Source organism: Sphingomonas sp. BK580, assembly GCF_014194975.1.
Lineage (GTDB): Bacteria > Pseudomonadota > Alphaproteobacteria > Sphingomonadales > Sphingomonadaceae > Sphingomonas.
This window is the reverse complement of the sequence record NZ_JACIAY010000002.1, coordinates 279,949-392,064: the sequence shown is the minus strand read 5'-3', so window position 1 is coordinate 392,064 and position 112,116 is coordinate 279,949. Positions and strand designations below refer to the sequence as shown.

Genomic DNA, 112,116 nt, shown 5'->3' with positions numbered 1-112,116 from the left:
GCGGCGCCGCACCAGCCGCCGGTAGCGCGGGTCCTCCGCCAGCCGCTCGAGCGCGGCCTCGCCCTGCTTCATCCTCGCCTCTCCCCTTCGCCAGCGGATCATAGAGGCTCGCGACGGTTTGGCGAGCGGTGATCGCGTGTCGCCGTGTCCGGCGGGACCGCCCCGCGTCGACGGACGTTGGGGCGTCATTACCCGGTCGTCACGGAGCCGTCGCATGCCCTTCCCTGCCCCCTATGTCGCTGATCCCGCACGCTATGATGGCCGCATGCCGTACCGCCGCGTCGGCCGCAGCGGGCTGCGCCTGCCCGCGATCAGCCTCGGCCTGTGGCAGAATTTCGGCGGGAGCGACGTGTTCGAGACCGGCCGCGCGATCCTGCGCCGCGCCTTCGACCGCGGCGTCACCCACTTCGACCTCGCCAACAATTATGGCCCGCCCTACGGCTCGGCCGAGGAGGCGTTCGGGCGCGTGCTCGCGACCGACTTCGCGGCACATCGCGACGAGCTCATCGTCTCGACCAAGGCGGGCTGGGACATGTGGCCCGGGCCGTACGGCGACGTGGGCTCGTCGCGGAAATATCTCATCGCCAGCTGCGACCAGAGCCTGCGCCGCATGGGGCTCGACTATGTCGATATCTTCTACTCCCACCGGGTGGACCCGAACACGCCGCTGGAGGAGACGATGGGGGCGCTGGTGCAGCTGCACCGTCAGGGCAAGGCGCTGTACGTCGGGATCTCCTCCTATGAGCCCGGCCTGACCGCGCGCGCCGCGGCGATCCTGGCCGACGAGAAGGTGCCGCTGTTCATCCACCAGCCGAGCTACTCGATCCTCAACCGCTGGATCGAGCGCGGGCTGCTCGATACGCTGGAGTCGCTCGGCACCGGCTGCATCGCCTTCTCGCCGCTGGCGCAGGGCATGCTGACCGACAAGTATCTCGACGGCGTGCCCGAGGGCGCGCGCGCCGCGCGCGGCGGCTCGCTCGGCCATTCGCTGCTGAGCGAGCAGAACCTCGCCGCGATCCGCGACCTGAACGCGATCGCCGCGGCGCGCGGGCAGACGCTGGCGCAGATGGCGATCGCCTGGGTGCTGCGCGACCCGCGCGTCAGCTCGGCGCTGATCGGCGCGCGCACGGTCGAGCAGCTCGACGACTCGCTCGACGCGGTGAAGCGGCTCGACTTTGCCGCGGACGAGCTGGCGCGGATCGACTCGCTCGCGCGCGACGGCGGCATCAACCTGTGGGCGGAATCGTCCGACATCGTCGAGCTCCCCGCGGCGCAGGGCGTGCCCGCCTGAGCGTAGCGACTCGTGAAGGCACGCGCGGCGGCGCTTGAACGCTCGCGCGGCGACACGACATCGCCGCCCGCTCATCCGAGAAGCGAAGCATGAAGGACCCGACATGAAGGCCATGACGATCGGCGCCCCGCCTACCCTCGACACCCTCGGCTTCACCGAGCGCGCCGACCCGGGCGCGCCCGGCCGCGGCGAGATCCGCGTGGCGTTGCACGGCAGCTCGCTCAACTACCACGACCTCGGCGTGGTCTGCGGGCGCATGCCGGCGGGCGACCGCGTGATCGCGCTGGCCGACGGCGGGGGCACGGTCGAGGCGATCGGCGAGGGCGTCACCGAGTTCCAGGTCGGCGACGCGGTCGTCTCCTGCTTCTTCCCCGACTGGCAGGACGGCGAGCCGACGGTCGGCGACTTCCGCCGCACGCCCGGCGACGGCATCGACGGCCACGCCACCGCGGCCGTCGTCCGCCCCGCCACCGCCTTCACGCGCGCGCCCAGGGGCTATGACGCGGTCGAGGCGGCGGCGATCACCACCGCGGGGCTCACCGCCTGGCGCGCGCTGGTCGGCGACGGCGCGCTCAAGGCGGGCGACACGGTGCTGTTGCTCGGCACCGGCGGCGTCGCGATCTGGGGGCTGCAGATCGCCAAGGCGATGGGCGCGACCGCGATCGTCACCTCCTCCGCGGGCGAGAAGCTGGAGCGCGCGCGCGACCTCGGCGCCGACCATGTCGTCAACTATCGCGAGGTCCAGGACTGGGGCCGCGCGGTGCGTGACTGGAGCGGCGGCGGGGTCGATCACGTGCTCGAGCTCGGCGGTGCCGGCACGCTGACCCAGTCGATCGAGGCGGTGCGGGTCGGCGGTCAGATCGCGCTCATCGGCACCGTCGCCGGGGTGACTGGCGACGTGCCGACCGCGGCGCTGATGGGCAAGCAGGCGCGGTTGCAGGGGCTGATCGTCGGCTCGCGCCGCCAACAGCAGGCGTTCGTGCGCGCGATCGAGGCGACCGGCATCCGTCCGGTGATCGACCGTCGCTTCCCGCTCGAGCGGCTGCCCGACGCCTTCCGCTTCCAGCAGTCGGCCGGCCATTTCGGCAAGATCGGCGTCGAGTGGTGATCGTGCACCACTTGAAAGGCGAGCGAAAACAACCATCTCCGCGTCATCGTCAACAACGGGAAGGAGGTGATCGAATGTCTCATTGTCACAAGCCGGTATCGGCACAGGGCGCAGGCATGATCGCTTCTGCGGGGCACGCCGCCGCCTGACACACTGCCGGCCCCGGCCGACAATGGAGAGGCCGTCCCGCGAGGGGCGGCCTCTCGCTTATGCGAGCGCCCGATGGACGACCTCTTCGACCTGCCGCTGCTCACCGGCCTGTGCAGCGTCGCCGACTTCGTCGAGGCCGACGAGGAGCGCGGCCTGATTGAGCGGATCGACTCGCTCGCGCTCGCGCCCTTCCGCTTCCAGGGCTGGCTCGGCAAGCGGCTGACGCACAGCTTCGGCATCCACTATGATTTCGACCGCGCCGCGCTGGCGCGCACCGACCCGCCGCCGCCGTGGCTCGCGACGGTGCGCGACCGCGCCGAGACGGCACTCGGGCTCGCGGCGGGCACGCTCGAGCAGGCGCTGCTGATCCGCTACGATCCCGGCGCGGGGATCGGCTGGCATCGCGACCGGCCGCACTTCGACCACGTCGTCGGCGTCTCGCTCGGCGCGCCCGCGGCGATGCGATTCCGTCGCCGCAGGGGCGAGCGGTTCGAGCGCCGCACCGCACCGCTGCCGCCGCGCGGGCTCTACCATCTCAATGGCGAGGCGCGCTACGACTGGGAGCACAGCATCGCCGCGATGGCGGCGACGCGCTGGTCGATCACGCTGCGCAGCCTGTCGGAGCGCGGGCGCGCCGCCGTGGGCGACTGAGCCGCATATCGAGCGGGCTCAGGGCCGCGCGAAGGTGCGCGCCAGGCCGTGGTACAGCTTCTCGCGACACACCAGGCTGCTCGCCCCGTCCGCGAGGAAGGCGGCGGCGAACATCGGCAGCATCAGCCCGCGGCTCGCGGTCGTCTCGGAGAGGATGATCACCGCGGTCAGCGGCGCGCGCACCACGCCGGCGAAATAGCCGACCATGCCGAGGATCACGATCGCCGAGGCGGGCGTGTCCGGGAACAGCGGGCGCAGCAGGTTGCCCAGCCCGGCGCCCACCGCGAGCGACGGCGCGAAGATGCCGCCGGGCAGCCCGGCCACCGCGGTCGCCAGCGTGGCCAGGAACTTGGCCGGGCCGAACCACAGAGGTGCGTCGACGCCGACGATCATCGCGCGCGCCGCCTGATAGCCGGTGCCCCAGGTCAGCCCGGTCGTCACGCCCAGCCCACCGACCACCACGCCGCAGAGCGCCGCGAAGGCGACCGGGCGCTGCTTCGACCAGGCGGTCAGCCGGCCGCGACCCGTGGCGAGCGCCAGCATCAGCCGCGCGAACAGCCCCCCGCTCAGCCCACCCGCGATCCCGGCGACCGGCACCGCGAGCAGCGCCGGGCCGAGCGCCAGATGCGCGCCGATCACGCCGAAATAGACGTAATCGCCCTGCACCGACTGGGCGACCATGCCCGCGATGACGATCGCCGCGATCACCAGCAGCGTCACCCGCTGCTCATAGGCGGAGGCGAGCTCCTCGATCGCGAACAGCAGCCCGGCGAGCGGCGTGTTGAACGCCGCCGCCACGCCCGCCGCGCCGCCCGCGATCAGCACCGCGCCGCGCAGCGGCACGCGGAGCAGCCGGTGGCTCAGCCCCATCACCGCCGCGGCGATCTGCACGGTCGGCCCCTCGCGCCCGGTCGAGGCGCCGCCGAGCAGCGCGGCGAGCGTCAGCAGCGTCTTGCCCGCCACGGTGCGGATCGACACCAGCGAGCCGGTGGCGCGCTCCGGATCCTGCTGCGCCACGATCACCTGCGGGATCCCCGACCCGCGCGCGAGCGGCACCCAGCGCCGGGTCACCCATACCAGGGCGGCGAAGAGCAGCGGCGTGGTGAGCAGCGGCGCGTAGCGGTAGCGCCGCGCATAGTCCGCGAAAAGTTCGCCCGTGGCGTCGGCGGCGAGCGCGAACAAGGTGGCGGCGACTCCGATCGCGACCGCGCCGGTGAGGATCGCCAGCCGCGTGCGGAATCGCACCGAGCGTGGCCCCTGCGCACGGAGCAGCGCGCGGTAACGGCGGGCGGTCCACCGGCGCTGGCCGGCGGCGGAGGAGCGCGGTTCGGTCACGCCCCGCTCCTAATACGCCGCGCCGAAAAGGCCAGCGCCGGCCGCGACGCGCGCGTTACGGCCTGTTAAGCCTAGTGCGCGATAAGCGGATCATCGTGCGAGGCAGGTGGACGTGACGTGGAGCAACTGAGCGCAGGCGGCGACGACGTGTGGCTGGAGGCGGCGTCGTGGAGCGACAACCGCCGCGAGCTGCGCCTGCCGACCGCGCTCGAGGGCAGCCTGCGCCTTTTCCTGGGCGAGAGCGAGCCGGTCCAGGTGGTCGACGTCTCCAATCGTGGCTGCCGGCTGCGCGGTGTCGCGCTCAAGGCGGCGCAACGCGTGTGGCTGCGCATCGGCGGGCTCGAGACCCTGGTCGGCACGGTGGCGTGGTGCGACGACGGCGAGGCGGGCATCCGCTTCGAGCAGCGCCTGCCGCACGCGGTGATCGCGCTGCTGTCGGGCGACACGCCGCGCGACGACGGCTTCGAGGACATCTGAGATGAGCGCGCCGCTCGGCAGCGACTCGGTCGGGCGCGAGCATCAGCCGCGCGCCGAGCGCCATCGCGTGATGCTGGGGGCGCTGATCGAGCGCTTCGGTCAGGGCGGCGCGACTCGCCATCGCGTCCGCGACCTCTCGACCACGGGCGTGCGGGTCGATCAGGCGGAGCGGCTGCAGCGCGGCGCGACCGTGCTGGTGACGGTGGGGTCGCTCGCCGCGGTGGGCGCGACGGTGGTCTGGGTCGAGCAGGGCGCCGCCGGGCTCCGCTTCGCCCAGCCGATCAATCCCGACGACGCGCGCGCCAAGACCTTCGTCGCCCGGCCGAGCGCGCCGACCCGCCCGCGCGAGGAACCGCTCGGCAACGCCGGCTGGCTCGGCCATATCCGCGGCGCCTACGACCGCTGAGGCACGGGCAATCGGTGAAGGGGCGCTCCCGCGGACGCAGGAGCTCAGTCTCGTACCATCATGAGGTCGCGGACCACGGCCCGGCTGGGCAGCAGCGCGACTCAGCTGATCGTCGTCACGGCCGGCGGCGGCAGGACCAGACCAACGCGGCCAGGCTGCCGATCACCGCGGCCATCGCGGTGATCAGCGGAGCGTCGAGCAGGATCATCGGGCATCTCCTTCCACGCGCTCAGCCATAGCGCGGGCCGGCGATGTAGGACAGAACATATTGAGAACATTACGCTTGCGCTAGGGTGAGCGGCGCGATCGCGTTGGTCTCGCGCCGGCGTTCCGGCGGACGGCCCGCGGCTCGAACGCCGCACTCCCGGTCACCCCGGACCCGTTCCGTGATCGACCGGCGCGAGCGCGCGGCCCAGCGTCGCTCTCGCGGAGATCTGAGGACGGACGCAGCGCATCGTCGTCGCGAGAGACGACCCGGGCGACGCGTCATCGACGGCTCGACGCGATCCATGGCGCCGCGCAGGACGCCGACGTTGCTCTCGCAGAAGAAGGGAGTCCGGCCGCGACCGCTACGGCCGAGGGCCGCGACGCATGTCGCCGGGGGAGCCGACACCCTCTCGCTGGGCGAGGCGGCTCGCGCCTGGTGCGACGCTATGCTCCCTCGGTGCGCTCCTCGGCCATGCGATGCTGTCCGCGCGCGCGCGCGGCGCTGCGGATGAGATGCTCACTCATCTGCATCGCGACCTCGGCGCTGACCTCGAACGAGCGGCCGCAGCTCGACTCGATGACCACCACGCCGTCGCGCGCGGCGACCAGCGGCACGCTGGTGCAGACTCTGGCGCTCACCCTCACTCTCCGGTTCGTCGCGGCGCGCGGCGCCGCCCGCAGCGCACCCGCGTGCGCCATCGAAGTGTCACAAACCGGCCGGGCGTCGCACCGTTCCACGACGCGTCGCGCGCCCGTCACTGGTCGTCGCTGCCGCCCTGCACGATGAAGTCGGTGAAATAGGCGGCGTCGACGTGACCGACGTAGCCGTCGGCGGCGAGCTGGCGGTTGACCGCGCCCGTGATCGTGCCGAGCAGCTGCTGCTTGCCCGCGTCCGTCATATCGGCCGCCTCGCTGGCGTCGCCGAAGGCGAGGATCATCGCCGAGCGCAGCGCCGGATCGTCGCGCCGCAGCGCGTCGAGCACCTTCGGGTCGCGCGTGCTCACCGACACGCCCGCCTGCAGCACCGCGTCGGTGTCCTTGACGTTGACCGTCAGCGGCGGGTCGAAGGCGTAGAACTGCACCGGCAGGACCGCCGGGGCGATTGTCGCCGAGTCCGCGCGCACGTCCGACTCGACGGCGGCGGCGACGCCGTCGCGCGACAGCACCACGCCGCCGGCCGCGCCCAGCCCGATTACCAGCACCGCCGCCACCGGCACCAGCGCCAGCCTGATCCCTCGCTTCATCCCGCGTCCACCCGCTGCCTCGGCGCGCATCGTAGCGCGAGGTGATTACCGTCGCGCTAAGCGACGCCCGCGCCTGCAACCGCGGGGCGGGCCGACTCGTTACGCGTGCGATGAGGCTCAAGGTCGCCAGCTACAACATCCGCAAGGCGATCGGCACCGACCGGCGCCGCAACCCCGAGCGGATCCTCCAGGTCCTGCGCGAGATCGACGCCGACGTGGTGGCGCTGCAGGAGGCCGACCGCCGCTTCGGCCAGCGCGCCGCGGTGCTCACCCCGCACCTGCTCGAGGAGCACAGCGACTGGCGCTCGGTCGGGCTCGGCATGCGCGCGACCAGCATGGGCTGGCACGGCAACGCGCTGCTGGTGCGCAAGACGGCGACGATCCTCGACTGCCAGCAGCTCCACCTGCCCGCGCTCGAGCCGCGCGGCGCGGTCAGCGTCGATGTCGCGGTCGGGGGCGAGGCGGTGCGCGTGATCGGCATGCACCTCGATCTCTCGGGCCTGTGGCGGCGGCGGCAGGCGGCGGCGATCCTCCAGCACGCGGCGCACCGTGCCCCTGGTCCGGCGACGGTGATGATGGGCGATCTCAACGAGTGGAGCCGCGCCTCGGGCTGCCTCAGCGACTTCGCGCGCGACTTCCACTTCGCCGAGACCGGGCCGAGCTTCCACGCCCGCCGCCCGATCGCGCGGCTCGACCGAATCATGGTGTCGCGTGCCCTGCGCGTGACCGCCTGCGGCGTCCACCAGTCGCCCGCGGCGCGGGTCGCCTCGGACCACCTGCCGATCTGGGCCGAGATCGTCGCCGCATGAGCCAGGCCGCGGTGCGCGAGAAGGAGCTGCGGCTCGCGCTCGTCTGCTACGGCGGGATCAGCCTGGCGGTCTACATGCACGGCATCGTCAAGGAGGTGTGGCATCTCGCCCGCGCCAGCCGGGCCGCGCGCGACGACGCGCCCTGCGACGGTGCCAGCGCGCGCGTCTATCGCGCTTTGCTCGACGAGATCGAGGAGAGCGCGGGCTGGCGCGTGCGCGTGCTGCCCGACATCGTCGCGGGCGCGAGCGCGGGCGGGATCAACGGCGTGTTCCTGGCGCAGGCGATCGCGAGCGGCCAGTCGCTCGACCCGCTCACCGACCTGTGGCTCGACGGCGCCGACGTCGAGCGGCTGATCGACGCCGACGCCGCGCCCGCCTCGCGCTTCTCCAAGGTCTGGGCACTGCCGCTCGCCTGGATGGCGGCGGGGCGCAGCGCCGACCAGCTCGAGACGCTCGACGAGGCGACCCGCGACGAGGTGCGCGCCAAGCTCTCGCATTTCGTGCGCTCGCGCTGGTTCGAGCCGCCCTTCTCGGGCGAGGGCTTCACCGCGATGCTGCTCGACGCGTTCGAGGCGATGGCGGCGGCGCCGCGCGGGCCGCGGCTGCTGCCGCCGGGCCAGCCGCTCGACCTGTTCGTCACCGTCACCGACTTCGGCGGCCACCCAGAGCGGCTCCAGCTCCACTCGCCGCCTGAGGTGATGGAGACCGAGCACCGGCTGGTGCTGCCGTTCAGCGACCACGGCGTCGCGCTCGACACGCTCGCCGCCGTCCCCGAGCTCGCCTTCGCCGCGCGCGCCACCTCGAGCTTCCCCGGCGCCTTCCCGCCTTTCACGGTGGCCGAGCTGGACCGCGTGCTGCGCGCGCGGCGGCGGCGCTGGCCGGGGCGACGCGATTTCCTCGAGCGCGTGCTGCCGCGCCACGCCGCCGCGCGCGCCGCCGAGCGCGCGGTGCTGATCGACGGCTCGGTGCTCGCCAACGCCCCGTTCCGCCCCGCGATCGACGCGCTGCGCGAGCGCCCGGCGAGGCGCGAGATCGACCGCCGCTTCGTCTACGTCGACCCCTCGCCCGGCCACAAGCTGACGCTCGGCGCGGGGAGCGCCGGGCCGCCCGGCTTCTTCCAGACGATCCTCGGCGCGATCAGCGAGCTGCCGCGCCAGCAGCCGATCCGCGACAATCTCGAGGCGCTGGCCGAGCGCTCGCGCCGGATCGAGCGGATGCGCGCGATCACCGAGGCGATCCGGCCGCAAGTTGACGCCGCGATCGAGGGCTTGTTCGGGCGCACCTTCTTCCTCGACCGCCCCACCCCGGCGCGGCTGGTGGCATGGCGCCGCCGCGCGCAGGAGGCCGCGGCCGAGCGCGCCGGCTTCAGCTATGTCGGCTACGGCCAGCTCAAGGCGGCGGGGGTGGTCGAGTTCGTCGCCGCCTTGCTCCACGCCGTCGGCGGCGCGCCCGGCGCGCAGCGGTGGAGCCGCACGCGCCAGCGGCTCGACGCCGCGCTCGCCGCGCGCGGGCTCGGCGCCGACGCGGTCTATGCCGGCGGCGCCAGCGAGGCGATGGTCGCCTTCCTGCGCACCTTCGACCTCAACTTCCGCGTGCGCCGGCTGCGGCTGCTCGCGCGGCGTCTGGGCGAGTTGGAGCATGAGGCGAGCGCCGCGGCGCTTCAGCCGCTGCGCGACGCGATCTACGACTCGCTCACCGACTATCTCGCCGCCAAGCGCACCGACACGCACGCGGCACTGCGGCGCGAGGTGCGCGCGCTGCGCGACGACGCCGCGCCGCTGCTCGACGCCTTCGGCGCCTCGCTCGACCTCACCGCGCGCGACGCCGCCACCGACGCGCGCATGGCCGCGGCGCTGGCCGCGGTGCCGCGCGAGGTGCGGCGGCCGATGCTGCTCAACTATCTCGGCTTCCCCTTCGTCGACGTGGCGACGCTGCCGCTGCTCCAGGGCGAGGGGCTCGACGAGTTCGATCCGATCAAGGTCGACCGCGTCTCGCCCGACGACGCCCGCTCGATCCGCTCCGGTGGCGCGGCGGCGACGCTGAAAGGCATCCAGTTCAACAGCTTCGGCGCCTTCTTCAGCCGTGCCTATCGCGAGAACGACTATCTCTGGGGGCGACTGCACGGCGCCGAGCGGATGATCGACATCACCGTCTCCACGCTGCCCCCGGCGACGCGGCTGCGCCTGGGGCGTGTCGCCGCGATCAAGCGCGCCGCCTTCCGCGCCATCCTCGACGAGGAGGAGGCGCGACTGACGCACGCGCCCGGGCTGGTGGCGGCGCTGCGGCGCGAGCTGGGGTGACGGGCGGGGACGCGGCGACGTGCCCTCCCTGCCCCGGATGGTTGCTCGCGCTGTCGTCCTCACCGCTCTCTCTCGTCATCCCCGCGACGGCGGAGATCCAGACGCGCAGAGGTGGCGGCAAGAAGGGAGGCGTCAGCGTGTACAGATCCCCGCCCGGCCGGGGGTGACGAAGGGGAGCCGGGAACGACGAACGTTCGAGGAAGCGCTTCACCGAAGCGTCGATGCCGTTGTGAGGGTACTCACACCGTCCCCTCCCCGTTCCGGGCCGCGCTCGTCCCATTCCGTGCCGCCGCGGCGCGCCACCGCGCACTGGTAAATTCGGGACGCGCCGCCTAGCGTGCCGCGATGCAGTTCCTGAAGCTCCTGTTCTGGTGCCTGATGGCGTTCCTCGCCGCGGTGTTCACCTTCGGCAACTGGACCAACGTCTCGATCCAGCTGTTCGGCGGCCTCGTGGCGGAGGTGAACCTGCCGCTGCTGCTGCTCACCACCTTCCTGCTCGGCTTCGTGCCGACGCTCGTCTACCAGCACTGGCTGCGCTTCCGCCTGCGCCAGCGGCTCACCGCCGCGGAGCGGTCGCTCGAGACCGAGCGAGCGCTCGCCGCCGCGCGCGCGGGTGAGCCGGCCGCGCCGGGCACCGCGGTCCCGGTCACGCCGCCGCCCCCCGCCGCGATCCCCACCGCCGTGCCGCCGGGAGTCGCGTGATGAGCAGCCGCGTCTATGTCGCGCTCGACACGCCCGATCTCGCCCGCGCGCAGGCGCTCGCCGGCAAGGTCCGCCACCATGTCGGCGGGATCAAGCTCGGGCTCGAGTTCTTCTGCGCCAACGGCCCCGCCGGGGTGCGCGCGCTCGAGGAGGTCGGCCTTCCCGTCTTCCTCGACCTCAAGCTCCACGACATCCCCAACACCGTCGCCAAGGCGGTGCAGTCGCTCGCGCCGCTCGCGCCCGCGGTGCTGACCGTCCACGCCGCCGGCGGCCGCGCGATGCTGGAGGACGCCAAGGCGGCGGCGCACCCCGACACCAAGGTGGTCGCGGTGACGATGCTGACCAGCCTGGACGAGCGCGACCTCGCCGACACCGGCGTGGCGGGCAGCGCGCACGACCACGTGCTGCGGCTCGCCGAGCTGGCGCGCGCCGCCGGACTCGACGGGATCGTCTGCTCGGGCGCCGAGGTGCGCGCGGCCAGGGCGGCGTGGTGGGACGGCTTCTTCGTGGTGCCCGGCGTACGCCCCGCGGACGGCGCGGCCGGCGACCAGAAGCGGGTCGTGACGCCGCGCCGGGCCGCCGACGACGGCGCCTCGATCCTGGTGATCGGCCGCCCGATCACCCAGGCCGAGGACCCCGACGCCGCCGCGCGCGCGATCGCCGCGACGCTGTAGGACTGCGACCGCGGCGCCACGACCCGCCGCTGCCTTGGCGCGAGACCTGCCCTCGCCCACGCCTGCCGTCGTCCCGGGCTTGGTCCGGGACCCACCGTGCCGCACCTCCTGCAGGCGTAACGCTCGCGGAAGAGCCGATCCCGGAGCAAGTCCGGGATGACGGTTGAGGACGTTGGGGACGACGGATGCGGACGTCCGGGACGACCCCGGAGGCGGGCGCCGCCGCCACGCGAAGCTCGCCGGCGGTGACCCGGCCGTCTTGTTGCCCGCCACCACGTGGCAATCCCGTCCGGCCGGCCCTATGTCGCCGCCTCCATCGCTCGAGTCCTTCATGCCCATCACCGCCAAGATCTGCGGCCTCTCCGCGCCCGACACGCTCGACGCCGCGCTCGCCGGCGGCGCGAGCCATGTCGGATTCGTCTTCTTCCCGCCCTCGCCGCGCCACCTCGCCTTCGACCAGGCCGCCGCGCTCGCGGCGCGGACCGGCGACCGCGCGCGGCGCGTCGGCGTCTTCGTCGATCCGGCGGAGTCGCTCGTGGCGGAGGCGGTCGCCGCGGCGCGGCTGGACGCGATCCAGCTCCACAAGGTGACGCCCGCGCGCGCCGCCGCGCTGCGCCGGACCGCGGCCGTGGAGACCTGGGTGGCGCTCGCGGTGAAGACCGCCGCCGACCTCGCCGGAGCCCCCGCCTACGCCGGCGCCGCCGACCGGCTGCTCTACGACGCCAAGACCCCCGACGACGCCGCCCTGCCCGGCGGCATGGGCGTGCGTTTCGATTGGCGGCTGCTCGACGGCGCGCGCCACCCGCTCCCCTGGGCGCTGTCGGGCGGGCTCGATGCGGGCAACGTCGCCGCGGCGGCGGCGCGCACCGGCGCTCGGCTGGTCGACGTCTCCTCCGGCGTGGAGCGCGCCCCCGGCGCCAAGGACGTGGACAAGATCACCGCCTTCCTGCAACGGGTCGCCCAGCTATGACCGACACGCTCTCCCCCGCTCTCGATCCCGCGGCGCGCGCCAACAGCCTGCGCCAGCAGCCCGACACGCGCGGCCATTTCGGCGATTACGGCGGCCGCTACGTCGCCGAAACGCTGATGCCGCTGATCCTCGAGCTCGACCGCGCCTACCGCTCGGCGCGGCAGGACCCGGCGTTCAAGGCGCAGTTCGACGACCTGCTCGAACATTATGTCGGCCGGCCCTCGCCGCTCTATTATGCCGAGCGGCTGACTGAGACGCTGCGCCAGAGCGCCGATCACGGCATGGGCGCGCAGGTGTGGTTCAAGCGCGACGAGCTCAACCACACCGGCGCGCACAAGATCAACAACTGCATCGGCCAGATCCTGCTCGCGATCCGCATGGGCAAGACGCGGATCATCGCCGAGACCGGCGCGGGCCAGCACGGCGTCGCCACCGCCACGGTGTGCGCGCGCTTCGGCCTGCCCTGCGTGATCTACATGGGCGCCAAGGACGTCGAGCGGCAGCAGCCCAACGTGTTCCGCATGAAGCTGCTCGGCGCCGAGGTGCGCGCGGTGGAGAGCGGCGCGCGCACGCTCAAGGACGCGATGAACGAGGCGCTGCGCGACTGGGTCGCCAACGTCCACGACACCTTCTACATCATCGGCACCGCCGCCGGCCCGCACCCCTACCCCGAGCTGGTGCGCGACTTCCAGAGCGTGATCGGGCGCGAGGCGCGCGCGCAATTGCTCGACCGCACCGGTCGCCTGCCCGACCTGCTGGTCGCCGCGATCGGCGGCGGGTCGAACGCGATCGGCCTGTTCCACCCCTTCCTCGACGATGACGTCGCGATGCTCGGCGTCGAGGCCGCGGGCGAGGGGCTGGAGGCGAAGCATGCCGCCAGCCTCGCGGGCGGCTTCCCCGGCGTGCTCCACGGCAACAAGACCTATCTGCTCCAGGACGAGGACGGGCAGATCGCCGAGGCGCACTCGATCTCGGCCGGGCTCGACTATCCCGGCATCGGCCCCGAGCACGCCTGGCTCAAGGACATCGGCCGGGTCGAGTATACCGCGGTGACCGACCAGGAGGCGCTCGACGCGTTCCAGCTGCTGTGCCGCACCGAGGGCATCATCCCCGCGCTCGAGCCGTCGCACGCGATCGCCGCGGTGGCGCAGCGCGCCAAGCAGATGCCGGCCGACCGCATCATCCTCGCCAACCTGTGCGGGCGCGGCGACAAGGACATCTTCACCGTCGCCGCGGCGCTGGGAGTGAGCATGTGACGCGGCTGTCCGACGCCTTCGCCAAGGGCCGGGCCGCGCTCGTGTGCTTCGTCACCGCGGGCGACCCCGACGCGGCCGCGACGCCGGCGATCCTCGACGCTTTGGTCGCTGGCGGCGCCGACGTGATCGAGCTCGGCATGCCCTTCACCGACCCGATGGCGGACGGCCCCGCGATCCAGGCGGCCAACATCCGCTCGCTCGCCGCGGGTACGCGCACCGCCGACATCCTGCGGATCGCGACCGATTTCCGCGCGCGCCACCCGCAGGTGCCCCTGGTGCTGATGGGCTATGCCAACCCGATGCTGCGGCGCGGCCCCGAGTGGTTCGCCGCCGCGGCGCGCGACGTGGGCGTGGACGGCGTGATCTGCGTCGACGTCCCCGCCGAAGAGGACGAGGCGCTCGGCCCGGCGCTGCGCGACGCCGGCGTGGCGATGATCCGGCTCGCCACGCCGACCACCGTCGGAGAGCGCATCGGCGAGGTGCTCGCGGGCGCGGACGGCTTCCTCTACTACGTCTCGGTCGCGGGCATCACCGGCAAGCAGCAGGCGGTGCAGGCGTCGATCGAGGAGGCGGTGGCGCGGCTCAAGGCGGCGACCGCCCTGCCCGTCGCGGTCGGCTTCGGCGTGCGCACCCCCGAGCAGGCGGGCGCGATCGCGCGCGTCGCCGACGGCGTGGTGGTCGGCTCGGCGATCGTCGAGCTGGTCGCGCAGCACGGCGCGGCCGCGGCGGCGCCTGTCACCGCCTATGTCCAATCGCTCGCGGCGGCCGTGGCGGCCACCGCGGAGGCAAGAGAGATGACCGCATGAGCTGGCTCAGCAACGTCCGCAACGCGATCGGCGGCTTCGTGCCCGGCGCCAAGACCCAGGCGGCCGACACGCTCTGGCACAAGTGCAAGGGCTGCGGCACGATGGTGTTCAACAAGGAGCTGGAGGAGAACCAGTTCGTCTGCCCGAACTGCGACCACCACGAGCGCATCGGGCCGAGAGAGCGCTTCGCCTACCTGCTCGACGACGGCAGCGCCGAGGTGCTGGCGCCGCCGCGCGCCGCCGAGGACCCGCTCAAGTTCCGCGACTCGAAGCGCTACGCCGACCGGCTCAAGGCGGCGCGCGCGAGCACCGGCGAGCAGGACGCCTTCGTCAACGCGCGCGGCACGATCCACGGCCAGCGCGTCGTGATCGGGGTGCAGGACTTCGCCTTCATGGGCGGCTCGATGGGCCAGGCGGTCGGCGAGGCGTTCGTCCAGGGCGTCGAGGCCGCGATCAAGGACCGCGCGCCCTTCATCGTCTTCACCGCCAGCGGCGGCGCGCGCATGCAGGAGGGTATCCTCAGCCTGATGCAGATGCCGCGCAGCACGGTGGCGATCCAGCTGCTCCACGACGCCGGCCTGCCCTATATCGTCGTGCTGACCGATCCGACCTCGGGCGGCGTGATGGCGGCCTATGCGATGCTGGGCGACGTGCAGATCGCCGAGCCCAAGGCGACGCTCGCCTTCACCGGCCGCCGCGTGATCGAGAACACGATCCGCGAGAAGCTGCCCGAGGACTTCCAGACCAGCGAATATTATCTGGAGCACGGGCTGATCGACATGGTGGTCCACCGCCGCGAGCTGCGCGACCGGCTCGCCACCGTGATCGGCTACCTCTGCGGCGAGCGCCGCGCCGCCTGAGGCGACGCGTCCCCGCCCGATGGCCGACCACGCCGTCTCCGCCGACCCGCGCGTCCAGGCGCAGCTCGACCGGCTGTGGGCGCTCTCGCCCGGCGCCGACATGCTCGGGCTGGAGCGGATCACGCGACTGCTCGAACGACTGGGCGACCCGCAGCGCGGCCTGCCGCCGGTGTTCCACGTCGCCGGCACCAACGGCAAGGGGTCGACCTGCGCGTATCTGCGCGCCGCGCTGGAGGCGGCGGGGCACCGCGTCCACGCCTACACCAGCCCGCACCTCGTCCGCTTCAACGAGCGCATCCGCCTCGCCGGCCGGCTGATCGCGGACGAGGCGCTCGCCGCGCTGCTGGCGGAGGTGCTCGACGTCGCGGGCGACCTGCGCGCGAGCTTCTTCGAGGTGACCACCGCCGCCGCCTTCCTCGCCTTCGCGCGCACGCCCGCGGACGCCTGCGTGATCGAGGTCGGCCTGGGAGGCCGGCTCGACGCCACCAACGTGCTCGCCGCGCCGCTCGTCTGCGGGATCGCCGCGCTGGGGATCGACCACCAGGCCTTCCTCGGCGACACGCTCGCGCAGATCGCGGCGGAGAAAGCCGGGATCGCCAAGCCGGGCGCGCCGCTGGTGACGATGCGCTACCCGCCGGAGGCGGCCGAGCCCGTGGCGCGCGCCGCCGCGGCGGCGGGGGCGCCACTGCTGGCAGAGGGCGAGGCGTGGCAGCATCGCGTGACCGCGACCGGCGTCGCGCTCAGCGACCGCCGCGGCACCGTCACCCTCCCCCTGCCGTCGCTGCCCGGCGCGCACCAGGCGCACAATCTCGCGCTCGCCGCGACGATGCTGCGCGCGCAGGACCGGCTCGCGCTCGACGAGGCCGCGCTGGCCGCGGCGGCACGCCAGGCGCGCTGGCCCGCGCGGCTGCAGCGCCTCGCCACCGGGCCGCTCACCGCGCCGCTCGGCGCGACCCCGGTGTGGCTCGACGGCGGCCACAATGAGTCGGCCGGCCGCGCGCTCGGTGCCGCGATCGACCGGGTCGCCGGCGCGGGCGCGGCGCGCTCGCTCGCGCTGGTGATCGGCATGCTGGCCAACAAGGACCCGCGCGGCCTGCTCGCGCCGATCGCGCACCGCGTCGGGCTGCTCGTCGCCCTGCCTGTGCCCGGCCACGCGCACCATGATCCGGCCGATCTCGCCGCCCTCGCGCGCGAGCTGGGTGTGCCCGCCACCGCGACCGCGAGCTCGCTCGGCGCGGCGATCGCCGAGGTGACGCAGTTCGAACCCGGCGCGCTGCTCGTGCTCGGCTCCCTCTATCTCGCCGGCGAGGTGTTGACGGCGAACGACGAGCTGCCCGACTAACCACCAAGTTTGCGATTGACTATCAATAGCGCGTGAACGACCCTGCGGGCCGAACGAGGAGTCGCCCGTATGTCCGAGCTGTCCGCCGCCGCTACCCTCCAGGCCCTGCCCTATGCTCTGCCCGAGTGCGGCAACGCCCGCGTCGTCCTGTTCGCGATGCGGCGGATGGGCGCGCACGGGCTCGCCGATGCGCGCGCGGCGCACGTGCTGTTCACCGCGTTCGGCGAGGCGTTCCGCCGCCCGCTCACGCTGATCCGCGCGCTGATGGCGGACATGGCGGCCAACGCCGCCGCGCCGATCGCGATCGCGCCGTGCTGCTGCGCCCGCATGACACCGTCGGAGCAGGTGCTGCTGTCGATCCTGGCGCGCGTCGAGACGCGGGTGGAGAGCGCGCGGCTGCTGCTGCAGGACCTGCTCGGCCAGCGCCACGTCGACGGCGTGCTCGCCAGCGCCGCCGCGGTCGCCGCCGCCTTCGCCGACGAGGGACGGCCGGTGTCGCTGTGAGGGTGAGAGCAGACGGCCGCAGCAAGCGGACCTCCGTGACTCTCCGCTACTCCCCCACCCTCTCACCGTCATCCCCGCGGAGGCGGGGATCCAGAAACGCTGACGCTAGCGATTGAGCCACGACGGCAGCGGCTCTGCATTCCTGCCTGCGCAGGGATGACGTACCAGAGAGGAAAGCAGCGCGCCCCCTACGCCATCCGCCCGTCGCGCGCGTCGCCGGGCCCCTCGGTGCCGGCGCTGCCGACCGAGCGATCGATCAGCCCCGAGCGCCCCATCCAGAAGAACAGCAGCACCCCCGGCAGCGCGGCCGCGACCGTCAGCCAGTAGAAACCGACGTAGCCCAATCGCTCCACCAGCGCGCCCGCGGTGGTGCCGGTGACGATCCGCCCGACGATGCTCGAGGCGGCCGAGATCAGCGCATATTGCGCCGCGGTGAAGCGCAGGTCGCACAGCGCCGAGAAATAGGCCACCACGGTGACCCCGCCGATCCCCGACGCGACGTTCTCGAACAAGATCGCGCCCGCGAGCCCCAGGTTGCTGTGCCCCGCCGCGGCGAGCAGCGCGAAGCTGACGTTGGACACCGCCATCAGCACGAGGCTGAGCAGCACCGAGCGCTTCATGCCGAGCCGCGCATAGAGCCAGCCGCCGATGAAGATGCCGACGAGAAAGGCCCAGAAGCCGACGCCGACGTCGTACAAGGCGATCTCGTCGTTGCTGAAGCCGAGCGAGTCGAGCATCAGGCGCAGCACCAGCGAGCCCAGCGTGTCGCCGATCTTGTGGATCAGGATGAACAGCAGGATCACGGCCGCACCCGGCCGCTGGAAGAATTCGGTGAACGGCTGCCACGTCGCCGCGAGCGCCTCGCCGATGCCGCGGCGACGCACGGGATCGCGGTGGCGGCGCGGCTCACCCACCACCAGCGCGGCGAGCATGGCGGGCAGCGCCAGTGTCGCGCAGGCGCAATAGGCCGCGGTCCAGCCGTAGCGCGCGGCGATGACAAGCGCGAGCGAGGCCGCGCCGGCCGAGCCGATGCGCCAGCCATATTGGCTCATCCCCGAGCCGACGCCGAGCTGGCGCGGCTCGAGGATCTCGATGCGATAGGCGTCGATGACGATGTCGTAGGTCGCCCCCGCGACGCCGACGAGCACCGCGGCGACCGCGGTCGCGGCGATGCTCGCCCGCGGGTCGGCGAAGGCGAGATGCACCACCGCGGCGATCACCAGCGTGCCCGCGAACAGCAGCCACGACACGCGCTGGCCCAGCCGCCCGATCACCGGCAGCCGCACGCCGTCGACCACCCAGGCCCAGAGGAACTTGAGGTTGTAGGCGAGGAAGGCGAGGCTGAACGCGGTGACGGTCTTCTTGTCGATCCCGTCCTGCGCCAGCCGCGTCGTCAGCGTCGCGGCGATCATGGCGTAGGGGAAGCCCGAGGAGACGCCGAGCGCGAAGGCGGCGAGCGGCCCCCGCTCGACATAGGGCCTGATCCCGTCCCGCCAGGTCGTGCCGTCCGCGCGCGTCGCCATCAACTCGATCCGCTCCGTCCTCTGCCCCGCCGCGGCGCGCGCCGGACAGCGAGCGCTAGACGATCCCCGCCGCGAGCGGAAGGCGCGGGACGCGCGGGCTTGCGGCAGGGCGGTGCGGGCGGTGGATGGAGCGGCGCTTGTCGTGAGAACGCGGCGGCGCTCACGCGACGTCGCGACGGCCTGACCGAGAGCGTCCCGCGGAGGCGCGGAGATGGGGGCGTCGCCGCGCGGCGGCGATGACCCACGAGCGTCGTCCTGACGCGCGAGCCGCGCGAGAGGCGCGCCCTCTCCGCGCCACCGCGTTACCGCGCTCCCGCGTGAACAGTCCTTCTTCGCCGTGTCCTCGCGTGGGCCGATCTTCCGCCGCAAGCGTCGTCCCACGCCGAATAGCCGCGCGACGACCTCGGATCGGCCGCGCTGTCCTACACCCTCGCCGTCATGGCAAAGGGAACGCATGCCGATCCACGCCACTGATCATGCGGCCGCGACCGCCCGGCGCATCCCCGATCACTCGGAGGCGACTCAACGTTCGCCCCCGACGATCGCCGTGCCTCGGCTCCCCCGCCGAGCCGATACCTCGAGCGAACATCGCCGTCCTCAAGGGCTTACGATGACAGTCTCGAGCAGATCCTACGATCATCGCCTATGCTGAGTCCGGCGCGCGATCCGCGCCAGCGACTCAACATTCGCAACATTCGCGCGCGCTCAGGCGGTCGCGGCACCGCCGGTATGGAACAGCTGGAAGCCCCCGGGCAGCCGCCGCGGCGGCTTGCCGGCGACGCTCTGCTCGATCGCGATGATCGCGGCGAGCAGGTCCCGCTGCGCGTAGGGCTTGGCGAGGAAACCGCTCGCCAAGGTGGCGGCCTCCGCGGGACAGTCGCCGGTGACGAACAGTACCGCGACGCCCTGCGCCCGCGCGACCCGCGCCACCTCGACGCCGCTACCGTCGGCGAGCGTGACGTCGACCAGCACGAGGTCGACCGGGGTCTCGGCGGCGAGCACCGCCAGCGCGTCGGCGACTCGATCGACCGTGGCGACGATGCTGTAGCCCTGGTCGGTGAGCAGGTGTTCGGCGTCGAACGCCACCAGCGGCTCGTCCTCGACCAGGAGCAGCCGCTCGAGCATTCGCTGTTTACGTCCGAAGACCATGTGCCCTCACCGTCGTTACGCGGGCACAACGCGCGGGCGGGCGCGCGGGTGCAAATAAATGCCGCTAAGTGCGCGACGATCGGCTAAGCGGCCGCGATGGTCGATCCCCATCCCGAAGGGCGCGCGGAGCGACGCGCCGAGCATCGTATCGCCAAGCTGCTCGCGCGCGCCGGTGTCGCCTCGCGGCGCGAGATCGAGCGGATGATCGCCGAGGGGCGCGTGGCGCGCGACGGCGTCGTGCTCGACACGCCCGCGACGCTGCTCGCCTCGCTCGACGGCGTCACCGTCGACGGCCAGCCGGTCGCGGCGCCCGCGCCGGCGCGGCTGTTCCTGTTCCACAAGCCCGCCGGCGTGCTCACCACCGAGCGCGACTTCAGCGAGCGGCCGACGATCTACGACCGGCTGCCCGAGGACCTGCCGCGCGTGGTGCCGGTGGGACGGCTCGACCTCAACACCGAGGGGCTGCTGCTGCTCACCACCGACGGCGAGTTCAAGCGCGAGCTCGAGCTGCCCGCCACCGGGGTCGAGCGCAGCTATCGCGCGCGCGCCTACGGCGCGGTGACGCAGGAGCAGCTCGAGGAGCTGATCCACGGCGTCGAGGTCGAGGGCGTGCGCTACGGCGCGATCGACGCCAATCTCGAGCGCCGCACCGGCGCCAACGTCTGGATCGAGATGACGCTGCGCGAGGGCAAGAACCGCGAGGTCCGGCGCGTGCTCGAACATCTCGGGCTGCGCGTGGGGCGTCTGATCCGCACGCGCTACGGCCCGTTCGTGCTCGGTGACCTGCCGGTGGGCGGCGTCGGCGAGGTGCGCGCCGCCGACCTCGCCGGCTTCCGCCAGACGCTGCGCTCACCCGCGGCGACGCGGCTGCCGGTCGAGCCGGTGACGGTGCGCGACCAGCGCGCCGCGCGCGGAGCGGGGACGCGGCCGGGGGGCGACGGACCGCGACGTGCGCGGGTGGCGCGATCGATCGGAGGAGCGAGCGAGCGTTCCGCCGCTGCCAGGCCGGCGCGACCTTCCCCCGATGCGGCCGAGCGCGCGGATGCCGCCCGCGGCGCACGGCCGGCAACGCCTGGCGTGGCCGGCGCGGCACGGCAGCCCGCGGCGCCGCACCAGCGCGCGCGGGTGCGCGACGACGGCGCCGCGGCCGAGCGCCCGGCCCGTACTGCCAGCGACCGGCGCGCGCGCCGTACGACGTCGCACGCCGGCGCGCCGGCCGAACGGCCGACCCGCTCCGTCGAGGATCAGCGGACCCGCCGCGCCCCATCGCGCGCCGGCGCACCGGTCGAGCGACCGAACCGCACCGGCGACGACGCGCCGACTCGCCGCGCCCCTCCGCGCGCCGACGACAATCAACGCGCCCGCCGTGCGCCACCGCGCGCCGGTGCGTCGTCCCCGCGCGCGCCCGCCGACGGCGACGCCCCGGCGCCGACGCGCCCCGAGCGGCCCAAGCGCCAGCCGGGCTGGGCCAAGCCCAAGCCGCGCTCGGGTCCGCCGCGCAAGGGGCGGCGATGAGGATCGTCGCCGGCAGCTGGCGCGGCCGCGCGCTCGTCGCCCCCGCGGGCGAGACGACGCGCCCCACCGCCGACCGCACGCGCGAGGCGCTGTTCTCGATGCTGCTCAGCCGCGTCGGCAGCTTCGAGGGGCTGGCGGTGGCGGATCTCTTCGCCGGCTCGGGCGCGCTCGGGCTGGAGGCGCTGTCGCGCGGCGCGCGCTCCTGCCTGTTCGTCGAGCAGGACAAGGCCGCGCTCGACTCGCTGCGCGCCAACGTCGCGAAGCTGGGCGCGACCGGCGCGGACGTGCGCGCGGGCTCGGTGCTCGCGCTCGGCCCCGCGACCGCGCCGCTCGACCTCGTCCTGATGGACCCGCCCTATGGCACCGGCGCGGGCGCAGTGGCGGCGGACAAGCTCGCGCGGCTCGGCTGGATCGGCCCCGCCACCTGGGTCACGGTCGAGACCGCGCGCGGCGAGGCGGTGACGGCCACGGGGTTCGAGACGGTGGTGGAGCGAGTCTACGGCCGCGCCCAGGTCACGCTGCTGCGGCTCGCCTGAACGCGCGTCACGGCCCCTCGACCGGCACGGCGTCGACGTGGCGCGCCGGGCGCATGACCAGCAGCGCGACGAGGCTGAGCAGCGACATGGCGGCGAGATAGACGCCGACCGGGACGAGCCCGCCGCGCTGCGCCAGCGTCTGCGCCGCGATCGGGGTGAGCCCGCCGCCGATGATGCCCGCCATGTTGAAGGCGAGGCTCACCCCTGTGTAGCGCACCCGCGCGGGGAACAGCCCCGGCAGCCAGGCGCCGAGCGGACCATAGACGAAGCCCATGACGAAGAGCGCGAACGCCAGCGTCGCGAAGACCGCGAGCGGCGCGCCCGAGCCGAGCCCCGGGACCAAAACGAAACCGGCGACCACCGCGCCGACGCAGCCCCAGCGCAGCACGTGCGCGGGCGAGCGCCGGTCGCTCCACTCGCCCGACAGCGCGATGCCGAGCGCCATGAACAGGATCGCGCCGAGCTGGAGCGCGAGGAACAGCTGCCGGTCGAAGCCGCGCGTCACCGCATAGCCGAGCGCGAAGGCGGTCGCGACGTAGTATACCGCGAAACACGCCACCGCCCCCAGCGTCCCGCCCAGCGCGGCGCGCCAATGGTGGCGCAGCAGCTCGCCGATCGGCACCGCGGGCGGCGGGCCTTCCTCGATCATCGCCGCGAAGGCGGGGGTCTCCGCGATCGTCAGCCGCACCCACAGCCCCAGCGCGATCAGCACCGAGGAGAGCAGGAACGGCAGCCGCCAGCCCCAGGCCATGAAGGAATCGCGGTCCATGGTCGCGCCGAGCAGCAGGAACAGCCCGTTGGCGGCGATGAAGCCGACCGGCGCGCCGAGCTGCGGTACCATGCCGTAGCGGCCGCGACGGTGCGGCGGCGCGTTCTCCACCGCGAGCAGCGCCGCCCCGCCCCACTCGCCGCCCAGCCCGAAGCCCTGCCCGAAGCGCAGCAGGCACAGCAGCAAGGGCGCGACATAGCCCGCCCGGGCGAAGGTCGGCAGGAAGGCGATCGCCATGGTCGAGCCGCCCATCAGCAGCAGGCTCGCGATCAGCGTCGACTTGCGCCCGACGCGGTCGCCGAAATGACCGAAGGCCCAGGCGCCGATCGGCCGCGCGAAGAAGGCAACGGCCAGGCTGCCATAGGCGGCGAGCAGCTCGACCGCGGGGTCGCCGGTCGGGAAGAACAACGGGCCGAAGACGAGCGAGGCCGCGGTGGCGTAGATGTAGAAGTCGTAGAACTCGATCGACGTCCCGACCAGGCTGGCGAGCAGGATGCGACGATGCGAGGCGCCGGGGCGCGGGGCGATCGGGAGCGGGGGCGCTGACATGGCGGCGGTCATCGAGCGGGGGTCGGGCCCGGGTCAACGGGAAAAGTTTGCCGCACGGTCACGAAAGGCTCTGCGACCGACACACAGCAGCAACGTTGCGCGGCTATGACGAGGATGACGGCGCCGCTCCCCCTGTGTGGCGCCGTGGTGGTCGGACACTCCCCCTCGTCCGATCCTTCCCTGGACTACGGGGCGGCTCGTGAGGGCCGCCCCGGCTTTTCCGACAGCGCCGCACGACGGCACAATGCGTCGTCGGCGCTTAGCTCACGACAGCCCGGCGGTCCGCACCAGGGCACGCAGCAGCCAGTAGAGCGCGCCCGACAGCGCCATCGCGACCGGCAGAGTCAGCAGCCAGGCCGCGGCGAGCTGCAGCAGCGTGCGGCGCTGCAGCCCCTGCCCGCTCGCCACCGAGGCACCCGCTACGCCGGAGGACAGGATATGCGTGGTCGACACCGGCAGCCCGAACCGGTCCGCCGCCAGGATCGTACCCGCCGCGACCAGCTCGGCCGAGGCGCCCATGCCGTAGGTCATGTGCTGCTTGCCGATCTTCTCGCCGACGGTGACGACGATCCGCTTCCAGCCGATCATCGTGCCGAGCCCGAGCGCCAGCGCCACTGCCACCTTGACCCACAAGGGGATGAAGCGCGTGCCCCGCTCGAGCCGCTCCTGATAGTCGGCGAGCGCGTCCTTCTCCGGCTCGCCCAGCCGCGATCGCTTGTCGGCGACGATCATCCGCGTCGCGTCGAGCACCAGGTACATGTCGTTGCGCACGTTGGGCGCGGCCTGCGCCGGGACGTTGCTGAGCGCGCCATAGCCCGCGACGCGCTGTGCGAGGTCGCGCGACACCGCCACCACCGCGCCATAGGCCTGGGGCGACACCGCGCGGCGCTGCTCCAGCGCGTCCTTGAGCAGCGGGCGCGCGCGCTCGAGCCGCACCGCGGCGGCGCCGTGGCGGGTCAGCGTCGCGGTGGCACCCGCGGCGCTGCTGAGGAAGGCGGGCGTCTCGCTCGCGGGAAGAGTGCGGTTGAGCGCGTAGGCGGTCGGCGCACAGCCGATCAGGATGAGCATGATCAGCCCCATGCCCTTCTGCCCGTCGTTCGAGCCGTGGCTGAACGACACCGCGGTGCAGGTGAACACGAGCAGCGCGCGGATCCCCAGCGGCGGCGGCGCGTCGCCCTCGGGCGCCTGCATCAGCTCGGGCGAGCGCGCGACGCGACGCAGCACCAGCAGCAGCAGCGCCGCCGCAGTGAAGCCGATCAACGGCGCCATCCACAGCCCCGTCAGCACCTTGGTCGCCTGGCTCCAGTCGACGCCCGCGGTGCCGCCGGCGCCCGAGGTGAGCAACTGGTTGGCGAGTCCGACGCCGAGCACCGAGCCGATCAGGGTGTGGCTCGAGCTGTTGGGCAGGCCGACGTACCAGGTCGCCAGGTTCCAGATCACCGCGGCGAGGAGCAGCGCGAAGATCATCGCGAAGCCCGCGCCCGAGCCGACGTTGAGGATCAGGTCGACCGGCAGCAGCGTGATGATCGAATAGGCCACCGCGCCCGAGGACAGCAGCACGCCGAGGAAGTTGAAGAAGCCCGACCACATCACCGCGACGTTGGCCGGCAGCGAGTTGGTGTAGATCACCGTGGCGACCGCGTTGGCGGTGTCATGGAAGCCGTTGACGAACTCGAACCCCAGGGCGATCAGCAGCGCCAGGCCGAGGAACAGGAAAACGCCGACGGCGAGCTGCTCCCCGACCTGCTGCGTGTCGATGACGATGCTAACCCCGGCGTAGACCAGCCCCGCCACAGCGAGCAGCAGGAACAGCAGGCGCGCGCCGGGATGAACCGGCGCATCGAAACGTCGCCCCGCAGCGGGCGACGGCGGCGACTCGCTGGCCGCGAGGACGGTGGTTGCCATGGTGGCTCCGCCTTCCGCCCCGAACGTGACACTTTAATGACGATTAATGTCCCATGATGGGCCAGGAACGACGCCGCACGGTCGTGGCGATGTGCCGGCGGCGTGCCGCGCGAGTCCCCGCGACCGGAGGCGCGCGGCACGCCGTCCCGCCTCGAACCGGTCGCCGGCCCGGCTCAGTCCACGCCCGGATAGCCCGCGAAGGCGGGCAGGTCCGTCATCCCGGCGGTCCACGGGAGCCGCTCCTTGACCATGATCTGCGCACCGGGTGGGAACGCGGCCGGGTCGTCCAGCGTCCCCGACTGAACGTCGACCAGCCCTGGCAGCGCGCTCGCGTTGCGATAGAACAGGCCGGTACCGCAGCGCCCGCAGAACTGGCGCTCGCCGTGCTCGGACGAACGATACGTCACCGGCTCGCCCGTCGCGCTAAGATGATCCTCCCGGAAGGCGATCCAGCCGACCACCGGCGCGCCCGACCAGGCACGGCAGTCGGTGCAGTGGCACAGCGCGTGGTGCTCGGGCGCGCCCTCCGCCTCGTAGCGGATCGCGCCGCAGTGACAGCTCCCCGCGATTGTCGCCTGCTCCGCCATCCCACTCTCCCTCGACTCGGCCGATGTTGCCATGACGTTCTCACGACATCCGGCATCTGACAAGCCGCGCGCTTGCTCCGCGGCGCGTCGTTCCCTACCTGTTCGGGGGTGACCGAGACAGCCAACGCCCTCCAGGACCCGCCTTATCTCGCCGGGCTCAACCCGCCCCAGCGCGACGCGGTGCTCACCACCGACGGGCCGGTGCTCGTCCTCGCCGGCGCCGGCACAGGGAAGACCGCGGCGCTCACCGCCCGGCTCGCCCATCTGCTGTGGACGCGAAAGGCTTACCCGTCCGAGATCCTCAGCGTCACTTTCACCAACAAGGCCGCGCGCGAGATGCGCGAGCGCGTCGGTCGGCTCGTCGGTGACGCGGTGGAGGGCATGCCATGGCTCGGCACCTTTCACGCGATCGGCGCCAAGATGCTGCGTCGCCACGCCGAGCTGGTCGGGCTGCAGAGCAATTTCACGATCCTCGACACCGACGATCAGCTGCGCCTGCTCAAGCAACTGATCGTCGCGGCCGACCTCGACGAGAAGCGCTTTCCCGCGCGCAGCCTCGCCGGGCTGATCGACGAGTGGAAGAATAAGGGTCTCACCCCGTCCGAGATCGACGCGGGCGAGAGCGAGCGCTACGGCAACGGCCGCGGCGGCGAGCTCTACCAGCAGTACCAGGACCGGCTGCGCGCGGTGAACGCGTGCGACTTCGGCGACCTGCTGCTCCACGTGCTGACGATCCTGAAGCGCGAGCGCTCGGTGCTGGAGCAGTACCAGCAGCGCTTCCGCTACATCATGGTGGACGAGTATCAGGACACCAACTCGGTCCAGTATCTCTGGCTGCGGCTGCTCGCGCAGGAGCGCCGCAACATCTGCTGCGTCGGCGACGACGACCAGTCGATCTACTCCTGGCGCGGCGCGCAGGTGGAGAACATCCTCAAGTTCGAGAAGGACTTTCCCGGCGCCAAGGTGATCCGGCTGGAGCAGAACTACCGCTCCACCCCGCATATCCTCGCCGCCGCCTCGGGCGTGATCGCCAACAACGGCGGGCGGCTCGGCAAGGAGCTGTGGACCGAGCTCGACGCGGGCGAGAAGGTGCGCGTGCTCGGCGTGTGGGACGGGCCCGAGGAGGCGCGTCGCGTCGGCGAGGAGATCGAGGCGGCGCAGCGCGACGGCACCAGCCTCGACCATGTCGCGATCCTGGTGCGCGCGCAGCACCAGACGCGCGAGTTCGAGGACCGCTTCATCGCGATCGGCCTGCCCTATCGCATCGTCGGCGGCTTCCGCTTCTACGAGCGCGCCGAGATCCGCGACGCGCTCGCCTATCTGCGCACCGTCCACCAGCCCGCCGACGACCTCGCCTTCGAGCGGATCGTCAACACGCCCAAGCGCGGCCTCGGCGACAAGGCGATCGCCAAGCTCCACCAGCTCGCGCGCGCGGAGCGGCTGCCGCTGTCGATCGCGGCGGCGCGCATCCTCGACAGCGACGAGCTCACCCCGCAGGCGCGCAAGGCGCTCGGCCGCTTCGTCGGCGACCTCGCGCGCTGGCGCGACATGGCCAACGACCTGCCCCATGCCGAGCTGGCGCGACAGATCCTCGACGAGAGCGGCTATACCGCGATGTGGCAGGCGGAGAAGTCGGCCGAGGCGGCGGGGCGGCTCGAGAACCTCACCGAGCTGGTGCGCGCGATGGAGGAATACGAGACGCTCGGCGCCTTCCTCGAGCATGTCAGCCTCGTCATGGACAATGAGGCGACGCGCGAGGACCCCAAGGTGACGATCATGACGATCCACGCCGCCAAGGGGCTGGAGTTCGACACCGTCTTCCTCGCCGGCTGGGAGGAAGGGCTGTTCCCGTCGCAGCGCGCGCTCGACGAGGGCGGCACGCGCAGCCTCGAGGAGGAGCGCCGCCTCGCCTATGTCGCGATCACGCGCGCGCGCCGCCGCGCCACCATCCTCCACGCCGCCAACCGCCGCATCTACGGCCAGTGGACCAGCTCGCTGCCGTCGCGCTTCGTGGGCGAGCTGCCCGACGCGCATGTCGAGAGCGAGACGAGCATGTCGGGGGGCGAGAGCCTGTGGCGCGCAAACTGGAGCGAGCACGCCGACCCCTTCGCCGACGCCGCGCGCGGCACCGGGCGCGGTCCGGGCTGGCAGCGCGCGGCGGGGACGCTCGGCGCACAGGGCGGGAGCAAGCCCGGCGGCGAGTGGACCAGCCGCACCTTCTCGCGCGAGCCGGTCCGCGTGGTGGAGAGCCGCGCCTCGGCGGTGAGCATCGGCAACAAGGGGCGCGGCGATCTGGCGGTGGGACAGCGCGTGTTCCATCAGAAGTTCGGCTATGGCGCGATCGCCGAGATCGAGGGCAACAAGCTAGAGATCGACTTCGAACAGGCCGGGCGCAAGCGCGTGATGGACAGTTTCGTCAGCGCCAGCTGAGACTTTCCCGCCGCGCCGGGGTTGTCCGCGGCGGAGGTGCGCCATGTCCGAGACCGCCGAGAAGACCGACCCCGCCCTTTGGGAGAAGGTGAAGGACGAGATCACCGCCGGTGCGAAGGGCGGCCGGAAGGGCCAATGGTCCGCGCGCAAGGCGCAGATGGCGGTCGCCGAGTATAAGAAGCGCGGCGGCGGCTATAAGGGCGGCAAGGACGAGGACAACTCGCTCCACCAGTGGAGCGAGGAGGAATGGGGCACCAGATCGGGCGCCAAGAGCGGGGAAAGCGGCGAGCGCTATCTGCCCAAGAAGGCGCGCGAGGCGCTGTCGGACGAGGAGTATGCGCGCACCAGTGCGAAGAAGCGGGCCGACACGAAGAAGGGCCGGCAATTCTCCGCACAGCCCGACGACGTCGCGGAGAAGACGCGGCGCTACCGCGATCATCGCTCCAAGGCCGAGCTCTACGCCGAGGCGCGGAAGCGCGACATTCCCGGTCGCTCGAGGATGAGCAAGGACGCGTTGGCGCAGGCGCTCGCGGGATAGTTCGCCGACCTCGTCGCGTCGCCTCTGAGCTACGTGCCCCGGCGCGGGCCGAAGCGCTGTTGGGCGACGCCGCGTGAGAGCCATCACCGCCTTACCACCCAGGCTCCGGCCTGCGCCCGAGCACCTCGGGAAGCCGCCTCTATCTGCGCAGTTCCACCGCGCCGCTCCCCCACAAGGCCCACCACACGATCGCCGGCTGGAGCAGCAGCCGCGGCGCATGGTACCAGATCGGCAGGCCGGTGCCGCTGCCGAGATCGTGCAGGGCGTGATAGATGTTCGCCGGCCAGACGCCCAGCGCGTAGGCGGCGAGCCCCCAACCCGCGACGCGGCGGGTCGCGCGCGGCAGCAGCATCGCCGCGCCAGCGAGCTCGATCACGCCGGTCACCGCCACGACGGCGACCGGCATGGGAAGCGCGGGCGGCACGATCGCCGCCATCGCGTCGGTGAAGACGAAATGCGCGATCCCACCCAGCGCATAGAACAGCGCGAGCGCCCACCGGCCACAGCGCCGCGCGACACTCTCGCGCTGGCGCTTGAAGCCGTAGGAAGCGTAGCGATCGACCGGCAAGCCGGTCAGACCTCCACGGCCAGCAACGTCACGCCCTCGTACTTGCCATCGCCGGGCACGAACAGCTCGCTGGGCTTGAAACGCCGCGGCGTGATCCGCAGCCCATTGAGGCCTGACAGCTTGAACGCGCCGATCTTGGGCTCCTTCGGCGGCTGGCCGTCGCGTTCGAGCGTCAGCGCGTCGAGATAGATCTCGCCGTGCTTCGTATAGAGGATGTGCGGCGCCAGCGTGACCTCGCCGCGATTGTAGGTCGCCGCGATCGCCTGCTGCTTGACGATCGCCTCGAAGACGATCGGGACGGTGTCGGGAACGGCGCTTGGCTTGTTCATCGTCTGAGCATTCATCACGCTGCCCCTAGCCGATCGCGCTGCGTCGCAGCAAGAACCTCACGCGACCGGCTACGTTCCCATCATAGCACGAGAAACCCCTCAGCGCGGCATCAGCTTCTGTGCGAAATAGGTCATCTGCAGTGCCTGCAGCCGCGCGCCCTGCTCGATGTCCGCATCACCCGAATGCCCGCCGGCCGTGTCCTCGTAGAAGAGATAGGGCAGCCCATATTCCTTCAGCCGCGCGGCGAACTTGCGCGCGTGCTGCGGGCCGACCCGGTCGTCCTTGGTGGTCGTCCAGATGTACGGCTCGGGGTAGCGCACGCCCTTGCGGATGTTCTGGTACGGCGAGATCGTGGCGAGGAAGGCGCGCTCGTCGGGCACGCTGACCGAGCCATATTCGTCGACCCAGGAGGCGCCCGCCGCGATCTGCTCGTACCGCAGCATGTCGAGCAGCGGCACCTGGATCGTGACCGCCTGCCACAGTTCGGGATGCTGGTTGAACTCGACCCCCATCAGCAGCCCGCCGTTCGAGCCACCGTAGATGCCGAGCTTCGACGGGCTGGTCAGCCGCCGCGCGATCAGATCCTGTGCCACCGCGGCGAAGTCGTCGTAGATCACCTGGCGCTTCGTCTTGCGCCCGGCGTCGTGCCACGCGGGACCGAACTCGCCCCCGCCGCGGATGTTGGCGAGCACATAGGCGCCCCCGCGCTCGAGCCACAGCTTGCCGACCGTGGCGACATAGCTCGGCAGCATCGGCACTTCGAAGCCGCCGTACGCTGTCATGATCGTCGGCGTGGTGCCGTCACGCCGCGCGTCGCGGCGGTGGACGACGAAATAGGGCACCTTGGTGCCGTCGCTCGACGTCGCCTCGTACTGATCGGCGACCAGCCCCGCGGCATCGAACTTGGCGGGCAACGCCTTGATCGGCTGCGGCGCGGCGGCGTTCGCGACGTCGAAGCGCGCCAGCGTGGTCGGAGTCAGGAAGCCGGTGGTGGAGAGATAGGCAAGGTCGTTGCGGTCCGACGTGCCCGCGATGCCGAAGCTGGCATTGTCGGGCAGCGCGACGGGGCGCGACGTCCAGCCTTCTCCCTGCGGCGTGTAGACCGCGACTCGGCCACGGACGTTGTCGGTATATTGCAGCAGCAGATGGTGGCGGGTGGTGTCGAGGCCGGTGACTGCCTGGCGTGCGCTCGGCGCGAACACCACGGTCGGCGTCGTGCGCCCTGCCACGAGGTCGCTCAGCGCGACCGCGCCGACCCCGCCGGCGGGTACCCTGCCCCATGGCTCGCTCGTCTCGAAGACCACGCGGCCGTCGATCATCCCCGCCGGCGACGTTCGTTGCGGCAGGTCGAGCGGACGGATCCCCTGCGGGGTCCACAATGCCTTGTCGCCGCCGAAGAAGGTGCGGCGGCGCTCGATGAACACCGCGCGATGGCCTGCGCCGTCGGTGATCGTGCTGGCATAGGTGCCGAGCTGGTCGCCGGCGTCGCCGCGGAACACCTCCAGCGCCTGATCGAGCGGCTGCCCGCGCCGGAGCAGCTTGACGACGAACGGGTAGCTCGACGCGGTCATCGTCCCCGCGCCCCAGTCACGGCTGACCATCAGCGTGTCCTGATCGATCCAGGTCGCACCCTGCTTGGAGGTCGGCAGCACGAAGCCGTCCGCGACGAAGCGGCCTGCGGCGAGGTCGAACTCGCGGTAGGTCACCGCGTCCTCACCGCCCTCGGAGAGAGCGACGAGGCAGCGCGTCTCCTCGGGTTGCAGGCAGGTAAGCCCCTTGTAGACCCACTTGCGCGACTCGGCGCGACTCAGTGCGTCGAGGTCGAGCAACGTCTGCCAGCGCGGCTCCGGCCGGGCATAGTCCTCGACACCGGTCCAGCGCAGGATGCCCTGCGGATGGTCGGCATCGCGCCAGAAATTGACGATCCGTCCCATCAACTGCCCGGGCATCGGGATACGGTCCTTGGCGGCGGCGATCGCCAGCGCCTCGGAGCGGAAGCCCTCGTAGCGCGGGTCGCTCTCCAGTCGCGGCAGCGTGCGCTTGTTCTCCGCCTCGACCCAGGCGAGCGCCTTGGCACCGTCCTTGTCCTCGAGCCAGATATAGGGGTCGTCGCTCATCGCCCTGCTCTGCGCGAGCGTCGGCGCGCCCGCAAGCGCCGCGGCCAATGCCACCCCCATGCCGAACCGGCTCACTCGCGTCATCCTCGTCTCCTCTCACCGCCTTGTGCGGCCGGCCGCGACGCGGAACAAGCCGTGCGCTGACGAGTCACGCCTGCGACGATGCCCTTCGCTGACCCGATCCGCCGCATCCCCGCGCGCGCCACCACCTCCGCCGCGCTCGCCGACGGCCTCCCCACACCGCGCCGCTACGCGGCGGTGGCGGCGCTGTGCTTCGGCACCGCGCTGGTGATCATCGACGGCGGCGTCGCCAATGTCGCGCTGCCCACGATCGCACGCGACCTCGGCGTCGGCTCGTCGGCCGTCGTGGCGATCGTCACCGTCTATCAGCTGATGCTGGTCATGCTGCTGCTGCCCTTCGCCGGACTGGGCGAGCGGATCGGGCTGAAGCGCCTGTACCAGCTCGGTCAGCTCATCTTCACCATCGCGACATTGCTCTGCTTCTTCGCCAAGAGCCTGCCCTTCCTGCTGGTCGTGCGCGCGGCACAGGCGGTCGGTGCGGCGGGCGCACTGGCGGTCGCCTCGGCGCTGATCCGCCAGACCTATCCGAGCGCACAGCTGGGGCGTGGCCTCGGTATCAACTCGGTGGTCGTGTCGAGCTCGGCGGCGGCGGCGCCGACCATCGGCGGACTGGTGCTCGCGGTGGCGCCCTGGCCCTGGGTGTTCGCCAGCGCCATCCCCTTCGCGCTCGCCTCGCTGCTGCTCGGCCGCGCCCTGCCCGACGCGCCGCCGCGCGACCGCCACTTCGACGGCTATGGCGCGGTGATGTGCGCGGCGATGTTCGGCCTCGTGATCGGCGGCGCGGAGAGCGCGGTGCACGGCGACAGCCCGGTCGTTTCCGCCGCGATCGTGCTGCTCGGCGTCGCGGTCGGCGCGATCTATGTGCGGCGCGAGCGGGTGACCGCCAACCCGATCCTGCCGGTCGACCTGCTCGCACGGCCGGTGATCGCGCTGTCGACGATCGGCGGCTTCACCGCCTTCGTCGCCTCGATGACGCTGCTGCTGTCGACGCCGTTTCGGCTGACGCATGAGTACGGCTTCACCGCGGCAGAGGTCGGCGCCGCGATCGCGCCGTGGCCGCTGACCAACATGATCGTCGCGCCGTTGACCGGCTGGCTCTCGGACCGGGTACCCGCGGGCCTGCTCGGCGGCATCGGCATGTCGGTCTCGATCGTCGCGCTCGTGCTGATCGCGCTGATGCCGGCCGACCCGAGCTATTTCGACGTCGCGTGGCGGATGGCGCTGTGCGGCTCGGGGTTCGGCACCTTCCTGCCGCCCAACGCACGGCTGATCATCGGCTCCGCCCCGCGCGAGCGCGCCGCCGCGGCGGGCGGGCTGGTCAGCACGGTGCGGCTGGTCGGACAAACGACCGGGGCCACGCTGGTGTCGGCGCTGCTGGCGGCGGGCGTCGGCGCCGGCGCGGCGCCGCCGCTGGTCTCGGCCGGGCTGGCGCTGGTGGCGGGGCTGTGCAGCCTCGCGCGGCTGCGCCCATCGGTGCGCGACGCGCGCGGCGGCGAGGCGGAGGCGGCGCAACCGGCCACGGTGCGGTGAGCGGCGTCACAGGCGGCAGCGCCCGCGGCACTCGGCTCCCGCGTGCGCGGGAGCACCGCGCCGCCCGAGTAGCGTGATCGAGCTTAGCCTCGCAGCCCGATCCAGGCGAGCCACAGCCACCCAGCGATCAGCAGCGTGCCGCCGATGGGGGTCACCGCGCCGAGCCAGCGCGGCAGGCCGAGCGCCATCAGGTACAAGGTTCCCGCGAACAGGGCGCCGCCCGCGAGGAACAGCCACGCCGGCCCCCGCGCCTCGAGCCGCAGCGCCATCAACGCCGCGACCGCGTGGACGAGCTGATAGTGACTTCCCGTCTTGAGCCACTCCACCGCCGCGCCGCTCGCGCCATGCGCCCCGAAGGCGCCGGCGCCGACCGCCACTGCGCCCGACAGCGCCGCTACCACCATCAACCAGTTCACTCGCGCCGCCCCCCGCCCCATGGCGCCTGCTCGGCGACGAGCGCGCGCGCGGCGCGGAGGTCGCCCGCCTCGATCTGGATGCGCAGGCGCTCACGGTCGCGCGCGCGGTACATCTGCTCGGCGCGGTCGATCTCGGCGGGCGAAACGCCCAGCCCCTCCATCGCCAGCCGCGCCATGCGGATCGCCGACTCGAGCACCTCGCGCACCACCGCGCGCGCCGGCCCCGGCTTGAGCCGCACCAGCGCGCGGCGGTCGAACGCGCGAACGTAGATCGCGGCGCGCGGGAAGGCCTCGTGCACCGCCTCGAGCTGGCCGAGGTCGAGCTGGTCGCCGTCCATGCAGAACATGATCAGCTCCGCCTCCGCCGCGCCCGCCTGGCGCAAGAGGTCGAGCCGCGTGCCGTCGCCGTAATAGACCTTGGAGCCGAACTCCTCGGCGATGTCGATCATCTCGATGTCGGTGTCGATCAGCGTGACGGGGATGTCCTGCATCATCAGCATCTGCCCGACCGTCTGGCCGAACCGGCCGTAGCCGACGATGATCGCGTTGGCCCCGTCGGCCTTAGGCCCGTCGCGGGCCCCGTCGGCGACGATCGGCTCCTCGCGGAAGCGGCGCGTGAACATCATCAGGAAGGGGGTCGTCGCCATCGACAGCGTGATGATCGCGCCGAACAGGCTCGCCGCCTGGGGTGCGATCAGATAGGCGTTCTGCGCCTGGGCGAGCAGCACGAAGCCGAACTCGCCGCCCTGGCTCAGCAGCAGCCCGAGTGCCACCGCCTGCCGCCACTTCATGCGGAAGGCGAGCCCCAGCAGCGTGATGATCCCCGCCTTGGTCACGATCAGCGCCGCCGCCATCGCCACCACGAAGAAGGGCCGCTCGGCGATCGCGTGCAGGTCGAGCATCATGCCGACCGCGAGGAAGAACAGGCCGAGCAGGATCGAGCGGAACGGCTCGACGTCGGTCTCCAGCTCGTGGCGGTAAGGGCTGTCGGCCAGCATCACGCCCGCCACGAACGCGCCGAGGGCGGTGGACAGGCCGAGCCACTCCATCAGCGCGGCCGCGGCGATCACGGTGAACAAAGCGGCGAAGACGAACATCTCGCGCTCGCCGAGATTGCCAATGCCGCGGAACAAGGGACGGAGCACGAAGCGCCCGACCGCGACCAGTCCCGCGATCGCCAGCACGGTATAGACCACCAGCAGCCAGCCCGGCGGCCCCGCCGCCGCCGCGGGGTTGCGGCTCATCGCGGCGATGATCGTGATCATCGGGATGATCGACAGGTCCTGGAACAACAGGATCGAGAAGGCGCGCTCGCCGAACGGCGTGCGTAGCCGCCCCGAGGACTGCAGCATCGGCAGCACCTGCGCGGTCGAGGACAGTGCCAGCGGCATGCCGACCGCGAGCGCGGCCGCCAGGGAGAATTTCGCCGCGAGCGCGAGGATCGCGGCGATCGCCACTCCGCAGCCGACGACCTGGATCGCGCCTAGTCCGAGAATATCCTCCTTGAGCCGCCACAGCCGCGTCGGGCTCAGCTCCAGCCCGACGATGAAGAGCAGCAACGTGATGCCGAGCTCGGCGAAGCCCAGCTTGGTCTCGGCGTCGCCGACCAGCCCGAGCAGCTGCGGCCCGACCAGCGCGCCCGCGACGAGAAAGCCCAGGGTCGCGCCCAGTCCGAGTCGACGGAACAGGAGGACGAAGACCAGCCCCGCGCCGAGCAGGATGGTACCGTCGCGGACCAGCGAGCCGTCGGTGGCGTGTTCCATCAGGCGCTGACCGCGTTCGCGGCGCGCGCCTGCTCGGCGGCGTCCGCTGCCGCTTCGAACGCGAGCCGGATCGAGGGATGCCGCGCGGTCAGCTTGAGCCCCGGCGTGAAGACCGCGATCCCGGGCCAGTCGGGCACGTCGCCGGCCCCGGCGAGCCAGGCGGTGAGCGCGTCGCGCGCCGTCGCCAACTCCTCGGGCGTTCGTCCGATCGCGTGCCGCGCGAGCAGCGTCGACGACGCCTGACCGAGCAGGCAGGCACGCACCTGCGTGCCGAGGGCCGCCACGCGTCCGTCCCCGTCGAGCCCGACGTCGACGGTCACGCGGCTGCCGCAGATCGGCGACCGCTTCTCCGCCGAGCCGGCCGCGCCCTCGAGCCGGTCCGGATACGGGTTGCCGATCGCCAGCGCGCTGATCTCGGGGGTGTACAGGTCCAGGCTCATGACGTCGTCTTGGCTCCATCGGGGCGCGGCGGCAACCGCGGCCCGAACACGGGTTCGCCCGCGCGCCGACGCGCGACGAAGTCGGCGATCGAGCCGCTGGTCGCGGTGAGCAGCGGGTAGGTCCGCGCCCGCGTCAGCCACGCCGGCCGGTGCGACGGCCCGCCGCCGGTCACGTCGAGCACGAGGATGAGCAGAAGATAGGCGAGGCTCGCCAGGATCAACCCCTTGAGCGCGCCGAAGCCGAAGCCTAGCGCGCGGTCGATCGGGCCGAGCACCGAGGTGCGGGTGCGCCGCGCCACCGCGTTGACCACGATCTTGCTGAGGAAGTAGGTGCCCGCGGTGAGGATCACGAAGGCCAGCACCGCGGCGCCCGAGGCGCTACCCACGGTGGCGACGAGCGCGTGCGCGAGCGGGAGGTGGAAGATCTTGAGCGCGAACACCATCGCTACCCAGGCGAACAGGGCCAGCACCTCGCCGACGAACCCGCGCCGCACACCGCCGAGCGCGGTCAGCGCGACCGCGGCGAACACGGCGATGTCGAGCCCCTGCCAATTCATGTCCGCCTCCATATGGCGTGGCAGCGGCGCCGGCTAGCGCGAGTTGTGGTGAGAGCGCGCGCTGGAGCTGCCGCAGCTGCCCGAGATGGTGAGTTCACCCGGCCCAGACGGTCGCGCCGATCCTACTCGCAAGCGGCACAGCTATCGCGCGTCGCTCGCCGGCGGAGCCGGATCCTCCGCACGCCGCCGTGTCGCGCTCCACCCCGGATCGAGGCGGCCGCGCCGCCGCCGGCGTCGCTCCTGCTCCAGGATGGCACCCGCCTCGCGCCCGAGACGGCGCGACGGGTCGTGACGCCGCGCGATCGGCTGGCCGGATGCGACAGCCCTGCGCGACGGGGCGCATCTGCGGTCCGGGACGCTGCCGCCCTACCCTCTCCCGAGCAAGTGATCGACGAACTGCCCCAATGTCCGGAAGCTCGAGCGTCGCATCACCTCGCGCTCCGCGCCCGCGGCGCTGTCGGGCAGCAGCGCGCGCTCGAAGCCGAGCTTGGCCGCTTCCTTGAGCCGCAGTGGCGCGTGCGCGACCGGGCGCAGCTCGCCCGATAGCGCGATCTCGCCGAACGCCACCGCGTCGGCGGGCACCGGCCGCTCGCTCAATGCCGAGACCAGCGCCGCCGCGACCGCGAGATCCGCCGCCGGATCCTGCACGCGATAGCCGCCCGCGACGTTGAGATAGACCTCGCAGGTCGAGAAGCTGAGCCCGCAGCGCGCCTCGAGCACCGCCAGGATCATCGCCAGCCGTCCCGAGTCCCAGCCGACCACCGCGCGCCGCGGCGTCGCGCCGCTGGCGAGCCGCACCACCAGCGCCTGGATCTCGACCAGCACCGGCCGCGTGCCCTCCAGCGCCGGGAAGACGGTGGCACCGGTCACGCCCTCGTCGCGCTGCGTGAGGAACAACGCGGACGGGTTCGACACCTCCGCCAGCCCGTCGCCCGCCATCGCGAAGACGCCGATCTCGTCGGTGCCGCCGAAGCGGTTCTTGAGGCTCCGCAGGATACGGTACTGGTGACTTCGCTCACCCTCGAAGCTCAGCACCGTGTCGACCATATGTTCGAGCACGCGCGGGCCGGCGATGGTACCGTCCTTGGTGACATGCCCGACCAGCACCACCGCGGTGCCGCGCTCCTTGGCGAAGCGGATCAGCTCCTGCGCGCTGGCGCGGACCTGGCTGACCGTGCCGGGGGCGCCCTCGATCAGGTCGGAGTGCATCGTCTGTATCGAGTCGATCACCAGCAGCGTGGGCGGGCGATCCTGCGACAGCGTCGTGAGGATGTCCCGCGTCGAGGTGGCAGCGGCGAGCTTCACCGGCGCGTCGCCCAACCCGAGCCGACGCGCGCGCAGCCGCACCTGATCGGCGGCCTCCTCGCCCGAGACATAGGCGACCTCATGGCCGCCTCGCGCCAACGCCGCCGCGGCCTGAAGCAGCAGCGTCGACTTGCCGATGCCCGGGTCGCCGCCGATCAGCGTCGCCGAGCCCGCCACCAGCCCGCCGCCCAGCGCGCGGTCGAGCTCGGCGATGCCGAATGGCGTCCGCGGCGGCAGCGCTACCTCGGCGTCGAGCCCGATCAGCGCGATCGTGCGCCCCCCGCCCTGCAGGTTGTGCTTGGCCTGGAACGGCGTGGCCGCCAGGGGCGCCTCCTCCACCAACGTGTTCCACTCCGAGCAGTCGGCGCACTGCCCCTGCCAGCGGTGAGTCACCGAACCGCACGACTGGCAGACGTATCGCTTGTGAATTTTCGCCATGACCTCTCGTAGCGCATGAAGAACAGGAAGGGAACGACTGTTCGATGAACGTGCGGTTCACCTCAGGTGCAGGGCGAGTCGGCTATCACCGGGAACCCTCGTTGTGACGCGATCGTTTCAACGCCGATACTTTCTCGTAAACGACCACAGGAGTTTCTCGTGAAGCACTTCGCCGTTTTCGCTCTCGCTTCTGCCGCCACCCTTCCCGGGACCGCGTTGGCACAAGCGGCGGCGCCGGCCCAGGCGCCTGCCACGGGTGCGGCCACGGTCGCCACCGGCGCGACGGTCTATGACACCTCGGGAGGTGTCGTCGGTACCGTCGAGAGCACCGATGGCACCAACGCCGTGGTCAACACCGGCACGGTCAAGGCAGCGATCCCGTTGACCTCGCTCGGCCAGGGCGCGCAGGGCCCGGTGCTGGCGATGACCAAGGCGCAGCTCGAGGCCGCCGCCGGGCAGCAGCAGGCGCAGGCCACCGCCGATTTCAAGTCGAAGCTGGTCCCGGGCGCCACGGTCTATGGCACCGGCGGCACGCAGCTCGGCACGATCAAGTCGGTCGACGCCAGCGGCGTGACGCTGACCACCGCCGACGGGCCCGTCGTGCTGCCGACCAGCGGCTTCGGTCCCGGCCCGCAGGGTATCGTGCTCGGCATGACCGCGGCGCAGCTCAAGGCTGCGATGACCGCGGCAGGCGGCGGCAGCGCGGGCGCGTCGGCATCGACCGGGTCGTCGACCACCGCGGGTGACATGGCCGCCGGCACCACCGCCGCGACCGGCACCGAGAGCGCGTCGACGCCGGGCACCAACGCGGAGGCCTCGACCGCCGCGCCGGGCGCGACGACGACGACGACGAAGGCCAAGCGCAAGCCGCGCTGATCCAGGCCTCGGCTGAGACAGGAGCGCCGCCCGCGTCGACGGACTCGGGCGGCGCTTCGCGTTGAGCCGGTCGGTGCGAACCCGACGGCCGTTCCCCGGCACAGGCCGCGGCCAGTTTGGATGGTCGTTGTCGCCGGATCGCCGCCGCTGCCCACCTGGGCCCCGGCCTGCGCCGGGGCACTAGGATGAGGGTCTCACGCGCAAGCTTGGGAATCGGAGCAGCAGAGCTTGCCCGGCGACGCGGATGGGCGCAGCGTCGCACCGACTCCTCGGGCATGAAGAGGAAGATGTGCCGCGTAGGCGCCTGATCCGGGCCGCCGCGCCCGCACACGAACCGCCGTGGCACCCTCGCGACGGCGCGCGAGCCCCAACTCCCTCACACCGCCGCGACGGCCCTCGGCGCCGCGTCGCGCACGCCCTGGTCGACGTGCTCGGCGAATTGCGCGAAATTGTCGTTGAACAGGTCAACCAGCCGTGCGGCGGCGGCGTCATAGGCTGCCTTGTCCGCCCAGGTCGCGCGCGGGTCGAGGATCGCGCTCTCTACCCCCGGTACCGCCACCGGTACCTTGAACCCGAAGTTGGGATCGGTGCGAAACTCGACGTCATTGAGGCTGCCGTCGAGCGCGGCGTCGAGCAGCGCGCGGGTCGCCTTGATCGGCATGCGATGGCCGACGCCGTACTTGCCGCCGGTCCAGCCGGTGTTGACCAGCCAGCAGTCCACCCCGCCGCGCGCGATCCGCTCCTTGAGGAGATTGCCGTAGACCGAAGGATGGCGCGGCATGAACGGCGCGCCGAAACAGGTGGAGAAGGTCGCGTCGGGCTCGGTCACGCCGATCTCGGTGCCCGCGACACGCGCGGTATAGCCGGACAAGAAGTGGTACATCGCCTGGTCCGCGGTCAGCTTGGCGATCGGCGGGAGGATGCCGTAGGCGTCCGCGGTCAGCATGACGATGCTGCGCGGCGTACCGCCCATGTTGCGCTCGGACGTGTTGGGGATGAAGTCGATCGGATAGGCGCCGCGACTGTTCTCCGCGAGCGAGTTGTCGTCGAGGTCGAGCTGGCGCGTCACCTCGTCCATCACCACGTTCTCGAGCACGGTGCCGAAGCGCTTGGTCGTGGCGAAGATCTCGGGCTCGGCCTCGGGCGAGAGCCGGATCATCTTGGCGTAGCAGCCGCCCTCGAAGTTGAAGACCGCGTCGTCCGACCAGCCGTGCTCGTCGTCGCCGATCAGCGTGCGCTTGGGATCGGCCGACAGTGTCGTCTTGCCGGTGCCCGAGAGGCCGAAGAACACCGCGGTGCGCCCGTCCGCGCCCATGTTCGCCGAGCAGTGCATCGGCATCACGCCGGTCGGCGGCAGCAGATAGTTGAGGATGCCGAACACCGACTTCTTCATCTCGCCGGCGTAGCGCGTGCCCCCGATCAGCACGAGCTTCTCGCTCATGTTCACCGCGATCACGGTCTCGCTGCGGCAGCCGTGACGCGCGGGATCAGCGCGGAAGCTCGGCAGGTCGATGATCGTGTAATCGGCGACGAAGCCCTTGAGCTCGCGCTCCTCGGGACGAACCAGCATGGTGCGGATGAAGAGGTTGTGCCACGCCAACTCGTTGATCACGCGGACGCGGACGCGATGGCCCGGCTGCGAGCCGCCATACAGATCCTGCACGAACAGGTCGCTCCTGGCGCGCAGCGCGGTGAGGAAATCCTGCTTGAGCGCGGCGAAATGGTCGGGCGCCATCGCCTTGTTCGACTTGCCCCACCAGACGCTCGCCTCCGTCTCCGCGTCGCGCACGATGAACTTGTCCTGAGCCGAGCGGCCGGTGTGCTGCCCGGTCTCGACCACCAGCGGTCCGTCGGCGGAGAGCTTGCCCTCGTTGCGCGCCACAGCCGCCTCGACCAGCCGCGCGGTGACCAGGTTCCAGTGGAGCGTGGCGCGGGTCTCGATGCCCTGCGCCTCGAGCCCGGCGTCCGGAATGCGATCGCTCAATGGTCCATCCTCTGCTTCACCGCCGCGCCCTTGCCGAGCGGCCTGTGCTAAACATGTTTTACGCCCACGATCGCCGCGCGTCAAACATGTTAAACACGATCGTGAACCGGCTTGCCGCGTCCCATTGAGCGCGCGCGCGCTTTGGACTACCCACCGAGGCTATGACCCGGATCCTCCGATGACGGCCACGATCGCGCTGGTCGACGACGACCGCAACATTCTCACCTCGGTGTCGATCGCGCTGCAGGCCGAGGGCTTTCTCACGCGGGTCTATTCGGATGGCGAGGCGGCGCTGAAGGCGCTCACCGACAACCCGCCCGACCTCGCCATCTTCGACATCAAGATGCCGCGCATGGACGGGCTGGAGCTGCTGCGCCGCCTGCGCGAGAAGAGCCGGGTCCCCGTGATCTTCCTCACCAGCAAGGACGACGAGCTCGACGAGGCGCTCGGTCTGGCGATGGGGGCGGACGATTATATCGCCAAGCCGTTCAGCCAGCGGCTGCTTATCGCGCGCATCCGCGCCATCCTGCGCCGCACCGAGGGCAGCGCCGCGCCCGGCGGTGAGGATGCCGCCGCGCAGGGACCGATCGAGCGTGGCCGACTCGTGATGGACCCGGCGCGCCACCGCGTCAGCTGGGACGGTCATCACGTGACGCTGACCGTCACCGAGTTCCTGATCCTCGAGACGCTGGCGCAGCGCCCCGGTATCGTGAAGACGCGCAACCAGCTGATGGACGCGGCCTATCAGGACGACATCTACGTCGACGACCGCACCATCGACAGCCATATCAAGCGCGTCCGCCGCAAGTTCCGCGAGGTCGATGCCGGCTTCGACTCGATCGAGACGTTGTATGGCGCCGGCTACCGCTTTTCGGAGGAGTGACGCCGCCGAGCAGGCGCGCTCCTGGTCCGGCAAGGTCTCGCTCACTCCGCGCATCCTCGCGGTCAACATCCTGGCGCTGCTCCTCCTGGCCGGCGGCTTCTTCTACCTCGACTCGTTCCGCACGCGCATCCTCGACGAGCGAGCGGCGCAGGCGTCGCGCGAGGCGCGGCTGATGGCGGAGGCGCTCACCGCCATCCCCGACTCGCGTCGCGACTGGCTGCTGGCACGGCTCGCCACCGACACCGGCACGCGGTTGCGGCTGTATGACGCCGCGGGGATCGCGAGCGCCGACTCGCGCGCGCTCGGCGTCGCCAACTTCCGGCTCGACGACCCCGACGACGATTCGCTCGCCAAGCGCAGCGCGCGCTTTCTCGACGCGGCGATCGACCGCGTCGTGCGCGCCCCGCTCGCGCCGGGCTATCGCGAGCGCGCCGACGGACGACGCTGGCCCGACGTGCGCGCGGTGCTGGCCGGCGCACCCAGCGCGGTCACGGTCTGGCGCGCGCCCGATCGCACCCCGGTGATCACCGCGGCCGCCCCGCTGCCGGGCGGCCGCGCGTTGCTCTCCGCGGTCAACGCGCGCGACATCACCGAGCGGGTGCGGCTCGAGCGCTTCCGGCTCAGCGTGGTGCTGCTGGTGGTCGCGGCGATCTCAATCGGCCTGTCGCTGTTCCTCGCGCGCACCATCGTCAACCCGCTGCGCCGGCTGGCGCGCGCCGCGGTGCGGGTGCGGCTCGGCCGCGCACGCGAGGTGGTGGTGCCGCGACTGCCCGAGCGCCGCGACGAGATCGGCATGCTCGCGCGCGCGCTCAGCGACATGAGCCTCGCGCTACGCGCACGCATCGACGCCACCGAGGCCTTCGCCGCCGACGTCACGCACGAGCTGAAGAATCCCCTCGCCTCGCTCCGCTCCGCCGTGGACGCGCTCGGCCATGTCCGCGCCCCCGACGCGCAGGCGCAGTTGCTCGCGATCGTCGGCGACGACGTGCTTCGGCTCGACCGGCTGATCAGCGACATCTCCGACGCGTCGCGGCTCGACGCCCAGCTCAGTCGCGCGACCTTCGAACCGGTCGACGTCGAGGCGATGCTGGCGGCGATGGTGGCGCAGCGCGAGGCGCGCGGGGTGGCACGCGGCGTGCGCGTCTGGCTCGACGCGCGCGAGCACGGCGAGCTCCACGTGCTCGGCGAGGGCGCGCGGCTGGAGCGGGTCTTCGCCAACCTGATCGACAACGCCATCTCCTTCTCGCCCGACCGAGGTGTCGTCAGCGTCGCGGTTCGGCGCGACCGCTCGATGCTGGAGGTGCGGGTCGAGGACGAGGGCCCGGGCGTGCCCGAGGAGGCGCGAGAGGCGATCTTCCAGCGCTTCCACTCGGTGCGTCCGGCGGAGGAGGGCTTCGGCGAGCATAGCGGGCTGGGCCTCGCCATCGCGCGCACCATCGTCGACGCGCACCAGGGCGAGATCGGCGTCGAGTCGCGCGACGACCGGCTGAGCGGCGCGCGCTTCGTCGTGCGGCTGCCGCTCGCCGAGCGGGAGGCGGCGGCGTGACCGCGCCGGTGACGCTCCACGCCACCGCGGTCGCGCTCGGCGGGCGCGCGGTGCTGCTCACCGGGCCGTCGGGCGCGGGAAAGTCCGATCTCGCGCTGCGGCTGATCGACCGCGGCGCCGAGCTGGTGGCGGACGATTACACGATGCTGGTGCATGACGGGGGCGACCTTGTGGCGGGATCGCCCGCGACGATCGCGGGGCGGATGGAGGTGCGCGGGCTCGGCATCGTCGATCGGCCCTACCGGCGTGTCGCGCCGGTGGCGCTGGTGGTGGCGCTCGGCGAGGAGGGCGAGCGCATGCCCGAGCCGCGCTGGATCGAGCTCGCCGGCGTCACCCTGCCCGAGATCGTGATCGACCCGCGCTGGCCCTCGGCACCGATCAAGGTGGAATATGCGTTGGCACGGCTGAAGGAGATGCCGTCGTGACCGAGGTGCTGCTGATCACCGGCATGGCCGGGGCGGGCGTGACCACCGTGCTCAAGACGCTGGAGGACCTCGGCTGGGAGACGGTGGACAGCGTGCCGCTGTCGCTGCTCACCCGCGTCGTCGCGCTGCCGCCCGACAGCGGCGAGACCCCGCGCCCGCTCGCCTTCGGCTTCGGCACGCGGACGCGCAACTTCGACCCGGCGCGCGTGCTGCGCCGCTTCGAGCAGTTGCGCGAGGAGCCCGGGGTCGAGGTCGGCATGCTGTTCCTCGACTGTTCGGAGGGCGAGCTGGCGCGGCGCTTCGCCGAGACGCGCCGCCGCCACCCGCTCGCCGACGATCGCCCCGCCGCCGACGGCATCGCGCTGGAGCGGCGGCTGCTCGAGCCGCTGCGCGCGCGCGCCAACCGCCTGATCGACACGACCCGGCTGACCAGCAACCAGCTGGCGCAGGAGATCCGCCGCACGTTCCGCCGCGACGGCACCGTCGGCACGACGCTGACGGTCGAGTCGTTCGGCTTCGCGCGCGGCGTGCCGGCCGGGGTCGACCTGGTCTTCGACATGCGCTTCCTGCGCAACCCGCACTGGGTGCCCGAGCTACGCCCGCATACCGGGCTGGACTCTGACGTCGCCGCCTATGTCGCGGCGGATCCGGCCTATGATGAGGCAGTTGGCCGGATCGAGGAGTTGCTCCTGCTGCTCGTCCCGCGCTATCACGCCGAGGGCAAGCCCTACGTCACCGTCGCCTTCGGGTGCACCGGCGGCAAGCACCGCTCGGTGCACGTCGCCGAGCGGGTCGGTCGTCGGTTGCGCGAGGCGGGCTTTTGTCCCACCATCACGCATCGTGACCTGGCGGCGGCACCGCAGGATGCGCTCGAAGGACGACCATCGCGTCAATGAACGAAGTATCGAAGCCCATGCTCGGACCCGTGATCGGTCTGGTGCTCGTCACCCACGGCCGCCTCGCGGACGAGTTCGTGACGGCGATGGAACATGTCGTCGGCCCGCAGGGCCAGGTGCGCACCGTCGCGATCGGTCCCGACGACGACATGGAGGCGCGCCGCGCCGACATCGCCGGTGCGATCGCCGAGGTCGACTCGGGGCGCGGCGTGATCGTGCTGACCGACCTGTTCGGCGGTACCCCGTCCAACCTCGCCATCTCGCTGATGGAGCGCGGCCGGATCGAGGTGATCGCGGGGATCAACCTGCCGATGCTGATCCGGCTCGAGTCGGCGCGCAAGGCGATGACGGTCACCGCCGCGGTCGCCGCCGCGCGCGAGGCGGGGCGGAAGTATATCTCGGTGGCGTCGGAAGTGCTCGGCGAGGCGGCGGCGTGACGGTGTCGCGCACCGTGGAGGTGACCAACCGCCGCGGGCTGCACGCGCGCGCCAGCGCCAAGTTCGTCACGCTCGCCTCGGGCCAGCCCGCGCCGGTGAAGGTCGCCAAGGGCGATTCGGAGGTGGTCGGCACCTCGATCATGGGCCTGATGATGCTCGGCGCCGCCAAGGGCGACCAGATCACGATCAGCGCCGAGGGCGACTCGGCAGAGGACGTGGTCGCGACGATGTGCGCGCTGGTCGAGGGCAAGTTCGGCGAGGACTGAGGTCCGCGCCGCCATCCGCCGATGCCCCGCACCGTCACCGCCTATTCCAACCCGCTCGTCAAGCGCGTGCAAGGGCTGCGCGACAAGCGCCACCGTCGCGAGGAGGGCCTCTTCCTCGCCGAGGGTCTGCGCATCCTCACCGAGGCGCGCGAGACCGGGCGCGTGCCGGTCTACCTCTTCTACGCCGCGGCGAGCGCGCGCCATCCGCTGGTGCTCGCCCTGGTCGAGGCGGTCGAGGCGCGCGGCGGCGAGGCGATCGAGACCATCCCCGACATCCTCGCCAAACTCTCGGGCAAGGACAACCCGCAGGCGGTGGTCGGCGTGTTCGAGACCTTCGAGACGCCGCTCACCGCGCTCGACCGCCACACCGCGCCGATCTGGCTGGTGGCAGAGCGGCTGCGCGATCCCGGCAATCTCGGCACGATCCTGCGCACCGGCGACGCGGTCGGCGCGGGCGGGCTGATCCTAGTCGACGAGTGCGTCGACCCGTTCTCGACCGAGGCGGTGCGCGCCAGCATGGGGGCGCTGTTCACGGTGCCGATCGCGCGCGCACCCTGGGCCGACTTCCTGGCCTGGCTGCGCGGGGGCGCGGGGCAGCTGGTCGGGTTGAGCCTGCAGACCGAGCGGGGCTATCGCGCGGTGCGCTACGACGCGCCGACCTTCCTGCTGACCGGCAACGAGGCGCAGGGGCTCCCCGCATCCTATGAGGCCGAGTGCGACCTGCTGGTCAAGCTGCCGATGCTGGGCAAGGCCGACAGCCTCAACGCCGCGGTGGCGACAGCGGTGATGGCCTATGAGGTGCTGGCGCAGCATCGCACGTGACTGGTGTAGCGCGCCCCGGGGCGCGAACGTTGCGAATGTTGAGTCGGATGCGGGAGGAGCGGCAGGTGCCAATGTCGCGAACGTCGGGTCACTGGCGCGGGTAGCGAGCGAGACTGGCACGCGGGCGCGGATCGCCCGTGGCGGAGAGAACGGCGGGGTTGCGGCCGCACGGTCACGCCGCCGTGCCAGCGCCCCGGCCCCGACGTAGGACAGAGCCGCTGCGAGCACCATCGGCGGCGCAGCGGCGCACACCGGCGCGGTGAAGCTATCGAGAGAGGCACGAGCACGATCTTGGTCGCGATCGCCGCGGCGGGAACGTCAAGCGCCCCCACCGCCGACGTGTGCGTCGCTCACAGGCAGGTGACGGCGCCGCCTGCGGCCCCTTTCGACTTGGCGCAGAGCAGGATCGGCTGGGTCTCGACCAGTCGCAACGATCGCACCATCCGCTCGGTCGCGCTCTTGTACCGCAGGAAGTGCGGCGAACGGATATGCGCCTCATAAGCGGCACGACTGGCGTAGACTTCGAGGAGCCGCACCGACGTCGGCCGCTCGACCAGCGCGACCGAGTGGAGCATCAGCACGCCGGGTTCGAGCCGCACCGACGCCGCCTGTTCCTCGGCGAGGAGCCGCTTGTACGTCTCGAGCTGGGCCGGATCGATCTCGAGCTCGGCGATCCGTACCATCGGCGCGGGCTCGGGCGTCGGCGACGCACCGGTCGTGCCGGCGGCGAGCGCCGCGGCGGCGAGGAACGACACACTCATCGCGATACTCCCGTCATCTCGATGGCCAACGGGCCCCGCTATTCCGCGGCATCCTCCAGCGCCCCCTCGCTCAGCGCGAGCGGCTCTGCCGCTGCCAGCTTCGTCAACGGCCGCGCCGCCTGCTCGCCGACCGGGAGCGGATCGAGCGTCTTGTTGCCGGTGTCGACGTTGAGCGCCTCGAAGCGCCGCGCACTCGTCAGAACCTGGCTCTCCAGGCTGCCCACGAAGCTGTTGTAGGCGCCCATCGCGGTGTCGAGGTTCTTGCCGAGCCGCGCCACGTGCGTCCCCATCGTCGCCAGCCTCGCGTACAATTCCTTGCCGAGCGCGCCGATCTCCTGCGCCTCGCGCGCCAGTTTCTCCTGCCGCCACACCGCCGAGACGGTGCGCGCGATCGCGATCAGGTTGGTCGGCGTCGCCAGCAGGACGCGGCGATCGAACGCGAAGTCCCACAAGGTCGGGTCGTGCTCCAGCGCGGCGGAGAGGAAATGCTCGCCGGGGACGAACATCACCACATATTCGGGCGCGTCGGCGAACTGAGTCCAATAGGCCTTGGCGCCGAGTGCGCTGACGTGCGCGCGCATCGACTGGGCGTGCGCGGCGAGTCCGAGCTGGCGCTCCGACTCGTCCACCGCGCCGAACGCGTCCTGATAGGCGTTGAGCGATACCTTGGCGTCGACGATCAGCGACTTGCCGCCGGGCACGCGGACGATCGCGTCGGGGCGCAGCCGCCCGCCGTCCTCACCCGCGACGCTGACCTCCATCTGGAAGTCGGTGTGCTCGGCGAGACCGCACGATTCGAGCACGTTGCGCAGCTGTTGCTCGCCCCAGCGCCCGCGCGCCTTGGGCGCGTTGCGCAGCGCGTTGACCAGCTTCGCGGCCTCGCCCGAGACGCGCTCCTGCCCGGCGCGCATCGCCTCGATCTGGCCGTGGAGCTGGCCGAAGGCGTCGCGCCGCTCGGCCTCGATCTTGGCGACACCCTCCTCGTAGCGCTGAAGCCGGTCGTTGACCGGCTGGAGCAACGCCTTGAGCCCCTGCCCCGCCTGCTCCTCGGACTGGCGCAGCCGCGCCTCGGCGCGCTCGAGGAAGGCTTTCTGCGCGTCGGTGAGCGCGGTCTGCGCGGCGTCGCGGAAGCGCGCGCTGAGCTCGTCCGCGGCGAGCTTGAGGTCGGCGATGCGCTGCTCGGCGGCGCGCCCCTCGGCGCTGAGCCGCGCCACCTCGAGCCGCGCCGCCTCGCGCTCGTCGCGCGCCCGGGCGAGCTCGGCGCGGAGCGGCTCGGCGGCGCGCGCGCGCTCCTCCGCGCCGGCGAGATCGGCGATGGCGCGGCGGAACAGCTCGGCCTGCGCGTCGCGCTCGGCACGGATGCGCTCGGCCGCGGCGCGGGTCAGCAGCCAGCCGGCGAGCACGCCCAGCGCGAGCGCGATCAGCGCGACGGGAAGGATGTCGGTCATGGCCGGAACATAGATCGAACGGGGGCGCGGTCGCAAGCGGTGGATGGGTTGGCGGGATCATCAGCGGCGGCCGTGCTCCCGCGAACGCGCGACCTCCGGGGAAAGAGACGATGCCGCTCGTCGGCTAGCGCTTCTCCCGCGAGCGCGGGAACCCAGCCCACGAAACAACGGCTTCTGGCGCGGGAGTGCCTGGGCACCCGCGTGCGCGGGAGCACGTGAAGGAGTTCCGCAGAGGTCTCGAGAACGCGGGTTCAGCGGACGGCGACTGTGACGATGGCGACCCTGGGCTCCCGCGTGCGCAGGAACACGGGCGCGATCGGGCACTCCTCCTCGCGCACCTGAAGGCGTCCCGAACTCATTGCGGGATCCACCGCTCGCGCGTCTCACTGCCGTATGAAAGCGTCGCACCAGGGACCCTGAGGCGACTCCAGGATGACGCCAGCGGGAAGGGCGGCGCCCCTTCCCTTCCGCTCACCCCCCGCGGCGGAGCTTGTCCAGCTTCTTCAGCAACATGCCCCGCTTCAGGCGCGAGATATGGTCGATGAACAGCACGCCGTTGAGATGGTCGATCTCGTGCTGCATGCAGGTCGACATCAGCCCCTCGAACTCGGCCTCGTGGCGCTCGCCCGCGGTGTCGAGCCACGTCACCCGGCAGCGCTCGGGGCGGGTCACCTCGGCATATTGCTCGGGGATCGACAGGCAGCCCTCGTTGTAGCTCGACTGCTCGTCGCTGACCCAGCTGATCTCGGGGTTGATGAAGGCCTGGGGCGCGCGCGCCGCCTCGGGCGGCTCGCCCTCCTCCAGCTCGCGCTCCTGCAGGTCGATCACGACGATCCGCCGCAGGATGCCCACCTGGATCGCGGCGAGCCCGATCCCGCGCGCGTCGTACATCGTGTCGAACATGTCGGCGACGACGCCGCGCACCTCGTCGTTGACCTCGGCGACGGGCGCGCAGGTCTCGCGCAGCCGCGCGTCGGGTACCTCTACGATGGGAAGAATGGCCATGCGCGCGAGCTAGGGGGCCGCCGGAGAAGCGTCAAGCGAGCGCGCTCACGCCACCGGGCGCCGCGCGCGCAGCGCCTGCGCCAGCGTGCCCTCGTCGAGATAGTCGAGCTCGCCGCCGACCGGCAGGCCGTGCGCCAGCTGGGTGAGCCGCACCGGGAAGCGTTCGAGCCGCTCGGCGAGATAATGCGCGGTGGTCTGGCCCTCCAGCGTCGCGTTCATCGCCAGCACCACCTCGTCCACCCCGCCACCGGCGACACGCGCGAGCAGCGGCTCGATCGCGAGGTCCTCGGGGCGCACGCCCTCGAGCGCCGAGAGCCGCCCGCCGAGCACGTGGAAGCGCCCCGGGAACAGCCGCGACCGCTCCAGCGCCCAGAGATCGGCGACGTCCTCGACGACGCAGAGCGAGCGGTCGTCGCGGCGCGGGTCGGCGCAGATCGCGCACGGGTCGGTGGTGTCGACGTTGCCGCAGGTCGAGCAGGTCGACAGCCGTTCCTCCACCGCCACCAGCGCCGAGCGGAGCGGCGCCAGCGCGCCCTCACGCTTCTTGACGAGGTGGAGCACCGCGCGGCGCGCCGAGCGCGGGCCGAAACCGGGGAGCCGCGCCAGCGCGTTGGTCAGCGCCTCGATCTCGGGGGATGCCATGCGGAACAGATAGGGGGTTGCGTCGCGCCGCGCCAGCGTGTCGAGAGCTGGCGCCATGCGGATCATCTTCATGGGAACCCCCGAGTTCGCGGTGCCGACGCTCGACGCGCTGGTGGCCGCCGGGCACGACGTCGCCGCGGTCTACTGCCAGCCGCCGCGCCCCGGCGGGCGGCGCGGGCGCGAGCTGGTCGCGTCGCCGGTGCAGCGCCGCGCCGAGGCGCTCGGGCTGGCGGTGCGGACGCCGGTGACGCTGCGCGACGCGGGCGCACAGGCCGACTTCGCGGCGCTCGACGCCGACGTCGCCGTGGTCGCCGCTTACGGGCTGATCCTGCCGCGCGCGGTGCTCGACGCGGCCCGGCTCGGCTGCCTCAACGTCCACGGCTCGCTGCTGCCGCGCTGGCGCGGCGCGGCGCCGGTGCAGCGCGCCATCCTCGCCGGCGACGCCGAGACCGGCGTCGGCATCATGCAGATGGAGGCGGGGCTCGACACCGGGCCGGTGCGGCTCGAGGGGCGCACGCCCTGCGCGGGCAAGAGCGCGGGCCAGCTCACCGCCGAGCTCGCCGCGATGGGCGCGCGGCTGATGGTGCAGGTTCTCGCCGACCCCGATGCCCATCCGCCGCGGCCGCAGCGCGAGGAGGGCGTCACCTACGCCGCCAAGATCAGCAAGGACGAGGCGCGGCTCGACTTCGCCGCCCCCGCCGCCCAGGTCGAGCGCCAGGTGCTCGCCTTCGACCCCGCGCCGGGCGCGTTCGTCGAGCATGCGGGCGAGCGGATCAAGGTGCGTGCCGCGCGCGCCGAGGACGGCGCCGGCGCGCCGGGCGAGGTGCTCGACGACTCGCTGCTGGTGGCGTGCGGCAGCGGCGCGATCCGGCTGCTGCGCGTGCAGCGCGCCGGGCGCGGCGAGATGGACGCGGGCGAGCTGCTCCGCGGCTTCGCGCTGCCGCCGGGCACGAGGCTGTGACCGCCGCCGCGGCGCCGCGGGGCACGCGGCCGTGACCCGCTTCGCGCTCACCGTCGAGTTCGACGGGCGCCCGTTCATGGGCTGGCAGCGCCAGGCGCACGGCCCGAGCGTGCAGCAGGCGATCGAGGAAGCCGCGCACGCGGTCACGGGCGAGACGGTCGTGGTCCACGCCGCCGGTCGCACCGACGCCGGGGTCCACGCCAGCGCGATGCGCGCGCACCTCGACGTCGCAAAGCCGCTCACCGCCTTCCGCCTCGGCGAGGCGCTCAACGCGCGGTTGCGACCCGCCCCGGTGGCGATCACGGCGTGCGAGGCCGTGGCGGACGACTGGCACGCGCGCTTCTCCTGCCTGGGCCGCGCCTACACCTACCGGATCGTCAACCGCCGCGCGCCGCTGACGCTGGAGCGCGGGCTGGCATGGCACGTAGCGCAGCCGCTCGACGCCGCGGCGATGCACGCGGCCGCGCAGCGGCTGGTCGGGCAGCACGATTTCACCACCTTCCGCTCGGCGCACTGCCAGTCGGCGAGCCCGGTCAAGACGCTCGACTCGATCGCGGTGACGCGTGACGGCGACCGGCTGGCGGTGGAAGTGGCGGCGCGCTCGTTCCTGCACCATCAGGTGCGCTCGATGGTGGGCTGCCTCGCGCTGGTCGGGCTCGGCCGCTGGAGCGCCGACGACCTGGGTGACGCGCTGCGCGCGGCCGATCGCGCGCGGCTCGGGCTCAACGCGCCGCCGGACGGACTGTACTTCGTCGGCGCGCTCTATCCGGCGTGAGGTGTAGAGCCCGCGGATCGGCTGGTCGGCGCTGGACGCTATCTCCCTTCTTTCCCACCGTCATCCCTGCGAGGCGGGGATGACGGTGGGAAGAACGTGACGATCACGCCGTCTCTCACCCCTCCCGCGACAGCCGCGCCGCGAGCTCGACGTGGGTAGACCAGCGGAACTGTCCCACCGGCTGCACCCAGTCGAGCCGATAGCCCGCCTCGACCATCTCCTTAGCGTCGCGCGCGAAGCTGCTGGGATTGCACGAGATATACGCCACCGCTGGCACCTTGCTCGCGGCCAGCTGCGCGGCCTGCTCGCGCGCGCCGGCGCGGGGCGGATCGAGCACCACCGCGTCGAACCGGTCGAGCTCGGTCGCGGTGAGCGGGCGGCGGTACAGGTCGCGGTGCTCGGTGAAGACCGGGCGCCCGGCACGCCCCGCCGCCGCCTTGAGCGCCAGCAGCGCGTCGCGCCCGCCCTCGGCCGCGTAGACGCGCGCGGGCAGCGCCAGCGCGAAGGTGCCGAGCCCCGCGAACAGGTCCGCCACGGTGCGCGGCGCGCCGACCGCCTCGCGCGCGGCCGCGACCAGCGCCGCCTCGCCGTCCCGCGTCGCCTGGAGGAAGGCGCCGGGCGGCAGCGGCACCGCGACCCCGCCGAGCGTCACGGTGGCCGGTTCGGGCTCCCAGCGCGTCTCCGCGCCGAGACCGTCGTCGAAGGCGACGCGCGCGACGCCGTGCGCCTGGGCGAAGGCGGTGATCGAGTCGTGGTGCTGCAGACCCTCGGGCGCGACGCCCGTGACGAGCACGTCGGGCCCCTGGTCGGCGAGCGCGAGATGCACGTCGAGGCGCCGCTTGGCCCTGAACGAGGCGAGCAGCCGCTTGAGCGGCTTGACCAATGCGAACAGCTCGGGCGCGAGCACGTGGCATTCCTGCAGGTCGACGAGCTGGTGGCTCTTCTCCGCGCTGAAGCCGAGCCGCCCGGAGGGCTCGAAGTGGAGCGTCGCGCGGCGCCGAGTCCGCGGCGGCGACAGCAGCGGCGCGCGCACCGGCGCGGCGAGCCCCTGCGCCGCCAGCGCCGACTCGATCCGTTCCGTGATGAACCCGGCCCAGCTCGAGTCGTCGAGATGCTGGAGCTGGCAGCCGCCGCAGGTCGGGAAGTGGCGACACGGCGGCACCTGGTGGTGCGGGCCGGGAAGCACGCTGCCGTCGTCCGCGAGCGTGTCGCCGGGCGCGGCGAAGGCGGCGTAGCGACCATCGGCGGTGACGCCGTCGCCGCGACCGGCGACCTTGACGATGAGGCTCACGCGCGCGTCTCCCGGATCCCCGCGCCGAGCGCGGGGGCGAGCGCCTCGGCGAGATCGTCGGCGATGAAGGCAGCGGCGAGCCGGCGCGCCGCCGCGGCGTGGAGCCACACGCCCGCCGCGGCGGCGTCGAGCGCGTCTCCGCCCGCCGCGAGCCGCGCCGCGATCGCGCCCGCCAGTACGTCGCCGCTGCCCGCGGTGGAGAGCCAGCTGCTCGCTTCGCCGGCGAGCTGGGCGCGGCCGTCGTGCGCGGCGATCACCGTGTCCGGCCCTTTGTAGACGACCGTCGCGCCGGCGCGCGCTGCCGCGGCGCGCGCGGCGGCGAGCTTGGAGCCGCGGGCCTCGCCGAACAGCGCGTGGAACTCACCCGCGTGCGGCGTGAGCACGATCGTGCCGCCGCGCGCGCGCAGCCGCTCGGGCGTGACGAGATGGAGCGCGTCGCCGTCGATCAGCAGCGCGCGGTCGGTCGCCAGCGCGCGCTCGAGCAGGTCGCGCGCGTGATCGTCGCGGCCGAGCCCGGGGCCGACCACCAGCGCGCCGATTCGCGGGTCGGCGAGCGGATCGTCGCGCTCGAGCGAGCGGCGCACCAGCGCGTGCGGCGCCTGCGGGATGGTCGCGCCGAGCAGCGACACGTAGCCCGCCCCGGCGCGCATCGCGGCGCGCGCGGCGAGCTCACCCGCGCCCGCCATGCGCCCCCTGATGATCGCGACCACGCCGCGGCTGAACTTGTGGCTGTCGACCGGGGGAGCCGCCAGGCACGGCGGCGCGAGCGCGCGCGTGTCGCCGCTCAGCGCGATGCCGAGTGGCAGCACGCGCACCGCGCCGCAGCGTGCGGCGGCGGGCTGGAGCAGATGCGCGGGCTTGGCCGCGCCGAGCGCGAGCGTGACATGGTAGCGGGGCACCTCGCCGAGCACCGCGCCGTCGTCGCTGGCCACCCCGCTGGGCAGATCGACCGCGATCGCCAGCGCCGCGCCGGCGGCGAGCCGCGCGAGCGCGGCGGCCTCGTCCGCCGCGAGCGGGCGGCTGAGCCCGGTGCCGAAGAGCGAGTCGACCAGCACCGGCGCCGGCTTGGCCGCGGCGAGCGGCTCGACCGCCCCGCCCCAGGCCTCGCGCGCGGCGATGGCGGCGGCACCGCGCGGCTCGGCCGCGGCGGCGACGCGGACGGTGCGGCCGAGCGCGCGCAGCCGCGCCGCGGCGAGGTAACCGTCACCGCCGTTGTTGCCGGGGCCGCATACCACCAGCACCGCGTGCGCGCCGGCGAGGCGGTGGACCGCGTCCCCGACCGCGCGGCCGGCGCGCTGCATCAGCGACTCGACGCTCTCTCCGGCGGCGATCGCCGCCTCCTCGGCGGCGCGCATCGCCGCGGCGTCGAGCACGGTCGTGCCGTCGAGCGGCGTCATGGCGTCAGGTCCCTCATCTCACGGCGCGGGCGCGATCGGCGCTGGCGCGAGCGGCACGTCTGAGCCGCATGGCGGGGCGCGTGTCAATGCGGGGGTGCTAGCGTGAGCGTATAAGGCGCGCGGCGATGGGCGGTTCGCGGGCGCTGACACGGCGGGGTTCGAGGACCTGCCCCGGAGTGGTCGCGCGGTGCTGCAGGGGAATCCCGCCCCTTTCAGCTCTCCGTCATCCCGGACCTGGCGCGAAGAGCCGGGCGTCCCCCTGCATCCGGGCCTGCGAGTAAGCGGCACGGTCGATCCCGGACCAAGTCCGGGATCACGGAGCGAGGCGGGGCACCGCGCGACCTCAGCGAAAGGTAGCGTCATCCTCGGCGACGAGAGGAAGACGCCCAGACGAGCGGCGTCCCGCTCAGATGTCCGCGAACATGTGGCGCTCAGCCCTCGCGCCGGGATGCGTCACCGCGCCCTGGTACGCCGGCCCGACGTTCCGCGCGTAGCGCCACAGCGCGCCGGCGCCATAAGCGTTCTCGCGCCCCGTCCAGCGCGCGCGGCGCTCCGCCAGCACCGCGTCGTCGACGAGCAGGTCGATCGTCCCCGCCTCGGCGTCGATGCGGATCGAGTCGCCGTCCTCGACCAGCGCGATCGGACCGCCCTCGGCGGCCTCGGGGCCGACATGGCCGATGCAGAAGCCGCGCGTGCCGCCCGAGAAACGCCCGTCGGTGATCAGCGCCACCTTCTCGCCCATGCCGAGCCCGTAGAGCGCCGCGGTGGTCGACAGCATCTCGCGCATGCCGGGACCACCCTTGGGTCCCTCGTAGCGGATCACGATCACCTCGCCCTCGGCGATCTGGCGCGCCTCGACCGCGGCGAAGGCGTCCTCCTCGCAGTCGAAGCAGCGCGCCGGCCCCTCGAACTGGAGCCGGTGCATCCCCGCGACCTTGACGATCGCGCCGTCGGGCGCGAGCGAGCCGCGCAGCCCGACGACGCCGCCGGTCGGGGTGATCGGGGTGCGGACGTCGTAGATCACCTTCTGGTCGGGGTTCCAGGTCACCTCGTCGATGTTCTCGCCGAGGGTACGACCGGTCACCGTCAGGCAGTCGCCGTCGAGCAGCCCGCCCGCCAGCATCGTCTTCATCAGCATGTAGACGCCGCCCGCCTCGTACATGTCCTTGGCGACATACCTGCCGCCCGGCTTGAGGTCCGCGATGTACGGTGTCGTCTTGAAGGCCTCGGCGACGTCGAACAGGTCGAAGTCGATGCCCGCCTCATTCGCCATGGCGGGGAGGTGGAGCGCGGCGTTGGTCGAGCCGCCGGTCGCCGCGACGACTCGCGCCGCGTTGACGAAGGCGGCGCGCGTGCAGATGTCGCGCGGGCGCAGTTGGCGCGCGACCAGCTCCATCACCTGCGCGCCAGCGGCGACCGCGATCTGCTCGCGCGTGGTATAAGGAGCGGGCACCATGTTGCTGTTGGGCAGGCTGAGCCCGATTGCCTCGCCGACACAGGCCATGGTGTTGGCGGTGAACTGGCCGCCGCACGCGCCGTGGCCGGGACAGGCGACCTTCTCGAGCTCGTGCACCTCGGACAGCGGGCAGGCGCCCGCGGCGTACTTGCCGACGACCTCGAACACGTCGACCACGGTGACGTCGCGGTCGTGGAAGCGGCCCGGCAGGATCGAGCCGCCGTAGACGAAGATCGACGGGATGTTGAGCCGCAGCATCGCCATCATCATGCCGGGCAGCGACTTGTCGCAGCCGGCGAAGCCCACCAGCGCGTCGTAGCAATGGCCGCGGACGCTGAGCTCGACCGAGTCGGCGATCACCTCGCGGCTGACCAGGGAGGCCTTCATCCCCTGGTGCCCCATCGCGATCCCGTCGGTGACGGTGATCGTGTTGAAACGCCGCGGCATGCCGCCGCCCTGCTCGACGCCGCGGCGCGCGGCATCGGCCTGCGCGTCGAGCGTGGTGTTGCACGGCGCACTGTCGTTGCCCGCGGAGGCGAGCGCGACAAACGGGCGGGCGATCTCCTCCTCGCTCAGGCCCATGGCGTAGTAATAGCTGCGGTGCGGCGCGCGCTCCGGGCCGACCGATACGTGGCGGCTCGGCAGACGGGATTTGTCGAAGGTCTGGGTCATGTCGCGCACGCCTATGTCGCGGGAGGAGGCATTCGCGCAAGTATGTTGTGGCAGGTGGGAGGATCGAGCGGCTGGCGGTGCGTCAGCGTGCGCACGGTGGCCCTCCCTTTTCCGTCATCGCCGCGACGGCGGGATCGAGAGGCGCAGGTTCGCGACGGAGCCGCGAGCTCAGCGGTCAGGGATCCCGGCCCGTGCGGGGATGACGAGAGTGAAAGCGATGACGAAACGACGCTCCGAGCGGAGCGGCGTGGATGGCGAAGCATGCGAGACAGATCGAGGGGACCTGGAGTAGGACGCCGTGCCGATCTCACCCCAGATCGGCGAGCGCCTTCTCGACATTGTCCATCGTGAACGGCTTGGCCAGCCGCGGTCGCTCGCGATGCTCGGGCGCGATCTCGTCGCCGCCGCCGCCGGTGGCGAAGACGAACGGGATGTCACGCGCCGCCAAGGCGTCGGCGATGGCGAAGCTCTTCTCGCCGCCGCGCAGGTTGACGTCGAGGATCGCGGCGTCGAAGCCGCCCGCCTCGACCAGCGGCAGCGCCGCCTCCACGCTGTCGGCGGTGCCGGCATGGCCTTTGTCGAGCGCGTCGAGGAAGTCCTCGAGCATCATCGCGATCAGGGGTTCGTCTTCGACCAGGAGCACGCGCATCGTCATGCCGCGAGCCATAGCGCGCTCGCGCGCGGGCGCAACAGATGGTTGGACCCGTTATGATCCGCCGCGGGTCTCCTGCGCCAACAGCACGTCGCGGGTCGCCTCGGCGAGCTGCTGGACCGAGAACGGCTTGGGCAGGAACGCGACATTGTCGAGGTCGATCGAGCGGCGGAGCTGCTCCTCGGCATAGCCCGACATGAACAGGATCGGGATGTTGGCATGAACCTGCCGCAGCTGGCGCGCGAGCGTCGGCCCGTCCATCACCGGCATCATGACGTCCGAGATCACCAGTGTCGGCCGATCGACCCCCTGCATCAGTTCCAGCGCCGCCTCGCCGTTCTCGGCGGCGAGCACGGTATAGCCCTGCCGCGCCAGCGCGCGCTCGGCCACCGCGCGGACCATGTCCTCATCCTCGACCAGCAGGATCGTGCCGCTGCCCCACAGGTCACCCGAGCGCTGTCGAGGCGCCGGCTTGCTCGCGGCGGGCCCCGCGCCCGTCTCCGCCGCGCCGGCGGCATAGACCGGCAGGTAGATGGTGAAGGTGGCGCCCTGTCCCGGCTTGGCGTCGGCGAAGATGAACCCGCCCGACTGTTTGACGATGCCGTAGACGGTCGAGAGCCCGAGCCCGGTGCCCTTGCCGACGTCCTTGGTGGTGAAGAAGGGCTCGAAGATCTTGGGCAGCACCTCCGGCGGGATGCCCGTGCCGGTGTCGGAGACGTCGAGCGCGGTGTAATCGCCGATCGGCACGATGTCGCTGCCGCGGCGACGGATCTCGGCGATCGGCACCGACCGAGTCTGGATCGTCAGCTTGCCGCCGATGCCCTTGCTCAGCATCGCGTCGCGCGCGTTGACCGCGAGGTTGACGACGACCTGCTCGAGCTGGCCCGGGTCGGCGCGCACCGGCCCCAGGTCGCGCCCGTGCTTGACCTCCAGCGTCACCGTCTCGCCCATCAGCCGGCGCAGCAGGTTGGACACCTCTGACACGACGTCGGGCAGCTGCAGCACCTGCGGCCGCAGCGTCTGCTGGCGCGAGAAGGCGAGCAATTGGCGCGTCAGGCTGGCGGCGCGGTTCGAGTTGGCGCGGATCTGCTGGATGTCGTCATAGTCGCTGTCGCCGGGCGAGTGGCGCATCAGCATGAGGTCGCAGTGACCGATGATCGCGGTGAGGATGTTGTTGAAGTCGTGCGCCACGCCGCCGGCGAGCTGGCCCACCGCCTGCATCTTGGTGGCCTGCGCCACCTCGCGCTTGAGCCGGTTCTCCTCGCCGTTGTCCTTCAGGCTGAGCAGCACCGCCGCGTCGCCGAGCCCGCGGGCGGCAGCGATCGAGAGCGCCACCGGCTCGTCGGGATGGTCCTTCAATCGCACCGCCAGGTCCATCGGGCGCCCGCCCCCGCTGGCGCGCCGGATCGCGTCCGCCACCGCGGCCTTGTCCTCGCGGACGACCAGGTCGCCGGGATAGGTCGGGGTCGCGCCGGGCTCGACGCTGGCGGCGCGCGCGAACGCCCGGTTCATCTGCGTGAAGCGGCCCTCGCGATCGACCAGGGCGACGCCGAAGGGCATCAGCATCAGCAGTCCCTCGAGGTCCTCCGCCGCGCCGCCGCCGGCGATGCCGCTGTCGGCGTCGACCATCGCCACCAGGATCGGCGCATCGGCGTCGTCGCCGAGCGGGATCTGGAGCAGCCGCATCGGCGTCGCGCTCGCGCCCTCGGCGAGGAAGCGGACCGTGCCGCCCGGGTCCTCACTGAGGAAGCGCGCGAGATCCTCGTCGACGATCGTACCGTCGGGTGTACCCGTGGCGCGCGTGCGCAGCACCGCGTTGGCGGAGAGCACATGCCCGTTGGCGGTGATCAGCGCCGCCATCACCCCCGCGGCGCCGAGCTGGTGGCCGAGGCCACCGTCGATCGATTCGAGCAGCCGCGCGACCTGCCCGGTCGGTGCCACGGCGCCGAGGAAGCGCCAGATCAGGAAGTCCTGCTGCTGCCCGGTGCGCGCGATCACCGCGTCGATCGCGCCCGCCGCGCCGCGCAGCGCGGCGCGCGCGGTACCGTCGCGCCACGCCGCCCGGCCCGCCACCGCCAGCTGGCTCGCGCCGTCGCCGACCAGCGGCAGCGCGGGCGGGGTCGGGAAGCCGCCGAAGAGCTGCTCGTAGCGGTCGTTGGCGCAGACCAGTCGGCCGCCGCGATCGGTGATCGCGACCGCGTCGTCGCTCGACTCGGCGAGCGAGCGGACGAGTTCCCAGTCATGCTCGACCGCCGGTCCCGCCGCCTCGGGAGCGCGCAGCCGCATCACCGCGACGGCGACTCCGGCGAGCACCAGCGCCGCGGCGACGAAGCCGCACGCCACCGCCATGTCGCCGATCAGCCACAGCACCAGCGCCGCGGCGAGTGCACCGGCGAGCAGCGCGATGCCGAGCGCGCCGCGCTGGCCGCGCCACCAGCCGCGCGAGTCGAGCGAGGCGAGCGGGATCATCGTCCCGCGCTCACCAGATCGTCGCGCGCTGGTCGGGCGCGCGATGCGGCGTCCCGCGCCGCGCCGCGCCGGATCGCTGCGCGGGGGCACCATGCCGCGCGGTGCTGGCGCGCGCTGGTCGGACGGCGCCTGCCCGACGGTGCGCGACCGCCGCCCGAGACCGGTCGCTCCGTGGGTACGCCGCGGCGGGGAAGAGAGCGAGCAGCGACGTCGCGGCCGCGGCGGTCAAACGCATGTACGTGGCACCCTCTCGTCTGTCACAGCTCGGCTGCGGGCTTCCTTATCCATGCGGCGCACGCGGCGCCAGCGTCGCGGCGGGCTCAGTGGCAACCGGCGTGGCGGCGATGCTCGTGGCGATGCCGCCACTTGCGCGCGATCCACAGCCGCCAGCCCAGCGCCGCCAGCGCGTAGCCGAGCGCCGCGGCGACCGCCGTCAGCACCAGCAGCCCGAGCACCAGCGGCGGCCCCGCGTCCCACAGCCACTGCAGCCAGCCGGTCGCCGCTTCCGCCACCGGTTGGGCCACCGCCGGCGCCTGGGAGCGCAGCAGCCAGGCGCCGATCTGATAGGCCGCGAACAGGATGAAGGGCGTGGTGAAGGGATTGGTGATGAAGGTCACCAGCGCCGCCACGGGCACGTTGGCGCGGAACGGCAGCGCGATCAGCGCCGCGATCGCGATCTGCGCCACCGGGAAGAGGATCCCCGCGACCATGCCCAGCGCCACGCCGCGTGGCACCGAGCGGCGGGTGAAGCGCCACAGCTCCGGCGCGAGCACGCGATGCGCCACCGGACGCAGCAGCCGGCTGCGCTCCATCGACTCGCGCGTCGGCAAGTTGCGGCGGCTCCATGCCGCGATCCGGTCCCACGCGGTCATCGGTCGCGCCGGCACTCAGCTGTGCTCACGCAGCACGCGCCCGGCCTCGCGCTTCCACTCGCGCTCCTTGATATGCTCGCGCTTGTCGTGCGCCTTGCGCCCCTTGGCGAGCGCGAGCTCGACCTTGGCGCGGCCCTTGCCGTTGAAATAGACCGTCAGCGGCACGAGCGTCATGCCCTCGCGCGCGACGGCGCCGTGGAGCTTGTTGATCTCGCGCTCGTGCAGCAGCAGCTTGCGCGGGCGTTTCGGCTCGTGGTTGAAGCGGTTGCCGTGGCTGAACTCGGGAATGTTCGAGTTGACCAGCCAGACCTCGTCGCCCTTCACCTCGGCGTAGCTCTCCGCGATCGATCCCTCGCCGAAGCGCAGGCTCTTCACCTCGGTGCCGCTGAGCACGATCCCCGCCTCATAGGTGGTGTCGATGGCATAGTCGAAGCGCGCGCGGCGGTTCTCGGCGACGATCTTCTTCTTGTCGAAGGTGGCGGGCTTGGGACGCGACATGCGCGCGATGTAGGCGCAGCCGCGCGCCAGGGCAAAGGGAGACGTGCGGGCCGATCGGAAGAGGTGGGACGATCGCCTTTTGCCGCCGACTGTTCGTACCGCTTGCCGTCGCTATCCTCGCTGGACGTCGTCACCCCACTGGTATGTCATGCCATGCTTTCCGTCATCCCCGCGAAGTCGGGGATCCATAAACGCTGACGTGGCGGCCCCGTCGAGGACCTGCGTGTCTGGCCCCCCGCCTTCGCGGGGGTGACGGGAGAGGGGTGAGTGATGACGTATCAGGTCGCCCGAGTAGGAAGGAGCGGGGACGATGAGAGAGGACGCCCCCTCGCACCTCACAATCCCGCGTGCGCCAGCGCCGCGTCGACCGCCCGCCGGCTCGCCTCGCCCGGCCAGGTCATCGGCAGCCGCAGCCCCGCGGGGAACGCCGGCCTCACCTTCGTCATGGCGTATTTCACCGGCCCCGGCGAGGCATCGCTGAACAGCGCGACGTGGAGCGGGAAGAGCCGGTCGTGCAGCGCCAGCGCGCGCGCCATGTCCTTCTCCGCGCAGGCGCGCTGGAAGTCGGCGCTGAGCCGCGGCGCGACATTGGCGGTGACCGAGATGCACCCCACCCCACCCACGGCGTCATAGGCGAGCGCGAGGTCGTCGTTGCCCGAGAGCTGACAGAAGTCCGCTCCCAGCGCCGCACGGTGCTGCGACACGCGCTGGAGCACGCCCGAGGCGTCTTTGACCGCGACGAACACCCGCGGGAACGCGGTCACGATCCGCGCCAGCGTGTCGGGCAGGATGTCGGTCACGGTGCGCGCTGGCACGTTGTACAGCACGATCGGCAGCGGCGCGTCCTGCGCCAGGGCCTCGAAATGGCGGTAGATACCCTCCTGCGACGGCCGATTGTAGTAAGGCGGGACCATCAGCGCCGCGTCGGCGCCGGCCTCCTTGGCGGCGCGCAGGTTGGCGGCGGCGACGCGGGTGTCGTTCGAGCCGGCGCCCGCGATCACCGGCACGCGGCCGCGCGCCTGATCGACGCAGACCCGCACGATCGCGAACTGCTCCCGCTGCGTCAGCGTCGCGGCCTCGCCGGTGGTGCCGCAGGGGACGAGCGCGGACGAGCCCTCGGCGACCTGCCACTCGATCAGCTCGCGATAGGCGCGCTCGTCGAAGCCGCCGGCCGGGTCGAACGGGGTGACCAGAGCGGGGATGGAACCGGAGAACATGAGGTGAATTTGCTCCTGCGACCGATTGGGGGGCGCCGTTCAGCGCAGATACGGCTAGGGTCGCTAGTCTGTCCACCGGTCGCGTCGGTCAGAGAGTGAAGGCAGGTTCGTTGATCTTCGTCGTAGCAGCAGCAGGCGCCGCGGTTCTCGCGGCGAGCCAATATGGTAGCGTATCGGTGCCGCAGGGCACGCCGGCCCCGGTCCCCAGCCCGGCGGCGCCGTTGCCCGGCATGGCGCAGCCGCTGGCGCAGTGGAAGGTGCTCCAGCAGACCGACGCGCTGCCGTTCGACAGCTATGTCAGCTTCCTCACCGCGCACCCCGGCTGGCCCGGCGAGGCGGCGATGCGCCGCACCGTGGAGCGCAAGGCGTCCGACCCGAACGTCGCGCCCGCCAGCGTCGCGGCCTATTGCCGCCGCTGGGCGCCGCTGACCGCGGCGGGCTGGGTCGCGTGCGCGCGCGCCTACATGGCGACGGGCGCCAGCGCTCAGGCGCAGGAGGCGGCGCGCACCGCCTGGCGGCTCGGCGCGCTCTCGGCACAGGACGAGGCGGCGGTGCTCGGCCAGTTCGGCGGCGCGCTCACCCCGGCCGACCACGACCGCCGCTTCGACGCGCTCCTGTGGCAGGGCAACACCTCGGCGGCGGCGCGCGTGCTGCCCTACACCAGCGCGGCGGCGCGGCCGCTGTTCAGCGCGCGGCTCGCCTTCCGCAGCGACTCGCCCGAGGCCCCATCGCTGGCGGCGAGCGGCGACTCGATCGGGGCGCGCGACCCGGGCTATATCGCGGACAAGGCGACGTGGCTGCGCGACGCGGGCGCCTCGCCCAGCGCGCGCTCCTGGCTGGCGCGGAGCCGCAGCGGCATGGCGCTGCCGGGCAACGTCGAGAAGTTCTACGAGGTACTGCTGGTCAACGCGCGCGCCGCGGCGGCGGACGGACAGTGGCAGACCGCCTATGACATCGCGCGCCAGATCGACGACGCCTATCCGCCGGGCACCGACGTCTCGACCAAGGGCTATGGAGAGCGCGACGATTACACCTCGCTGGCGTGGCTCGCCGGCCAGGCCGCGACCAGGCTCGACCGCCCGGCGGACGCGCGCGCGATGTTCGAGCGCTACGGCCGCGCCAGCCAGGCGCCGCAGACGCGCGCGAAAGGCTTCTACTGGGCGGCGCGCGGCGCCGAGAAGGCGCAGCAGCCCGACGCCACCGCACTGTTCGAGCGCGCCGCGGGCTATCGCGACCAATATTACGGCCAGCTCGCGATCGAGCATCTCGGGCGCCGCCTCACCGCCCCGCCCGCGCCGCCCACGCCCGCGATCGACCCGGCCGCGCGCCAGGCCTTCTACGCGCGCGAGATCGTCCGCGCCGCGCAGTTCCTCGGCCAGACCGGCCAGTATCAGGACCAGACCGCCTTCGTGAAGCAGATCGCGGCGGTGGCGAAGGGCGACACCGACCATTATCTCGCCGACGAGCTGTCGCGCCAGCTGCGCCGCCCCGACCTGGGCGTGCTGGTCGGGCGCAGCGCGATGCAGAACGGGCTGACCGAGTATAGCGCCAACGGTTTCCCCACCGTCGCGGTGCCGGGCGGCTACGAGGACCAGTGGACGATGATCCACGCGGTGGCGCGGCAGGAGAGCCAGTTCGACCGCACCGCGCGCAGCCCCGTGGGCGCCGCCGGGCTGATGCAGCTGATGCCCGCCACCGCGCGCGAGCAGGCGGGCAAGCTCGGCCTGTCCTACGACGCCGGGCGGCTCGTCGAGGACACCGGCTACAACATCCAGCTCGGGTCGAGCTATTTCCAACGCATCTTCGGGCTGTACGGCAGTTACCCGCTGGCGATCGCGGCCTACAACGCCGGGCCGGGCAACGTGAACAAGTGGCTCCGCGCCAACGGCGACCCGCGCACCGGCGCGGTCGACATGGTCGACTGGGTCGAGGCCATCCCATATTCCGAGACGCGCAACTACGTGCAGCGCGTGCTCGAGAACGCCGTGGTCTACGACCTGATGAACCCGGCGCGCGCGCGCAGCCGCGGGCCCAACAACCTGAGCTGGTACCTGGGCCGCAGCCGCGGCGGCTGACCGTAGCGGGGCGGATCCGACCGCGCCCGCGGATCACTTCCGCTCGGCGGCGCTCCGATCGCGGGTGGCGGCGAACTCGCTGCCCGCGCTCCAGCTCGGCCAGACGCCCGGCCGCGCCAGCCGCGCGCCGACGTCGTGGAAGAGATCGACGTCCTGTGCCGCGCCGCGCAGGTCCCAGCCCGCGTCCCAGCTGTCGCAGGTCTTGTGGTAGCAGGCCATATAATCGTCCAGCCACTTCTGCCCGGCGGTGCGGCCGCCCTGCGCCAGGTCCGACGCGCCGCCGAGCGCCATCAGCAGCAGCGCGGGCACGCCGCGCCGCACCGTCGAGAAATGGTCGGCGCGATAGAACAGGCCGCGCTCGCTGAACGTCTCCGGCGTGATCGTCCGCCCCTGCGCGCGCGCCGCCGCGGCGAGCAGCGGGTCGAGCGTCGACTGGCCGGGGCCGACCAGCACCACGTCCTTGGCCGGGCCGGCGGTCTGGAGGATGTCGAGCGTCAGGTTCGCCGCGGTGGTGGCGAGCGGCATGGTCGGGTGCGCCGCGTAATATTCGGACCCGAGCAGCCCGCGCTCCTCGCCGGTCCACAGCGCGAAGACGAGCGAGCGCTCGGGCGCCGGCCCCGCCTTGAACAACCGCGCGAGCTCGACCACGCCGGCCGTGCCGAGCGCGTCGTCGTTGGCACCCGGGCGGAGCGTGCGCCCGCTCGCATCGGGCGGGCCGTCGCCATAGGCATCCCAGTGCGCCGCGAACATCACCGACTCGGTCGGGCGGGTGCGGCCGGGGATCTTGGCGAGCACGTTGGCGCTGGTGATCCGTTCCACTTTCACCGTCGCGGCGGCCGAGAAGCTCTTGCCCATCGCCACCGGCTGGAAGGACGCCGAGCGCGCCTTCACCCGCAGCGCCGCCAGGTCGAGCCCGGCCGCGGCGAAGAGGCGCTCGGCGGCGTCATGCTCGAGCCAGCCCTGCAGCGGGACGCGCGGGTCGTTGGCGGCGCGGACGATATCGTAATTCTCGCCGTTCGAGGCGTTGACGGTCGACCACGGGTAGCCCGCGCCCGCGGTGTCGTGGATGATCAGCGCCGCGGCGGCGCCCTGTCGCGCGGCCTCCTCGAACTTGTAGGTCCAGCGGCCGTAATAGGTCATCCGGCGGTCGCCGAAGCGGCCCTTGGCGTCGTCGCCCGGCTGCGCCTCGAAGTCGGGATCGTTGACGAGGAAGACCAGGGTCTTGCCGCGCAGGTCCCTGCCCTTGAAATCGTCCCACTGCGCCTCGGGCGCGCGCACGCCATAGCCGACGAAGACCAGCGGCGAGTCTGCGATGGCGATCGCCGTCGCCGGCCGCACGCTGGTCACCGCGACCTCCCGGCCCTGCGCCAGCGTCACGTCGCCGACGCGCATCACGGCGTCGGGCGCGACGCGCGTGTGGATCAGCGGCACCTGCTGGAGGTACTGGCCGTTCGGCCCAGCGGGTGCGAGCCCCAGCGCCTTGAAGCGCGCCACCAGCCAATCGAGCGTCTTTCGCTCCCCCGGCGTCCCCGGCGCGCGACCGCCGAAGTCGGGCGCGGCGAGCGTGCGGACGTCGTCGGAGAGCCGCTTCGGGTCGGCCTGCGGCGCGCCCTGTGCGAGAGCGGGTGCCGCGACCAGCGCGAGCGCGGCGAGGGACATGAGGCGTCGGGTCAAAAGGTCAGTCCTTCCAGCGTACGTAGACGTGGTTCTCGCGCCGATCGACGTCGATCGAGGGGATCGCGTCGACCAGGTCGGAGAGCCGCTTGTAACCGTAGTTGCGCACGTCGAAGCTCGAGCGGTTGGCGGCGCGCTGCCCGAGCGCGGAGAGACCCACGAAGCCGTCCTTGTCGGGCTTCAGCGAATCGTACGCGTCGTGAAGCAGGTGGAGCAGCTCGGGATCGTCGACCGTTCCCGCGGCGCGCGCGGCGGAGGCGGCGGCGGCGGTGCCGATCGCGGGCGGCACCGACTGGTCGAACGGCACCTCGACGCGGCGCGCGCGCTTGGGCTTGGTCGTCTCGAGCAGCGCGTTGACGTCGATGAAGCGCGTGCAGGCGTTGCGGAAGCCCTCCGGCGTGTTGCTGTTGCCGAAGCCGTAGACGTCGAGCCCGTCCTGCCGGATCCGCGTGGCGAGCGGCATGAAGTCGCTGTCGGACGACATGATCCCGAAGGCGTCGACGCGGCCGCGGTGGAGCAGGTCCATCGCGTCGATCGTCATCTTCATGTCGGTGGCGTTCTTGCCGCGCGTGAGATCGAACTGCTGCTGCGGCTCGATCCCGTGCTTGACGGTCATGTCGCGCCAGCCCTTGAGCGCCTCCTTGACCCAGTTGCCGTAGACGCGGCGGACGTTGACGCTGCCGAACTCGGCGAGCGCGGTCAGCACCGGGTCGAGCGCGTGCCAGGACGCGTTGTCGGCGTCGATCAGCAGCGCGATGTTGCGGGTGGGGAGGTCGTCGGCGGGCATGCCGCTGCATCGGCGGTGGGGCGACGCAGGTCAATGTTTATGACGATTGGGCGGCCACCCGGTCGAGTGCACTCATCCGGCGCGCGTCTCCGCCGCGTGCTTCGTGCCTCAGGGTGGCGTGGCGCGTCGCGCGCCACCTCACCCACCTATGCCGAGACCCGCCTCACCGCCTGTCGCTGCGATAGGCCACGCCGGCGTCGATATCGTCCTGCTTGATCGGCCGCACGCTGCCGTCGGGATCGTCGACCTGGCCGAGATCGGTCGCGCTGCCGACCTCGCGTGCCAGCGCGCCACCGCCGCTGCTCGGCACCGCCTCGCCGCCGGGGATCATGCCCTCGATCACGTCCTTGTCGTCGTGGTCGCGCGCGCTCTCGGTGCGCGGGTTCTCGTTCGCCATCGTCTTTCTCCTTGATGGGAGATCAACGGCTTGGCTCGCGTCACCGTTCCTCAGCCGGGCGGGTAGGAGATCGTGACAATCTCATAGTCGCGCTCGCCCGCGGGCAGGTGGACGCGGCGCAGGTCGCCCACCGCGGCGCCGCGCAGCGCGCGCGCCAGCGGCGCGTTCCAGCCGACCCGCCCCGCGCCGGCGTCGGCCTCGTCGTCGCCGACCAGCGTGAGGACGCGCTCCTTGTCATCCTCGTCGACGATGGTGACGGTGGCGCCGAACCAGACGCGCGCACGGTCGGGCTGCTGCGCCGGATCGACCACCTTGGCGGCCTTCATCCGCTTCGACAGCCAGCCGAGCCGCCGGTCGATCTCGCGCAGCCGCTTGCGGCCGTAGATATAGTCGCCGTTCTCCGAGCGATCGCCGTTGCCCGCCGCCCAGGCGATCGTCTCGACCAGCGCGGGACGCTCGGTGGCGAAGAGCTGGTCGTACTCGGCGCGCAGCGCGGCATAGCCCGCTGGCGTGATGTAATTGGGTCGGTCCATCGGCGCAGCTACGCCAGCCGAGGCCGCGAGGGAAAGCGGATAGCGCGGAGACGGCGCACGGGCGGCGGCGCGGGCACGATCACTCGCGCCCGCCACCCCGCCCTCTCCTCAGCGCGTCAGTTTCTTGTACGCGAGCCGCGTCGGGCGGTCAGCGGCGTCGCCCATGCGGCGGCGCTTGTCCTCCTCGTAGCTCTCGTAATTGCCCTCGAACCACTCGACGTGGCTGTTGCCCTCGAAGGCGAGGATGTGCGTGCACAGACGATCGAGGAAGAAGCGGTCGTGGCTGATCACCACCGCGCAGCCGGCGAAGGTCTCCAGCGCCTCCTCCAGCGCGCGCAGCGTCTCGACGTCGAGGTCGTTGGTCGGCTCGTCGAGCAGCAGGACGTTGCCACCCTCCTTGAGCATCTTGGCCATGTGGACGCGGTTGCGCTCACCGCCCGAGAGCTGACCGACCTTCTTCTGCTGGTCGGGCCCGCGGAAGTTGAAGGCGCCGACATAGGCGCGCGTGCCCAGCTCCTGCTTGCCGAAGCGGAACACCTCCAGCTCGTCGGAGATCTCCTGCCAGACGTTCTTGTTGGGATCGAGGTCGTCGCGGCTCTGGTCGACATAGCCGAGCTTGACCGTCGAGCCGACGTCGATCGTGCCGGCGTCGGGCTGCTCCTGCCCGGTGATCAGCTTGAACAGCGTCGACTTGCCGGCGCCGTTGGGGCCGATCACGCCGACGATCCCACCGGGCGGCAGGGTGAAGTCGAGGTTCTCGAACAGCAGGCGGTCGCCGTAGGACTTGGTCAGGCCCTTCGCCTCGATCACCTTGCCGCCGAGCCGCTCGGGCAGCTGGATCAGGATCTGCGCCTTGCCCGCGACCCGGTTCTCCTGCTTGGCCATCAGCTCGTCGAACGCGCGGATACGCGCCTTGCTCTTGGTCTGGCGCGCCTTGGGGGTCTGGCGCATCCAGGCGAGCTCGTCGGCGATCGCCTTCTGCTTGCCCGCCTCCTCGCGCTCCTCCTGCTCGAGCCGCTTGGCCTTCTTCTCGAGATAGCCCGAGTAGTTGCTCTCATAGGTGTAGTAGCGCCCGCGATCGAGCTCGAGCACCCAGTTGACGACATTGTCGAGGAAGTAGCGATCGTGGGTGACGAGGATGACGTTGCCCGCGTATTCCTTGAGGAAGTTCTCGAGCCACGACACGCTCTCGGCGTCGAGGTGGTTGGTCGGCTCGTCGAGCAGCAGGATGTCGGGCTTCTCCAGCAGCAGCCGGCACAGCGCGACGCGGCGGCGCTCGCCGCCCGACAGCTTGGTGACGTCGGCGTCGCCGGGCGGGCAGCGCAGCGCCTCCATCGCCACCTCGAGCTGGTTGTCGAGCGTCCAGCCGTCGACCGCGTCGATCTTGCCCTGGAGCTCGCCCATCTCCTCCATCAGTGCGTCGAAGTCGGTGTCGTCCTTCGGATCGCCCATCTCGGCCGAGATCGCGTTGAAGCGATCGACCAGGTCCGCGATCGGGCGCACGCCGTCCTTGACGTTGCCGATCACGTCCTTGCTGGGATCGAGCTGCGGCTCCTGCGCGAGATAGCCGACGCGGACGCCCTCGGCGGCCCAGGCCTCGCCGGTGAAGTCCGGGTCCATCCCCGCCATGATCTTCATCAGCGTCGACTTGCCGGCACCGTTGGGGCCGATGATCGCGATCTTCGCCGAGGGGATGAACTGCAGGTGGATGTTGTTGAGCACGGGCTTGTTCGCGCCCGGGAAGGTCTTGGTCAGACCCTTCATGACATAGGTGTACTGGACGGCCATCTGGCGCGCTGCTCCATGAACTGGGTGCGTCGGGAAATCGGTGGCGCGCATGTAAGCGCGCGCGGGCGCGTTGGCAAACTGGCAACCTTTGGTTACGCCGCGGCGCATGAACCGCTCCCCGCTCCGGATCGCCGCGCTCGCCTCGAGCGCCCCCGCCGCCCTCGCCGCCCTCGTCGCGCTCGCCGCGCCGGCCGCGGCCCAGCACGCGGTGCCGCGCGCGCCTGCCGCCGTCGCGCCCGAGGTGGCGGCGCTGCGCGACGCCGCGCTGAAGGACGAGCTCGCCTATGAGCTGGTCGAGGGGCTCACCACCGAGATCGGTCAGCGCCTCGCCGCCACCGACGCCGAGGCGCGCGCCCGTGACTGGGCGGTGAAGAAGCTCACCGCGCTGGGCTTCAGCAACGTCCGCGCCGAGCCCTTCACCATGCCGCTGTGGCTGCGCGGCGAGGAGGAAGCGGAGATCGTCGCGCCCTTCCCGCAGAAGCTCAAGCTGGTCGCGCTCGGCCACTCCGCCGCGACCCCGCCGAAGGGGATCACCGCCGAGCTGGTCGTGTTCCCGACCTACGGCGACCTGGTCGCCGCGCCGGCGGGCTCGCTCAAGGGCAAGATCGCCTATGTCGGCAACAGCATGCAGCCGACGCAGGACGGCTCGGGCTATGGCGCCAACGGCGTCGCGCGCTTCAACGGCCCGGGCGTGGCGGCGAGCAAGGGCGCGGCGGCGATCGTGATCCGCTCGATCGGCACCGACACGCACCGGCTGCCGCACACCGGCACCACCGACTTTCCCGAGGGCGTGAGGCCGATCCCCGCCGCCGCGCTGTCGGTGCCAGACGCCACGCTGATCGAGCGCATGGCGAAGCGCGGCCAGCCGATCCGTATGCACCTGCTGCTCACCCCGCGCTCGCCCGGACCGAGCCAGTCGGGCAACGTCATCGCCGAGGTGCCCGGCACCGACCCGAGCGCGGGGGTGGTGCTGGTCGGCGGCCATCTCGACAGCTGGGACCTCGCCACCGGCGCGATCGACGACGCCAGCGGCGTGGCGATCACCGCCGCGGCGGCGAAGCGCATCCTCGACAGCGGGCATCGCCCGCGCCGCACCATCCGCGTCGTCTGGTTCGGCGCCGAGGAGGTCGGCGGGCTCGGCGGCGCGGCCTATGCCGCGCGCCACGGCACGGAGCGGCACGCGATCGCGGCGGAGAGCGACTTCGGCGCCGATCGCGTCTGGCGCTTCGAGACGATGTTGCCGGATAGCGCCGCCGCCGTCGGCGACCGGCTCGCGAGCGCGCTGGCGCCGCTCGGCATCGTGCACGGCGCCGGCAAGGCGGGCGACGGCACCGATATCGCCGCGACGATCGCGACCGGCGTCGCCGGCATCGACCTCAACCAGTCCGGGCTGCGCTATTTCGATACGCACCACACCCCTGACGACACGCTGGAGCGCGTCGACCCCGAGCAGCTGCGGCAGAATGTCGCGGCGTGGACGACGATGCTCGCCGTCGTCGCCGACGCGCCCGAGGAGATCGGTCCGGTACCGCGGCCCTGAGCGCGCGACATCGGACCCGTGCGCACCGTTCGTCGCAACCTTTCCAAACGATGAATTTTGCTTATTGACCCCCCGCGGCGGTAGGGTATGGCGAGCGTTCGCGACGGCGTTGGGGTCGGCCGCGAATGGTTTATGATGCTTGGGAGCATTCAGATGAAGAAGATCCTGCTCGTCGCCGCCGCCGCGTCGCTGATGTCGGTCGCCGCCTGCTCGAAGTCGCCGGAGGCCGCCGCGGTCGAGAACAACGCCGACATGATGGCGGACAACATGGACGCGCTCGCGAGCAACGTCGCCGACATGTCGAACACCACCGCGAACCCGTTCGCCGAGGACAATGCCGAGGCGGTCGCCGAGAACATCCACTCGGCCGCTGACAACGTCCGCGACGCCGGCGAGGACGCCGCGCACAACATGTGATCGGGCGGGTCGGGTTCGGGGGGATGAGGCGCTCGCTGCTTCCGCTGCTCGCCGCCGTGGCGCCGCTCGGCGCTGCCGCGTGCGATCGCAGCCCCGAACCCGCCTCGATCGGGAACAATACCGAGATGATGGCCGACGCGCTCGAGCGCCGCGCCGACAATCTCGAGGCGATGGCCGAGGCCGCCGCCAACGACAGCGCCGCGGCGATGCTCGCCGGCGCTGAGACGAACTTCGGCGACGAGGCGGGCAATGCCGGCAACGTCGCGGCCGAACCGGCGACGCGCTGAGCGCGAGAGCCGGTCGGCGACGGGATCGGCTAGGGGCACCCGCGGGTGCCCCTTCGCTTGTCCGGCCGACCTTGCGCCGCCGCGCCGCGGCGACTAGGCCGGCAACCGCGTCGGGGAGTGGCGCAGTCTGGTAGCGCGCCTGCTTTGGGAGCAGGATGTCGCAGGTTCGAATCCTGTCTCCCCGACCACGGCCTTATCTCACCGCATCGCTCCATCCACCGTTCTGGGCCACAATCCCCTGCGTCGGCCGCCTGTTCGCGGGTATCGGCCGCGCGCTTCCGCACCCCGCCCGCCGCGACGCTCGGGGGATAGCTTCGGGGCACAGTCCGCGAACGCCGGGGATGCCGCTTGCCGACGGATCTGGCGTGCCGGCGTGCGACGCACCAGCCGTTCGCCTCGATCCGCTCTACCGCGAACTCAGCCGCCGAGAGCGAGGCCGCCCGCGCCACCCACCATATCGCTTAGGCCAAGGCCTCGAGCGATCAGCCGCCGCTCTTCGACAGCACGAACGCGGCGAGAAAGCCGATCACCGCGATCAGCCCCGAATAGTCGTGCGTCGCCTCCGTCGCCTCGGGGATCATCGTGTCCACCAGCATCGCCAGGATCGCTCCGGCCGCGACCGCGGTGACGGCAGCGATCACGTCGGGGCCGCTGCCCGCGAGCGCGACGTGACCGATCAGCGCCGCGAGCGCTGACGCGATCGCGATCCCGCCCCACACGCCGAAGATGTAGGCGGCGCTGCGGCCTGCGGCCTTCATCCCGGCGGCGCTCGACAGCCCCTCGGGTACGTTCGACAGGAACACCGCGCCGACCGTCACGGCGCTGACGCCGCTGCCGCCGAGCAGGCTCACGCCGATCACCACCGACTCTGGGATGCCGTCGAGCAGCGCCCCGATCGCGATCGCGGCGCCGGAGTCGCTCTGCGCGTCCGGCTGGCGCTCCTCGGGGTTGGAGCCAGAGCGTTTGCGGTGACGCGCGCCGCTCCGCGACACCACGATGTTCGCCGCGGTGTAGACGATCGCGCCGCCGAGGAAGCCGATCGCGGTCGAGTCGAAGCCACCGCGGCGGAACGCCTCGTCCATCAGGTCGAAGGCGACCGCGGAGATCAGCACGCCCGAGCCGATCGCCATGACGGCGGCGATCAGCCGCTGCGGCAGCGTGGCGACATAGGCGATCGCGGCGCCCAGGACGAGCGCGGAGCCGCCGACCAGGCCCCAGAAGAAGGCTTCCCACATTCGCGCACGCGTCCACTCACTGAGGATGACAAGCAACGAACGACGCGGCCGCACGATCGCTCCGCCAAGGACGAGGTGTCGACATGTGGCCGCGCGACGCGCCGGCGCCGGATCGATCGCGCGGCCCGAATGTTCTCGAGCCGCCAACTCGTGGTCGGTGAGGAGAGAAGATGAGAACACGCGCCGCAGCACGCACCAGCCACGTCAACCGGGTGGCAGGCGCGATCTACCTCGTGCTGGTCGCGGCCGTGAGCCTGTCGATCGCGGCCGGCAGCGGCTGGGTGGGGTAAGCACGGCGAGGCCGCAGCTGCGAGGAACCGCCCCGCCGACACGGGGCCGGGCCGCAGCGATGTGCCCCTTATGCGCTTCCGACCGTCAGCGCGGCGTGGCTCTCGTCGGACTTGCCCGACAGGCCGGGTACTTCATCGAGCTGCCGCAGATCCGTGAAACGCCCGCGCTCCTCGCGGTAGCGGACGATCTCGAAGCCATGCCCCCTCAGGCCGGGTACGGCGTCCAGCTCCTCCGCCGTCGCCGTGTTCACGTCGGTCCGCGATCCGTCTGTCATGCCATCCTCCAGGTTCGTCGACGCGCCGTCCGTCCGGCATGCGTGATCTGCGCGGGGAAGTCGATCGGGGTCCGCGCCCGCTCCCGAGACCGGCAGTGCCACAGTCCGCCGGCGTCCGCCCAGCGCCGCGCCACGCCGCCCGGTCGGCGCTCCCGCTGTCCCTGCGCGAGCCGCTCACCCGACCCCGCGCGGCCGGCCGACGTGCAGAGCATGCACCCGGCGGCGGCGTGGCCGACACCGCCGGCAGGATGGTCGTGGATCACACCGGCTCCCCCGGCGCCCAGGGGTCGCGCGCGCCGAGCAGCCGCTCGTCGAGCTCGAGCACGATCGCGAGGTGGCGTCGCTCGAGGTCGGGCAGTCGCCGCGGCGAGCCGCGCGCGACGTAGCGCGCCAGGTAACCGGGACTGCGCCCCACCTTCAGCGACAGCTGTGACAGGCTCTCGCCGCGCTCGGCGGCGACTCGGATGAGGGTCTCGCGGGCACTCATCGCCTTCCGATGGCTCAAACTTTCGAGTCGATCCAGCCTTTTTGTTCGCGCTATGTTCCGACATGCTGGCCGGATGGTCGGCCCGCCCAAGACACTCCACGATCTCCGCCGAGTCGAGGGCTCGGTGCGCGTCACGTGCCGCGCGTGCGGCGCGGTGAAGCAGCACGATCGCGAGGAGCTGATCGTCGGCCGCCACTTTCGGCGGCTGTCGATGGATTGGCAGGTGGTGCTGCGCGACCTGCCCTGCCACACCTGCGGCGGTAAGGACACGAAGGTCGACGGCGTCCCCTTCGGCGGCACCGCCCCGGAGATGCGCGCGAAGCGCGCGCGCACGACACTGATGAACTTGGCGCTGCGCGTACTGGAGGACGCGGCGCGCCGCTCGCGCGAGGAGGACGTCTGCACGCCGCCGCTGCGGCTGGCGCTGCGCGTGCTGCGGCTCTACCTGCCGGATCGCACGCTGCTGGTGGAGTTCTGGGACAGCGCCGCCAAGAGCCGCGGCGCCGCCTTCAGCCACGCGCTGGTGGTGCACCGCTGGATCGTGACGAAGCTGGTCGACGACGGTCATGCCGTATGGGCCGAGTTTCGGTGACAATCGCGTTGGACAAAAGTGAACGGCGCGTGATGTAAGTCCGTGAGGGGGACGAGCGCGATGAGGATCAAACCGGCGATGACCGGACTGTTGCTGGCCGTGGCCGCGGCCAGCGTTCGACTGCCGGCGGCTGCGCAGGACCTGCCGGACCCGATCGCCATGACGACGGATCCGGCAGACAGAGCCGTGTTGCCCGAGGTCGCGCGCGTGATCGGGTCCGGGAAGCCGGACAGGGCGGCGCTGGACGCGCTCCTGGTGAAACTGCCGCGGCCGACGCCACTCCGCGAGATGGTCCAGGCGATGCGTGCCGAGACGATCTCCTACGACGACACGGGCGGCGCGGCGAGCGCCATCGAGGAGGCACTGCGGCTGCTTCCCGACGATCCCCGGCCCAAAATGATCGCCACGCACATCTTCACCTTCAACGGTGCGCCGCAGCGGGCGGCCGACATCTGGCTGCAGGCCAGCCGCATCGCTCCCTGGCTGGCGCGGAGAAGTGACCGCTACGAGATGAACGCGCTGATCGGGCGGCTAGTCGACGTCGGGGACCGAGCGCGCGCGGACCGGGTGTCGGCGCGACTCGGCGAGATCGGCTACAGTATGGGTCTCGCGCCCGAACGATCGAGCGCCGCGCTCGCGAAGGTGCGCGAGGCGATCCGCGCCGGGGACGAGGCCGCCGCGCTGCAGGGCGTGACCGCGATCAGCGATCCGAGCCAGCAGCTGTCCCTCTACATCGACCGCAGGTACGCGACGCTCTGGCCGCGGATCGCGGAGTGGAGCGGTAGCGACCTGAGGCAGCAGCAGGTGCGCTACCTCGAGGAACTCCGCAGCGACTGGCAGGCGACGGACGATATCGAGACGGCCGTCCCCTACGCACGACAGCTGCAGAGCCTGCGCGCCTACGACGCGGTGGTGGCCTTGTTCCTGCCGCTGCTGGACAAAGTGGCCCCGGGTGATCCGGCGCCCGCGACCGAGTTCCTCACCTCCACCGTCTCGCGCGCACTGAACGTGCTCGAACGGCGCGACGAGGCGAAGGCGCTGCTGGCGCGCGTCGACGCCGCGTTCACCGATCGCTCGAACGCGCGCTCGCTCAACATCGAGGGAGGATATGTCAGCCTCCCGTCGATGGATGCGAAATGGGATGAGGTAATCGCTCACGCCGACGTGTTCCTCGCCCGCGCCAAGGAGATGGGCTATTCGGTGAACAGCTCGGCGACGGCGACGGTGCAGGGCTATCGCGCCTGCGCATTGTCGCGCACGGGGCGGGCAGAAGAGGCGCAGCAGGCGTCGAACGAGATCATGCGTGCCGCACGCCAGATGCCGAGCGTCGCGCTGAACCTGGTGATCTGCCGCGGCGAGATCAACGTGGGACGCAAGCTGCTCGTCTCGCTCCTCAGCGATGAGGCGACGCGCGACACCGCCCTGCGCTACGTTCAGCCGTTCACGGTGGAGCGCGAGACCGCCTGGAGCAGGTTGACGACGCCGACCTGGAAGGCGATCGCCGCGGCGCCGGAGGTGCGTGCTGCGGCGGAGAAGGTCGGACGGATCCTGCCGGCGCCGCTTCTCGAGACGCTACCGCCGGGCTTCGATCCGTACCGCCTGCCGCCCTCACAACGCGGTGGAGGGGCAACGAGCTAGGCACGACCGAGCAGATCGCTGGCGCTCATTCGACTTGGCGGGGTGGTGGCGCGCAGCCGTCCTGAGCGATGGCGCTGCCCGAAGCGCGACCCGTGCTCTCCGCCTCACGTCGCGCTATGTTGCTGATCGAACCACGATCGTGCAGCCTGCCGACGATGTGCAACCGCTATCGCATGACCGAGGCGCAGATCGCGCTGGCGACCCGCTACGGCGTCGCGGTGCCCTTCCCGCCCGACCTCGAGGTGCCGCCGCCCGAGCTCTTCCCCGACCGCCCCGCCTATGTCGTGCGCGCGACCGACACCGGCCGCGCGCTCGACGCGATGGCCTGGGGCTTCCCGCACCAGGTGCCGGGCAAGCGCATCGACAAGACGACCGGCCGGCCGGTCCTGCTCACCAAGAAGATCACCAACGTCCGCAATTACACCTCGCCGTTCTGGCGCTCGGCGCTGGCCAACCCGCGGCGGCGCTGCCTGGTGCCGTTCACCGCCTTCAGCGAGTACGGCCAGCACCGCGGCGTCGACGGCAAGCTCCCGCTCCACTGGTTCGACGTGCCGAGCCGCGCGGTCGTCAGCTTCGCCGGCGTGTGGCGCCCGACCGAGCAGGGCGCGGTGTTCGCCTTCCTGACGTGCGACCCCAACCCGCTGGTCGCGCCGATCCATCCCAAGGCGATGCCGGTGCTGCTCCATGAAGAGGATGAGGAGCGCTGGCTGAGCTGCCCCTTCGACGAGGCAGTCGCGCTGGCGCAGCCGTATCCGTCGCAGCTGATGGCGGTGGCAAGCGAGAGCTGACGACGTTTGATCGGGCGACGCTGCGGCGAGTCTCCACCGCTGAGAGCCCGCCGGTGGCGCTCGTCGCCGTGTGGCTGGCCGGTCGTGGAACGGGTCCTGCCGTCGCCGCGCGCGTGCTCAGCACTCCACGACATTGACCGCCAGGCCGCCGAGGCTCGTCTCCTTGTACTGGCTGCGCATGTCCTCGCCCGTCTGGCGCATCGTCTCGATCACCGCGTCGAGGCTCACGACGTGGCTGCCGTCACCGCGCAGCGCGAGATAGGCGGCGTTGATCGCCTTCACCGCGCCCATCGTGTTGCGCTCGATGCAGGGGATCTGGACGAGCCCCGCGATCGGGTCGCAGGTGAGCCCCAGATTGTGCTCCATGCCGATCTCGGCGGCGTTCTCGACCTGCCGGTCGGTCCCGCCCAGCACCGCGGCGAGCGCGCCCGCCGCCATCGAGCAGGCCACCCCCACCTCACCCTGGCACCCCATCTCGGCGGCCGAGATCGAGGCGCGCTTCTTGTACAGCATGCCGATCGCCGCGGCGGTGTAGAGGAAATGGCGTGCCCCCGCCCGCGTCGCGCCCGGTACCAACACCTCGTAGAAGCGCAGCACCGCCGGCAGCACTCCCGCGGCGCCGTTGGTCGGCGCGGTGACGACGCGACCGCCCGCGGCATTCTCCTCGTTCACCGCGATCGCCCACAGACTGACCCACTCGAACACCGCGGCGGGACGGTGCTCCGGGCCACAGCGCGACAGCGACTCATGCAGCGCGCGCGCGCGGCGGCGCACGCGCAGCCCGCCCGGCAGCGTACCCTCCTGCGCGATGCCGCGGTCGATGCAGGCGCTCATCGCGTCGCGCACCGAGTCGAGGAAAGCGTCGCTCTCGGCCGGCGAGCGCCACGCCTCCTCGTTGGCGCGGACGAGGGCGCCGATGCTGAGGCCGGTCTCCTCGCACCGTGCCAGCAGCTCGGCGCTCGACGAGAAGGGGTGCGCCACCGCGACATTGTGCGTGTCGCGCGGCGCGCCGAGCCGAAGGATCGCCCCGCCGCCGATCGAGAAATAGGTCTCCTCCAGCGTCGCGCCGTCGTCATAGGCCGCGGTGAAGCGCATCCCGTTGGGATGCTGCGGCAGGAAGGTCCGCGGGTGGAAGACGAGGTCGGCCGCGATATCGAAGTCGATCGCCCGCGCGCCGCCGAGCGGGAGCCGCTTGGTCTCGCGGACCGCGGCGACGATCGCCGGCGCGGTGTCGGGATCGAGCCGTTCGGGCAGCCAGCCAGCCAGCCCGAGCAGCGTCGCGGTGTCGGTGGCGTGGCCGCGCCCGGTCAGCGCGAGCGAGCCGTACAGCGCGCAGCTGACACGGCCTGGTGCGCGCTGGCCAGCGATGGCGCGCTCGGCGAAATCGTGCGCGGCGCGCATCGGGCCGACCGTGTGCGAGCTCGACGGCCCGACTCCGATCGTGAACAGCTCCGCCACGCTGATCGGGCGCGTCGCGCCGCGATCGAGCGGCGCCATCTCAGGATCGATCGGCACGCACTCTCCCCGACCGCTCGCCGCGGCCCATGCCCCTCTGTCCCTTGTGCCTGAGATCGCTATCCCGTCGGCGGACGCGTCACCGCGCCTCTCTCCAGATGTTGGCGTCGGCGGGTCCTTTTACCTGAGAGTTTCCGGGGCGGTTGCTCCTTCGGTGCCGGATCTGCCCCGGTCTCTCCCACGTCGACGCGCCCGCTATCCCGCGCCCTGCCGTGCCGGTCAAGCCGCCGCGGCGCGCGCTCTCTGCCGGAGCGGGTCAGCGCCAGCCGAGCGCCGGCGCGACATGCGTCATGATCGCCTCGAGCACGTGCGCGTTATAGTCGACGCCGAGCTGGTTGGGCACGGTCAGCAGCACCGTGTCGGCCTCGGCGATCGCGGCGTCGGCGCGCAGCTGCTCGATCAGGCGATCCGGCTCGGCGGCATAGGAGCGACCGAACACCGCGCGCATCGAGTCGATCACGCCGATCTGGTCCTCGCCCCCGGCGTGGCCGAAATAGGCGCGGTCGCGATCGTCGACCAGCGCGAAGATCGAGCGCGACACCGAGACGCGCGGCGCCCAGTCGTGCCCCGCCTCCGCCCAGGCCGCGCGATAGGCACGGATCTGGCGCGCCTGCTGGACGTGGAAGGGCTCGCCGCTCTCGTCCTGCTTCAGCGTCGAGCTCTGCAAATTCATCCCCTGCCGCGCCGCCCAGACCGCGGTGGAGTCCGACGCCGAGCCCCACCATATCCGCCGCCGCAGGCCCGCCGCGTGCGGCTCGAGCCGCAGCAGCCCCGGCGGATTGGGAAACATGGGCCGCGGGTTGGGCTGGGCGAAGCCCTCGCCCTTGAGCAGCTCGAGATAGACCTCGGCGTGGCGCCGACCCATGTCGGCGTCGCTCTCGCCCTTGCCCGGCGCATAGCCGAAGTAGCGCCATCCCTCGATCACCTGCTCGGGCGAGCCGCGGCTGATGCCGAGCTGGAGACGACCTCCCGCGATCAGGTCGGCCGCACCCGAATCCTCCGCCATGTAGAAGGGGTTCTCGTAGCGCATGTCGATCACGCCGGTGCCGATCTCGATCCGCTTCGTGCGCGCACCGACCGCCGCGAGCAACGGGAACGGCGAGGCGAGCTGGCGCGCGAAATGATGGACGCGATAATAGGCGCCGTCGACGCCGAGCTGCTCGGCCGCCTCGGCGAGTTCGATCGACTGCAGCAGCACGTCGCTGGCGGAGCGCGTCGCCGACTGCGCCGTCGGCGACCAGTGGCCGAACGACAGGAAACCGATCTTCTTCATGTTGTTCTCCCGCGCCTCGGCGCCCCGTTCAGCCGCTGAGGTGGCGGCGCGGCCGATCGGTGGCAAGCGCGGCGAAACGAAACGATGCGTTACGGCGCGTCGCGTCGCACCCGCGCGGCGACCGCATCGAAGGCCTCTCGCGCGCCCGCCACCGCACGCTCCTCCTCATCGGCCGACAGCGCGATCGCGTCCACTGCGGCGGTGAAGTCGCGCCAGTGTCGCGCGCGCCCCCCGGCATGGCCCGCCAAGTGACGCGCGCCGAAGCTCGGCCCGAGCCCCAGCGTCATCGCCGCCTTGAGCAGGATCGCGGCGCCCAGGCTCGAGCCCTCGGCGACGTAGAGCCACCCCAACGCCGTGCCGCGGTCCGGCGCGACCCCGGCGACGAAGCGCGGCGACGGCGGCGACGCGAGCGTCAGGTGGAGATCCGCCGCGTCCTGCTCGATCGCCGCCAACCGCGCGCGCGCGGCGAGATCGGGGATCAGCGCGGCAAGGCTCGGCGCGGCGTAGAGCGGCGCGATCAGCGCGTGAAAGTCGCGATGGATCGCGAGCAGACGCGCGTACCGCACGCGGTCGCCGAACGGATCGAGTGCCATCACCGCCTGGTCGAGCCGTCGGTGCGCGACATCGGTGGCGGCGCGGAGGCGCTGCGTGCGCGTCGCGGTCGGCGCGGCTGCTGGGGACGATGTGGTCACTCGTCGCGGCTAGCATCCCGGCGGCGAGGGGCGCAACGCGCGCTTGCCAGGAGGACGCGGTATCCCGCATGCGGTGCGTCGACGTCGATCCGGGGGGCAGTACGTGGACGAGAGCGAGCGGTATGACGTGGTGATCGTCGGTGCCGGCCACGGCGGCGCGGCGGCGGCGGCCGCGCTGCGCCAGCGCGGCTTCGCGGGCAGCGTCGCGCTGATCGGCGCCGAGCCCGAGCTGCCCTATGAGCGCCCGCCGCTCTCCAAGGAGTATCTCGCCGGCGAGCGCGCGTTCGAACGCATGCTGATCCGGCCGGCGGCGTTCTGGCGCGAACGCGAGGTCACGCTGCTGCTGGGGCAGGCGGTGACCGCGGTCGATGCCGCGGCGCATCGCGTCACGCTCGCGGATGACCGCGTGATCGGCTACGGTCGGTTGATCTGGTCGGCGGGAGGCAGCGCGCGACGGCTCGCCTGCGACGGGCACGACCTCGCGGGTGTCCACACCGTCCGCTGCCGCGCCGACGTCGACCGCATGATCGCGGAGCTTCCCGGCGTGGAGCGGGTCGCGGTGGTCGGCGGCGGCTATGTCGGGTTGGAGGCGGCGGCGGTGCTCACCGCGCTCGGCCGCCGGGTCACCGTGATCGAGGCGCGGGAGCGGCTACTTGCCCGCGTCGCCGGCGCCGCGCTCGCTGATTTCTACGCCGCCGAGCATCGCGCCCGCGGGGTCGACGTTCGGCTCGGCGCGGAGGTCGATTCGATCGCGGGGAACGGCGGTGCGGCCGCCGGGGTGCGGCTCCGCGGTGGCGAGCGGGTAGCGGCGGAGATGGTGATCGTCGGTATCGGCCTCGTGCCGGCGGTCGCGCCGCTGCTCGCCGCCGGGGCGGAAGGGGGAGATGGCGTGATCGTCGACCCGCTCTGCCGCACCAGCCTGCCCGACGTCTACGCCATCGGCGACTGCGCCGCGCACCGCAACAGTTTCGCCGGCGGCGCGCTGGTGCGGCTCGAGTCGGTGCAGAACGCGACCGATCAGGCGGCGACCGTCGCCAGGCATCTCACCGGCACTGACGAACCCTATGTGGCGGTGCCGTGGTTCTGGTCGAATCAATATGACCTTCGGCTGCAGACCGTCGGCCTCTCCGCCGCGCACGACGAGGCGATCGTCCGCGGGGTGCCCGCGAGCCGCCGCTTCAGCGTGATCTATCGCCGGAACGGGCGCGTGATCGCGCTCGACTGCGTCAATGCCGCGCGGGACTTCGTCCGCGGGCGCGCGCTGGTGACCGCCGGGGCGGTCGTCGAGGCGGCGATACTGGCCGACACCGACGTGCCGCTCTGAGCGGTCGGGCCCCATGGCTGGGGCGGCGGATCCGCCGGAACGCCCGGAAGACCGGCGCCGGCGGCACTCTCGCCCCGGACCGACGACCTCTTCGCCTCATCTACGGCATCGCGACGGCTTTACTCCACCGGCGCCCCACTTGATACGACCTCGCACCGTCACGGATCGATCGCGGTGAGCTGTTGCGGCGCGATGACAGGTGTGTCCGTCCAGCCACACGCCGCGCTCGCGGGTCAGCGCGACGCGATCGTCGATCCGAGACGCGACAGACCGCGCTGCGCCAGCGCATGCGACGATTGCACGCTGCCGTCGGGCAGGTCCATCGCGACGGGCGCCTGATCGAGCACCTGACCGTACAGGGAACGGGCCTGGGCAGCGCGCCCGGTGCGCGCGTAGACCGCGGCGAGGTTGAGCATCAGCTCGGGGCGGGTCGGGAAGATCGCCCGCTCCGCGTCGATCGTCTGCTCCGCCTGAGCGAGGCTGCCCGCCGAGATCGCCTGATAGCCGACCCTGTCCTTGGCACTCGCCGCCGTTGCCGCCATCGGCGCCAACGCGGCGGCGACCACCCATCCCGACATGCGCATGATCTATCTCCATCCTTTCACACCGGAACGCATAGGTTACGGTTTTGTGACGTCAGGATGTCACTTTTCTGACAGCGCCGCAACAGGCGCCGTGACTGCGGCGGTGGCTCTGGAGATCGCCACCGTGAGTAAGGCAGACGATGGTCGAACCCACCGTCCTATCGTGCTGACGAAGCAATCGAAACATGTAGATAGCAGCCAACCGATGATGGTCGAGCTGTCACAACATCGTAACCGGTCTGACATCCAGACGAGGAAATGCCCCAAGATCATAATAGTGAGCGCGGGGCGAGACGGAGTGTGGCAACTTCCCCACCATTTGCGTCTCGGCCAGCGGATGGCTAGCGCGCATCGGATGACGCGCCAGTCGAACGGACCCGATCGTGACGTCCCACTCGCCATCTTCCAGCCTGCGCCGCCCTATCGGCGGATCCAATGACCTTCGGCGGGACAACATCTTCAAGCGGAGCGTCACCGCCCGCCTGCTCACGCCGCTGCTGGGCGCGCTCGCGCTCCTGTGGCTCCTGGCCGCTCTCACCTGGTTCGCCGCCCAGCAGGTCCACGACGTCAACGCCGCGGCCGCCGCGACTCAGGACCGGGTCGTCCTGCTCAGCGAGGTCCGCTCGCTCAGCCGATCACTCCAGCGCGACGCGCTCAACCTCGTGACCGAGCTCGATCCGACAGAGCGACAGACGATCCTGTACAAGTTCGCCACTCGGTCTCGCACGATGCGCGCCGATCTCCGCACCTTGCAGCGCGGCGCCCTGGGTTCGCTGCCGCCGCGCTTCTTCATGCTCTCCGATCGCGTCGTCGATGCCCTTCGCGCGGTGGCGCGCCAGGCGCAGGAGGGCGATCGCGCGGGCGCGCTGCGCCGCTTCCACCGCGAGGTCCGTCCCGCCGAGCGCGCCGCTTCCAAGGTGGTGGACGCCGAGATCGACGCGCTTACCGCCCGCACCAGCACGTTGCGCAGCGACGCGGCGGCCGTCGAGACTCGCGTCGCGCGCCGACTGATCGCCGCCGTCCTGCTGCTCACCGCCAGCGGGCTGGTCGCAGGCCTGATCATCACCCGACGCAGCGTCATCCTGCCCTTGCAGCAGCTCCGCTCCAGCATGCACGCGCTCGCCGCCGGCGGGGCACCCGTCCTCGTGCCGCAGCTCGGCCGCTCCGACGAGATCGGGCAGATGGCGCAGTCTCTCGCCGACCTCCAGCGTCAGCTCGCGCTGGCGGAGGCGGCCAAGCGCGAGCAGGCGCGCCAGATCGTCGGGCAGATCGGGCGCGCGCTCGACTCGCTCGCCCGCGGTGACCTCAGCGCGCGGGTGGACGAGGCGATGGCGGGCGAGTTCGCCAAGCTCGGCGCCGACCTCAACACCGCGATGCTGGCGGTCGGCGCCGCGCTCGCGACGGTGCGCAGCAGCGCCGCCGAGCTCGCCACCAGCGCCGACTCGCTTCGCGGCGCGTCGGACGATCTGGCGCGCCGCACCGAGGGCCACGCGGCCTCGCTGGCCACCACCGCCACCGCGGTGCACGAGATCACCCAGACGGTGCAGGAGACCGCCAATCTGGCAGGGCTCGCCGACGCGATGGTGGCGGAGGCGCGCGCCGATGCGGAACAGATGGGGGGCACGGTAGGTCGGGCTACCGAGGCGATGAGGGCGCTGGAGCGCTCCTCCGCCGAGATCGGCGAGATCATCAGCGTGATCGACGGCTTCGCCTTCCAGACCAGCCTGCTCGCGCTGAACGCCGGGATCGAGGCGGCGCGCGCGGGGAACGCCGGTCTCGGCTTCGCGGTGGTGGCGAGCGAGGTGCGCGCGCTGGCGCAGCGCTCGGCCGACGCGGCGCACGACGTCAAGGCGCGGATCACCGGCTCGATCCGTCAGGTCGACCTGGGCGTCAGTCTCGTCGCCGAGGCGGGCAACGCGCTGGCTCGGATCAAGGCGCGCGTGATCGAGGCGGCCGACCTCGTCGCCTCGATCTCGCATGCCGCGCGCGAGCAGTCGATCGGGTTGCAGCAGGTCAACGACGCGGTCGCGCAGATGGATGGCGCCACGCAGGACAATGTCGCGATGGTCCAGGAGGCGACCGAGGCAGTGCGCCGACTCGACTCGCTGGTCCGCACCATGACCGAGCAGGTCGACCGCTTCCGCCTCGATGCGCCGACGGCGACGCCGACGCGTGGCGGCGCGGTGCTACGCCGCTCCTGACCGATCACACCCCTCCCCGCCGCGGCGCATGCGGCCGCCGCGCGGGCCGCGACGAAAAAGGGCGGCCCCGCGGGACCGCCCTGTCACTCTGCCGAGCCTGGGTCCGGCTCAGAATTCTTTGTAGAACTGTTCGTTGCCGACGAAGCCCAGCTTGGTGATGTTCGACCGCTTGATGTCGGCCAGCGTCTGGTCGACGACCGAGTAGCGCGTCGCCGGATCGGGCTGGAACTGCAGCTCGGGTTCGGGCGTCATCGCGGCCGACTGGTCGAGGTACTGGCGCAGCACCGTCGAGTTCACCGGCGTGCCGTTCCAGGTGACGTTCCCCGCCGCGTCGATCGCGATCTTGTTCTTGACCGGGTCGACGGGAGGCTTGCGCTGGTTGGGGTCGTTGACCGGCAGGTCGACCTTCACCGCGTGCGTCGGAACCGGGAGGGTGATGATGAACATGATGAGGAGCACGAGCATGACGTCGATCAACGGCGTCGTGTTCATCTCCATCATCGGCTCGCCGTCGTCGCGGCCACCACTCATTGCCATGTCAGCTACTCCTGTCCCTTGGCCTCAGCCGGCGTCGCCGGTCTTCGGCTGCGAGATGAATCCGACCTTCGCGAAGCCGGCCATCTGCATGTTGTAGATCGTCCCTGCGACGCAGCGCCAGTCCGTGTTGACGTCGGCACGCACGTGCGCCTCGGGCAGCTCGAGGTCGGGGTTGCCCGGCCCGCCCTGCCGATCGATCTCAGCCTTCAGCTTCGCCACGGCGCGATCGAGCAGCTCCTGGTGGGTCACCGGGGTGACGCCCCAGTAGACCTTGCAGGCGCCGTCCGCCGCGGTGACCGACAGCGAGACGTTCTCTGGCTTGGTCGTGGTCGGGTCGAATCGGACGTTGGGGAGCGTGATGCCCTTGACCGTCTGAATGGCGACCGGGACCGCGATCAGGAAGATGATGAGGAGCACCAGCATGACGTCCACGAGGGGCGTCGTGTTGATGTCCGACATCGGTTTTTCAGCAGCGGAGTCACCGCCAACGCTCATCGCCATGGATCAGGCTTTCCTATTCCTTCGTCCCGCCGCGTCCCGCTCCCTGTCAGAGCGGCAGCGCGGCGGCCGGTGATCGGCGGGGCCGCCGCGATGGCGGCCCCGCGTCGCACCTTGTGCCTTACGAGCGGGTCTGCACGCCACCGGCCTGGCCGGCGGTCGTGGTCGCCGTCGCGGGCTTCACCGGGGCCTTCGCCGGGGTGGTGCCGAGCGACGGGCGCACCGCGCCGTTCGACGCCAGGAAGCCGAGCACGTCGTTCGAGAAGGCCGAGAGGTCCTCCGCGATCGACTTGTTGCGGCGCTGCAGCCAGTTGTACGCGAGCACGGCGGGAACCGCGACGACCAGGCCGAGCGCGGTCATGATGAGCGCCTCACCGACCGGGCCGGCGACCTTGTCGATCGAGGGATCGCCCGACGCGCCGATCTTGATCAGCGCGCGGTAGATGCCGACCACGGTGCCGAACAGACCGATGAACGGCGCGGTCGCCCCGACGGTCGCGAGGAAGGCGAGACCGCCGCCGAGCTTCGAGTTGATCGCCGACTCCGAGCGCGCCAGCGAACCGTGCAGCCAGTCGTGCGCCTCGACCGGATCGGTCAGCTTCGAGTGTTGCTCCTGCGCCGCCAGGCCGTCGTCGACCAGCTGCTTGTAGGCCGAGTTCTTGTCGAGCTTGGCCGAACCCTCGCGCAGCGAGTTGCTGGTCCAGAAGTTCGAGCGCACGCGCTTCGCCTGGTTGATGATCTTCTGCTGCTCGAACAGCTTCGAGAACAGGATGTAGAACGACACCACCGACATGATCACCAGGATGGTGAACACCGACTGCGAGATGATGCCGCCTTCCTTGAGCGCCTGCTGCAGGCCGAACTGGTTCTCGGCTGCCGCGGTCCCACCCGCGGCGAGGATGTTGATGATCATTCTTCGTCTTCCTTAAGCCAAAATGTTGTCGGCAGACGCGTCCGCGCCGCCATCTTCACGCGGATCAATTCTCCGGAAGCACCCAGCGCACCGGAAGGGTGTAGCTGGACGCGATCGGGTTGCCGGCAGCATCTTGCGCGGGCGTGAAACGCACGCGGGCCTTGGCAATGCGGCAGGTCGCCTGATCGAGCGCCGAGGAGTTGCTCGACGTCGTCACCGAGCAGTCGGTCACGCGGCCATCGGTCCCGACGGTCAGCTTGGCGACGACTCGCCCCTGCTCGCCGGCGCGGATCGCCGAGGGCGGGTAGTTGTCGGCGCCGAAATACTGGCCCGGGTTGCCTTTCAGACCCGCGGCCTTGCTTACCGCCGGTGCCGGAGGCGCGGGCGGAGCGGGCGGTGCGGGCGGCGCGACGACCGTCGTCGGCACGTAGACCGGCGGCGGAGTCGGAACCGTCGCGACCGTCACGGGCGGCGGGTTAGGATTCTGCACGATCGGCGGCGGCGACACCACCGGCGGCGGCGTCATCGGCACGTCGGGCGGCGGGGGCGGCGGCTCGTCCGGCGGCGGGGGCGGTGGCTCCTCGACGTCGAACGTGTTCAGCTTCTCAACCTGCTTCTTGACGAAATTTGTCGCGAGGCCGGTAACGAAGGCATAGCCGAGAGCGACGTGGATCAGCGCGACGATCACCAGCGCGCCGATCTTACCTCCGCTCATCTTCTGGTCAGAATAGGCCATTCAGCAACGAAACTCCCTCATCCTGCGGCCCTTGGGTGGCCGGAGCGGATCCGGCCTGGGTTGTTAACCGTTCCGTAGCATCCCCAGGGGCAGGCCACAGACGGTCGAGTCCTATCGCGCCCGTTTTGGGGACGCAAACGCTTTGTCGGGCGCAACAAACGTACAAACAAACGGCGACAGATTTATTTCTGTATCGTTCAGGCAGGTTCACGTACCCAGCGACCATGATCCTACGCCAGATTCGATCCCCGAGGCGAGCCCCCTTCGCGCTGCTCCCGATCATGCTCGCTGTCGCGTCGCTGGCGCCGACACCGCTCGCCGCGCAGGCACCGGCGCCGTCCGCCGCCGCACCCGCGGTCGACTATGCCGCGCTCGCCGACCTGGTGGTGCAGAGCCCGCTGATCATCGACGCGACGATTCGCTCCGCCGCCAGGATCAAGGGCGACGAGGCGGCCGGGCTCGCACCGGGACATACACGCTTCTACGTCGAGGCCGATGTCGGGACGCTGGTGCGCGGAAGCACCGCGATCCCGCAGCGCGTCGGCTGGGTGGTCGATGCCGCGCCCGACTGGCGCGGACGCGCGCCGAACTTGAAGAAGCGTCGCGTCCTCGCCTTCGCGCGGCCGGTGGCAGGTCGGCCCGACCAGGTGCAGCTCGTCACCCCCGCGGCGCAGCGCGACTGGACTCCGGCGGTCGATTCGCTCGCGCGTCAGATCGCCAGAGAGGCGAGTGCGCCGGACGCGCCCCCGATCATCACCGACGTCCGCAGCGCCTTCCACGTACCGGGCGCGCTGCCCGGCGAGGGTGAGACGCAGATCTTCCTGACCACGCAGGACAACCGCCCGGCGGCGCTGTCCGTCCTGCGGCGCCCGGGGGAGCAGCCGCGCTGGTCGGTCGCGCTCACCGAGATCATCGACGACGCCGCCGCCGCGCCGCGGCGCGACACACTGCTCTGGTATCGTCTCGCCTGCGCACTGCCGGCGACGCTGCCCGAGCGCGCCACCGCGTCGCTCGAGCCCGGCGACGCGACTCAGGCGCAGGCCGACTACCGCTACGTCATCGAGCAGCTCGGCCCGTGCCGTAATGGCACAGATGCGACCTCGATCAGCGCCGGTGCCGGACCAGCGTGATCCCGATCGATTCGCCCGCCTCGGCGATGGCGAGCTTGACGATCTTCACCGTGACCCGACGCACTCGCCGATCCTGGAGGAACAGCGTCTCGGCGATATGATCCGCCACCGCCTCGATCAGGGTGAAGTGACCCGCTGTGGCGAGTGCGTCGGTCGCGGCGTGGCGCAGGTCGAGGTAGTTCTTCGAGGCGCTCAGCGGCGTGTCGGGAGCGTAGCGCGCCGGGGCGTCGAGCAGCACGTTGAGCGAGATCCGCAGTGGCTGCGGCAGGTGCGTCTCCTCCGAGTAGATCCCGGTGAGCACCTGCACCACCAGGTCATGCACCTCCAGTTCCAGCGTATCATCGTCCATCTCGGGGCTCCCGCGCTCGGCCGCGCCGCGGCCGCTCATGCCAGCGGGCGCAGGTGGACGCGGTGGCGATCCGAGTCCAGCGCGGCGGCGTGATGGCGCGATCGTGGCGATTCGGCGGCGATCGCGGTTGCGTTCGGGCACGGTCCCGCTAAAGCGCCCGCGCCCAGGCTCGCTGCCGGGCGCGTAGGGAACATGCTGTGGTCGAATTGGTGGCGATCGAGACGGTGGCGGCGACGGCGATCGAGGCGCTGCTCGACCGCGCCTTCGGCCCCGATCGCCACGCCCGCACCGCCTATCGCCTGCGTGCCGGCACGGCGCCGCTGCGCGCGCTGAGCTTCGCGCTGGTGGAGCATGCGGCGCTGCTCGGCACGGTGCAATGCTGGCCGGTGCGCTTCCTCGGCGACGACGGTCGGGAGGTGCCGCTGGTGCTGGTCGGCCCCGTCGCGGTCGCGCCCGAGCGGCAGCAGGCCGGCCTCGGGCGCCGCCTCACCGCCGCCGCGCTCGCGGCCGCCGATTCGCGCGCGCTCGACCTGATGCTGATCGGCGATCCGGCCTATTACGGACGCTTCTTCGGGTTCAGCGCGGCGGCGACCGCGGGCTGGCGCCTGCCCGGCCCGGTGGAGCGTCACCGGCTGCTCGCTCGCGGCGCCGGGGTGCCGCACGGCGCGGGCGAGATCGCACCTCGCGTCACCGCCGCGGCCTGAACCTTTACCGCCGCCGCCGCGCGCCCTAACTGGCGCGCATGCCGATGGCACCCCCACCCGATTTCAGCACATTGTCGGTCGCCGACATCGCGCGCCTGGCCGAGAGCGACCAGCTGCCCCCGGTCGAGCGCTGGAACCCGACCCATTGCGGCGACAGCGAGATGCGGATCGCACGCGACGGCACCTGGTACCATCAGGGCAGCCCGATCACGCGCGCCGCGATGGTGCGCGCGTTCAGTCGCATCCTGCGCCGCGAGCCCGACGGCGCTCACGTGCTGGTCACGCCCGTCGAGAAGCTCGACATCGCGGTGGAGGACGCCGCGTTCGTCGCGGTCGAGCTCAAGGCCGAGGGCGAGGGCCGCGGCTCGACCCTCGCCTTCCGGCTCAACACCGGCGACGTGGTGACCGCCTCGGCGGACCATCCGCTGCGCTTCGTCGAGCGCGACGACGGCCCCCGCCCCTATCTGCTGGTGCGCGGCGGGCTGGAGGCGCTGGTGGCCCGGCCGCTCTACTATGAGCTGGCCGAGCGCGCGCTCGCGGGCGACGACTCGCCGCCGGGCGTGTGGAGCGCGGGCGCCTTCTTCCCGCTACAGCCGCGATGACGCTGGCCGAGCGGCTCGCCGCCGCCCTGGTGTCCGACGAGGCGACCGCGCTGATCGCGGGCGACGACGGTGACCTCTCGGGCGGCGCCGCGCTGACCGAGGCGGCGGTGCTGGTCGCGGTGACCGACCGGGCGCGGCCCGGCGTGATCCTGACCCAGCGGACCGAGACGTTGCGCCGCCACGCCGGCCAGGTCGCCTTCCCCGGCGGCCGGCTCGACCCCGGCGAGGATGCGATCATCGCGGCGCTGCGCGAGGCCGAGGAGGAGATCGCGCTGCCGCGGGAGGCGGTGGAGGTGATCGGCGCGTCGGACCGCTATCGCACCGGCACCGGCTATTGCGTCACCCCCGTCATCGGCGTCGTGCCGCCCGACCTGCCGCTGGTGGCGAGCGAGGCCGAGGTGGCGGCGGTGTTCGAGGTGCCGCTCGACTTCCTGCTCGACGCCGCGAATCACCACGCGCGCACCGCCACCTTCCAGGGACGCGAGCGCGCCTATGTCGAGCTGCTGTGGGGCGAGCGCCGCATCTGGGGCGCCACCGCGGGCATGATCGTCAACCTGTCGCGGCGGCTGCGATGGGCGGCGTGACGCTGCCGGAGGCGCCGTGGCGCGCTCGCCCCGGCCTCGCGGCGCTGGAGCGCGCGCTCGACGCCGCCGGCGGGCGAGCACGGTATGTCGGCGGCGCGGTGCGCGACACCTTGCTCGGGCTCGACGTCGCCGACATCGATCTGGCCACCCCCTTCGTGCCGGAGGAGGTGGTGCGCCGACTCGAAGGCGCCGGGATCCGCGCGGTGCCGACCGGGATCGCGCACGGCACCGTCACCGCGGTGAGCCAGGGCTCGGTTGTCGAGGTGACGACGCTGCGCCGCGACGTCGCCACCGACGGGCGCCACGCGGTCGTCGCCTTCGCCGACGATTGGCGCGAGGACGCCGCGCGGCGCGACTTCACGATCAACGCGCTCTACGCCGACCCGGTCGGCGGCGCGATCCACGACTATTTCGGCGGCCTCGACGACCTCGCCGCGCGGCGCGTGCGCTTCATCGGTGACCCGCACCGCCGGATCGCCGAGGATCACCTGCGCATCCTGCGCTTCTTCCGCTTCCACGCGCGCTTCGGCGACGCGATCGACGCCGAGGGACTCGCCGCCTGCGTCGCGCGCGCCAACGACCTGATGGCGCTGAGCCGCGAGCGAGTCGCCGCCGAGCTGCTCAAGCTGCTCGTCGCTCCGGGTGCGGTCGCGGTGGTGCGGCTGATGCACGAGAGCGGCATCTTCCGCCCGGTGCTGCCCGAGATCGACCGCGACGGGGTGGCGCGGCTCGCCGCCGTGGCCGAGCGCGAGCGTGCCGCCGGGGTCGCGCCGGACTCGATCCGCCGCCTAGCCGCGCTCCTCCCGCCTGCCGCCGCCGAGGGAGTAGGCGCGCGGCTGAAGCTCTCGAACGCCGACCGCAAGCGGCTGGTGCAGGCGAGCGCGGGCCCCGGTGACGAGGGGGCGCGCGCGCTCGGCTATCGAGTCGGCACCGCCAGCGCGCTCGACCGCCTGCTGCTCGCCGGGGCCGATCCCGCGCCGCTCAGCGACTGGATGCCCCCTGTCCTGCCGATCGGCGGCGGTGCGCTGGTGGCGCGCGGGCTGACGCGCGGGCCCGAGGTCGCGCGCGTGCTCAGGCGAGTCGAGGATCGCTGGATCGCCGAGGGCTTCCCCGACGCGGCGCGCGCCGAGGCGATCGCCGACGAGGAAGTCGCTCAGGCGTTGCGGGCGACCAGGAACTCATAGGCCGCGTCGGCGTCGAGCGGGCGGGCATAGGCATAGCCCTGGCCGTAGGTGCAACCGAGCGCGCCGAGCGTCTGTCCCAGCTCGATCGTCTCGATACCCTCCGCCACCGTGTCCATGCCCAGCGCCTTGGACAGGCCGAGGATCGCGCGCACGATCGCGAGCTGATCGCGGTCGGTCAGCATGCCGGTGACGAAGCTGCGATCGATCTTGAGCAGGTCGATCGGCAGCGTGTGCAGCGACGCCAGGTTCGAGAAGCCGGTGCCGAAATCGTCCATCGCGATGACGGTGCCGAGCTCCTTCAGCGCCATCAGCACGCCCGCGATCCGGTCGGGGTCGGCGATGATCGCGCTCTCGGTCAGCTCGAGCTTGAGCCGCCCGCCGCCGAGCCCCGCCGCGCCGAGCGCGCGCTCGACCATCCCGGGGATCGAGTCGCGCTGCAGCTGGATCGGCGAGACGTTGACCGCCACCGCCGCGCCGCACGCGCCGCCCCAGCGCCGGTCCCAGCCGGCGAGCGTCTGCATCGCGGTGTCGACCGCCCATCGCCCGAGCGGGATGATGAGCCCGGACTCCTCGGCCACGGGGATGAATCGCACCGGCGGCACGTTGCTGCCCTGCTCGTCGGTCCAGCGCGCCAGCGCCTCGAACCCGCTGACCTTGCCCGAGGTGAGATCGAGGATCGGCTGGTAGACGAGATGGAGCTGCTCGTTCTCGATCGCGCGGCGCAGCGCGGTCTCCATCGCGAACTCCTCGCGCGCGCTGTCGAGCGCGCGGGTCTGATAGGCCTCGGCGCTCTTGGTCGCCTTGGAGCGCTTCATCGCCACCTGGGCGTGGCGGATCACGTCCTCGGCGTCGTCGGTGGCCGAGTCGCCGAAGGCGATGCCGATCGCGCAGGAGACGCGCAGCTCGAAGTCGCCCAGCCGGAAGGGGGTCGCCAGCGCCTCGCGGATGCGGCGCGCGACATGGTCGGCCTCGTGGTCGTCCTGGTCGATCGTGAGCAGCACGCCGAACTCGTCGCCGCCGGTGCGCGCCAGCACGTCGCGGCTGCGCAGCGCGCCCTTGATCCGACGCGCCACCGTGATCAGCAGCTCGTCGCCGGTGAGCGAGCCGAGGCAGGCGTTGAAGCGGCTGAAACGCTCCAGGTCGATCATCAGGACCGCCCAGCGCGCCGCGCCTTCCTCGATCATCGCCTCGAGCGAGTCGGTGAAGCCGCCGCGGTTGGGCAGGCCGGTGAGGCTGTCGGTCGCCATCTCGCGGCGCAGCGTCTCCTCGGTGCGCACCTCGGCGGTCTGGTCGACGAAGGAGACCACCGCGGTGGGTTCGGGCCGGTCGGGGATCAGCGCGAAGCTGAGGCGGTAATGGCGCCGCTCGACCGTCTCGCCGGTCGACCAGTTGATCTCGGCCTGGTCGTGGCCGGTGCGCAGGAAGGACGCGATCAGCGGGTCGATCGCGCGCTCCTGCTGCAGTCCCGCGCGCAGGAAGGCGGGATTGCTGTCCTCATAGTCGACCCGCCCCGCGCGCAGCCGCGCGATCACCAGCGGGATCGGCACGAGCTCGAGCGAGCCGTGCGCCGCGGACAGCCCGAGGCCGGGTGCGACCGCGGCGCGGCCGTGCACGGCGGAGATCGAGTCGGCCGATGCCGTCGCCAACAGGGGAGAGCGCGTTGCCATCACGACCTGTCCTAGATCGCAACGGTTAAGACCGGCTTACGGAAAGCAAGTTGGGCCGAAACGGTTGTATTTAGCGGACAGGCACGAGCGTGCCGGAACGGGACGCTGCGCCTCCGAGGGGGGAGGTCAGAAGCGATTGTCGCGCGGGAAGCCGGTGGGCGGCATGCGACCGGCCGCGCCGCGCGCCGTCCGCCACGCCGACAGGTCGGGCTCGGTGCGCACGCGCCCGCTGCCCCCGCCCATCGCCCAGCTCAGGCCCTCGGCGAACACCAGGGTGCGCGCGTCGGCGAGGCCACCCTCGCGGTAGCGCTGCAGCTGCACCCCCTGCCCGCGCGTCATCTCAGGCAGGTCGACCATGGGGAAGAGCGCGAGCTTGCGATTGTCCCCGATCACCGCGACGAAATCGTCCCCCGGCGCCACCGGGCGAACCACGATCAGCCGCGCGCCGGGTTTCGGAGTCATCACCGTCTTGCCCTTGCGGGTCTCGGCGATCACCTCGGCGCTCGGCACGATGAAGCCGCGGCCGTCGCTCGCCGCCACCAGCAGCCGCTCGGCCGCGCCGGCACGGAGCAGCGCCACGATCGGCACGCTGCCGTCCAGATCGATCGAGGCGCGCACCGGCTCGCCGAAGCCGCGACCGCCGGGCAGCTTGTCCGCCGCCAGCGTGAAGAAGCGTCCATTGCCCGCCGCCAGCAGCAGCTTGTCGGTGGTATGCGCGTGGAAGGCGAAGGCGGGGCCGTCGCCCTCCTTGAACTTCATCGTCTCCGGCGCGGACAGGTCGACGTGGCCCTTCATCGCGCGGATCCAGCCGCGCTCGGACAGGATCACCGAGATCGGCTCGCGCTCGATCATCGCCTCGAGCGGGATCTCGCGTGCGGCGGCCTGTTCCTCGATCGTCGTGCGGCGCGCGCCCAGCTTGGTCTCCGCGCCGTACCGATCGCGCACCTTGGTGAAGTCGCGCTTCAGCCGGGTGCGCTGACGCGCCTCCGAGCCGAGCAGCTGGGTGAGCGTGTCCTGCTCCTTCTCCAGCGCGTCGCGCTCGCGGCGCAACTCCATCTCCTCCAGCCGGCGGAGCGAGCGCAGCCGCATGTTGAGGATCGCCTCGGCCTGGCGGTCAGTGAGGTCGAACTCCGCCATCATCACCGCCTTGGGCTCGTCCTCGGTGCGGATGATCTCGATCACGCGGTCGAGATTGAGGAAGGCGATGATATAGCCGCCGAGCAGCTCGAGCCGGTCGGCGATCTTGCCGAGCCGATGCTCGGTGCGCCGGCGCAGCACCACGAACTGGTGCTCGACCCAGGCCGCCAGCGCCTCGCGCAGCGACATCACGCGCGGCGTGCGATCCTTGTCGAGCACGTTGAGATTGAGCGGGATGCGCGTCTCCAGGTCGGAGAGGCGGAACAGCCCGTCCATCAGCACCTGCGGATCGACGGTGCGGCTGCGCGGCTCGAGCACCAGCCGGATCTCGGCGTCGCTCTCGTCGCGCACGTCGGCCAGGATCGGCAGCTTGCGGTCGTTGATCAGCGCGGCGACCTGCTCGATCAGCTTGCCCTTCTGCACGCCGTACGGGATCTCGTTGACGACGATCGTCCAGCCGCCGCCCTTCTCGCGCTCGATCGCCCAGCGCGCGCGCACGCGGAAGGCACCGCGCCCGGTGGCATAGGCCTCGGCGATGATCGCGGGCGAGTCGACCAGCAGGCCGCCGGTGGGGAAGTCGGGACCGCTGACGTGCTGCAGGATCGCGGCATCGTCGGCGTCGGGCTGGTCGACCAGCAGGATCGCGGCCTCGAGCAGCTCGGCGGCGTTGTGCGGCGGCACGCTGGTCGCCATGCCGACCGCGATCCCGGCCGCGCCGTTGGCGAGCAGGTTCGGGAAGGCGCCGGGAAAGAGCTCGGGCTCCTGCTCCTCGCCGTTATAGGTCGGGCGGAACTCGGCGGCGTCTTCGTCGAGCCCGTCCATCAGGTCGATCGCGACCTGGGTCAGCCGCGCCTCGGTGTAGCGATAGGCCGCGGCGTTATCGCCGTCGATGTTGCCGAAATTGCCCTGGCCGTCGACCAGCGGGTAGCGCAGCGCGAAATCCTGCGCGAGCCGCACCATCGCGTCATAGACCGACTGGTCGCCGTGCGGGTGGTACTTGCCGATGACGTCGCCGACGACGCGCGCGCACTTCTTGTAGCCGGCGGCGGGATCGAGCCGCAGCAGCCGCATCGCCCAGAGCAACCGGCGGTGCACCGGCTTGAGCCCGTCGCGCACGTCGGGCAGCGAGCGCGCGGTGATCGTCGAGAGCGCGTAGACGAGGTAGCGTTCGGACAGCGCGCTGTCGAAGGGGGCGTCGAGCACGCCCACGGGCGGGTTGTCGGGGGGGAGAGCGGTCGCGTCGGTCGCCATGGCTCAGGCTGCTAGCAGCGCGCGCCCCCGTTCCACAACCGTTCCGCGTCGGCTGCGGGGCGGCTCAGCCGCCCCCGGCGGCGCGGTCGCGGTCCAGCGCCTCGATCAGCCATTCGCGAAAACGCCGGATCTTGAGTACCTTGGCGCGCGCCTCCGGGTAGACCAGCCAATAGGCCTCCCCCATCGAGGAGAGCTGCGCGAACGGGCGCACCAGCCGCCCCGCGACGAGATCGTTGTGCCAGAAGAAGGGCGTCAGCATCGCCACGCCCTGCCCCGCGATCGCCGCATGGCCCTCGTGCGCCTGCGAGTCGAGCCGCATGCCGGTCCGCCGCGCCTCGACCACGTCGAGCCCCGCCTCGCGCAGCCACTGCGCCCACCACGGGTCCTGCGCGCTGATCAGCGGCAGCTGGAGCAGGTCGACCGGGTCGAGTCGCCCGCCCTGCTCGGCGAGGAAGCCGGGCGAGCACATCGGCGTGAAGTCGAGCGGCAGCAGTACGTGCTGCGCCAGGCCGGGCCAGTTGCCCGGCCCCGAGCGGATCGCGACGTCGACCTCGTCGGCGGCGAAGTCGGTCAGCGCGTTGCTGGTCCATAGCCGTACCGCGGTGGACGGGTGCGCGAGGTGGAAGCCGCCGAGCCGCCACGCCAGCCAGGTGTTGGCGAAGGTGTTGGTGACCGAGACGGTCAGCACCGCCTCGTCCTCGGCGCGCAAACCGGCGAAGGCGGCGTCGATCGAGTCGAACGCGGCGGCGAGCTGCGCGCCGGCGCGGCGCCCCGCCTCGGTGAGCGTCACCCGACGGCGATCGCGGCGGAACAAGGGGACGCCGAGCCGCTGCTCCAGCAGCCGGATCTGATAGCTCACCGCCGCCTGGGTCATCCCCAGCTCGCCCGCGGCAGCCGTGAAATTCTCGTGGCGCGCGGCGGCCTCGAAGACGCGGACGGCGGCGAGCGGCGGGAGTTGGCGCATGTGCGCAGCATAAGCGTCACTTATCAACTCGGGCCAGCTCTTTGTTGGCGCACCGCGGCCGCACAGCGCATGTCGACAGCGCCAGCGATGGAGAACGGTCATGAACATGGATTTCGAGAGCGAAGCCTTTGCCCGCCATCACGAGACGCTGTCGGGCGGTATCCACACGTTCGTAGAATCACTCCTAGCGGGGATCGCGGCACTGCAGCGCCGCCGCTTCGCCGCACCCTGGCGCACGCCGCCGCGGCGCGCGCGCTGAGCGATCACCGCCGCGCTTTCCGGGACGAGCGGAGGCGCTGCGGGATCGATCGGCGCGGGTCGTGCGCTACACGCGGGGCGCCGGCGGGCCTCAGGCCGCCGCGTATCGACGCCACGCACGGGAGCCGCTGTTTGCCACGCTACGGGATGATCGACGGCCTGCGCGGTTTCTTCCTCGTCTTCATGCTGATCAACCACCTCGTCTTCCAGGGCGAGCTGTGGTTGCAGCGGATCAACCACAATCAGTTCGCCTATGTCGAGGACGCGCAGGGCTTCGTCTTCCTGTCCGGGCTGATGATCGGGCTGGTCTACGGCCGCAAGATGCTCAGGCTCGGCGCGCCCGCGGCGGGCCGGCTGGTCTGGGCACGCGCTTTCGAGCTGTATCGCTACGCCATCGGGATCGTGGTCGCGGTGCTGCTCGCGCGGCTGGTGCTGCCCGACGCGGCGCGGCTGTGGGGCAACTGGCTCGGCCACACCAGCCTCACCGGCGAGCCGCTGCGGTTGCTCGCGATCGCCACCTTCGTGTTCCAACCGACGGTGATGGACATCCTGCCGCAATATGTCCTCTACATGCTGGTGGCACCGCCGATCCTGAGACTGTGCCTCGACGGTCGCGTCGCCCTGGTGGCGACCGTGTCGGGGCTGCTGTGGCTCGCCGGGCAGCTCGGCTTCCAGCACGCGCTGACCGATCCGCTCGGGCAGTGGTTCACCGCCTCGGACGGGCAGGGACTGCGTGCCGGCTTCAACCTGCTCGGCTGGCAGATCGTGTTCTTCTCCGGGATGATCGCGGGCGCGCTGACCGCTTCCGGACGGATCGACTGGCATCGGCTGTTCCGTCCTGACCGGAGCGGTGCGGCCAAGATCGCGCTGGCGGTTTGCGTGTTCTTCCTCCCCATCCGTCTGCTCACCGCGCGCGGCATCCTGCCGGACGTCGCGATCAGACGGATCGAGCTGCTCGAGGTGCGCGCCGACTTCAGCCTGGTCTACCTCGTCAACTTCGCCGCGGTGGCGACCGGGCTGGCGTGGCTGATGATCGCCGGGCCGCGGCACGCGCGCGCCTGGGTGCGACAGGTCGCGGGCGCGGCGCGCGGGCTGTTCTCGCTCGCCTTCCTCCGCCTGCTGGGCCGCCACTCATTGTACGTCTACGTCTGGCACGTGGCGATCGTGTACGGCGCCTACTATGTCGACCAGCGCTACGGCCCCTTCCCCGTCTGGGCGCGGACACTGGCGGCGGTGATCGGCGTGGCGTTGCTCACGCTGCCGGCGCTGTGGCGCGAGCGCGGCAGGTCCTCCGCCACCGCGCCCCGGCCGGTGCCGAGCGAGGTGCGCTCATGAGCCGCGCGGCGCTTGCCGCGGCGCTGCTGCTCGCGTCATGCTCGCTCCCGATGACCGCCCCGAGCGCACCGCACCGACCGCTGACCTGGGCCGACCTGAGCGCGCGCGCTCGCCCGACCCCCGACCGCACCCTCTCCTACGGCAGCGATTCGATGCAGAAGGTGGACGTGTGGCTACCGCGCGGCGCTCGGCCGTATCGCACCGTGCTCATGGTCCACGGCGGCTGCTGGCAGACCGAGATCGCCGACCGCAAGCTGATGAACTGGGTCGCCGACGATCTGCGTCGCGCCGGCTATGCGGTGTGGAACATCGACTATCGCGGCGTCGATCGCGCCGGCGGCGGTTATCCCGGCACCTTCGCCGACGCCGCCGCGGCCGCCGATCTGTTGCGTGCGGAGGGGCCGGCGCTCGGGCTTGACCTGCGCCGCATCGTCGCGGTCGGCCATTCCGCCGGAGGCCACCTCGCGCTGTGGCTGGCCGGGCGCCCCCGGCTTCCCGCGAGCAGCCCGCTGCGCCGCGCCGACCCGCTGCCGATCGCGCACGTCATCAGCCTCGGCGGCCTGCCCGACCTCGAGGCGACCGCCGCCAGCCCCGACAACGGCTGCGGCACCGAGGTGGTGGGCCGACTGGTCGGCGGCGGCCGCGCCGATCCCTACGCCGACACGTCGGTGACGCGGCTGCTGCCGCTCGGCGCGCCGCAGGACCTCGTCAACGGGCGCGAGGACCGCATCATCCCCTATCGCCTCGCCACCGACTACGTGGCGCGCGCGCGCGCCGCGGGCGATCGGGCGGCGCTCCACACCGTGCCGGCCACCGGCCACGTCGAACTGGTCGCGCCCGAGACCGGTGCCTGGGCCGAGACCAAGCGGCTGCTCGCGCGGGCCTTCGCTGCCCCACGATGAGGCTGGCCCGCTCGGCCGGCGCTTGACAGCGGCGCCGTCGCGCTCGCCATTCCCATCGCAGGAAGGGGCATTGATGATCCGATCTCGTCTCACGCTCGCGCTGACCCTGCTGCTGATCGGCTGCGGCTGCGGCCGCGTCGACGAGAACGAGAGCGCGAACGCGCCCGCGATCAACGTGACCGCGGCGCCGGGCGTCGCCTTCACTTACGCCTATCTCTATACCCTGCCCCCGGCGGCGATCGCGCGCGTGCAGGAGGAACATGCACGCGCCTGCGAGCGGCTCGGCGTCGCGCGCTGCCGCATCACCGGTATGAGCTTCACCGTCCGCTCGGTCGATCGCGTGGACGCGACGCTGGCGCTCAGACTCGACCCGGCGCTGGCGCGCGCGTTCGGGCGGGAGAGCACGCTCGCGGCGGAACGCGCGGATGGCATGTTGTCGCGTGCGGACATCAGCGGCACCGACGTCGGGAGCGACATAGCCGCCGCGGAGCGGGAACGCGCCGCCATCTCCGACGAGCGCGCTCGGCTCGACCGCGAGCGTCTCGCGACGCACGATGCCAGCACGCGCGCGGCGTTGCTACGCCAGCGCGCGACGCTCGACTCGCAGCGACGCGCCGGTGTCGCCCTCCAACGCGACCACGTCGAGCGGCTCGCCGCCACGCCGCTGACGATTACCTATCGCTCGGGCGAGGCGATCCGCAGCCTGCGGCTTCAGTCGCCCGTGGTGCGCGCCGCGGACACCGCCCTGCGATCGCTGGAGGCGACCTTCACCGCCGCCCTCCAGCTGGCCGCGCTGCTGCTCGGGCCGGCGCTGCTCGCACTGATCGTCTGGCTGGCGTGGCGGTGGCGACTGCGCGGCTGGTGGGGTCGACTTCAGCGCACGTCGCGGGCGGATCACGAACAGCGCGTCTGATTTGCAGCGTCCCCGGCCTTACCCTATAGGCCGCATGATTCCCGCCCCGGCCGCGCGACCTGCTCCGCCGGGGCGCTCCTTTTCCGAGGGTGAGCGATGGCACGGCGGCGGCAGATCTACGAGGGCAAGGCGAAGATCCTCTACGAGGGTCCCGAGCCCGGCACGCTGATCCAGTATTTCAAGGACGACGCCACCGCCTTCAACGCCCAGAAGAAGGGCACGATCAACGGCAAGGGCGTGCTCAACAACCGCATCAGCGAGCACATCTTCACGCTGCTCGACCATATCGGCGTGCCGACCCATTTCATCCGTCGCCTCAACATGCGCGAGCAGCTGATCCGCCAGGTCGAGATCGTCCCGATCGAGGTGGTGGTACGCAACGTCGCCGCGGGCTCGCTGTCGAAGCGGCTCGGGATCGAGGAGGGCGTCAAGCTGCCCCGCACGATCCTCGAATATTATTACAAGGACGACGCGCTCGGCGACCCGATGATCTCGGACGAGCATATCGCCGCGTTCGGCTGGGCCAGCCAGGACGAGATGCACGACATCGCCGATCTGGCGATCCGCGTGAACGACTTCCTCAGCGGCCTGTTCGCCGGGGTCGGCATCCGGCTGGTCGACTTCAAGCTCGAGTTCGGCCGCATCTGGGACAATGATTACAGCCGCATCATCCTGGCGGACGAGATCAGCCCCGACGGCTGCCGGCTGTGGGACATGGAGTCGAACGAGAAGCTCGACAAGGATCGCTTCCGGCGCGATCTCGGCGGCGAGGTCGAGGCCTATCAGGAGGTCGCGCGCCGACTCGGCCTCTTCCCCGAGGGCGGCGAGACCGCGGTGCTCGACATGGAGAGCCATCGCAAGCGCCGCGGCAAGTGATCGCGTCCGCGCCGCCGTGGGAGGTTGCCCCGCGCGGCGCAGCGCGGCATAGCGCGCGACCATGAGACTGCGCATCCATGTCACGCTGAAGCCCGGCGTGCTCGACCCCCAGGGCAAGGCGATCGAGCACGCGCTCGCGGGGCTCGGCTTCCAGGGCGTCGCCGGCGCGCGCGTCGGCAAGCTGATCGAGCTCGACGTCGCCGAGGGCACGTCCGACGCGGACGTCGACTCGATGTGCCGCCAGCTGCTCGCCAACACGGTGATCGAGAACTACCGGATCGAGCGCGCGTGAAGACCGCGGTCATCGTCTTCCCGGGCTCGAACTGCGATCGCGACATCGCGGTCGCGCTCGAGCGGGTGACCGGGCGCGCGCCGGCGATGGTGTGGCATCGCGACACCGAGCTGCCCGAGGGCGTCGGCCTGGTCGCGGTGCCCGGCGGTTTCTCCTACGGCGACTATCTGCGCTCGGGCGCGATGGCGGCGCGCTCGCGGATCATGCGCGCGGTGGCGAGCGAGGCCGGGCGCGGCCTGCCGGTGCTGGGCGTGTGCAACGGCTTCCAGGTCCTGACCGAGGCGGGGCTGTTGCCGGGCGCGCTGATGCGCAACGCCGGGCTCAACTTCGTCTGCCGCGACGTCAGCCTGACGATCGACAACGTGCAGAGCGCCTTCACCAGCCGCTACGCCGCGGGCGAGCGAGTCGTCTTCCCGGTCGCGCACCATGACGGCAATTACGTCGCCGACGCCGAGACGCTCGACCGGCTCGAGGGTGAGGGCCGAGTCGCCTTCCGCTACGCCGAGCCGGTCAACGGCAGCGCGCGCGACATCGCCGGCGTGCTCAACGCGCAGGGCAATGTGCTCGGCCTGATGCCGCACCCGGAGCGGCGGGTGGAAGCGGCGCACGGCGGGGAGGACGGGCGGCGCCTGTTCGAGGGGCTGCTCGAGACGGTCGGCGCCTGAGAGCGGCGCGGCCGACGCGATGCTCGCAGCAGCGTGCGCGGGCCGACGGAGGAGCGCCGCCGCGAGTGTCGGGGCGGCATGACGTTGGCTGGCGTGCGCGAAGCGGCAGGACCACGGTGGCGGAGGCGCGGCAGCCTCACACCCGTGCGCGGAACGGCGTGAAGTTCGTCTCGCGATCGTAGACGTCGACGCCCTCGGCTCGCTTGAGCCAGCCGACCACCAGATAGGTCACCGGCGTCAGCGCCGCCTCCCACCCCGTCTTCAGCGCCCATTGCGTGAACAGCACGACCACTACGAGGTGCGGGGTCCAGCCCGGCGCGCCGAGAAAGGCGAGCGGGTAGAAGATCAGGCTGTCCACGCCCTGCCCCGCGATCGTCGAGCCGATCGTGCGCATCCACAGGTGGCGCCCCTCAGTCATCACCTTCATCCGCGCGAGCACGTAGGAGTTGACGAACTCGCCCGCCCAGAAGGCGCACATGCTGGCGAAGACGATCCGCGGCACCTGGCCGAACACCGTCTCATAGGCGGCCTGGTTGCCCCAGTCGGGCGCCGGAGGCAGCGCCACCACCACCCAGGCCATCGCCGCCATGAACACGGTGGCCGCGAAGCCGACCCAGATCACGCGTCGCGCGTGCGCATAGCCGTACACCTCGGTCAGCACGTCACCGATGATATAGCTCACCGGGAAGAACAGGATCCCGGCGCCGAACGGCCAGTCGCCGATCCCGGGCAGCGCCACCCGCGCGACCTTGCCCGCGCCGAGCACGTTCGACAGCAGCAGGATCGCGACGAACGCCGCCATCACCAGGTCGTAGTAGCGGAAGTGCGCCGCGCCGACGCGCGCGGCGTCGATCGGCGGCGGGGCATGCGAGGGTTCGGCCATGCGCGCGATCATGCCGGCCATTCCTTCCGGCTTCAATCCGCGCTAGGCGCTGCGACGGGCGCCCGTAGCTCAGCTGGATAGAGCAAGGAGCTTCTACCTCCTTGGTCGGGGGTTCGAGTCCCTCCGGGCGCGCCACCCCCTGTGTCGATCGACCTCGGTGAGTTCACCTAGTTACTCCTGTATTCACTAACCTGAGTACTTGCGTCACATACTATTGATCAAGATCTCGCGCATCTGCGACGCGGACACGAGACCGTTGATCGGTGAAGAACGTCGGATCGCCATTTCAGGTCAATCACGTGACCTGCGCCTTATCAGGTCAATTACCTGATTGCGGACCTTTCCATGCCCGAAGAGCCGCGAACCATTTACCTAAGTTTAGTGCATTTTCGTATACCGGCGGCCTGAGAGACGGCCCGCCGCGCGGTCCGACCCAGAGAAGAGGGAAGGAAGCTCCATGATTCAGTGGTTCAAGGCGCAGGCGCCGATCCGAGCGAAGTTCACCGCGCTGCTGGTCGTCTACACCGCGCTCGGCGCCCTGCCGGTCGCGACCACGGCGCTGGCAACGTCGGACGCGCGACTGCTCGGGATCGCGGGCGCGGCGCTGGCGGCGATCGTGATCGTGACGCTCACCGCCCGCAAATTGGTCTGCGACCCCTATGTCGACACGGTCGTGCGGATGGAGGGCCTCGCCATGGGCGACTTCACCACGCCGATCCGCTACACCGATCACGGCGACTGCGTGGGCCGCATGACCAAGGCGATGGACGTGTTCCGCCGCAACGGCGTCGCGCTGGAGCAGTCATCGGCCGCACAGCGGGTCGTGGTCACCTCGCTCGGCACCGGGCTCGAGCGGCTCGCCGCCAACGACCTGACCTACCGGATCGAGACCGCTTTCTACGCCGACTACGACCGGCTCCGCCTCGATTACAACCGCGCGATGGACGCGATGTCGGCGGTGCTCGGCGCGGTGACCGCTGCCAGCCAGGGCATCGACAGTGGCGCGGCGGATATCCGCAGCGCCTCGGACGAGCTCTCGCAGCGCACCGAGCAGCAGGCGGCGAGCCTGGAGGAGACCGCCGCCGCGATGGAGCAGATCACCTCCACCGTCCGCGAGACCGCCGATGGTGCCGAGCGCGCGCACCGGGCCGTCACCGGCGCGCGCGACGAGGCCGAGCATTCCGGCGGCGTCGTCCGCCGCGCGGTCGAGGCGATGGGCGGGATCGAGCGCGCCTCGAACGAGATCAGCGAGATCATCAGCGTGATCGACGGCATCGCGTTCCAGACCAACCTGCTCGCGCTGAACGCGGGCGTCGAGGCGGCACGCGCCGGTGACGCCGGCAAGGGGTTCGCGGTCGTGGCGAGCGAGGTTCGTGCGCTGGCACAGCGCTCCGCCGACGCGGCACGCGACGTCAAGGCGAAGATCACCGCCTCGACCGAACAGGTCGACGCCGGCGTCGGCCTGGTCAGCCAGACCGGCAGCGCGCTGGAGCGGATCATCGCGCGCATCAGCGAGATCAGCACGCTGGTGGCGACGATCGCCAACTCGGCCAAGCACCAGGCCACCGGGCTTCAGCAGATCAACACCGCGGTCAGCGAGATGGACGGCGTGACGCAGCAGAATGCCGCCATGGTCGAGGAAGCCACCGCGGCGGCGCGCAGCCTGGCCGACGAAGCCACCCAGCTGGCGGCGCAGGTCGCACGCTTCCGCCTTGCCAGGAGCCGCCCGACGACCGCGATCGTCCCCGCCGCGTCGCCCGTGCACGAGCTGCAATCGCGCGCCGCCAGCGCGGGTCGCGAGATCGCGCGCGGCGCGCGCCAGCACGGCGTGACCGGCACCAACGGCGCCGTGCTCGCGATGGCGCAGGACGATTGGTCCGAGTTCTGATCGGCAGCCCACCCCCTGTCACGCGGCCGAGGCGCCGACCCGCCGCGTCTCCGCCCCCCCCAGCGGCGGCCGGCGAGCGGGACCGCGGCCGGTCGCGACCGAGCTCGCCGCCGACCGATCGTCGCGCTGCGTCGCGGCGATCGCCGAGGTCGTCGCGCGGGACGATCATCACGCGCCCGCGCCCGGATCGACCGACGCGCGGTCGCACCGATGTCGTCGGGAGCGCAGGTCGTCGCGCGCGTCCTCGAGCGCATCGTCGCCCCCAGGGCGCTCGGCCGTCCCAGGCGGGCGCTCGCCGCGTGGAGGACCTACGGGTTCACTCGCTCGCCCGCCAGTCCGCCGCGCCGACGGGCGCGCCGCGAGCGTCCCTGACCATCCCGGCGCCGCGCCGGGCGCGGGGAGCGATCCGCGAGCTCGAGGCGAGCGTGACGGCGCTCGCAGGATATCGGCGCCGGCGGCGGGGCGAAATCGCCGCGCCGCGCGCTGGCGCGGGCACTCTACGGCAGCGGGTTCCGCGCTGGAGGATCTCACCTACCAGCGCGATGCCGGGCGGCGAGGCGACCGCTCCCGCTAAATCATCGCGATGAACGGACCCGGTGACCCCGCCGTGCCGGCGAACGTGAACCCGGCGAGACCCGCGTCGCCCGCCCGCACCGGCGCTCCGCGCTCACATCGGTACGCGCGCCTCACGGAACCGGATATCGTGGCTCACGCCATGCGCGACCCTGCCGTGCCGCACTCAGGCGAGCATCCTCAGAACGACGACCAATCCTCCTCCCTGGACGCGGCCCCGCTCTTGGCGACCAGCCGGATCGGACCGCGGGACGGCCGCGCGCCGGCGGCCGAGCGCGCGCCGGGCGCGGGCGCACTCGTCGCCCTGGCGACGCGGGTCGACGGCGGCGGCGCCTGCTCGACCGTGAAGATCGCCACGGCACCCGCGAGCTGCTCGGCCTCATGTGCCAGCATCTGCGAGGCCGCGGTCGATTCCTCCACCATCGCGGCGTTCTGCTGAGTCACCGAGTCCATCTCGCCGATCGCGATATTGACCTGGCCGAGGCTCTGCGCCTGATCGTCGGCCGAGCGCGCGATCGTGCCCATGATCGTGCTGACGCTGACCACGCGCTCGATGATCCGGTCGAGCGCCTTGCCCGTGGCATCCACCAGCTCGACGCCCGACTGGACATGCTCGATCGCCGAGAGGATGCGCGACTTCACGTCGGAGGCGGCGTCGGCGGAGCGCTGCGCCAAGGCGCGGACCTCGGAGGCGACGACCGCGAAGCCCCTGCCGGCGTCACCCGCGCGCGCCGCCTCGACCCCCGCGTTGAGCGCGAGCAGGTTGGTCTGGAAGGCGATGCCGTCGATCACGCTGATGATCTCGGCGATCTCGCGACTGGCCTGATCGATGCCGTTCATGGCCTGGACCGACTGGCGCACCACCGCCCCGCCCTGCTCCGCCTCGGTGCGCGCCTCGGCCATCGCGCTGTTCGCGTTGGCGGCGTTGGTCGCTCCGGTGCGCACGGTCGCGGTGATCTCGTCCATCGCCGCGGCCGTCTCGCGCAGGCTGGCGGCCTGCTGCTCGCTCCGGCCGGAGAGCGCGCGTGCGGCATGGCTGATCTCGTCGGCGTTGCGCTTGATCGTGTGCACGCTGCCGCGCACGTTCTTGGTGAGATCGGAGAGCTTGCCGACCGCATCGTTGAAGTCGTGCGCGATCTGCTCGAACGAGCGGGGCACGTCGGTGAGCCGCACCGTCAGATCGGCCTGGGCGAGCCGGCGCAAGCCGTCGCCGATCGCCGCCATCGCTTGTTCGCGCTCGATGTCGGCGGTCATTTTGGCGCGCGCCGCGTCGCGGAACACGATCACCGCGCGCGCCATGTCACCCAGTTCGTCGCGGCGATCGGCCGGCACGCTGACGTCGAGCCGGCCGTTCGCCAGGTCGGCCATGCGCCTGGTCAGCGAGCTGATCGGTCGCGCGATGCTGCGGCTGAGCATCACCGCCAGGATCACCGCGACCGCGATGAGCACCAGCCCCCCGATCACCAGCGCTACCGTCGCGCTGGTGAGCGCATTCTCCTGGCGCGCGGCGTTGCGCTGCATCGCCTCGGTCTCGCGGTCGCGCACGTCGCGCAGCGGCAGGATCGCCGCGCTGGTCAGCACCGCCTTGCCGGCGTCGCGCACCACTTGTTCCGCCGCGTCGCGCTTCCCGGCCTTGACCATCGCCACCAGCCGGTCGCTCCAGTCGCGGCGCCACTTCATCGCCTCGTTCCGCCCCGTCTCGAACAGTCGATGCTCGGTCGGGTCGGTCAGCATCGGGCCGAGCTCGGCCGCGGCGCGGTCGTATTCCGTGCGCGACTCGTCGTAGGACTTGAGGTAGCTCTTGTCGCCGGTGACCAGATAGCCGCGCAGCTGGCTGTTCTCGCGCAGCAGCGAGGTCTCGAGCGTCAGCGCCTTGGCATAGATCGTCTGCGCCCGGTTGTTGTCCTCGGTCGCGTCGCGGATCATCCAGACGCTGGCGAAGAATACCGTCAGCATGACCGCGGCGGTGCCGATGATGACGAAGAACGACATCGCCAGCTTGCGGGGGATGCTCATTCCCCTGATCATCGTACGATCCCTTCATCCGCGCGGCGATGGTGTCTCACTCGGTCGTCCCCTTTTATGATGCGAGACGTGAGCCATCCCGCACGTGATGGCGGGATGACCCAAATTGGTTAAAAATCGAGGCGCAAGGTCGCCGAAATCGTGCGACCAGTGAGCGGCCGCGCGCCGACCAGCGGGGTTCCCTCTACACCCTGGCTGTCCGCCGAGGGCGACGACGGGGCGTCGAGACCGGCCAGCGCCACTGTGTCGAAGAGGTTGCTGGCATTGACGATCAGACGCAACCGATCGGCGGGTCGTAGCTCGACGAAGGCGTTGGTGGTGACCGCGGCCGGGATCACCAGCTTGTTCTCCTCCTGCGCGAAGCTTCTCGTCGCGCCGATGAAGGTGGCGCCGAACGCGACACGCGAGAGATCGATTTCCGGGGACGCCTGGAAGCGCAGCCTGGGCTGGGCCCGCGGTACGTGGCCGCTCAGCCGCGGATCGAGCCGATCCTTGTCGATCGTCGCGTCGGTGTAGGTCGCCCCGCCGCGGAGGCCGAGAACGCCCAACCGCAGCGAGCCCTCGAACTCGATCCCCCTGGCCGAATAATCGCGCTGGATCGGCCGGCTGCGGATCGCATCGTAATTGTCGTCGAAGGTGGACGCCCAGAAACCGGTGAGGTTCAGCGCGAGCGTCTCGCTGCGGTACTTCGCGCCCGCCTCGGCCTGGCGAACGCTGTTCACGGCGGCCGACTGGTTCCGCAGGTGGCCGTTCGCGCTGAGCTCGCCATGGAACAGCAGGCGCGTGGCCGGCGTGCGGGCGCCACGGCTGTAGCGCGCGAACACGGCCAGCGGCTCGACCACCCGGTACGTGACGCCACTCGAGTAGGAGAGATAATGATAATGGTAGTCGACCGGCGCCGGCGTCTGGAAGGCCGTGGTCTGCACCGCCGATTCCGGCAACGACACGACGCCGTCGTGATTGATGTCGAGCGGGATCTGGGTCCAGCGTCGCTCGCGGTCCGCCCCCCAGGTCCGCCCGATCGCGCTCCCCCGATCGTAGCGGACGCTTCCGCCGATCGACACCTTGCCGACATGGTAATTGAGCGAGGCGAAGGGCGCGTCGATCGCATTGTCGGTCTGCACGGAGCGGCGCGACAGCGGCGCGAACGCGTTGCGGTAGAAGAAGACGCCGTGGTCCGTCAGGCTCTTACCGTCCTGCGTCACGACATCGGTCAGCGCCGCATTGCCGTTGCCGCGCAGGTCGGTCAGCATGGTCACCCACAGCGCATCGTTGTCGATCGTCTGTCGCGCGGTGTAGAGGCCGCCCGTCACCGTCAGCTCGCCCGCGCCGACGTCGTACAGCCGGCTGACTCGCACCTCGTTGGTGACGTCGTCATAGCTGTGGATCGGCAGGTCGAGCATGACGACCGCGGCGCTGAGGCCGTTGCCGTTCAGCGGGTGCGCCGCGCTCGAGACCAAGGGCTGGCCGGTCCGCGGGCCGGAGGCATACACCGCTTTGCCGCCGAGCGATCCGTCGAGCCCCTCGGTGATCTCGTTCACCCCATCGTTGATCTCGCTGTAGGCGCTCGTGAACGGCACGGTGACGACACCGTCCACGCCCGAGTAGCGCAGCCGCTCCTGTACCAGCCAGCCCCCCAGGTCGAACTGCGCCTCGACACCGACCGCGCGTTCGCGCAGGTGCTGGCCGTCGCGCAGATCGGCGGAGATCACGTCGTTGCGCCGGCCCAGCAGCAGGAAGTCGCGCAGGTAACGCGACGCGAGCGCGTCGTGCAGCGCATCGAAGCCCTTGATCCGGGTCAGCGTGGGATGGTCCTCGCTGCCGCCGTAGAAGAACGGTACGACGTCGTAGAACGGCGTCCGGTCGTTGAGGTATTTGCCGTACAGCCGCACGTAGCCGCCATCCAGCTCCCGCGTGACGTTGAATCTGACCTGCCCGCCCGTCTGCGCATCATAGCCGGTACGCCGCGGCCCCTCACCCTGGCGGAAGAAGCCCCCCGCCTGAAAGCGCCAGCCGCCGCCGATCGGGCCGCCGTACGTGACGTCCGCGCGCGACGAGCGGTAATCCAGCCCGCTGCTGAGCGCGACCGCGCCCCCCTGCACTTCGCCCGTCTTGGCGATGAAGTTGATCACGCCGCCGGGTGAGTTGGAGGCGAAGGTGGAGGCCGAGCCGCCGCGGATCACCTCGACCTGTGACAGCGTGAGGTCGGTGCGGACGAGATCGAGCGCGGCGGCGCCGAAGATGTCGCCGAACTCGAGCACCGGCAGCCCGTCCTCCTGCACCTGGATGAACTTGGCCCCGCTCGAGGCGGCCGGGAGGCCGCGCACGGTCAGCGTCCCGTTCCCTTCACCGCCGGCGGCGTCCGATCGGAGCCCCGGCACGTCGCGGAGCAGGTCACCCACCCCGCGCGCGCCGAGTCGCTCGACGTCCTCCTCGTGGAGGACGCTGGTCGAGGTGGCGCTGTCCAGCGGGTCTCGCGCGCGCGCCACGCCCGTGCTCACCGTGTCATCGCTCGGCGCGCGCGGCGGCACGTCGGCCGTCGCCAGCACCGGCACGATCAGCGCCGACACCGCGGTGGTGACAAATAAAAACCGAATGCTTTTCACTATTCTTTCTCCCTGCCCGGCAGAACCGCGGCGCTTCGCGCAGCGGCGGCGGCAGAGGAGAGATAGTTGAAACGCCGAGTCCCGACCGCGTGTTGATCGATAATAACTTACCCGATTCGCTGAGTTGAGCCGGGTTCTCTCAACAGCGTCAAGACGATACCATCTGCTACTTCGTTAACGAGGGGGCCGCCGGAGCGCGCCATGTGATCGTCGCGCCATAAGGGTGGCATTCGGCCAGCACCTCCATCCCGCCGTGCGGATAGCTGGTGAGTCGCAGCAGCACCGCGGCGCGGTCCTCGGTCCACTCGAACCCGATCCGGACCAGCGGCCGGTCCTCGGTCGCCGCGGCGCCGGCCGCGGCGATCACCGCGTCGAGCCGGGCGCGCGCCGCGTCGTCGAGATATTGGGTGACCATGGAGTGCACGACCGCGCGGCAGCGTCCCGCGGGCGCGGGCTCGGCGAGGCGATCGCGCAGCCACGTCACCGCATCGCCGCGCTCCACCCGGGGCGGCCACGCGCGCGCGAGCGCCAACGCACTCTCGAGCCGCCGCGATCTCGCCGACTGGTCGGCGAAGACGAAGGCCATCAGCCGCTCGCGTGTCGCGGCATCGGTGACGTCGAGCGGCGCCAGATCGACCCCGCGCGCGGCGACGACCTCGACCGGGGTACCGGGGGGCGGCGCGCCGATCCAGTCCGGCGCGATCCGGACCGGGGACGCGGGATCGCCCGCGGCGACCCCGCCGATCTCGTAGGCATAGCGGCACAGGTTGAGGTTGAGCCCCGCGCTCGCGCCGAGCTCGAGCAACTCGACCGGCAGGTCGAAACGCGTGCGCGCGACCTTGAGCGCGGCGAGGATCGCCGCCGCGCGCCCCACTTCGTTGGTCTGCGGCGTGTGCTGCATCCAATCGGCGATGAAGCCGTCATGCAAGGCGAGCGCCTCGCCGACCGCGCCGTCGATGTCGCGGTGCTCGCCGCGATACAGGGCGCCGAGCCGCGCCGGCGTGTTCCGTCGCGCGAGCGCGTGAAGCGCGGCGTTGAACCGCATCGCCAGCGCCGCGGCGGCACGGTCGCCGGGCCAGCGCGCGAACACCGTGGCGGTGAGCGGCGCGCGCGCCAACTGGTGCGCGCCCGACTCGAGCACCGCCGCGACGAAGGGCGACCCGATCGCTCGCGCGAGCGCGGCCTGACGCCGCAGCTCACCCGCGTCGCGCTCATCATCAAGAAGTTGCTTAGACACCCGTAAGTCTATCCACTGAAGCGGCAGCGCCACGCGCCGATCCCGGCAGTGATGGAAAGTGCTTTCCATCCACTTAACCGCATCGATCTCTTGGCCGACCGGAGCGCGCCGTGCCATCTCGTCGATGTCCGCGCAATCTCTCTCGCCGGATCCGTGTTTAACGTCATCTTAGGACGATGTGGCCATGAGGAAGTCGGCGCGTCGGCACCGCCCGGGAACCGACCCAGTCGCCCGACGCGCCTATATTGGGGGATGGGACAGGGTGAAGGCTGGTCCTCGCCGCGGCGAGCGATCATCCGACCCGGTTCCGCGCCCGACTGACCAGGATCTCGCCATGGCGTACGTGCTCCCTCCCCGTCTCGACACCGCCGCCGCGCCGCCGCTCCGCGTCGCGTTGAAGAAGCTGGTCGAGCAGGCGCAACCGCTCGCGATCGACGGCAGCGCGGTGGAGCAGATCGGGCAGGCCTGTCTCCAGGTCCTGATCGCCGCGCGCACCGCGGCGGCGGCGCAGGGGCAGCCATTCGCCCTGACCGCGGTCAGCATTCCCTTCGCCGACGCCGCCGCGCTCGCCGCGGTCGACCTCTCCGCCGCCTAAGCGCGCCCCGCCCGGTTCACAGGAGCAGACG

The 112,116-nt window shown here is 71.8% G+C and carries 107 protein-coding genes, 2 tRNA genes and 1 riboswitch (1 of these 110 only partly in view); of the genes, 55 read left to right on the top strand and 54 right to left on the bottom strand.

The genetic code is table 11. The annotated features are described in order from the left end of the window. On the bottom strand, positions 1 to 72 hold the 5' portion of the coding sequence (locus tag FHY05_RS05105; protein ID WP_183943300.1) for a DUF485 domain-containing protein. Its footprint begins 243 nt before the window's first position; the window shows 72 of its 315 coding nt (coding positions 1-72); it begins with the start codon at positions 70 to 72; the stop codon falls past the left edge of the window. A 142-nt stretch (positions 73 to 214) separates the two neighbouring features. Here FHY05_RS05105 and mgrA point away from each other — a divergent pair, with 142 nt between their 5' ends. From mgrA to FHY05_RS05090, 3 genes are all read left to right on the top strand, one after another. Next, on the top strand, positions 215 to 1,291 hold the full coding sequence (gene mgrA, locus FHY05_RS05100) for an L-glyceraldehyde 3-phosphate reductase (RefSeq protein WP_183943299.1): 1,077 nt from the start codon (positions 215 to 217) through the stop codon (positions 1,289 to 1,291). A gap of 103 nt (positions 1,292 to 1,394) precedes the next feature. After that, positions 1,395 to 2,399, top strand: a complete 1,005-nt coding sequence (locus FHY05_RS05095) for an NAD(P)-dependent alcohol dehydrogenase (RefSeq protein ID WP_183943298.1) — start codon at positions 1,395 to 1,397, stop codon at positions 2,397 to 2,399. Between the two features lie 222 nt (positions 2,400 to 2,621). Next, positions 2,622 to 3,200, top strand: a complete 579-nt coding sequence (locus FHY05_RS05090; RefSeq protein WP_183943297.1) for an alpha-ketoglutarate-dependent dioxygenase AlkB — start codon at positions 2,622 to 2,624, stop codon at positions 3,198 to 3,200. An 18-nt stretch (positions 3,201 to 3,218) separates the two neighbouring features. Here FHY05_RS05090 and FHY05_RS05085 read toward each other — a convergent pair whose 3' ends face one another. Then, the gene (locus FHY05_RS05085; protein ID WP_183943296.1) at positions 3,219 to 4,535 is read right to left on the bottom strand and encodes a chloride channel protein; all 1,317 of its coding nucleotides are present in this window, start codon (positions 4,533 to 4,535) and stop codon (positions 3,219 to 3,221) included. Positions 4,536 to 4,652: 117 nt separating this feature from the next. Between FHY05_RS05085 and FHY05_RS05080 the strand changes: the two genes are divergently transcribed. Together FHY05_RS05080 and FHY05_RS05075 are read left to right on the top strand one after the other, a co-directional pair. Next, the gene (locus FHY05_RS05080) at positions 4,653 to 5,012 is read left to right on the top strand and encodes a PilZ domain-containing protein (protein WP_183943295.1); all 360 of its coding nucleotides are present in this window, start codon (positions 4,653 to 4,655) and stop codon (positions 5,010 to 5,012) included. 1 nt (position 5,013) lies between these two features. Next, a complete protein-coding gene (locus FHY05_RS05075; protein WP_183943294.1) occupies positions 5,014 to 5,418 on the top strand; it encodes a PilZ domain-containing protein in 405 nt (134 codons plus the stop codon). 651 nt (positions 5,419 to 6,069) lie between these two features. Here FHY05_RS05075 and FHY05_RS05070 read toward each other — a convergent pair. Together FHY05_RS05070 and fliL are read right to left on the bottom strand one after the other, a co-directional pair. Next, the gene (locus FHY05_RS05070; RefSeq protein WP_183943293.1) at positions 6,070 to 6,264 is read right to left on the bottom strand and encodes a hypothetical protein; all 195 of its coding nucleotides are present in this window, start codon (positions 6,262 to 6,264) and stop codon (positions 6,070 to 6,072) included. A gap of 116 nt (positions 6,265 to 6,380) precedes the next feature. Then, entirely contained in the window at positions 6,381 to 6,869 is a 489-nt protein-coding gene (fliL, locus tag FHY05_RS05065; protein ID WP_183943292.1) for a flagellar basal body-associated protein FliL, read from the bottom strand. 110 nt (positions 6,870 to 6,979) lie between these two features. On the opposite strand from fliL, the gene FHY05_RS05060 reads away from it, so the two are divergent. From FHY05_RS05060 to FHY05_RS05015, 10 genes are all read left to right on the top strand, one after another. Further along, entirely contained in the window at positions 6,980 to 7,678 is a 699-nt protein-coding gene (locus tag FHY05_RS05060) for an endonuclease/exonuclease/phosphatase family protein (RefSeq protein ID WP_183943291.1), read from the top strand. Continuing rightward, positions 7,675 to 9,978: a patatin-like protein gene (locus FHY05_RS05055; protein WP_221191008.1), complete on the top strand. Its 2,304-nt coding sequence runs from the start codon at positions 7,675 to 7,677 to the stop codon at positions 9,976 to 9,978. Before FHY05_RS05060 ends, FHY05_RS05055 begins: the two co-directional genes overlap by 4 nt. A 345-nt stretch (positions 9,979 to 10,323) precedes the next feature. After that, a complete protein-coding gene (locus FHY05_RS05050; RefSeq protein ID WP_183943290.1) occupies positions 10,324 to 10,680 on the top strand; it encodes a lipopolysaccharide assembly protein LapA domain-containing protein in 357 nt (118 codons plus the stop codon). Beyond that, positions 10,680 to 11,354 (top strand): orotidine-5'-phosphate decarboxylase, encoded by a 675-nt coding sequence (gene pyrF, locus FHY05_RS05045; RefSeq protein WP_183943289.1) that lies wholly within the window; start codon positions 10,680 to 10,682, stop codon positions 11,352 to 11,354. The genes FHY05_RS05050 and pyrF overlap by 1 nt, the downstream gene beginning before the upstream one ends. Before the next feature lie 331 nt (positions 11,355 to 11,685). After that, on the top strand, positions 11,686 to 12,324 hold the full coding sequence (locus FHY05_RS05040) for a phosphoribosylanthranilate isomerase (RefSeq protein ID WP_183943288.1): 639 nt from the start codon (positions 11,686 to 11,688) through the stop codon (positions 12,322 to 12,324). After that, on the top strand, positions 12,321 to 13,580 hold the full coding sequence (gene trpB / locus FHY05_RS05035) for a tryptophan synthase subunit beta (protein ID WP_183943287.1): 1,260 nt from the start codon (positions 12,321 to 12,323) through the stop codon (positions 13,578 to 13,580). Before FHY05_RS05040 ends, trpB begins: the two co-directional genes overlap by 4 nt. Continuing rightward, positions 13,577 to 14,386: a tryptophan synthase subunit alpha gene (trpA, locus tag FHY05_RS05030; RefSeq protein ID WP_183943286.1), complete on the top strand. Its 810-nt coding sequence runs from the start codon at positions 13,577 to 13,579 to the stop codon at positions 14,384 to 14,386. Before trpB ends, trpA begins: the two co-directional genes overlap by 4 nt. Next, on the top strand, positions 14,383 to 15,246 hold the full coding sequence (accD, locus tag FHY05_RS05025) for an acetyl-CoA carboxylase, carboxyltransferase subunit beta (RefSeq protein WP_183943285.1): 864 nt from the start codon (positions 14,383 to 14,385) through the stop codon (positions 15,244 to 15,246). Before trpA ends, accD begins: the two co-directional genes overlap by 4 nt. Before the next feature lie 19 nt (positions 15,247 to 15,265). After that, on the top strand, positions 15,266 to 16,588 hold the full coding sequence (locus tag FHY05_RS05020; RefSeq protein WP_183943284.1) for a folylpolyglutamate synthase/dihydrofolate synthase family protein: 1,323 nt from the start codon (positions 15,266 to 15,268) through the stop codon (positions 16,586 to 16,588). A gap of 69 nt (positions 16,589 to 16,657) precedes the next feature. Further along, a complete protein-coding gene (locus FHY05_RS05015) occupies positions 16,658 to 17,092 on the top strand; it encodes a DUF6628 family protein (RefSeq protein ID WP_183943283.1) in 435 nt (144 codons plus the stop codon). A gap of 188 nt (positions 17,093 to 17,280) precedes the next feature. On the opposite strand, the gene FHY05_RS05010 is transcribed toward FHY05_RS05015, so the two are convergent. Together FHY05_RS05010 and FHY05_RS05005 are read right to left on the bottom strand one after the other, a co-directional pair. Then, entirely contained in the window at positions 17,281 to 18,615 is a 1,335-nt protein-coding gene (locus tag FHY05_RS05010) for an AmpG family muropeptide MFS transporter (protein ID WP_183943282.1), read from the bottom strand. Between the two features lie 705 nt (positions 18,616 to 19,320). Then, positions 19,321 to 19,764, bottom strand: coding sequence for a response regulator (locus FHY05_RS05005; RefSeq protein WP_183943281.1), 444 nt, complete (start codon positions 19,762 to 19,764; stop codon positions 19,321 to 19,323). 96 nt (positions 19,765 to 19,860) lie between these two features. Here FHY05_RS05005 and FHY05_RS05000 point away from each other — a divergent pair, with 96 nt between their 5' ends. Together FHY05_RS05000 and rsmD are read left to right on the top strand one after the other, a co-directional pair. After that, positions 19,861 to 21,279, top strand: a complete 1,419-nt coding sequence (locus FHY05_RS05000; protein ID WP_183943280.1) for a pseudouridine synthase — start codon at positions 19,861 to 19,863, stop codon at positions 21,277 to 21,279. Then, positions 21,276 to 21,815, top strand: a complete 540-nt coding sequence (gene rsmD / locus FHY05_RS04995; protein WP_183943279.1) for a 16S rRNA (guanine(966)-N(2))-methyltransferase RsmD — start codon at positions 21,276 to 21,278, stop codon at positions 21,813 to 21,815. The genes FHY05_RS05000 and rsmD overlap by 4 nt, the downstream gene beginning before the upstream one ends. A 7-nt stretch (positions 21,816 to 21,822) precedes the next feature. On the opposite strand, the gene FHY05_RS04990 is transcribed toward rsmD, so the two are convergent. The 3 genes from FHY05_RS04990 to FHY05_RS04980 form a co-directional block, all read right to left on the bottom strand. Beyond that, entirely contained in the window at positions 21,823 to 23,133 is a 1,311-nt protein-coding gene (locus FHY05_RS04990; RefSeq protein ID WP_183943278.1) for an MFS transporter, read from the bottom strand. Positions 23,134 to 23,397: 264 nt separating this feature from the next. Then, the gene (locus FHY05_RS04985; protein ID WP_183943277.1) at positions 23,398 to 25,038 is read right to left on the bottom strand and encodes an inorganic phosphate transporter; all 1,641 of its coding nucleotides are present in this window, start codon (positions 25,036 to 25,038) and stop codon (positions 23,398 to 23,400) included. 173 nt (positions 25,039 to 25,211) lie between these two features. Next, positions 25,212 to 25,625 carry a GFA family protein gene (locus tag FHY05_RS04980; protein WP_183943276.1) on the bottom strand — a complete coding sequence of 138 codons (414 nt, stop codon included), beginning with the start codon at positions 25,623 to 25,625 and terminating at the stop codon, positions 25,212 to 25,214. 108 nt (positions 25,626 to 25,733) lie between these two features. Here FHY05_RS04980 and FHY05_RS04975 point away from each other — a divergent pair, with 108 nt between their 5' ends. Both FHY05_RS04975 and FHY05_RS04970 read left to right on the top strand, forming a co-directional pair. Next, positions 25,734 to 28,055, top strand: coding sequence for a UvrD-helicase domain-containing protein (locus FHY05_RS04975; protein WP_183943275.1), 2,322 nt, complete (start codon positions 25,734 to 25,736; stop codon positions 28,053 to 28,055). 43 nt (positions 28,056 to 28,098) lie between these two features. After that, positions 28,099 to 28,593: a DUF5872 domain-containing protein gene (locus tag FHY05_RS04970; RefSeq protein WP_183943274.1), complete on the top strand. Its 495-nt coding sequence runs from the start codon at positions 28,099 to 28,101 to the stop codon at positions 28,591 to 28,593. Positions 28,594 to 28,732: 139 nt separating this feature from the next. Here the strand turns inward: FHY05_RS04970 and FHY05_RS04965 are convergent, their stop codons facing one another. From FHY05_RS04965 to FHY05_RS04955, 3 genes are all read right to left on the bottom strand, one after another. Continuing rightward, entirely contained in the window at positions 28,733 to 29,161 is a 429-nt protein-coding gene (locus FHY05_RS04965) for a hypothetical protein (RefSeq protein ID WP_260181224.1), read from the bottom strand. Between the two features lie 5 nt (positions 29,162 to 29,166). Next, on the bottom strand, positions 29,167 to 29,490 hold the full coding sequence (locus FHY05_RS04960) for a hypothetical protein (protein WP_183943273.1): 324 nt from the start codon (positions 29,488 to 29,490) through the stop codon (positions 29,167 to 29,169). 99 nt (positions 29,491 to 29,589) lie between these two features. Then, complete coding sequence (locus tag FHY05_RS04955) at positions 29,590 to 31,692, bottom strand: prolyl oligopeptidase family serine peptidase (protein WP_409321578.1); 2,103 nt, start codon at positions 31,690 to 31,692, stop codon at positions 29,590 to 29,592. Between the two features lie 78 nt (positions 31,693 to 31,770). Between FHY05_RS04955 and FHY05_RS04950 the strand changes: the two genes are divergently transcribed. Beyond that, positions 31,771 to 33,219, top strand: a complete 1,449-nt coding sequence (locus FHY05_RS04950; protein ID WP_183943272.1) for an MFS transporter — start codon at positions 31,771 to 31,773, stop codon at positions 33,217 to 33,219. An 83-nt stretch (positions 33,220 to 33,302) separates the two neighbouring features. On the opposite strand, the gene FHY05_RS04945 is transcribed toward FHY05_RS04950, so the two are convergent. The 5 genes from FHY05_RS04945 to radA form a co-directional block, all read right to left on the bottom strand. Next, a complete protein-coding gene (locus tag FHY05_RS04945; RefSeq protein ID WP_183943558.1) occupies positions 33,303 to 33,623 on the bottom strand; it encodes a DUF423 domain-containing protein in 321 nt (106 codons plus the stop codon). 8 nt (positions 33,624 to 33,631) lie between these two features. After that, a complete protein-coding gene (locus FHY05_RS04940; RefSeq protein WP_183943271.1) occupies positions 33,632 to 35,398 on the bottom strand; it encodes a cation:proton antiporter in 1,767 nt (588 codons plus the stop codon). Further along, a complete protein-coding gene (locus FHY05_RS04935) occupies positions 35,398 to 35,838 on the bottom strand; it encodes an iron-sulfur cluster assembly scaffold protein (protein WP_183943270.1) in 441 nt (146 codons plus the stop codon). Before FHY05_RS04935 ends, FHY05_RS04940 begins: the two co-directional genes overlap by 1 nt. Then, on the bottom strand, positions 35,835 to 36,395 hold the full coding sequence (locus FHY05_RS04930; RefSeq protein WP_183943269.1) for a CvpA family protein: 561 nt from the start codon (positions 36,393 to 36,395) through the stop codon (positions 35,835 to 35,837). The genes FHY05_RS04935 and FHY05_RS04930 overlap by 4 nt, the downstream gene beginning before the upstream one ends. A gap of 366 nt (positions 36,396 to 36,761) precedes the next feature. Beyond that, complete coding sequence (gene radA / locus FHY05_RS04925; RefSeq protein ID WP_183943268.1) at positions 36,762 to 38,138, bottom strand: DNA repair protein RadA; 1,377 nt, start codon at positions 38,136 to 38,138, stop codon at positions 36,762 to 36,764. A 159-nt stretch (positions 38,139 to 38,297) separates the two neighbouring features. On the opposite strand from radA, the gene FHY05_RS04920 reads away from it, so the two are divergent. After that, positions 38,298 to 39,014, top strand: coding sequence for a hypothetical protein (locus tag FHY05_RS04920; protein WP_183943267.1), 717 nt, complete (start codon positions 38,298 to 38,300; stop codon positions 39,012 to 39,014). Between the two features lie 376 nt (positions 39,015 to 39,390). Here FHY05_RS04920 and FHY05_RS04915 read toward each other — a convergent pair whose 3' ends face one another. Continuing rightward, positions 39,391 to 40,998, bottom strand: coding sequence for a phosphoenolpyruvate carboxykinase (locus tag FHY05_RS04915; protein ID WP_183943266.1), 1,608 nt, complete (start codon positions 40,996 to 40,998; stop codon positions 39,391 to 39,393). 178 nt (positions 40,999 to 41,176) lie between these two features. Here FHY05_RS04915 and FHY05_RS04910 point away from each other — a divergent pair, with 178 nt between their 5' ends. From FHY05_RS04910 to FHY05_RS04880, 7 genes are read left to right on the top strand one after another with little or no spacing between them, the layout of a single operon-like run. Continuing rightward, positions 41,177 to 41,881, top strand: coding sequence for a response regulator transcription factor (locus FHY05_RS04910; RefSeq protein WP_183943265.1), 705 nt, complete (start codon positions 41,177 to 41,179; stop codon positions 41,879 to 41,881). Continuing rightward, positions 41,850 to 43,427: a stimulus-sensing domain-containing protein gene (locus FHY05_RS04905; protein ID WP_183943264.1), complete on the top strand. Its 1,578-nt coding sequence runs from the start codon at positions 41,850 to 41,852 to the stop codon at positions 43,425 to 43,427. Before FHY05_RS04910 ends, FHY05_RS04905 begins: the two co-directional genes overlap by 32 nt. Further along, on the top strand, positions 43,424 to 43,852 hold the full coding sequence (locus FHY05_RS04900) for an HPr kinase/phosphorylase (RefSeq protein ID WP_183943263.1): 429 nt from the start codon (positions 43,424 to 43,426) through the stop codon (positions 43,850 to 43,852). The genes FHY05_RS04905 and FHY05_RS04900 overlap by 4 nt, the downstream gene beginning before the upstream one ends. Continuing rightward, positions 43,849 to 44,748, top strand: coding sequence for an RNase adapter RapZ (gene rapZ, locus FHY05_RS04895; protein ID WP_311732373.1), 900 nt, complete (start codon positions 43,849 to 43,851; stop codon positions 44,746 to 44,748). The genes FHY05_RS04900 and rapZ overlap by 4 nt, the downstream gene beginning before the upstream one ends. A 29-nt stretch (positions 44,749 to 44,777) precedes the next feature. Then, positions 44,778 to 45,185 carry a PTS sugar transporter subunit IIA gene (locus FHY05_RS04890; protein WP_183921381.1) on the top strand — a complete coding sequence of 136 codons (408 nt, stop codon included), beginning with the start codon at positions 44,778 to 44,780 and terminating at the stop codon, positions 45,183 to 45,185. Beyond that, positions 45,182 to 45,451 carry an HPr family phosphocarrier protein gene (locus FHY05_RS04885; protein ID WP_183919901.1) on the top strand — a complete coding sequence of 90 codons (270 nt, stop codon included), beginning with the start codon at positions 45,182 to 45,184 and terminating at the stop codon, positions 45,449 to 45,451. Before FHY05_RS04890 ends, FHY05_RS04885 begins: the two co-directional genes overlap by 4 nt. Before the next feature lie 21 nt (positions 45,452 to 45,472). Continuing rightward, on the top strand, positions 45,473 to 46,273 hold the full coding sequence (locus tag FHY05_RS04880) for an RNA methyltransferase (protein ID WP_183943262.1): 801 nt from the start codon (positions 45,473 to 45,475) through the stop codon (positions 46,271 to 46,273). A 350-nt stretch (positions 46,274 to 46,623) separates the two neighbouring features. Here FHY05_RS04880 and FHY05_RS04875 read toward each other — a convergent pair whose 3' ends face one another. The 4 genes from FHY05_RS04875 to recR form a co-directional block, all read right to left on the bottom strand. Beyond that, a complete protein-coding gene (locus FHY05_RS04875; RefSeq protein WP_183943261.1) occupies positions 46,624 to 47,034 on the bottom strand; it encodes a putative quinol monooxygenase in 411 nt (136 codons plus the stop codon). A gap of 38 nt (positions 47,035 to 47,072) precedes the next feature. Then, positions 47,073 to 48,482 carry a DNA recombination protein RmuC gene (rmuC, locus tag FHY05_RS04870; RefSeq protein WP_183943260.1) on the bottom strand — a complete coding sequence of 470 codons (1,410 nt, stop codon included), beginning with the start codon at positions 48,480 to 48,482 and terminating at the stop codon, positions 47,073 to 47,075. Between the two features lie 471 nt (positions 48,483 to 48,953). After that, positions 48,954 to 49,487: a peptide deformylase gene (gene def / locus FHY05_RS04865; protein WP_183943259.1), complete on the bottom strand. Its 534-nt coding sequence runs from the start codon at positions 49,485 to 49,487 to the stop codon at positions 48,954 to 48,956. A 45-nt stretch (positions 49,488 to 49,532) separates the two neighbouring features. Further along, positions 49,533 to 50,129, bottom strand: coding sequence for a recombination mediator RecR (recR, locus tag FHY05_RS04860; protein WP_183943556.1), 597 nt, complete (start codon positions 50,127 to 50,129; stop codon positions 49,533 to 49,535). Between the two features lie 55 nt (positions 50,130 to 50,184). On the opposite strand from recR, the gene fmt reads away from it, so the two are divergent. After that, entirely contained in the window at positions 50,185 to 51,090 is a 906-nt protein-coding gene (fmt, locus tag FHY05_RS04855) for a methionyl-tRNA formyltransferase (RefSeq protein WP_183943258.1), read from the top strand. Positions 51,091 to 51,121: 31 nt separating this feature from the next. Then, entirely contained in the window at positions 51,122 to 51,865 is a 744-nt protein-coding gene (gene truA / locus FHY05_RS04850; RefSeq protein ID WP_183943257.1) for a tRNA pseudouridine(38-40) synthase TruA, read from the top strand. 115 nt (positions 51,866 to 51,980) lie between these two features. Here the strand turns inward: truA and FHY05_RS04845 are convergent, their stop codons facing one another. The 8 genes from FHY05_RS04845 to dapA all read right to left on the bottom strand — a co-directional run bounded on the left by FHY05_RS04845 (position 51,981) and on the right by dapA (position 62,389). Further along, positions 51,981 to 53,156, bottom strand: coding sequence for a class I SAM-dependent RNA methyltransferase (locus tag FHY05_RS04845; protein WP_183943256.1), 1,176 nt, complete (start codon positions 53,154 to 53,156; stop codon positions 51,981 to 51,983). Further along, positions 53,153 to 54,553: an NAD(P)H-hydrate dehydratase gene (locus tag FHY05_RS04840; RefSeq protein WP_183943255.1), complete on the bottom strand. Its 1,401-nt coding sequence runs from the start codon at positions 54,551 to 54,553 to the stop codon at positions 53,153 to 53,155. Before FHY05_RS04840 ends, FHY05_RS04845 begins: the two co-directional genes overlap by 4 nt. A 406-nt stretch (positions 54,554 to 54,959) precedes the next feature. Continuing rightward, on the bottom strand, positions 54,960 to 56,681 hold the full coding sequence (gene ilvD, locus FHY05_RS04835; protein ID WP_183943254.1) for a dihydroxy-acid dehydratase: 1,722 nt from the start codon (positions 56,679 to 56,681) through the stop codon (positions 54,960 to 54,962). Between the two features lie 307 nt (positions 56,682 to 56,988). Continuing rightward, the gene (locus tag FHY05_RS04830; RefSeq protein WP_183943253.1) at positions 56,989 to 57,336 is read right to left on the bottom strand and encodes a response regulator; all 348 of its coding nucleotides are present in this window, start codon (positions 57,334 to 57,336) and stop codon (positions 56,989 to 56,991) included. 51 nt (positions 57,337 to 57,387) lie between these two features. Then, positions 57,388 to 59,802, bottom strand: coding sequence for a response regulator (locus FHY05_RS04825; protein ID WP_183943252.1), 2,415 nt, complete (start codon positions 59,800 to 59,802; stop codon positions 57,388 to 57,390). 320 nt (positions 59,803 to 60,122) lie between these two features. Continuing rightward, positions 60,123 to 60,674 carry a DUF2062 domain-containing protein gene (locus FHY05_RS04820; protein ID WP_183943251.1) on the bottom strand — a complete coding sequence of 184 codons (552 nt, stop codon included), beginning with the start codon at positions 60,672 to 60,674 and terminating at the stop codon, positions 60,123 to 60,125. 15 nt (positions 60,675 to 60,689) lie between these two features. Beyond that, the gene (smpB, locus tag FHY05_RS04815; RefSeq protein ID WP_183943250.1) at positions 60,690 to 61,172 is read right to left on the bottom strand and encodes an SsrA-binding protein SmpB; all 483 of its coding nucleotides are present in this window, start codon (positions 61,170 to 61,172) and stop codon (positions 60,690 to 60,692) included. Between the two features lie 335 nt (positions 61,173 to 61,507). After that, positions 61,508 to 62,389 carry a 4-hydroxy-tetrahydrodipicolinate synthase gene (gene dapA / locus FHY05_RS04810; protein ID WP_183943249.1) on the bottom strand — a complete coding sequence of 294 codons (882 nt, stop codon included), beginning with the start codon at positions 62,387 to 62,389 and terminating at the stop codon, positions 61,508 to 61,510. A 230-nt stretch (positions 62,390 to 62,619) separates the two neighbouring features. Between dapA and FHY05_RS04805 the strand changes: the two genes are divergently transcribed. Further along, complete coding sequence (locus FHY05_RS04805) at positions 62,620 to 64,464, top strand: lytic transglycosylase domain-containing protein (RefSeq protein WP_183943555.1); 1,845 nt, start codon at positions 62,620 to 62,622, stop codon at positions 64,462 to 64,464. A 33-nt stretch (positions 64,465 to 64,497) separates the two neighbouring features. Here FHY05_RS04805 and FHY05_RS04800 read toward each other — a convergent pair whose 3' ends face one another. From FHY05_RS04800 to ettA, 5 genes are all read right to left on the bottom strand, one after another. After that, positions 64,498 to 66,123, bottom strand: a complete 1,626-nt coding sequence (locus FHY05_RS04800) for a M28 family peptidase (protein ID WP_183943554.1) — start codon at positions 66,121 to 66,123, stop codon at positions 64,498 to 64,500. Between the two features lie 19 nt (positions 66,124 to 66,142). Next, the gene (locus FHY05_RS04795) at positions 66,143 to 66,925 is read right to left on the bottom strand and encodes an NYN domain-containing protein (protein WP_183943248.1); all 783 of its coding nucleotides are present in this window, start codon (positions 66,923 to 66,925) and stop codon (positions 66,143 to 66,145) included. Between the two features lie 163 nt (positions 66,926 to 67,088). Then, on the bottom strand, positions 67,089 to 67,322 hold the full coding sequence (locus tag FHY05_RS04790; RefSeq protein ID WP_183943247.1) for a hypothetical protein: 234 nt from the start codon (positions 67,320 to 67,322) through the stop codon (positions 67,089 to 67,091). A 50-nt stretch (positions 67,323 to 67,372) separates the two neighbouring features. Next, a complete protein-coding gene (greB, locus tag FHY05_RS04785) occupies positions 67,373 to 67,855 on the bottom strand; it encodes a transcription elongation factor GreB (protein ID WP_183943246.1) in 483 nt (160 codons plus the stop codon). Positions 67,856 to 67,963: 108 nt separating this feature from the next. Next, entirely contained in the window at positions 67,964 to 69,643 is a 1,680-nt protein-coding gene (gene ettA, locus FHY05_RS04780) for an energy-dependent translational throttle protein EttA (protein WP_183943553.1), read from the bottom strand. Positions 69,644 to 69,749: 106 nt separating this feature from the next. Between ettA and FHY05_RS04775 the strand changes: the two genes are divergently transcribed. The 4 genes from FHY05_RS04775 to FHY05_RS04760 all read left to right on the top strand — a co-directional run bounded on the left by FHY05_RS04775 (position 69,750) and on the right by FHY05_RS04760 (position 72,075). Beyond that, positions 69,750 to 71,183, top strand: coding sequence for a M20/M25/M40 family metallo-hydrolase (locus FHY05_RS04775; protein WP_183943245.1), 1,434 nt, complete (start codon positions 69,750 to 69,752; stop codon positions 71,181 to 71,183). A gap of 153 nt (positions 71,184 to 71,336) precedes the next feature. Then, positions 71,337 to 71,600 (top strand): hypothetical protein, encoded by a 264-nt coding sequence (locus FHY05_RS04770; RefSeq protein WP_183943244.1) that lies wholly within the window; start codon positions 71,337 to 71,339, stop codon positions 71,598 to 71,600. 23 nt (positions 71,601 to 71,623) lie between these two features. Next, a complete protein-coding gene (locus tag FHY05_RS04765; protein WP_183943243.1) occupies positions 71,624 to 71,887 on the top strand; it encodes a hypothetical protein in 264 nt (87 codons plus the stop codon). A 111-nt stretch (positions 71,888 to 71,998) separates the two neighbouring features. Further along, positions 71,999 to 72,075 (top strand) — tRNA-Pro (locus FHY05_RS04760). Positions 72,076 to 72,369: 294 nt separating this feature from the next. Here FHY05_RS04760 and FHY05_RS04755 read toward each other — a convergent pair. The 3 genes from FHY05_RS04755 to FHY05_RS04745 all read right to left on the bottom strand — a co-directional run bounded on the left by FHY05_RS04755 (position 72,370) and on the right by FHY05_RS04745 (position 74,174). Then, positions 72,370 to 73,122 carry a ZIP family metal transporter gene (locus FHY05_RS04755; protein ID WP_183943242.1) on the bottom strand — a complete coding sequence of 251 codons (753 nt, stop codon included), beginning with the start codon at positions 73,120 to 73,122 and terminating at the stop codon, positions 72,370 to 72,372. 358 nt (positions 73,123 to 73,480) lie between these two features. Further along, positions 73,481 to 73,687 carry a helix-hairpin-helix domain-containing protein gene (locus FHY05_RS04750; protein WP_183943241.1) on the bottom strand — a complete coding sequence of 69 codons (207 nt, stop codon included), beginning with the start codon at positions 73,685 to 73,687 and terminating at the stop codon, positions 73,481 to 73,483. A 259-nt stretch (positions 73,688 to 73,946) separates the two neighbouring features. Further along, on the bottom strand, positions 73,947 to 74,174 hold the full coding sequence (locus tag FHY05_RS04745) for a hypothetical protein (RefSeq protein ID WP_183943240.1): 228 nt from the start codon (positions 74,172 to 74,174) through the stop codon (positions 73,947 to 73,949). Between the two features lie 52 nt (positions 74,175 to 74,226). Between FHY05_RS04745 and FHY05_RS04740 the strand changes: the two genes are divergently transcribed. From FHY05_RS04740 to FHY05_RS04730, 3 genes are all read left to right on the top strand, one after another. After that, positions 74,227 to 74,766, top strand: a complete 540-nt coding sequence (locus FHY05_RS04740; RefSeq protein WP_183943239.1) for a hypothetical protein — start codon at positions 74,227 to 74,229, stop codon at positions 74,764 to 74,766. A 78-nt stretch (positions 74,767 to 74,844) separates the two neighbouring features. Beyond that, positions 74,845 to 76,404: a hypothetical protein gene (locus FHY05_RS04735; protein ID WP_221191005.1), complete on the top strand. Its 1,560-nt coding sequence runs from the start codon at positions 74,845 to 74,847 to the stop codon at positions 76,402 to 76,404. A gap of 116 nt (positions 76,405 to 76,520) precedes the next feature. Further along, complete coding sequence (locus FHY05_RS04730) at positions 76,521 to 77,192, top strand: SOS response-associated peptidase (RefSeq protein WP_260181220.1); 672 nt, start codon at positions 76,521 to 76,523, stop codon at positions 77,190 to 77,192. 117 nt (positions 77,193 to 77,309) lie between these two features. On the opposite strand, the gene FHY05_RS04725 is transcribed toward FHY05_RS04730, so the two are convergent. The 3 genes from FHY05_RS04725 to FHY05_RS04715 all read right to left on the bottom strand — a co-directional run bounded on the left by FHY05_RS04725 (position 77,310) and on the right by FHY05_RS04715 (position 80,672). After that, complete coding sequence (locus FHY05_RS04725) at positions 77,310 to 78,689, bottom strand: L-serine ammonia-lyase (RefSeq protein WP_183943551.1); 1,380 nt, start codon at positions 78,687 to 78,689, stop codon at positions 77,310 to 77,312. 121 nt (positions 78,690 to 78,810) lie between these two features. Continuing rightward, positions 78,811 to 78,898: riboswitch (glycine riboswitch) on the bottom strand. Positions 78,899 to 78,963: 65 nt separating this feature from the next. Further along, positions 78,964 to 79,980: an LLM class flavin-dependent oxidoreductase gene (locus tag FHY05_RS04720; protein WP_183943237.1), complete on the bottom strand. Its 1,017-nt coding sequence runs from the start codon at positions 79,978 to 79,980 to the stop codon at positions 78,964 to 78,966. 89 nt (positions 79,981 to 80,069) lie between these two features. Continuing rightward, positions 80,070 to 80,672 carry a biliverdin-producing heme oxygenase gene (locus FHY05_RS04715; protein WP_183943236.1) on the bottom strand — a complete coding sequence of 201 codons (603 nt, stop codon included), beginning with the start codon at positions 80,670 to 80,672 and terminating at the stop codon, positions 80,070 to 80,072. Between the two features lie 73 nt (positions 80,673 to 80,745). Here FHY05_RS04715 and FHY05_RS04710 point away from each other — a divergent pair, with 73 nt between their 5' ends. Beyond that, positions 80,746 to 81,996 (top strand): FAD-dependent oxidoreductase, encoded by a 1,251-nt coding sequence (locus FHY05_RS04710; protein WP_311732372.1) that lies wholly within the window; start codon positions 80,746 to 80,748, stop codon positions 81,994 to 81,996. Positions 81,997 to 82,229: 233 nt separating this feature from the next. Here FHY05_RS04710 and FHY05_RS04705 read toward each other — a convergent pair whose 3' ends face one another. Next, positions 82,230 to 82,574, bottom strand: coding sequence for a tetratricopeptide repeat protein (locus FHY05_RS04705; protein WP_260181219.1), 345 nt, complete (start codon positions 82,572 to 82,574; stop codon positions 82,230 to 82,232). Positions 82,575 to 82,963: 389 nt separating this feature from the next. Between FHY05_RS04705 and FHY05_RS04700 the strand changes: the two genes are divergently transcribed. Next, on the top strand, positions 82,964 to 84,781 hold the full coding sequence (locus FHY05_RS04700; protein WP_183943234.1) for a methyl-accepting chemotaxis protein: 1,818 nt from the start codon (positions 82,964 to 82,966) through the stop codon (positions 84,779 to 84,781). Between the two features lie 108 nt (positions 84,782 to 84,889). Here the strand turns inward: FHY05_RS04700 and FHY05_RS04695 are convergent, their stop codons facing one another. From FHY05_RS04695 to FHY05_RS04680, 4 genes are all read right to left on the bottom strand, one after another. Beyond that, positions 84,890 to 85,318, bottom strand: a complete 429-nt coding sequence (locus FHY05_RS04695) for a biopolymer transporter ExbD (protein ID WP_183943233.1) — start codon at positions 85,316 to 85,318, stop codon at positions 84,890 to 84,892. Between the two features lie 24 nt (positions 85,319 to 85,342). Beyond that, positions 85,343 to 85,819 (bottom strand): biopolymer transporter ExbD, encoded by a 477-nt coding sequence (locus FHY05_RS04690; RefSeq protein WP_183943232.1) that lies wholly within the window; start codon positions 85,817 to 85,819, stop codon positions 85,343 to 85,345. 118 nt (positions 85,820 to 85,937) lie between these two features. Next, a complete protein-coding gene (locus FHY05_RS04685; RefSeq protein ID WP_183943231.1) occupies positions 85,938 to 86,729 on the bottom strand; it encodes a MotA/TolQ/ExbB proton channel family protein in 792 nt (263 codons plus the stop codon). 64 nt (positions 86,730 to 86,793) lie between these two features. Then, complete coding sequence (locus FHY05_RS04680) at positions 86,794 to 87,465, bottom strand: energy transducer TonB (RefSeq protein WP_183943230.1); 672 nt, start codon at positions 87,463 to 87,465, stop codon at positions 86,794 to 86,796. A gap of 281 nt (positions 87,466 to 87,746) precedes the next feature. Between FHY05_RS04680 and FHY05_RS04675 the strand changes: the two genes are divergently transcribed. After that, positions 87,747 to 88,595 (top strand): hypothetical protein, encoded by an 849-nt coding sequence (locus FHY05_RS04675; protein ID WP_260181217.1) that lies wholly within the window; start codon positions 87,747 to 87,749, stop codon positions 88,593 to 88,595. Here the strand turns inward: FHY05_RS04675 and FHY05_RS04670 are convergent. Then, positions 88,570 to 88,944, bottom strand: coding sequence for a dihydroneopterin aldolase (locus FHY05_RS04670; RefSeq protein WP_183919830.1), 375 nt, complete (start codon positions 88,942 to 88,944; stop codon positions 88,570 to 88,572). The genes FHY05_RS04675 and FHY05_RS04670 overlap by 26 nt on opposite strands. Before the next feature lie 197 nt (positions 88,945 to 89,141). Here FHY05_RS04670 and FHY05_RS04665 point away from each other — a divergent pair, with 197 nt between their 5' ends. From FHY05_RS04665 to FHY05_RS04650, 4 genes are read left to right on the top strand one after another with little or no spacing between them, the layout of a single operon-like run. Then, positions 89,142 to 89,648 (top strand): GNAT family N-acetyltransferase, encoded by a 507-nt coding sequence (locus tag FHY05_RS04665; protein WP_183943229.1) that lies wholly within the window; start codon positions 89,142 to 89,144, stop codon positions 89,646 to 89,648. Between the two features lie 38 nt (positions 89,649 to 89,686). Beyond that, positions 89,687 to 90,250 carry a DUF1285 domain-containing protein gene (locus FHY05_RS04660; protein ID WP_183943228.1) on the top strand — a complete coding sequence of 188 codons (564 nt, stop codon included), beginning with the start codon at positions 89,687 to 89,689 and terminating at the stop codon, positions 90,248 to 90,250. Further along, on the top strand, positions 90,247 to 90,834 hold the full coding sequence (locus FHY05_RS04655) for a CoA pyrophosphatase (RefSeq protein ID WP_183943227.1): 588 nt from the start codon (positions 90,247 to 90,249) through the stop codon (positions 90,832 to 90,834). The genes FHY05_RS04660 and FHY05_RS04655 overlap by 4 nt, the downstream gene beginning before the upstream one ends. Continuing rightward, positions 90,822 to 92,018 carry a CCA tRNA nucleotidyltransferase gene (locus FHY05_RS04650; protein ID WP_183943226.1) on the top strand — a complete coding sequence of 399 codons (1,197 nt, stop codon included), beginning with the start codon at positions 90,822 to 90,824 and terminating at the stop codon, positions 92,016 to 92,018. The genes FHY05_RS04655 and FHY05_RS04650 overlap by 13 nt, the downstream gene beginning before the upstream one ends. Here FHY05_RS04650 and FHY05_RS04645 read toward each other — a convergent pair. The 3 genes from FHY05_RS04645 to gcvA form a co-directional block, all read right to left on the bottom strand. Next, positions 91,988 to 93,685, bottom strand: a complete 1,698-nt coding sequence (locus tag FHY05_RS04645) for a bifunctional diguanylate cyclase/phosphodiesterase (RefSeq protein ID WP_183943225.1) — start codon at positions 93,683 to 93,685, stop codon at positions 91,988 to 91,990. The genes FHY05_RS04650 and FHY05_RS04645 overlap by 31 nt on opposite strands. Positions 93,686 to 93,811: 126 nt before the next feature. After that, positions 93,812 to 96,073 carry a DNA topoisomerase IV subunit A gene (gene parC / locus FHY05_RS04640; protein ID WP_183943224.1) on the bottom strand — a complete coding sequence of 754 codons (2,262 nt, stop codon included), beginning with the start codon at positions 96,071 to 96,073 and terminating at the stop codon, positions 93,812 to 93,814. Between the two features lie 64 nt (positions 96,074 to 96,137). After that, complete coding sequence (gene gcvA / locus FHY05_RS04635) at positions 96,138 to 97,037, bottom strand: transcriptional regulator GcvA (RefSeq protein WP_183943223.1); 900 nt, start codon at positions 97,035 to 97,037, stop codon at positions 96,138 to 96,140. A gap of 100 nt (positions 97,038 to 97,137) precedes the next feature. Here gcvA and FHY05_RS04630 point away from each other — a divergent pair, with 100 nt between their 5' ends. The 7 genes from FHY05_RS04630 (at position 97,138) to purQ (ending at position 102,278) form a co-directional block, all read left to right on the top strand. Further along, positions 97,138 to 97,296: a hypothetical protein gene (locus FHY05_RS04630; protein WP_183943222.1), complete on the top strand. Its 159-nt coding sequence runs from the start codon at positions 97,138 to 97,140 to the stop codon at positions 97,294 to 97,296. A 131-nt stretch (positions 97,297 to 97,427) separates the two neighbouring features. Then, positions 97,428 to 98,630, top strand: a complete 1,203-nt coding sequence (locus tag FHY05_RS04625) for an OpgC family protein (protein WP_183943221.1) — start codon at positions 97,428 to 97,430, stop codon at positions 98,628 to 98,630. Further along, a complete protein-coding gene (locus FHY05_RS04620; RefSeq protein ID WP_183943220.1) occupies positions 98,627 to 99,532 on the top strand; it encodes a S9 family peptidase in 906 nt (301 codons plus the stop codon). The genes FHY05_RS04625 and FHY05_RS04620 overlap by 4 nt, the downstream gene beginning before the upstream one ends. A gap of 73 nt (positions 99,533 to 99,605) precedes the next feature. After that, a complete protein-coding gene (locus FHY05_RS04615) occupies positions 99,606 to 100,445 on the top strand; it encodes a hypothetical protein (RefSeq protein WP_183943219.1) in 840 nt (279 codons plus the stop codon). A gap of 96 nt (positions 100,446 to 100,541) precedes the next feature. After that, positions 100,542 to 101,321, top strand: a complete 780-nt coding sequence (gene purC / locus FHY05_RS04610; protein WP_132907417.1) for a phosphoribosylaminoimidazolesuccinocarboxamide synthase — start codon at positions 100,542 to 100,544, stop codon at positions 101,319 to 101,321. Between the two features lie 61 nt (positions 101,322 to 101,382). Beyond that, positions 101,383 to 101,613: a phosphoribosylformylglycinamidine synthase subunit PurS gene (gene purS / locus FHY05_RS04605; protein ID WP_132907416.1), complete on the top strand. Its 231-nt coding sequence runs from the start codon at positions 101,383 to 101,385 to the stop codon at positions 101,611 to 101,613. Beyond that, a complete protein-coding gene (gene purQ, locus FHY05_RS04600; protein ID WP_183943218.1) occupies positions 101,610 to 102,278 on the top strand; it encodes a phosphoribosylformylglycinamidine synthase subunit PurQ in 669 nt (222 codons plus the stop codon). The genes purS and purQ overlap by 4 nt, the downstream gene beginning before the upstream one ends. A gap of 136 nt (positions 102,279 to 102,414) precedes the next feature. Here the strand turns inward: purQ and FHY05_RS04595 are convergent, their stop codons facing one another. Continuing rightward, positions 102,415 to 103,161, bottom strand: a complete 747-nt coding sequence (locus tag FHY05_RS04595) for a queuosine precursor transporter (RefSeq protein WP_183943548.1) — start codon at positions 103,159 to 103,161, stop codon at positions 102,415 to 102,417. A gap of 58 nt (positions 103,162 to 103,219) precedes the next feature. Here FHY05_RS04595 and FHY05_RS04590 point away from each other — a divergent pair. Beyond that, positions 103,220 to 103,296 (top strand) — tRNA-Arg (locus FHY05_RS04590). Between the two features lie 322 nt (positions 103,297 to 103,618). Next, positions 103,619 to 105,049 (top strand): methyl-accepting chemotaxis protein, encoded by a 1,431-nt coding sequence (locus FHY05_RS04585; protein ID WP_183943217.1) that lies wholly within the window; start codon positions 103,619 to 103,621, stop codon positions 105,047 to 105,049. Positions 105,050 to 105,802: 753 nt separating this feature from the next. Here FHY05_RS04585 and FHY05_RS04580 read toward each other — a convergent pair. The 3 genes from FHY05_RS04580 to FHY05_RS04570 form a co-directional block, all read right to left on the bottom strand. After that, entirely contained in the window at positions 105,803 to 107,638 is a 1,836-nt protein-coding gene (locus tag FHY05_RS04580; protein ID WP_183943216.1) for a methyl-accepting chemotaxis protein, read from the bottom strand. Between the two features lie 119 nt (positions 107,639 to 107,757). Continuing rightward, a complete protein-coding gene (locus FHY05_RS04575; protein WP_183943215.1) occupies positions 107,758 to 110,253 on the bottom strand; it encodes a TonB-dependent receptor domain-containing protein in 2,496 nt (831 codons plus the stop codon). Positions 110,254 to 110,419: 166 nt separating this feature from the next. Further along, positions 110,420 to 111,490, bottom strand: a complete 1,071-nt coding sequence (locus tag FHY05_RS04570; protein WP_311732371.1) for a DUF2332 family protein — start codon at positions 111,488 to 111,490, stop codon at positions 110,420 to 110,422. A gap of 334 nt (positions 111,491 to 111,824) precedes the next feature. Here FHY05_RS04570 and FHY05_RS04565 point away from each other — a divergent pair, with 334 nt between their 5' ends. Then, entirely contained in the window at positions 111,825 to 112,085 is a 261-nt protein-coding gene (locus FHY05_RS04565; protein WP_183943213.1) for an STAS domain-containing protein, read from the top strand. Positions 112,086 to 112,116 lie beyond the last annotated feature (31 nt).

Coding starts and splice junctions, on each gene's coding strand:
- FHY05_RS04955 (WP_409321578.1), bottom strand. CDS start 31,692: ATGACGCGAGTGAGCCGGTTCGGCATGGGGGTGGCATTGGCCGCGGCG.
- FHY05_RS05050 (WP_183943290.1), top strand. CDS start 10,324: ATGCAGTTCCTGAAGCTCCTGTTCTGGTGCCTGATGGCGTTCCTCGCC.
- FHY05_RS05005 (WP_183943281.1), bottom strand. CDS start 19,764: ATGGTCTTCGGACGTAAACAGCGAATGCTCGAGCGGCTGCTCCTGGTC.
- FHY05_RS04990 (WP_183943278.1), bottom strand. CDS start 23,133: ATGTCAGCGCCCCCGCTCCCGATCGCCCCGCGCCCCGGCGCCTCGCAT.
- fliL (WP_183943292.1), bottom strand. CDS start 6,869: ATGAAGCGAGGGATCAGGCTGGCGCTGGTGCCGGTGGCGGCGGTGCTG.
- FHY05_RS04720 (WP_183943237.1), bottom strand. CDS start 79,980: ATGAAGAAGATCGGTTTCCTGTCGTTCGGCCACTGGTCGCCGACGGCG.
- FHY05_RS04770 (WP_183943244.1), top strand. CDS start 71,337: ATGAAGAAGATCCTGCTCGTCGCCGCCGCCGCGTCGCTGATGTCGGTC.
- FHY05_RS05055 (WP_221191008.1), top strand. CDS start 7,675: ATGAGCCAGGCCGCGGTGCGCGAGAAGGAGCTGCGGCTCGCGCTCGTC.
- FHY05_RS04940 (WP_183943271.1), bottom strand. CDS start 35,398: ATGGAACACGCCACCGACGGCTCGCTGGTCCGCGACGGTACCATCCTG.
- FHY05_RS04970 (WP_183943274.1), top strand. CDS start 28,099: ATGTCCGAGACCGCCGAGAAGACCGACCCCGCCCTTTGGGAGAAGGTG.
- FHY05_RS04660 (WP_183943228.1), top strand. CDS start 89,687: ATGCCGATGGCACCCCCACCCGATTTCAGCACATTGTCGGTCGCCGAC.
- FHY05_RS04685 (WP_183943231.1), bottom strand. CDS start 86,729: ATGATCATCAACATCCTCGCCGCGGGTGGGACCGCGGCAGCCGAGAAC.
- rmuC (WP_183943260.1), bottom strand. CDS start 48,482: ATGACCGACATCCTTCCCGTCGCGCTGATCGCGCTCGCGCTGGGCGTG.
- FHY05_RS05015 (WP_183943283.1), top strand. CDS start 16,658: ATGTCCGAGCTGTCCGCCGCCGCTACCCTCCAGGCCCTGCCCTATGCT.
- smpB (WP_183943250.1), bottom strand. CDS start 61,172: ATGTCGCGTCCCAAGCCCGCCACCTTCGACAAGAAGAAGATCGTCGCC.
- FHY05_RS05000 (WP_183943280.1), top strand. CDS start 19,861: ATGGTCGATCCCCATCCCGAAGGGCGCGCGGAGCGACGCGCCGAGCAT.
- FHY05_RS04755 (WP_183943242.1), bottom strand. CDS start 73,122: ATGTGGGAAGCCTTCTTCTGGGGCCTGGTCGGCGGCTCCGCGCTCGTC.
- ilvD (WP_183943254.1), bottom strand. CDS start 56,681: ATGACCCAGACCTTCGACAAATCCCGTCTGCCGAGCCGCCACGTATCG.
- FHY05_RS05060 (WP_183943291.1), top strand. CDS start 6,980: ATGAGGCTCAAGGTCGCCAGCTACAACATCCGCAAGGCGATCGGCACC.
- FHY05_RS04775 (WP_183943245.1), top strand. CDS start 69,750: ATGAACCGCTCCCCGCTCCGGATCGCCGCGCTCGCCTCGAGCGCCCCC.
- FHY05_RS04960 (WP_183943273.1), bottom strand. CDS start 29,490: ATGAACAAGCCAAGCGCCGTTCCCGACACCGTCCCGATCGTCTTCGAG.
- rsmD (WP_183943279.1), top strand. CDS start 21,276: ATGAGGATCGTCGCCGGCAGCTGGCGCGGCCGCGCGCTCGTCGCCCCC.
- ettA (WP_183943553.1), bottom strand. CDS start 69,643: ATGGCCGTCCAGTACACCTATGTCATGAAGGGTCTGACCAAGACCTTC.
- trpB (WP_183943287.1), top strand. CDS start 12,321: ATGACCGACACGCTCTCCCCCGCTCTCGATCCCGCGGCGCGCGCCAAC.
- FHY05_RS04580 (WP_183943216.1), bottom strand. CDS start 107,638: ATGAGCATCCCCCGCAAGCTGGCGATGTCGTTCTTCGTCATCATCGGC.
- FHY05_RS04795 (WP_183943248.1), bottom strand. CDS start 66,925: ATGCCCGCCGACGACCTCCCCACCCGCAACATCGCGCTGCTGATCGAC.
- FHY05_RS05095 (WP_183943298.1), top strand. CDS start 1,395: ATGAAGGCCATGACGATCGGCGCCCCGCCTACCCTCGACACCCTCGGC.
- FHY05_RS04630 (WP_183943222.1), top strand. CDS start 97,138: ATGAACATGGATTTCGAGAGCGAAGCCTTTGCCCGCCATCACGAGACG.
- FHY05_RS04655 (WP_183943227.1), top strand. CDS start 90,247: ATGACGCTGGCCGAGCGGCTCGCCGCCGCCCTGGTGTCCGACGAGGCG.
- recR (WP_183943556.1), bottom strand. CDS start 50,129: ATGGCATCCCCCGAGATCGAGGCGCTGACCAACGCGCTGGCGCGGCTC.
- FHY05_RS04950 (WP_183943272.1), top strand. CDS start 31,771: ATGCCCTTCGCTGACCCGATCCGCCGCATCCCCGCGCGCGCCACCACC.
- accD (WP_183943285.1), top strand. CDS start 14,383: ATGAGCTGGCTCAGCAACGTCCGCAACGCGATCGGCGGCTTCGTGCCC.
- FHY05_RS04825 (WP_183943252.1), bottom strand. CDS start 59,802: ATGATCCCGCTCGCCTCGCTCGACTCGCGCGGCTGGTGGCGCGGCCAG.
- FHY05_RS04945 (WP_183943558.1), bottom strand. CDS start 33,623: ATGGTGGTAGCGGCGCTGTCGGGCGCAGTGGCGGTCGGCGCCGGCGCC.
- greB (WP_183943246.1), bottom strand. CDS start 67,855: ATGGACCGACCCAATTACATCACGCCAGCGGGCTATGCCGCGCTGCGC.
- FHY05_RS04935 (WP_183943270.1), bottom strand. CDS start 35,838: ATGAGCCTGGACCTGTACACCCCCGAGATCAGCGCGCTGGCGATCGGC.
- FHY05_RS04585 (WP_183943217.1), top strand. CDS start 103,619: ATGATTCAGTGGTTCAAGGCGCAGGCGCCGATCCGAGCGAAGTTCACC.
- FHY05_RS04705 (WP_260181219.1), bottom strand. CDS start 82,574: ATGTCGGGATGGGTGGTCGCCGCCGCGTTGGCGCCGATGGCGGCAACG.
- pyrF (WP_183943289.1), top strand. CDS start 10,680: ATGAGCAGCCGCGTCTATGTCGCGCTCGACACGCCCGATCTCGCCCGC.
- FHY05_RS04750 (WP_183943241.1), bottom strand. CDS start 73,687: ATGACAGACGGATCGCGGACCGACGTGAACACGGCGACGGCGGAGGAG.
- FHY05_RS05020 (WP_183943284.1), top strand. CDS start 15,266: ATGGCCGACCACGCCGTCTCCGCCGACCCGCGCGTCCAGGCGCAGCTC.
- FHY05_RS04735 (WP_221191005.1), top strand. CDS start 74,845: ATGACCGGACTGTTGCTGGCCGTGGCCGCGGCCAGCGTTCGACTGCCG.
- fmt (WP_183943258.1), top strand. CDS start 50,185: ATGCGGATCATCTTCATGGGAACCCCCGAGTTCGCGGTGCCGACGCTC.
- FHY05_RS04790 (WP_183943247.1), bottom strand. CDS start 67,322: ATGGCGAACGAGAACCCGCGCACCGAGAGCGCGCGCGACCACGACGAC.
- dapA (WP_183943249.1), bottom strand. CDS start 62,389: ATGTTCTCCGGTTCCATCCCCGCTCTGGTCACCCCGTTCGACCCGGCC.
- FHY05_RS04565 (WP_183943213.1), top strand. CDS start 111,825: ATGGCGTACGTGCTCCCTCCCCGTCTCGACACCGCCGCCGCGCCGCCG.
- radA (WP_183943268.1), bottom strand. CDS start 38,138: ATGGCGAAAATTCACAAGCGATACGTCTGCCAGTCGTGCGGTTCGGTG.
- FHY05_RS04675 (WP_260181217.1), top strand. CDS start 87,747: ATGCTCGCTGTCGCGTCGCTGGCGCCGACACCGCTCGCCGCGCAGGCA.
- FHY05_RS04670 (WP_183919830.1), bottom strand. CDS start 88,944: ATGGACGATGATACGCTGGAACTGGAGGTGCATGACCTGGTGGTGCAG.
- mgrA (WP_183943299.1), top strand. CDS start 215: ATGCCCTTCCCTGCCCCCTATGTCGCTGATCCCGCACGCTATGATGGC.
- purS (WP_132907416.1), top strand. CDS start 101,383: ATGAGACTGCGCATCCATGTCACGCTGAAGCCCGGCGTGCTCGACCCC.
- FHY05_RS05090 (WP_183943297.1), top strand. CDS start 2,622: ATGGACGACCTCTTCGACCTGCCGCTGCTCACCGGCCTGTGCAGCGTC.
- gcvA (WP_183943223.1), bottom strand. CDS start 97,037: ATGCGCCAACTCCCGCCGCTCGCCGCCGTCCGCGTCTTCGAGGCCGCC.
- FHY05_RS04905 (WP_183943264.1), top strand. CDS start 41,850: ATGGCGCCGGCTACCGCTTTTCGGAGGAGTGACGCCGCCGAGCAGGCG.
- FHY05_RS05075 (WP_183943294.1), top strand. CDS start 5,014: ATGAGCGCGCCGCTCGGCAGCGACTCGGTCGGGCGCGAGCATCAGCCG.
- FHY05_RS05010 (WP_183943282.1), bottom strand. CDS start 18,615: ATGGCGACGCGCGCGGACGGCACGACCTGGCGGGACGGGATCAGGCCC.
- FHY05_RS04830 (WP_183943253.1), bottom strand. CDS start 57,336: ATGACGATGCGCGTGCTCCTGGTCGAAGACGAACCCCTGATCGCGATG.
- parC (WP_183943224.1), bottom strand. CDS start 96,073: ATGGCGACCGACGCGACCGCTCTCCCCCCCGACAACCCGCCCGTGGGC.
- FHY05_RS04725 (WP_183943551.1), bottom strand. CDS start 78,689: ATGGCGCCGCTCGATCGCGGCGCGACGCGCCCGATCAGCGTGGCGGAG.
- FHY05_RS04690 (WP_183943232.1), bottom strand. CDS start 85,819: ATGGCGATGAGCGTTGGCGGTGACTCCGCTGCTGAAAAACCGATGTCG.
- FHY05_RS04645 (WP_183943225.1), bottom strand. CDS start 93,685: ATGGCAACGCGCTCTCCCCTGTTGGCGACGGCATCGGCCGACTCGATC.
- FHY05_RS04695 (WP_183943233.1), bottom strand. CDS start 85,318: ATGGCAATGAGTGGTGGCCGCGACGACGGCGAGCCGATGATGGAGATG.
- FHY05_RS04745 (WP_183943240.1), bottom strand. CDS start 74,174: ATGAGTGCCCGCGAGACCCTCATCCGAGTCGCCGCCGAGCGCGGCGAG.
- FHY05_RS04730 (WP_260181220.1), top strand. CDS start 76,521: ATGTTGCTGATCGAACCACGATCGTGCAGCCTGCCGACGATGTGCAAC.
- FHY05_RS04650 (WP_183943226.1), top strand. CDS start 90,822: ATGGGCGGCGTGACGCTGCCGGAGGCGCCGTGGCGCGCTCGCCCCGGC.
- purC (WP_132907417.1), top strand. CDS start 100,542: ATGGCACGGCGGCGGCAGATCTACGAGGGCAAGGCGAAGATCCTCTAC.
- def (WP_183943259.1), bottom strand. CDS start 49,487: ATGGCCATTCTTCCCATCGTAGAGGTACCCGACGCGCGGCTGCGCGAG.
- FHY05_RS04985 (WP_183943277.1), bottom strand. CDS start 25,038: ATGGCAACCACCGTCCTCGCGGCCAGCGAGTCGCCGCCGTCGCCCGCT.
- FHY05_RS04805 (WP_183943555.1), top strand. CDS start 62,620: ATGGCGCAGCCGCTGGCGCAGTGGAAGGTGCTCCAGCAGACCGACGCG.
- FHY05_RS04740 (WP_183943239.1), top strand. CDS start 74,227: ATGTTCCGACATGCTGGCCGGATGGTCGGCCCGCCCAAGACACTCCAC.
- FHY05_RS04800 (WP_183943554.1), bottom strand. CDS start 66,123: ATGTCCCTCGCCGCGCTCGCGCTGGTCGCGGCACCCGCTCTCGCACAG.
- FHY05_RS04615 (WP_183943219.1), top strand. CDS start 99,606: ATGATCCGATCTCGTCTCACGCTCGCGCTGACCCTGCTGCTGATCGGC.
- FHY05_RS04820 (WP_183943251.1), bottom strand. CDS start 60,674: ATGACCGCGTGGGACCGGATCGCGGCATGGAGCCGCCGCAACTTGCCG.
- FHY05_RS04840 (WP_183943255.1), bottom strand. CDS start 54,553: ATGACGCCGCTCGACGGCACGACCGTGCTCGACGCCGCGGCGATGCGC.
- FHY05_RS04980 (WP_183943276.1), bottom strand. CDS start 25,625: ATGGCGGAGCAGGCGACAATCGCGGGGAGCTGTCACTGCGGCGCGATC.
- FHY05_RS05040 (WP_183943288.1), top strand. CDS start 11,686: ATGCCCATCACCGCCAAGATCTGCGGCCTCTCCGCGCCCGACACGCTC.
- FHY05_RS04680 (WP_183943230.1), bottom strand. CDS start 87,465: ATGGCCTATTCTGACCAGAAGATGAGCGGAGGTAAGATCGGCGCGCTG.
- FHY05_RS04880 (WP_183943262.1), top strand. CDS start 45,473: ATGCCCCGCACCGTCACCGCCTATTCCAACCCGCTCGTCAAGCGCGTG.
- FHY05_RS04765 (WP_183943243.1), top strand. CDS start 71,624: ATGAGGCGCTCGCTGCTTCCGCTGCTCGCCGCCGTGGCGCCGCTCGGC.
- FHY05_RS04930 (WP_183943269.1), bottom strand. CDS start 36,395: ATGAATTGGCAGGGGCTCGACATCGCCGTGTTCGCCGCGGTCGCGCTG.
- FHY05_RS04875 (WP_183943261.1), bottom strand. CDS start 47,034: ATGAGTGTGTCGTTCCTCGCCGCCGCGGCGCTCGCCGCCGGCACGACC.
- FHY05_RS04620 (WP_183943220.1), top strand. CDS start 98,627: ATGAGCCGCGCGGCGCTTGCCGCGGCGCTGCTGCTCGCGTCATGCTCG.
- FHY05_RS04910 (WP_183943265.1), top strand. CDS start 41,177: ATGACGGCCACGATCGCGCTGGTCGACGACGACCGCAACATTCTCACC.
- FHY05_RS04595 (WP_183943548.1), bottom strand. CDS start 103,161: ATGGCCGAACCCTCGCATGCCCCGCCGCCGATCGACGCCGCGCGCGTC.